An 88,481-nucleotide genomic window follows, 5' to 3' on the forward strand; every position below is an offset into this window, starting at 1 on the left:
ATTCAAGGCGAGGGCTAGCCAAGCCAAGCCAAGCCAAGCCAAGCCAAGCCAAGCCAAGCCAAGCCAAGCCAATTGCGAAGCGCGAAGCGCCCGCCAAGCGCCAGGAACTGCCAGCCGGCCGCACCACGAACACCGACCAGGCGCCGACTGAACGCCGACCTAAGCGCCGACCTAAACGCCCACGCCGAACAGCGCCATCGTCCCGAGAATCACGAACATCACCGCCGCGATGCCGTGCACGAGTTTGGTCGGCAGCCGATGCGCGAAACGGTCGCCGAGCAGGATCGCGGGCACGTTGGCGATCATCATGCCGAGCGTGGTGCCCGCCACCACGCCGAAGAAGTCGTGAAAACGCGCGGCGAGGGCCACCGTGGCGATCTGCGTCTTGTCGCCCATTTCCGCGAGAAAGAACGTCACCACGGTCGCGCCGAACACGCCGAAGTGCGTGCGGCTGGTATTGGCCTCGTCGTCGTCGAGCTTGTCCGGAACGAGAATCCACAGCCCCATGCCGATGAACGATACGGCCAGTGCCCAGCGCATGATGGTCGGCGTGAGCAGAGAGCCGAGCCAGGCGCCGAGTGCGCCCGCGCAGGCATGATTGACGAGCGTGGCGACGAGCACGCCGAGAATGATCGGCAGCGGCTTGCGATAGCGTGCCGCGAGGACGAGCGAGAGCAATTGCGTCTTGTCGCCGATCTCGGCGAGCGCGACTGCTCCGGTCGAAATGAGAAAAGCGTGATCCACGTTATGTTGATTCCCCGGGCCGAGAGATGAACGAGCGACGACCCACGACACGCCGGGCCCTGTTGCGGCGGTGTGTGGATCATCGGTCTCGCCAGGCCAGAGGCTGCGGCTGCCATGGCCGTGCAGGCCAAGTCTGTTGACAGGCGCCCCCGCGAACCACACGTGCGACGCACCCGATGACAGCGGTGCGCACGTGCCGCGAGGCGGCTACTCCCCAATGAGGGACGGAGTATAACAGGCATGGCACCAGCCGATAATCGACTCCGTCAGCCGCGGACGCCATTGCATCTCCCAAATCGCGGGCTTGAGATAGGCCAGGCGTCGTCGACCGGTTATAAGGTCGGCAGTTGCCCACACGGAAACCTTCCAATCTGAAACATTGTTTAAGAAAGTTAGTTGAAAGTAATGATGTAATTCCGCGAAATGCTTCTGCGCTCGTGTCGACCGCAACCCGTGTCGCGAGCGGCTTTTGCACCTGGCCGCGCAGCCGGAAATCGCGCCGCAGGCGCGCGCAACGGGTTTTTGGCGGGGCGTCGCTCGATAGATACGGATACAGATGGATACGTCTTTTGTGGCTGATTTATCCCAGAATATTCAGTATGATTCGGCGACCTTAGGGCGCCTGAGGCCATCCTCCAGACAAATCGGCGAGGGTGCCTAAATAAACGGGGCCATGTGCCGTTAAATCGCTGAACCCTATATAAGATCAGACGATTGGATCGACCCCGGCTGGAGATTGCCGGTCCGCGCGGCGCGTACACGCTGTGACGGTGCCGTATTCCGTCAGGCGCTTCAGCCTCTCCTCGCTTCTACGCGCGAACACCGATATGCCCGATCTGCACTGGACCGTTCCGGTCGCTCGCTGGTCTAGCTGGCCTGCTGCCGCATCTGCCGCACCCGATATCGGCTTCATCGAGCCGATCGTGCGGCGCCGTCTGAGCACTCTGTCCAGAGTGGCGCTGAAGGTGGCGCACGACTGTGTCGCCCAGAACGCTGCGCGGGTCGTTTTCGCGTCGCGCCACGGCGAACTGCGTCGCACCACGGATATCCTGCGCGCCATCAGCGCGGGCGAGCCGGTGTCGCCTACCGCTTTCAGCCTGTCGGTGCTCAATGCCATGACCGGCGTGTTCGGCATTGCGCGTGGCGACCGGTCGGCGGCGAGCGCGATTTCGGCCGGCGCGGAAACGCTCGGTTACGCCCTGCTGGAGGCGCACGCACAGTACGCCACCCAGCCGGATTCGCCAATGTTGCTGGTCTATGCGGACGAACCTGCCGACCCGGCTTACGGCACGATCGAAGACGAAGTGCCGGGCGGCGCGATCGCGATCCTGCTCGATAGCGAAACGGTGACGGGCGAATTGGCGTGTGTCGTTTCCCGCGCTGATCTGCGGGAATCCCCGCCGGTGAGTCAAACCACCGCGGCCGAAGGCCGAGTGGGCGAGCGGGAATCCGCGCCGGCGAGCGAACCTGCGGCAAGCGAGGGCAACTCGCCGACCGTTTTCGCGACCCAGAGCCAGGCCGTGCAGCACTGTCTGGAAACCGGCCTGCCCGCCGCGTGGCAAGGCGCCGGCGCCACGTGGCATTGGAGTTGGCATGATCGCGCGGCTTGATTATTGCTGGCGATTCTGCGCGACCGGCTTGGCCTTCGTGGTGTTCGGCGTATGCGGCGTGCTGTTCTCGGTGGTGGTGTTTCCGCTTGCGTGGGTGTGGCCGCACCGTGCATCGCGTCAGTTCGCGGTGACGGGCGTGATTCACTGGTTTTTCCGTGCGCTGGTCGCGGTGTTGCAGCGCATCGGGGTGATGGAACTCGAAGTGTCGGGCGTGCAGGCGTTGCGCGCGGAAAGGCCGGCGATCGTGGTCGCCAACCACCCGACTTATCTCGACGTGATGGTGCTCCTGTCGCTCACGCCGCATGCCTGCTGCGTGGTGAAAAACGCGCATTGGAGCAACCCGTGTTTCTGGGGCATCGTGCGTTCGGCGGAGTACGTCAGCAATGCCGATCCCGCGGAGCTCGTCGAGGCCGGCGCGAAGCAACTGGCCGCTGGCTATACGATGATCATTTTTCCGGAAGGCACGCGTAGCCCCGGGCCGAACCGGTTGCATGCCTTTTCGCGCGGTTTCGCGCATATGGCGCTGAAAGTCGGCGCTCCCATCGTCCCGGTGCTGATGGATTGCGACCCGCCCGCATTCACCAAGCAGATGCGCTGGTACGACGTGCCGGCACGCGCGTTCAGAATGCGCGTGAACGTGCTCGAGCCGCTCGGCGTCGATCAGCTCGCGGCCCATGACACTCCACCGGCTCTTGCGGCGCGCAGCGTGACGAGCGCCGTCGAAGCACACATTACTCAGCACCTGTTCGATTATGGATTCTTTAAAACTGGAAATTAAACAGCTTCTGATCGAAGCGCTCGATCTGGAAGACCTGAGCCCGGCCGATATCGACGACGATGCACCGTTGTTCGATACCGACGGCATCGGTCTCGATTCGATCGACGCGCTCGAAATCGGCATCGTGCTGCGCAAACAATACCAACTGACCATCGCAGCGAACGACGAACGCACGCGCGAACACTTCCGCTCGATCAGCACGCTGGCCGCGCTGGTGGCGAGCCAACGCGAAGCGACGCACGCTGTGAACGAAACAACCAGAAAGGGGGAGTAAATCGTGTCCGAGGCAGAGATTCTGGAGCGCATCCGCGCTATCTTCAAAGAGAACTTCGCGATCGAGCCCGAGCGTGTCACGCCCGAAGCGCATCTGTTCGAGGACCTCGATCTCGACAGCATCGACGCTGTCGACCTCGCGATCAAACTGCAGGAAATGACCGGACGCCGCATCAAGCCGGAAGAGTTCAAGTCGGTGCGCACCGTCGGCGACGTGATCGGCGCGGTCGAGTCCCTGCTGGCGGCACAAGGCTGATGTCCGTCGCGCGCTCGCGAACGCAAGCGGCGGCGCGGCGGGCCGACGATGCCTCGCCCGGCGCCGGGCGCCACTTCGGCAAAACCGTCGTGCAGGTGCTGTTGAAGCTCGCGTACCCCGCGCTGATCCTGTGCGCGTGGCGCTGGGACACGCCGCGCTACGTCGGCTGCATGCTGTTTGCGATTCTCTGGCTGCAGCGCTGGGCCGGTAGCGGCCCGGTCGCGACTTCGCTGCGGCGGCTCTCCACGATCGACTGGAGCGTGGTCGGTCTGCTGAGCTGCGCGTCGGCGGCGATCGTGCTGACCAATAGCGAATTGCTGTTGCGTCTGTATCCGTCGCTCGTCAATCTGGGCCTGTTGATCGCGTTTGGCGCGACGCTCGTGCGCGGGCCGTCCATGATCGAAAAATTCGCGCGCCTCGGCAATCCGGATCTGCCGCCGGGCGCGGTGCGCCATACGCGGCGCGTGACGCAGGTGTGGTGTGCGTTCTTCGTGCTGAACGGCGTGTTTTCCGCTTATACCGCGTTGTATTGGAGCCGTGCCAACTGGTCGCTGTATAACGGCGCGATTGCGTATGGGTTGATCGGCGTGCTGCTGGTGGCCGAGGTGATCTGGCGTTACCTGGTCGTGCTGCCGCGTGCCGCGCGTTCGGAGGCGGCATGATCGCGTTGCATGATCTGTTGTCGGTGGTTCATGAGAGCGCCGCGTTGCAGGTGCCCGTCTGCCGCGATGGCTCCAAGGTGCTCGACCGCGCGGCGTTTCGCGCGCGCGTCGCCGTGTTGATCGCGCTCGTGCAAACGCAGGGCGCGCAACGCTACGCACTCTGTATCGACGATCCGTTCGATTTCGCCTGCGCGCTTTTCGCGCTGCTCGCGTGCGGCAAGGAGCCGGTGATTCCGGCCAACTCGACGCCAGGCTATCTCGCCGATCTCGCCGATGCGTACGACGTGGTGCTGACGGATGCGGATTTGCCGCTGTTCGAGCTTTCGGCCGGAGCCAACCTCGGTATCAACCCCGAAGCTGAAGTCGACGCCGATCTCGATACGTTGGCCCACGTCAACGCAGCCGCGGCGGAGCACGCCGGACTCGCCACCGACGCCGGCATTGGAAACGCCGAGGCAGCCTCAACGCACGCCGCAGCCGCCTCCGGCACCGGAAACACCCGGGCAGCCTCAGACCCCGCCGCCACCGCCACCGGCACTGCAAACGCCCAGGCAGCCTCGGCGCACACGTCTCCCGCCGCTCTCACGATCGACCCGCAAGCCCCGCTCACGCTCTACACCTCCGGCAGCAGCGGCCGCCCCAAGCCGATCCGCAAGACGCTCGCGCAATTCAACGCCGAAGTGCACACACTGGAACAGCAGTGGGGCACGTTGATCGGCGACGCGACGATGCTCGCGAGCGTGCCGCATCACCACATTTACGGTTTGCTGTTTCGCGTGTTGTGGCCGCTTGCCGCCGGCCGCGCGTTCGACCGTGCGATCAGCATCGAGCCGTTGCATCTGCAAACGCAGATCGAGCAATGCGGCGCGGCGGTGGTCGTCTCGACACCGGCGCAATTGTCTCGCTGGCCCGCCTTGCCTGGCTTCGCGGACTTGACGCCGGCGCCGCGCGCGGTCTTTTCATCGGGCGGCCCGCTGGCGTTTGAAGCCGCGCAGGAATATGCCGCGGCTTATGGCACCGCGCCGCTCGAAGTCTACGGCAGCACGGAAACCGGTGGCATAGCGTGGCGGCGCCAGGATCAGACAGATGCATGGCAACCGCTAGCCGGCATCGAAGTGCGCCGCGACGAAGACGGTGCGCTGAACGTCCGCTCACCGCATCTCGATCACGCCGGCTGGCATCGTACCGACGACAGGATCGCCTTCGACGCCGATGGCCGTTTCCGTCTGCAAGGCCGGCTCGACCGCGTGCTCAAGCTCGACGGCAAGCGCGTGTCGTTGCCGGAACTGGAAGCGCGCCTCGCGCTGCATCCGTATGTGGCGCAAGCGGCGATCGTGCCGCTCGCCGGCGCCTCGCGTGAGCGCGTCGGCGCCGTCGTAGCGCTGACGGAAGCGGGCGGTGCGGCGCTGCGCGACGAAGGCCGCGTGGCGCTCGCCAAGATCCTGCGCCGGCATCTCGCCGAATACTTCGACGTGGTGGTGCTGCCGCGCCACTGGCGTTTTCGGGTCACGCTGCCGTTCGACGCGCGCGGCAAACTGCCGGTGGCCGCCGTGGCGGCCGCGTTCGAACCGCGTAGCGAAGGCGTCGAGGTGCTGGCCGAAGCGCGCAGCGGCGACACACTGCATTACGAGTTGCGCGTGCCGCCCACGCTCGCGCATTTCGCCGGCCACTTTCCCGGCCTGCCGATTCTGCCCGGCGTCGTTCAGGTCGACTGGGCCGTGCGCCTCGCCGCCGACCACTTGCCGGCCGTGCGGGCGGTGGCATCGATCGATCGTCTGAAGTTCATGGCGCCGGTTTCTCCAGGCGCGGTGCTCGCGCTCACGCTCGCTCACGACGCGGCCCGCCGGCGCCTGCAGTTTGCATACCGCGCGAACGGTCGCGAATGCGCGTCTGGTGTGATCGTCTACGGGGCGCCGGCGTGATGACCTTCTCCCCATGCATCGTCATTCCGATCTACAACCATAAGGACGCGATCGGCGCGACCGTCGCTCGTCTCGCGGTTCACGGCCTGCCGTTTTTCGTCGTCGACGACGGCAGCGACGAGGCCACCCAGCAAGTGCTCACCGCGCTCGCGCAGCAATACGCGGGGCGGTTCACGCTATCGCGGCTGCCGGTCAACGGCGGCAAGGGCGCGGCGGTGATGGCGGGGCTGCGCGCCGCGCGCGAGGCCGGCTACACGCACGCACTGCAGATCGACGCCGACGGCCAGCACGACGCGACCGACGTGCCCCGTTTCATCGAAGCGGCGCGCGCCGAACCGGGCGCGGTGATTCTCGGCCGGCCGATCTATGACGAGAGCGTGCCGAAAGCGCGTCTCTACGGCCGTTATCTCACGCATGTGTGGGTGTGGATCGAAACGCTTTCGCTGGCCATCCGCGATTCGATGTGCGGCTTTCGGCTTTATCCGCTGACGCTGGCCTGCAATCTGATCGACAGCGTGCGACTGCCCACGCGCATGGACTTCGACATCGAGATCCTCGTGCGTCTGTACTGGCGACGCGCCGCGTTCCGTTCGATTCCGACGCGCGTCACCTACGCGAGCGACGGCGTCTCGCATTTCGACGTGCTGTGGGACAACGTGCGCATCAGCCGCAGCCATACGCGGCTCGTGTGCGGCATGCTGTGGCGTCTGCCGGTGCTGCTCGCGCACAAGGTGATGCCGCGTCGCGCGGCACTTGCGGATGGGCAGTGGAAAGAAAATGACCAGGACTGGTGGCGTATCGCCGAACGCGGCAGCCATCTGGGCATGTCGTTGCTCGCGCTCAGTTGCAAGCTCTTCGGCCGACGTTTCACCGCGCTCTGGCTGCACCCGATCGTCGCGTATTTTCTGCTGACGGGCCGCGCCGCGCGCGAGGCCTCCAGCAATTACTTCAGGCATCTCGGCAAGACTGCGCCGCAGGGCGACACGCCGCGTCCGGGCTGGCTGTCCGCGTACCGCCATATGCTGGCGTTCGCACAGTCGGGCTTCGACAAGCTCGCCGCGTGGTCGGGCCGCGTCAACAATGCAGACGTCAAGTTCGAAGATCCTTCGGCGTTCGAAGCATTGGTGAAGAGCGGCAAGGGCGCGCTCGTGATCGGCGCGCATCTCGGCAATCTGGAGATGACCCGCGCGCTCGCCGCGCAGGGCGCATATGCGAAGGTCACGGCGGTCGTCTATACGGAGCACGCGCGCCGCTTCAACAGCGTGCTGGCCTCGGCCAATAGCGAGTTCGCGAAACATCTGCTCGAAGTCAGCGACTTCGGACCCGAGACCGCGATGATGATGCAGGAGCGTGTCGACGCCGGCGAATTGCTGGTGATCGTCGGCGACCGCGTGCCCGCGCACGAAGCGGGCCGCACGACGGAGGCGCAATTTCTCGGCTCGACCGCGCCGTTCGCGCAAGGGCCCTATGTGCTCGCGCATGCGTTGGGTTGCCCGGTCTATCTGTTCTTCTGTCTGAAAGAGCACGACGGTTACCGCCTGTATTTCGAACCGTTCGCCGAGCGTATCGAGCTGCCGCGCCGCGAACGCGCGCAGCATCTCGCCGCGTGGGCGCAGCGCTATGCCGTGCGGCTCGAACATTATTGCCGCAAGGCACCTTATCAATGGTTCAACTTCTTCGATTTCTGGGCCAGCCCCAAGCGAGGCGCAAATGGCCGAACATGATCTGATCGATGTGCCGAATGCGGGCGCCAACGTGAACAAGGCGGCGGTCGTCATAGGCGGTCGCAAGCTGACGATCGAAGAGGTCGTCGCGATCGCGCAGCATCGCACGCCGGTTGCGTTGAGCGCCGATCCGGCGTGGCGCGCGCGCATCCAGCGCGGCGCGGATTTTCTGCGCCGGCATCTGGCCGCGGGCGCGACCGTGTACGGCGTGAACACCGGTTACGGCGACGCCTGCGTGGTCGACGTGCCGATGGAGCTGGTCGAAGCGTTGCCGCTGCAACTCACGCGTTATCACGGCTGCGGGATGGGCCAGTATCTCGACGACGCGCAAACGCTCGCGGTGATCGCCGCGCGGCTCAACTCGCTTGCTTATGGTTTTTCCGGCGTGCGTCCGGTGTTGCTCGAACGTCTGGCCGATCTGGTCAATCATCGTGTGTTGCCGCGCATTCCGTCGGAAGGCTCGGTCGGCGCGAGCGGCGATCTCACGCCGCTCTCGTATTTGGCCGCCGCGCTCGCGGGCGAACGCGACGTGATGTTCGAAGGGCAGTTGCGCAATGTGCGCGAGGTGTGGAGCGAACTCGGCCACACGCCGCTCACGCTCGCGCCAAAAGAAGGGCTCGCGCTGATGAACGGCACCGCCGTGATGACCGGTCTCGCCTGTCTCGCGTTTGCGCGCGCCGATCATCTCACGCGGCTGACCGCGCGGCTGACGGCGCTGTGCACGGTCGCACTCGACGGCCGTGCCGCGCATTTCGACGCGATGCTCTTCGAAGTGAAGCCGCACGCCGGCCAGGCCGAAGCGGCGGCATGGATCCGCGACGATCTGTCCGGGCGCGACGACACGCCGGGTCACCGTCTGCAGGACCGCTATTCGATTCGCTGCGCGCCGCATGTGATCGGCGTGGCGCGCGACGCGCTCTCGTGGGTGCGCCGCGATGTCGAGAACGAACTGAACAGCGCGAACGACAACCCGCTGATCGACCCGGACAATGAACGCGTGCTGCACGGCGGCAACTTCTACGGCGGCCATATCGCCTTCGCGATGGATTCGCTGAAGGTTGCGGTCGCCAATCTTGCCGATCTGATGGACCGGCAACTCGCGCTCCTCGTCGACGTCAATTTCAATAACGGCTTGCCGCGCAATCTGTCGGGCGCCACGTCCGCGCGCGCCCCGATCAATCACGGGTTCAAGGCGGTGCAGATTTCGTCGTCCGCATGGACCGCTGAAGCGTTGAAAAACACTATGCCCGCAAGCGTGTTCTCGCGCTCCACCGAGGCGCACAACCAGGACAAGGTCAGCATGGGCACGATTGCCGCGCGCGATTGTTTGCGCGTGCTGGAGTTGACCGAGCAGGTCGCCGCCGCGCATACGCTCGCAACGGTGCAAGCCGCCCGGTTGCGCTTGAAGATCGACAGCGGAACGCCGGTTCCTTCGCCGCTGCGAACGTTTATGGACAGCGTGAGCGCGCAGTCGCCATTCGTCGACGAAGACCGCGCACTGGAACACGAGCTGCGCGCGCTGACCGCGCGCATTGCAGCGTGCGATCTGCTGCAGGACTATCGCGGAGGATCGAACGCATGAGCGTTTCCCGCAAAGTGCTGAGTGCGAGCGCGACGGTGGAAGTGCCGTTCCACGACGTCGACGCGATGAACGTGTGCTGGCACGGGCATTATCTGAAGTACTTCGAAATCGGCCGGGCGGCGCTTCTGCGCGCGTTCGATTACGACTATCGCGAGATGCAGGCTTCGGGCTACCTGTGGCCGATCGTGGAAGCGCATCTGAAGTACGTACGGCCGGCCACTTACGGGCAGCAGATCGAAGTGCGCACGCAACTGCTCGAACACGAAAACCGCCTGAAAATAGGCTATGAAATCGTCGATTGCGTGTCTGGCACGCGATTGACCAAGGGCTACACGATCCAGGTCGCGGTCGACGCCGCCACGCAGGAGTTGCAGTTCGTCTCGCCGCCGGTCGTATTCGAGAAACTGGAGCGCGTATGGGGACGATGAAATTGCGCGCCGTGCTGGTGGGAGCATTGAGCGCATTGAGCGTGACGGGCGTCCTCAGCATGTTCGCTGTGACCGCATGGACGCAGCCCGCCTTGGCGGCATCGACGACCCAGGCCGCGCCTGCCGCGGGCAACCCCGCACTCGTCTCGCAGATCGCCGCGCACCTCGCGCAAGCCAAGGGCGTGCGCGCGCAATTCACGCAGACGCAAACGCTCGCCGCGATGAAGCAGCCGCTCGTGAGCACCGGCTCGCTGCTATTTTTCCGCGAGCGCGGCGTGATCTGGCAGATCGACAAGCCCTACAAAGCCACCTATGTCATCACCGATGCCGGCGTCGCCGAAGTCGACGCCAACGGCCAGCGCGTCACGACTCACGGCGCACAGGGCACGCGCGGCGTCGCGCAAGTTTCGAAGATGATGCGCGCCATGCTCGGCGGCGATCTGTCGGCGCTCTACTCGCAATTCGACGCAGAGGCTCAAGGCAGCGCCGCGCAGTGGCGCATGCAACTGACGCCGAACCAGCCGCAGATCGCCCAGTCGATCAAAGGTCTGGCGATGAGCGGCGGCGACTATCTGCAGAGCTTGCGCATCACGCTGGCGAACGGCGACATCACCCAGCTCGACTTCGCGAAGAGCGCGGCCGTGAGCGACCTCACCGCGGCTGAACGCGGCTTGCTCGGGGCGCCGTAATGGACATGCTGCAACAGCGGTCCACGAAACAGGCGTGGGGCATGCGCGCCGCGTGGCTGCTGCTCGCGCTCGTCGCGGCGCTGTATTGCGGTTGGCGGTTCGCCGGACCGTCGCCGCTGCAAACCAATCTGCTTGCGCTATTGCCCGCGACCGAGGCCGATCCCGTCGCGGAAAAGGCGGTCGATACGCTCGCGAGCGTGCTCGGCGACCGCACCGTTTTTCTCGTCACCAGCAAAAACGACGCGCACGCGAAAGCCGCGGCGAAACAACTGGGCGCGGCGTTGCAAAAGAGCGGCGCGTTCGGTTCGGTGACGGCGGAGTTGCCGCCGTTCGATCTGTCGCAGATATCGGCGCTGTATATGCCGTATCGATTCGGCTTGCTGGCGCCGACGGACCGCACGGCATTGGCGGGCGGCGCGCCGGGCGCCACGTTGCGCGACACGCTCGCCCAGCGCATCTATAGCCCGCTGCGCGGCGGACTGACCACACCGCTCGCCGACGATCCGTTCGGCTGGCTCGAACACTGGCTCGGTGGCCTGCCGCTCGCCACCTCGAATCTCGAACTCGAAGACAACATGCTGGTCGCGCGTCAGGGCGCCGCCACCAGCGTGCTGATCGTCGCGACGCTGCCGGGTTCCGCCTACGAAACGAAGACGCAGCACGCCGTGCTCGCTGCGCTGGTCCAAGGCGAAAGCGCGTTGAAGCCGTCGTTCCCCGACGTCTCGGTGGCGCGGACCGGCGCCGTGTTTTACGCGGAAGCGGCGCGCAGTGCATCGGAACATGAAGTGCATCTGATCGGCATTGCTTCGCTGTGCGGCGTCGCACTCCTGATGATGTGGGTGTTCCGCTCGCCACGTCTGCTGCTGCTCGGCTTCGTCTCGACCGCGCTCGGCATTGTCTGCGCGCTGGCGGTGACGATGCTGGTGTTCGGCAAACTGCATCTGTTGACGCTGGTGTTCGGCGCGAGCCTGATTGGTGAGGCCGTCGACTATTCGATCCAATACTTCGTGGTGTATCTCGGCGCGCAACGCGATTGGGACGCGCGGCGCGGCGCGCGCGCCGTGCGTCCCGCGTTGAGCGTGGCGCTCGCGACAAGCCTGCTCGGCTACGCGATCCTCGCCTGGGTGCCGTTTCCCGCGCTCAAGCAGATTGCCTGTTTCGCGATGGCGGGCATCACGACGGCCTTCGCGTCCGTGCTGTGGTTGCTGCCCGCGCTGCTCACGCGCGCGCCCAGACGCAGCCCCAAGCGCGTGTTCGCGGGCGCGGCGCGTGTGCTGACGGTGTGGCATCGCACGATCGGCGGCAAGCGGGCGTGGTTCGTGGCGGCGCTGCTGCTGTTGCTGGCGATTCCCGGCTGGCTGCGTCTAACCAGCGACGACGATATCCATCTGCTGATCCAGCGCGACCCGGCGCTCGTCGCGCAGGAAGACAAGGTGCGCGCGGCGGTCGGCGTGGATAACAGCGCGCAGTTTTTCGTGGTGCGCGGCGAGACGCCGGAGCTCGTGCTCCAGCGCGCCGAAGCGTTGGGCACGAAACTGGATGCGCTGAACGGCACGGCGAACAAGGTCGGCAGCTATCAGTCGGTCGCGCAATTCGTGCCGTCCGCGAAACGGCAGAATGAAGACCGCGCGTTGCTCGCGCAACACGTGTTCGACGAGCGCGCCGCATTGCGCGCCACACTCCTGCAAGCAGGCTTCAAGGACGAAGTCGCCGACGCGTGGCTCGCTGCGTATGCGAAACCGCAAGCCCCGCTGACGGTCGATACGTGGCTCGCGGCACCGTGGTCACAACCGTATAAACACCTTTGGCTCGGCGAAGTCGACTCGTCGACGAAAGTCTATGCCGCGGTCGTCATTCCGCAAGGCGTGACGCCGCAGAACGAACCCGCGCTGATCGCGACGGCGCAGAGCTTGCCCGGCGTCGTGTTCGTCGACAAGGCCGCCAGCGTGTCGAAACTGTTCGGCGCGTATCGCGTGGATAGCGGTTGGTGGCTCGGCGGCGCGCTGGCTCTCGTGCTCGTTCTGTTGATGCTGCGCTACCGCGTGCGCGGCGGCGTCGCCGTGACTTTGCCGGTGCTGCTTGCCGTGGGCGTCACGCTCGCCGTATTCGGCTATGCGCGCGTACCGCTCAATCTGTTCAACTGGCTCGCGCTGATGCTCGTGCTCGGCGTGGGTGCAAACTATGCGGTGTTCCTGCGCGAAGGCTGCCAGCGCGCGGACGCCGATCTCGGCGCGGTGTGGACGGGGGTGTTGTTGTCTGCGGCCACCACGCTGTTGTCGTTCGGCATGCTCGGCATGAGCGCGATGCCCGCGCTGAAGAGTTTCGGCGCGACGCTCGCGCTCGGCATCGCGGTATCGGTGCTGCTCGCGCCGATCGGCATGCCATCGGAATCAAGGAGGGCCGCATGAAGGCGCCATCAGTTTATTTGCACGCGCTCGGCATGATCAACGCGCTCGGCGGCGACCTCGACAGCATCGTTCCGGCGCTCGCCGCCGGTCATTCGCCGGGTATGGCGAATGCGCATACGGGAATCGGCGAGGCGTTCGTCGGTAGCGTGTTCACGCCGCTGGAGATGGCGCCGCGCGCCGAACTCGCCCGCTACGACTGCCGCAATAACCGCCTGCTGCTCGCCGCGCTGGCGCAGATCGCACCGGCCATCGACGCGGCCCGCGAGCGCTACGGCGCGCACCGCGTCGGCGTGGTGCTCGGCACCAGCACGTCGGGCATCGAAGCGGCCGAAGCCGCGTTCGTCTATCAGGCGCAGGCAGGCGATCTGCCGGCCAACTTCAACTACCGGCAAATGGAGATCGGCACCGCTGCGCCATTCGCCGCCGCCGCGCTCGGCCTGCGAGGTCCGGCGTTCACCATTTCGACCGCGTGCACGTCGAGCGCGAAGGCGTTTGCGTCGGCGCGCCGGCTGTTGCAATTGCACCTGTGCGACGCCGTCGTGGTGGGCGGAGTCGATTCGCTGTGCGAGTTGACGGTGCAGGGTTTCGCCTCGCTTGAATCGACCAGCGCCACGCGCACCAATCCGATGAGCCGCAATCGTTGCGGGATCAATGTCGGCGAAGGCGCGGCGGTGTTCCTCATGAGCCGCGACGAAGCGGCAGTGCGGCTCGCGGGCGTGGGCGAATCGAGCGACGCGCATCACATTTCCTCCCCGGACCCGCAGGGCGTGGGCGGCGAAATCGCGCTGCGCGCGGCGCTTGCCGAGGCGGGCGTCGAGGCGTCGGCGATCGGCTATGTGAATCTTCATGCCACTGCCACGCGCAAGAACGACGAGATGGAAGCCAACCTGATGTCGCGTGTTTTCCCAGGCGGCGTGGCGACGAGCGGCACCAAGCCGTTGACCGGCCACCAGCTCGGCGCGGCGGGCGCCACCGAACTCGGCTTCGCGTGGCTGACGCTGGCGCGTGAGAACGTGGCGTTGCCGCGGCATCTGTGGGATGGCGAAGCCGATCCGTTATTACCGGTGCTGGACCTGGTCGAGAGCGAACGTTTCCTGCCGCGAAGCGGCGCGCAATACGTGATGAGCAATTCATTTGCTTTCGGCGGCAGCAACGTCAGCCTCGTTCTTGCCCGATGAGTTGCCCGATGACTCACGCGATGAATCCGCCGCCCACCGTTGACGAACTGCTCCAGCAGCCGATCGAAGCGATCATCCCGCATCGCGGCACCATGTTGCTGATCGACGCCGTGGACACGTTCAGCGTAGAAACGCTGAGCGCGCGCGCCACGGTCCGCGCCGACGCGTGGTATGCCGATGCCGACGGCGCGATGCCCGCGTGGATCGGCATCGAACTGATGGCGCAGGCCATCGCCGCGCACGTCGCATTGCTGGCCATGCGCGGCGGCGGCCGAGCGCGTCCCGGTGTACTGCTCGGCTCGCGCAGCTACAAGGCATTGCAACCGTCGTTCGCGGCCGGCGCGCACCTGTCGATCCACGTCACGGAACTGCTGCGCAGCGAAGAAGGCCACGGCGCATACGAATGCACGATCCGCCACGGCGACTTGGATTGCGCCGAAGCGGTCATCAAGGTTTTTCAACCGCCCGATTTTCAGTCATTCATTGAAGGGAGTTTCAGTTCATGAGCCGGCGTGTTCTCGTTACCGGCGCAAGCCGCGGTATTGGCCGCGCGATTGCGTACAAGTTGGCCGCCGACGGCTTCGCGGTCTCCGTGCATTGCCGCACGGGACGCACCGAAGCCGACGCGGTTGCGACGGGCATCGCCGCGCAGGGCGGCACGGCGCGCGTGCTGCAATTCGATGTGCGCGAGCGCGCCGTATGCCGCGAAGTGCTTGAAGCGGACGTCGCGGCACAGGGTCCTTACTACGGCATCGTGTGCAGCGCGGGCGTGACCCGCGATGCCGCGTTCCCCGCGCTCACGGAAGAAGACTGGGACATCGTGATCGAAACCGGTCTCGATTCGTTCTACAACGTCGTCCATCCGTTGACCATGCCGATGGTGCGGGCCCGCAAGGGCGGCCGCGTCGTCACGATCGCTTCGGTGTCCGGCGTAATGGGCAATCGCGGCCAGGTCAACTACAGCGCGGCGAAAGCCGGCCTGATCGGCGCGACGAAGGCGCTCGCCGTCGAACTGGCGTCGCGCAGCATCACCGTCAATTGCGTCGCGCCGGGTCTGATCGAAACCGGCATGCTCGACGACATGCCCCTCGAGCAGGCGTTGAAGACGGTGCCGATGAACCGCGTCGGCCAGCCTGCCGAGGTGGCGTCCGTGGTCAGCTTCCTGATGTCGGATGCGGCCTCGTATGTCACGCGCCAGGTGATCGGCGTCAACGGCGGGATGATCTGATGAAGCGCGTCGTCATTACCGGCATGGGCGGCGTCACGGCGTTGGGCGATAGCTGGGACGCCATCGAAACGCGTTTGAGGAGCGGCGTGAACGCCGTGCGGCGCATGCCCGAGTGGGATTACTTCGAGTCGCTGCATACGCGCCTCGCGTGCCCGCTGCCGGACTTTACGACGCCCGCGCACTATCCGCGCAAGAAGACCCGCTCGATGGGCCCGGTCTCGATGTACTCGGTGCGCGCGAGCGAACTGGCGCTCGCCGACGCCGGCCTCGCCGACAATGCGCTCATCAGTGACGGCCGCATGGGTGTCGCCTATGGTTCGTCGTCGGGCTCGGTGCAGCCGATCCGCGCGTTCGGCACGATGCTCGAAACCGGCTCGATGGGCGACGTCACGTCGAACAGCTACGTGCAGATGATGCCGCATACCACCGCGGTCAATGTCAGCCTGTTCTGGGATCTGAAGGGGCGAATCATTCCGACCTCGTGCGCGTGCGCGTCGGGCAGCCAGGCCATCGGCTACGCGTATGAAGCGATCCAGACCGGCAAGCAGACGCTGATGCTGGCGGGCGGCGCGGAGGAACTGTCGGGCCCGGCGGTCGCCGTGTTCGACACGCTATACGCCACCAGCACGCGCAACGACGAGCCGCATCTCACGCCGCGTCCGTTCGACGCCGCGCGCGACGGCCTCGTGGTCGGCGAAGGCGCGGCCACGCTGGTGCTCGAAGAATACGAGCATGCGGTGGCGCGTGGGGCGCGCATTCACGCGGAGATTGTCGGCTTCGGCTGCAACTCGGACGGCGCGCATATGACGCAGCCCACCGCGGAAACCATGGCGCTCGCGATGCAACTCGCGCTCAAGGACGCCCAACTGCCGCCGGAAGCGATCGCGTACGTGAATGCGCACGGCACCTCGACGGATCGCGGCGATATTGCCGAAAGCCATGCGACCGCGCAGACCTTCGGCGCGCGCATGCCGATCAGTTCGCTCAAGAGTTATGTCGGCCACACGCTCGGCGCGTGCGGCGCGCTCGAAGCGTGGTGGACCATCGAGATGATGAAGCGCAACTGGTATGCGCCGACCTTGAATCTGACGAACGTCGATCCGGCTTGCGCACCGCTGGATTACATCGTCGGCACGGGTCGGGAGATCGATGCCGAGCATGTGATGAGCAACAATTTCGCGTTTGGCGGCATCAACACGTCGCTGATTTTCAGGCGCGTTCGATGAGCGTGGCGCTGCAACGCGTGGTCGTGACCGGCATGGGGATCGTGTCGTGTCTCGGCAATACGCTCGACGAGGTGTCCGCTGCGCTGCGCGCGGGTCGCTCGCGTATCGAACGGATCGATGCATGGCGTGAACGTGGTTTTGCCTCGCAGGTGGCGGGCGTGGCGTCGGTTGCGCGCGAACCGCTGTTCGAGCGCAAGCTCGAACGCTTCATGGGCGAGACCGCGCGGTTCGCCTGCCATGCCGCGCGCAAAGCGATCAGCGACGCCGGGCTCGATGCCGCGGCATTGCGCTCGCCGCGCGCCGGCACGGTGATTGGTTCGGGCGTCGGCACGATGTCCAGTTACGACGCGGCCGTGGCGATCGCGCAAGCTCGCGGCGTCGACAAGGTGCCGCCGTACACGGTGCCGCATGTTATGAGCAGCACCGCGTCGGCCAATGTCGCGCAGGTGTTCGGGCTCCAAGGCGTCAGCTATTCGCCGTCGTCGGCGTGCACAACGTCGGCGCTCGCGATCGGCCAGGCGATGCAACTGATTCAGACCGGCCGCCAGCAGATCGTGCTGGCCGGCGGCAGCGAGTCGCTGCACGACAACACGACGTTGATGTTCGACGCAATGGGCGCGCTGTCGCGCCGCTTCAACGACACGCCCCAGCGCGCGTCACGTCCCTATGACACGGAGCGCGACGGTTTCGTGATCGCCTCGGGCGGCGGCGTGCTGGTGCTCGAAGCACTCGATCACGCACTAGCACGCGGCGCGCGCATCTACGCGGAACTCACCGGATTCGGCGACTGCACGGATAGCGCCGGCATGGTCGCGCCGCGCGCGGCGGGGATCGCCCGTGCGATGCGCGGCGCGCTGACCGAAGCGGGCAAGCGGCCCGACTACGTCAACACGCACGCACCGTCTACACCGCTTGGCGACCTCGAGGAACTGCGCGCGCTGAACGAGGTGTTCGGCGCGGCGTTCGAGCGTGGCGTGCCGGCGTTTTCGTCGACGAAGGGTATGACCGGGCATCCGCTCGGCGCGAGCGGCGCGCACGAGGCGATCTACACGCTGCTGATGATGCGCGATGGCTTTATCGCGGGCACGGCGGGAGTCGACACGCCGGAGCCGGCAGTCGTCGACATGCCGCTCGTGCGTGCGACGCGCGAAGCGCGCATCGGCACGGCGATGTCGGTTTCATTCGGGTTCGGCGGCAGTTGCGCGAGCTTGATGTTCGAAGCATGGCAGGGCGGCTGAGACGGCCGCGACTTTAAAAAAACGAGGGCAAGAAAAATGAAAAGAACAGCTGTATTGGGTGCGCTGGCAGTGGTGATGTTGACGCAGGCGGGATGCGCCACGCAAGTGAAGTCGCTGCCGCTCGCGGCGGCCGGCGGTGAATCGCGCGGCAACGTGCCGGTGTATTTCGGCCAGCAGCCTCACCCGGCGGTCAGGACGCAATTGGGCGACGTGTCGTACTCGGTGCGGATCGCGCGCAAGGTCGCCGGTCCCGACGACGCCTGCCATGAAGCGCTCGCCGAAGCCGTGCGGAAGCTGCGCGCGGCGGCAAACGAACGCCACGCCAATGCCGTGATCGACGTGTCGACACGCTTCCATAGCAGCGAGAGCAATTCGTCGACCGACTTCACCTGCGGGGTCAGTCCCAGCGCGGCTGCGATTGCGGTGAAGGGGCAACTCGTCGTGCTGGAAGCGAACTGAGCCGAATCCGGATAGAACGCAATAGAACTCACCAGAGCAACAACAACGACCAGGGAGTCTGAATGAAACGCCATGTGCTGTTTGCCGCATTGTTCGCATCGTTTGCCACGCTGAGCGCCGCGCCGGCTTTTGCTCGCGACACGGTCAACTACTATCCGCTCGATCAGGCCTTGCAAAGCGAACCCGGCAAAGTGAGCGACGACATCGCGCTGTATTTCGCGGGTCAGCACCATCCGGCCGTCTCGAAGACGATGGGCGAGTTCGCCACCAACAAGAAGACCAACGCGTTCGGCAAGAGCGACTTGCAAGCGTGCCAGCACGTTTTCCTCTCGGCGGTGATCGAATTGCAGGAACGCGCGCGCAAGGAAGGCGGCAACGCGGTGATCAACATCAAGAGCAATTACAAGAACGAATTGCGTGAGAGCGCGACCGAGTACACCTGTGGCGCGGGCGCGGTGATCGCCGGCGTGGCGTTGACGGGTGAGGTGGTGACGTTGCGCAAGTAAGCGCGGATCCGTGCGCATCAGCATGAACTCACGCGAGAGGTAGCGAGAAAAAGCGGGAAGGCGGCGCAGTTGCCGCCGCTCCGCGCTGTTTTAAAGCACCGGGCTCGTGCCTTGCTGCATGACTGCCGGGTGCGTTGTAAGGCTTAGCCGGCTTTGATCGCCGCGACATTGACCAGCGTTTCACGACGCTTGCCGGGTTGCGGACGATACAGGCCGAGCCGTTCGAGTAGACCGAAGTCTTTCGCGCGGCTCCACCAGAGATAGGGCAGCGAGACGTTACGCTCGCTAAAGTTGAAGCCGCCGCGGCGGATCATGTCGAGGTAACCGTCGGCGCTTTTTTGCACCTGCATGGGATGACGGAACAGTAGCCGGATCACCCACGATTTGATGTACGCATCCGTGGATTCGGCGAACAGCAGAATGCCGCCGGGTTTGAGCACACGGCGGAACTCGGCGAGCGCGCGCTCCTGCTCGACGAGATGATGGAAAGTCTGATGGCAGAACACGATATCGGCGCTCGCGTCGGGCAACGGCAGCTTCGCGCAGTCGCCATGCAGCAGTTCGATATTGGCCAGTTTGTCGCGGCAGGCGCGGGCCGCGTGCGCGGCGAGCGTCAGCGAAGGCTCGTGGAAGTCGATGCCCACGATGCGGCGCGGCGCGAACGCGTCGGCGAGCAGACGGAAGGACAGACCCTGGCCGCAACCGGCGTCGACGATTACCGGTGCCTCGGGCGAGGGCGTGTCGATGAGACGTTTGAGGTCGTTGATCGCGACCCGCAGTACATGGTGTTCCCAGGTGTAGGTACGCAGGAACCAGTTCCCGAACGCCGTTTCCGGCACGTAAGGGACACGGGATGATTCAGATGGCGACACGCTGGGCTCCCCGGCGAAATAGTGTTTTTGTTTTTTGTTGTCAGAGTGTAATTGCAACGAGATGTAAGGATGCAGCGAATCGCTGCTCCGGGCAAGCCAAACGATTGAGGCAAATTTGAGTACACATTCGTCAAAGCGTACGACGGTCGATGTCGTGATCATCGGTGCCGGACCGGCAGGCGCGGTCGCGGCGGCGTTGCTGCGCAAGGCCGGGCGCTCCGTGCTGGTGCTGGAGCGCCAGCATTTTCCGCGCTTCTCCATTGGCGAGAGCCTGCTGCCGCAAAGCATGGCTTACCTCGAAGAGGCCGGCATGCTGCAGGCCGTGGTCGAAGCCGGCTTCCAGTACAAGAACGGCGCGCATTTCGTGTATCGCGATCAGTCGTCGGCGTTCGACTTCCGCGACAAGCACTCGCCGGGCTGGGGCACCACCTATCAGGTCGAACGCGCGGTGTTCGATGACATTCTGATTCGCTGCGCGGCAGAGCAGGGCGCCGACGTGCGCTTTGGGCATACGGTGCGCGCGGTTCACACCGGCGCCACGCCGTTGGTCGATGTGGTCGATGAAGCGGATCACGCGTATCAGGTCGAAGCGCGTTTCGTGTTCGACGCGAGCGGCTTCGGCCGCGTGTTGCCGCGTTTGCTGAACCTCGAAGCGCCGACTCGGATGCCGACGCGCGCCGCGATTTTCACTCATGTGCAGGACGGCATTCCGGCCGGCGTGACCGACCGCAACAAGATCTGCGTGGCGACGCATCCGGAGCGTCGCGACGTGTGGTTCTGGATGATTCCCTTAGCGGGTGGGCGCTCGTCGGTAGGTTGTGTCGCCGAGACGAGTTTTCTCGACGTGCCGGATGCTGAACGCAACGCGAAGCTGCGCGAACTGATCCAGCAGGAGCCGACGCTAAACCGTCTGATCGGCAACGCGCCGTTTTTGATGCCGGTGCGTCACATCGGCGGCTATGCGGCGAACGTGGAGCGTCTGCACGGGCCGGGTTACGCGTTGCTCGGCAACGCGGGCGAGTTTCTCGATCCGGTGTTTTCGTCCGGCGTGACGATCGCGCTGCGCTCGGCGCATCTTGCTGTGCAGACCTTGAACCGGCAACTGGACGGCGAACAGATCGACTGGTCGGCTGCTTATGACGTGCCGTTGCGCAAGGGCATCGATACGTTCCGCGCTTTCGTCGAGCGCTGGTACACGGGCGCGCTGCAGGACATCATTTTCTATCCGGAGCAGACGCCGTCGATTCGCCGCATGATCAGCGCGGTGCTGGCGGGTTACGCGTGGGACGAATCGAATCCGTATGTCGCCGATCCGGTGCGGCGGCTGAACGCGCTGCATGAGGTGTGCATGCAGCGTTGATTTGGCTGCGCGATCCGGCGCGGGCTTCAAGGCAAGCACGAATGAAAGCGGCGCTTCGTTATCGAAGCGCCGTTTCTTTATTCAACCGCGTGAATCACGTAGGTCAAAGCCGCGATTTTCGCCGCACCGGATGCATGCTGCCGAACATCGTCGCGGCGATGCACGCGCTTGCCGGCCGCATACGTTTCGTAGATCGCGCGATCGTCGCCGAGCAGCGCGAACGCGAACAGCAGTTCCTCCAGCGATTCGGTGCGCGCGGTGCGGCGCGCGAGCAACGGCGTCGCGCGCGGATCGAGCACGACGAAGTCCGCTTCCGACTTCGGCTTCAACGTGCCGACCTTGTCCGCCAGGTCGAGCGCTTCGGCCGCACCCGCGGTGGCCAGATAGAACATGCGCGTGGCCGTCAGATGATGGCCGGTCAGACGCGCCACCTTGTGCGCTTCGTTCATGGTCTGCAGCATCGAGAACGAGGTGCCGCCGCCGACGTCCGTCGCGAGTGCGATCGGCATGCCGGCTTTATCGGCCTTGTCGAAGTCGAACAGGCCGCTGCCGAGAAACAGGTTCGAAGTCGGGCAATGCGAGGCGACCGTGCCGGTTTGCGCCATCCGCTTGCGGTCTTCTTCGTCGAGGTGGATGCAATGGCCGTACACAGCACGGCGGCGCAGCAGTCCGTAGTGATCGTAGATGTCCAGATAGCTGCGGTGGCCCGGGAACAGATCGGCGACCCATTTCACCTCGTCGTGATTTTCCGCGACATGGCTCTGAATGAAAATGTCCGGATGCTTGCCAGCGAGCACGCCGCACGCTTCCAGTTGCGCCTCGGTCGAGGTCGGCGCGAAACGCGGCGTGAGCGCATACATCTGGCGGCCGCGATTGTGCCAGCGGCCGATCAGCTCGGCGCTGTCGTCGTAGCCCGACTGCGCGGTGTCGCGCAGGAACTCGGGGCAGTTGCGGTCCATCAGCACCTTGCCCGCCACCATGCGCAGATTGCGTGCTTCGCTCTCGGTGAAGAGCGCGTCGGCCGATTCCTTATGGACCGTGCAATACACGAGCGCGGTGGTCGTGCCGCACGCCAGCAGTTCTTCGACGAAAAAGCTCGCCGTGTCGCGCGCATAGGCCGGGTCGGTAAAGCGGCGCTCGGTCGGGAACGTGTACGTCTCCAGCCACGGCAGCAAACCCGGCGCGGGCGAGGCGATCATGTCCGTCTGCGGATAGTGAATGTGCGTGTCGATAAAGCCCGGCACGATCAGCTTGTCGCGCATCTCCACTACCGGGGTGCCGGGCGCGAGTTGCGGCGCGAGCGCAGCATAGGCGCCCGCCGCGACGACATGGCCGTCTTCGACGATCAGCAGGCCGTCCTCGTTGAAGACCGCCGCGTTGGGCGATTGCGCGGGATCGCCGTTGAAGGTCAGCAGTTGCGCGCGGAATGCCGATTGGCCCGCTTTAGCCGATTGAGTCATGGAAAAACCGTCTCCGAATGTGAAAAGCTGAACAGCGCGGACGACGGTTCGATCGAGAGTTCTTGCACGAACCCTTGCCGCCGCCGGCTGCGATACACCGGCCCGTCAGTGCGGGCCGCTTGGGTGCCAGTGCGCGTCGAGCTTCGCGATCAGTTCGCTGCGTTGCTCGGGCGTGACGAACGACGCTTCGAAGCTGTTGCGGATGATCGTGTAGACCTCGGCATCGTTGAGCTTCAACGCGTCGATGGTGGCGAGATAGTTGGCGTTCACGTAGCCGCCGAAGTAAGCGGGATCGTCGGAATTCACCGTCACGGCCACGCCGCGATCGAGCAGATCCTTCAGCGTGTGCCTGGTCAGGTCGTCGAACACGCAGAGCTTCAGGTTCGACAGCGGACACACGGTCAACGCGACGCGTGAATCGGCCAGGCGCGCGACGAGCGCCGGATCCTCGATGCTGCGCACGCCGTGATCGACGCGGTCCACTTTCAGCAGATCGAGCGCTTCGTAGATATACGAAGGCGGGCCTTCTTCGCCGGCATGCGCGACGAGTTTCAGGCCGAGCGCGCGCGCCTTGGCGAACACGCGTTCGAACTTCGAAGGCGGATGGCCGCGTTCCGACGAATCGAGACCCACGCCGATCAGACGATGCTTGTACTGTTCGAACAAAGGCCGCGCTTCTTCGAAAGTGGCGAGCGCGTCTTCCTCGGACAGATGGCGCAGGAAACACAGAATCAGCTTGCTCGTCATGCCGCGCTTTTCCGCGTCGGTTAGCGCGCGTTCGATACCGGCCACGACGGTTGCGATCGGCACGCCGCGCTCGGTGTGCGTCTGCGGATCGAAGAAGATTTCGCTGTGAATCACGTTATCCGCGAGACAGCGTTCGACGTACGCCGTCGTCATGTCGTAGAAGTCCTGCTCGTGCAGCAGCACGCTCGCACCCGCATAGTAGATGTCGAGGAACGATTGCAGATCGGTGAACGCATACGCGGCGCGCAGGGCGTCGATCGAGTCGTAGGCGAGCTTCACGCCGTTGCGCTCGGCGAGCGCGAAAATCAGTTCGGGTTCGAGCGAGCCTTCAATGTGGATATGCAGCTCGGCCTTCGGTGCCAGCGCGGTTTTCTCGGCCAGCGGCGTGGAAGTAACGGTCGTTGTAGTCATGGTCGGTCAGGAGTTCGTTGGAATGGTTTCGCGCCGGATGCACTAGCTCGATGGCGATGCGGCCGTGTTTCGCGCCGCCGGGCATCACACCGTCTGCGCGGCGTGATGCGTGCCCGCGTTCGCCTCGACGGCTTGCAACACCTGCGCCGCCGCCGAGATCGCGATGATCTCCGGCGACTTGTCGACGATGCCGTCCACGCCGAGCGGGCACTTCATCCGCGCGATCAGCGACGGATCGAGACCGCGCGCGGCCAGCCGGTGTTCGAACTGCTTGCGCTTGCTGTGCGAGCCGATCATGCCGAAGAACGCGAAGTCGCCACGCCGCAAAATGCGTTCGGCCAACTCGAGATCGAGCGCATGGTTGTGCGTCATCACGATGAAGTACGTGTTCGGCGCGGCCTGGTCGATCGCTTCGTCGGGCGCGTCGTTCGGGTCGATCTTCACGTTCGGCGCGTGCAGCGATTCAGCGGGCGGAAATTGCGCGTCGCGCTCGTCCACCCAGCGGACCGCGCAAGGCAGCGTGGCCAGCACGCGGACCAGCGCGGCTCCCACATGCCCGGCGCCGAACAGCACGACCGCGAAGTCGCCTGGCGCGATGGTTTCGGTGAGCAGCGCGCCGCTGTCGTCGAAACCGGCGCCGTCCCACAGCAGGCAGTCAGCGGCGTCGACGCCCGGCTCGGGGTCGGACAGCATCACCGCATCCGGTGCGGGGCCGAATGATACGCTACGCACCGTCGAAAGGCCCGCGGCCACACGTTTCGCGAGCGACGTGATCCAGCCGAGGTCGCCGACATCGAGCCGCTCGAAAGCGACGATCACCGCGCCCCCGCAGCATTGGCCGAGGCTTGGGCCGAGCGCGAAGCGTTCCAGCCGGCGCATGTGCGGCGAGCGCATGCCGTCGCGCAGCACCTGGCGCGCGGTCTCGATGGCTTTCCATTCGAGATGCCCGCCGCCGATCGTGTGTTTCGCCGAATCGCGCGTGACGATCATCTTGGTGCCGGCTTCGCGGGGCGCCGAACCTTCGACGCGCGCGACCGTCACCAGCACGGCGGCGTCGCCGTGCGCGAGCAGTTGTTGCAGGTCAGGTAGCCAGGCTTGCATCCGGCGTTCTCCATACAGGGCCGCGCGGGGTGTCCGTGCGGCCGGTTGACTGTGGGCCAACGCGTTCGTGTCGCGTCAGACCTTGGGGTTATCGTTTCACGCGGTCGTGTCGGTCGTCGCGGGTTCCGTTGCCGATTGAGGCGCGAGCGGCGGCTGCAATGCATCCAGTGCGTCGAGAATCGCTTCGGGCGTGGCCGGCGCGCGCAACGGCGGCGCGTCGCGCGCGTCCGGCACCGCAGCCGCGATCGCGTCGCGAATCGCGAGGAACACGGAGAACGGCAACAGCAGCGGCGGCTCGCCAACCGCCTTCGAACGGAATACGGTCGGCTCGGCGTTGCGGTTCTGATAGAGCTGAACGTGGAATGCAGCGGGCGTGTCGCTGACCGCGGGAATCTTGTACGTGGACGGCGCGTGCGTCATCAGGCGGCCGTCGCGGTTCCACCAGAGTTCTTCGGTGGTGAGCCAGCCCATGCCCTGAATGAAGCCGCCTTCCACCTGGCCGATATCGATCGCCGGGTTAATCGACTGGCCCGCGTCGTGCAGCACGTCCGCGCGCACCAGTTTCCATTCGCCAGTCAACGTGTCGATCACGACTTCCGACACCGCCGCGCCGTAGGCGAAGTAATAGAACGGGTGACCGGTCAGCGTTTTTGCATCCCAATGCACTTTCGGCGTGGTGTAGAAACCGTCCGACCACAACTGCACGCGTGCGAGGTACGCCGCGCCGACCAGTTGTTCGAACGGCATCGCGCCGCCGTTCACCGACACCTGGCCATTGGCGAATTGCACGTCGCCGGCGTTACCGCCGAGCTGTTTGGCCGCGAGTTCGGCGAGTCTTGCGCGAATCGTTTTCGCCGCGGCTTCGGCGGCTTTGCCGTTCAGGTCGCTGCCGGTCGAGGCCGCGGTCGCTGAGGTGTTCGCGATCTTGGAGGTATCGGTTGCGGTGACCCGCACGCGGGAGAGCGGCAAGCCGAGCTCATTGGCCACCACTTGCGCGACTTTGGTGTTAAGCCCTTGGCCCATCTCCGTGCCGCCGTGATTGACGAGTACCGAGCCGTCTTTGTACACATGCACCAGCGCGCCGGCCTGATTCAGAAACGGCACGTTAAACGAAATGCCGAACTTCACCGGCGAAAACGCGAGGCCGCGCTTGAGCACCGGACTGCCTGCGTTGAACGACGCGATCGCTTTGCGGCGCGCGCGATAGTCGCTGGTGCCGAGGAGTTCGTCGGTCAGCGGCGCGATGATGTTGTCTTCGACGCGCTGCCCATACGGCGTCGTATCGCGCTCGCCGATGCCGTAGTAGTTGGCGAGGCGCACGTCGAGCGGATCGCAATTCAAATGGCGCGCGATGCTGTCGAGCATCACTTCCATCACGAGCGCGCCTTGCGGGCCGCCGAAGCCGCGGAACGCGGTGTTCGATTGCGTGTTGGTCTTGCAGCACAGCGCGACGATGTCGACATCGGACAGGTAGTACGCGTTGTCGAAGTGGCACACTGCGCGCGTGGCGACCGCACCCGACAGGTCGGCGGAATAGCCCGCGCGCAACGCGATTTCCACGCGCACGCCGAGAATGCGGCCGCTCTCGTCGAAGCCCGCTTCGTAGGTATAGACCGCGTCGTGGCGCTTGCCGGTGATCATGAAATCGTCGTCGCGGTCGGCACGCAGTTTGACCGGACGGCGCAGCCGTTTCGCCGCCAGCGAGGCGACGCAGGCGAACAGCGCCGATTGCGATTCCTTGCCGCCGAAGCCGCCGCCCATGCGCCGGCATTCGCACACCACGTTATGCGCCGGCCAGTCGAGCATATGCGCGACCACCTGCTGCATTTCGCTCGGATGCTGGGTCGAACTGTAGACGAGCATGCCGTCCATTTCCTTCGGCACCGCGTACGCGATCTGACCTTCCAGATAAAACTGTTCCTGGCCACCGACTTCGAACGTGCCGCTGATCCGGTTCGGCGCGGCGGCGATCTTTGCATCCGGTTCGCCGCGCGTCAGATGCAGGGGCGGCAGCACGAACTGCTTGGCGGCCTTTGCCTCGGCGGGCGTGAGGATGGCTTCGAGCGGCTCGTAGCGGATCACGTCGTCGCTCTTCGCGAGTGCGGCGGCGCGGCGTGCGAGTTCGTGACTTTCGGCGATCACGGCGAAGACCGGCTGGCCGAGATACAGCACTTCATCGACCGCGAGAATCGGGTCGTCGTGCAGCACCGGGCCGCAATTGTTCTCACCGGGAATGTCTTCGGCGGTCAGCACGGCAATCACGCCCGGCGCTTGTCTGACGGCGTCCAGATCCATCGACACGATTCGCGCGTGCGCGTGTCGCGACAGGCCAAGCGCCGCGTGCAGCGTGCCTTGCAGCTCGGGCACGTCGTCCGTGTAGGTGGCTTCGCCGCTCACATGCAGCGCAGCCGATTCATGCGGCAGCGACACGCCGATCGACGCGTCGCTTTCATGAGCGGCGGCAGCGTGCCCTGCGGCGGGGTCGACGAAAGCATCGGTCCGGTTCATCACGACGGCTCCTTCGCAACGGCGGCGTCCGGCGCGCCGGCTTCGAACGCGAACGCATTCACGTCGAAGAGGGCGAGCGGCGCGTCATCGCGCGTTTCGAGGTGGAAGCGCCACAACAGATTGCGCGCCACTTTCAGCCGGTAGGCGCTCGAAGCGCGCATGTCGGTGAGCGGCCGGTAATCGGCGACGAGCGCATTCATGGCTTGCCGCGCGGTGCTTTCGTCCCATGTTGCGCCATTCAAGGCCGCTTCGGTTTGCGCGGCCCGCTGCGGCGTGGCGGCCATGCCGCCGAACGCGATGCGAGCTTCCTCAATGCTCCCGTTTGCGCCGACGTGCAGCGCGAACGCCGCGCACACGGCCGAGATGTCCTGATCGTAGCGCTTCGACACCTTATAGGTGCGAAAGCGCAGATTGCCCACCGGCCGAGGCACGCGCAGCGCCGCGACGAACTCGCCGGCGGCGAGCGCGGTTTTCTGATAGCCGAGGTAGAACGCATCGAGCGGGAGCGTGCGGGATTGCGGACCGTGGCGCAGCACGACTTCCGCGCCGAGCGCGAGCAGCGCCGGCATCGAATCGCCGATCGGCGAGCCGTTCGCGACGTTGCCGCCGAGCGTGCCGGCATTGCGGATCGGCAGCGACGCGAAGCGCGTCCACAGTTCGGCGAGTTCGGGGTAGTCGACGGCCAGTGCCGCGTACGCGTCTTCGAGCGTGACGGCGGCGCCGATGGTCAGCGTCTGCGCGTCGCGCTCGATCGTCTTCAATTCGGCGACGTTGCCGATATACAGAATGTCGCCGAGATCGCGGAATTGCTTGGTGACCCACAGGCCGACGTCCGTGCTGCCGGCCAGCAGTCGTGCATGCGGATGGTCGGCGCGCAGTTTGGCGAAGGCATCCAACGAGACCGGCGCATAAAAGGCGGGTGAGCCGAACTCGACGCCGCGCGTGTCGGGTGCATGGTATTCGAAGGTGTCGCGCCGTTGCAGTGCGCGCAGCTTGTCCGCGACGGCCTGGCGGTCGAGCGTCACGCGCGGATATTGCGGGTAGTCGAACATCTTCTGCGAGGCGTCGACAATCGGCCGGTAGCCAGTGCAGCGACACAGATTGCCGGAAAGCGCGGCGTTGATTTCATCGCGCGTGGGCAGGCCGGCGGCGGCCGGCTGGTTTTCGTACAGCGCCCACATCGACATGACGAAGCCGGGCGTGCAGAAGCCGCATTGCGAACCGTGGCAGTCGACCATGGCTTGCTGCACGGGATGCAGCGCGCCGTCGGCGGCGCGCAGGTCTTCGACCGTGAAGAGCGCGCGGCCGTCGAGTGTGGGCAGGAACTGGATGCAGGCGTTAACCGCTTTCAGCGCGAGGCCGCCGTGTGCGTCCAGTTCACCGACGACGACCGTGCAGGCGCCGCAGTCGCCTTCCGCACAGCCTTCCTTGGTGCCGGTGCAATGCAGATCCTCGCGCAGATGCTGAAGCACGGTGCGCGACGCAGGGACGTCCGCAACCTCACGGACGGACCCCTGGTGATAAAAGCGGATGGTTTGCGTTGTCATGGCGAATCCGAAAGACAGTGCGGACCGGGCGCGCGTTACGCATGGGGTCGCGCCGAAGCCGGCCTCGCGCACGTAGATCGCCATCCAGGTTCGACGATAGCATTACCTTGTCCCAAAAATATTTCCGATGTCGCATGAAGCTTATTCGGAAGCGGTCATGAGATAAGTACGATTCGCGTTAAGGCCGGAAGTTGCGTAGGGTGGGGCGCGGGCGGAAAGTCACGCGGGGCGGGGGACGGCGAGGTAAAACGGACGCCGCCCAGCCGCCGGATGCGGGGATCGTGGACGAAAAAACGCCGGATTTCGCGCTGCCGTAGGTGGCGGCACGAAATCCGGCGCTAATCAGTGCAGTGCGGCAAAGGCGGCAAAGGCCGCGATGGCACCAGCCCGATCAGGCGATCCGGCGGCGGTTGCGGACCAAAGTCAGCGCCAACGGAATGAACGCGATCACAAAGGCGACCAGTGACCATTGCGGCAGCGTCAGGCCCAGAATCGGCGGATAAGCCGTTTCGCACAGGCCGGCGACCTTGAACACGCCCGGCAGCCAGTGCGCGGGCGGCAGGCTGTCGACCAGCGGCTGCAGCGCGTCGAAGCCGCAGCTAAAGCCGGGATTGGCCTGGACATACACATGGCGCGCGGCCGTCACGATGCCGCCGAGCGCCGACAAGGCCGCCAGCACTTCCAGCAGACGCACGCCGCGCCAGCTATTGAAGCGCGCGCCGAGGAACGCAAAGATCGCGATCAGCAGGAAGAAATACCGCTGGATGATGCACAACGGGCACGGGTCTTCGTGCAGGAAGTACTGCAGATACAGCGCGCCGCCCACCAGGGCGACGCAGATCAGGGCAAGCAGAACCAGCAGGGAGCGCTCGCGGCGCAGCATCGCAGTGTCGTTATTCATGGATCGTGTGGCTGTCTCTGGAAACAGAAAGGGCGGGTGCCCGCGATTCTAGCGCGAACCCCCGCCCTGCCGCTTATCCTGCTTTTACGACGTATTTCCCAATCAGCGAATCGCGTTCAGCACCGCTTCGGCGCCGCGGCCGATCGCCAGCAGCGCGTCGTCGGCGTGCGGCGCGCCGGCCAGCATCAGGCCCACGGGTGCGTCGCCGCGCAGGTGGCACGGCAGCGACAGCGCGCAGGTGTCGAGGAAATTGAACACGCTCGGGTTGCGCAGGATCAGCGCGTTGGTGCGGCCAAACGCGTCATCGTCGTCGACCAGATCGGCGACGCGCGGCGGCACCACCGGCACCGTCGGCGCCACCACCGCATCGAAACGCTGCCACAACGTGCGCGCGGCTTCGGCGAGCATCGCCTCGCGTTCGGCGAGCAGATCCAGATAGTCGGCGGCGCTGGCCGGCTGACCTTTCAGAATGCGCACCAGCACGCGCGGGTCGTATTGGTCACGATGCTTTTCCAGCAGCGGACGATGCCACGCATACGCCTCGATCGGCGAGAACCCGAAGCGGTTGATCTCGGGCAAACGGTCGAGCGGTGCGAAACGCACCTCGCTGACAATCGCGCCGGCCGCTTCCAGATGTTTGAGCGCCGTGTCGACCGCCGCGGCGACCGCCGGCTCGACGCCGTCGGTCACGAAATTCGTCAATACGCCGAGGCGCACGCCTTCGAGCGGGCGGGCGGCCGGAATGCGCGGCTCGAGCCCGGCCAGCATGCGGTCCACCAGCGCGCAGCACGCCACCGACACGCCGATCGGCCCGAACGAATCGAGCGTCGATGAAAGCGGCACGCCGCCTTGTTTGGGGATGCGGTCGGCGGTCGGTTTGAAGCCGGTCAGGCCGCACAGCGCCGCCGGAATGCGGATCGAGCCGCCGGTATCGGTGCCGAGCGCGATCGCCGCCATGCCGTCCGCGACGGAAGCCGCCGCGCCCGACGACGAACCGCCCGAAATCCGCTCATCGCCCTTCACGCCGCGCTGGTACGGCGACAGCGGATTGCCGTAGTGCGGGTTCAGGCCCAGTCCGGAAAACGCGAACTCGCTCATGTTGGTGCGGCCAACGAGCACGGCGCCGGCCCGCTTCAGGCGCGCGACCGCGACGGCGTCCGCTTTGGCGGCGGGCGCGTCGGCGAGCACCACGGAACCGGCGCGAGTCGGCTGGCCTTCGATATCGAACAGGTCCTTGACCGACACCGGAATCCCGGCGAGCGGCGACAGCACCGTGCCGGCGGCGCGCAGCCGGTCGTGCGCGTCGGCGGCGGCGCGGGCGCTGTCCGCGTCGACATGCATGAAGACGGCTGCGCCCTGGCCGGCCGGATCGGCGATCCGCTCGAGCGCCGTCTCGACGAGCGCGCGACTGGTGGTGCGTCCGGCGCCGAGGGCGGCGGCAAGCTGGGCAAGCGGCGGAAAGGGCGTGAATTCAGTAGCCATGATGTCGATGGAAATCCGGTTGAAGCGCGCGAAGCCGGTGGGAGGGCTCACACGCGGTGGCTTAAATGCGATTGAAGAGGGTCGCGCGGAACGCTTCGATATGTTTTTGCACCGATTGACGCGCGCCTTCGGCATCGCGTTCACGCAGCAGGCGAAACAGTTCGAGATGTTCCTCGTGCACGTCTTCCAGATGATGCGGCTCGGACAGCGAAATGAACCAGAAGCGCAGCGAGCGCTCGTGCAACCCACGCAGAATGTCGGCCAGCACGGGATTGCGCGAGGCGGCCGAGATCGCCAGATGAAACTCGCGGTCGATATCCATCATGCCTTCGATATCGTGCGCGGCCACGCACACGGCCGAGCGGTCCAGCAGCGCCTGCATCGTGTCGTAATCGTGCTGTTGCGCGTGGCGCGCGGCCAGCTCGACGCAGTAGCTTTCGTTGACGAGGCGCACGTCGATGATCGCCAGCACGTCGTCGAGCGAAACCGGGCGGACCATGATGCCCTTGCGCGGCATGATGGTCAGCATGCCTTCGTGCACCAGCCGGTGCAGCGCCTGATGAACCGGTGTCCTGCCGATGCCGGTCAGCGCCATCAGTTCCGCTTCGTTGAGCACCTCGCTCGGCCGCAGGCGCATGGTGATGATCTCGCGCTTGACGAACGCATACGCCTGCTCGGCGAGACTCGCGGCGGCGGTCGCTCGGGTGGGTTTGGAAGGGCGGGCGGTCTGCAAAAGCGTCATGTGAAGAGGAAGCGGGCGATGTCGTCCGCATTGTAGAGCAAGGTTTTGCGCACGCGACGCGCGCCGGATGCGCACCGCGGCTGGTGGGCGATCAGCCTGCGCTTTCCAGACGCGGCGCACATGAATCGCAGTCCCGCGCTTGCGTTCTGCGCTTGCGTGCGTTTTGCACGCCGCCCGTGCTGTTTCGCGCGACCCCCGTATTCTCTGCGGGCGCTGCGCCAGATCGCGTCCATCACCGCCTGTCAGGCGCGGCTCGGCGAAACCGCCGCAGCATGCTGCACCTTGACGCGCGGCATCATCAACGTGACCAGCCCGCCGACGATCAGCGCCCCCGCGATCAGCACGAGCCCGAACGTCACGCTGTGCGTCGCGTCCTTGACGATGCCGAGCACATACGGGCTCACATAGCCGGCGAGGTTCGCGATCGAGTTGATCACGGCAATGCCGGCGACGGCGGCCGTGCCTTGCAGGAACGTCGTCGACATCGACCAGAAAATGCCGAAGCCCGCGAGGATGCCGATATACGCGATCGACAAACCCGTCACCGCAAGCGGAATCGAGTTGGTCACCGAGGCGCTGCCGAGCAGCCCCGCCGCGCCGATGAAGCAGCACACCGCGTAGTGCCAGCGCCGCTCGCCCGTGATGTCCGAGGAGCGCCCGATCAGGATCATGCCGATGCCCGCCGCCAGATACGGAATCGCGGTCACAAAACCGTTGGTGACGAGGTTCGTCACGCCAAGATCCTTGACGATCTGCGGCAGCCAGAACGAGAAACCCGCATTGCCGGTGACGAGGCAGAAATAGATCAGCGTGAGCAGCCAGAAACGGCCCGAGCGCAACGCGACCGCCAGGCTGTGTTGCGCGCCGGCCGCCGCGGCCGCGCTGTTTTCCCGCGCCAGACGGCCGAGAATCACGCGCTTTTCGTCGTCGCTGAGCCACGCTGCTTCGGCGGGCGTGTTGCGCAGCACGGCGAGCGCCCAGAAGCCGGCGAGAATCGACGGAATGCCTTCGATCAGGAACATCCACTGCCAGCCGCGCAAACCGTGCGCTTCATGCAGCGCCGACATCAGAAAACCCGACAACGGCGCGCCGATAATGCCTGCCACCGGAATCGCCGCCATGAACACGGCGACCATGCGGGCGCGCCGGTCGGACGGAAACCAGAAAGTCAGGTAGAGCACCACGCCCGGCACCAGACCGGCTTCGGCCACGCCGAGGAAAAAGCGCAGCACGTAGAACATCGTTTCCGAGTGCACGAACATCATCAGACACGACAGCAGACCCCACAGCATCGTGATGCGGGCGATCGTGGCGCGCGCGCCGAACTTCTTGAGCAGCAGATTGCTCGGCACCTCGAACACGAAGTAGCCGAAGAAAAAGATCCCCGCGCCGAGTCCGTACGCCGCGTTCGACAGGCCGAGGTCGCCGGTGAACTGCAGCTTCGCGTAACCGATGTTGACGCGGTCCAGATACGACAGCACGTAGACGAGAAACAGGAACGGCATGATGCGCCACGTGATCTTGCGCAGGGCGGCGGCTTCGAGCCACGCGTCGGAAGACGCGTCGGCGGCGGATAGCGAAGGGGAGCTCATGGGTGCCTCATTCGACGATAGGGAGCGCGCGCACGCGATAGGCGTGGCGCAGCGTGCGGTTCAGAACGGGATCGTGCAATTCGAGTTCCAGCGCGTCGCCGTCGGCCATGCCGACGATGCCGCCCTGTACCGCCAGCGTGCCGCAGAACATCGCCGCGCCGGGCGCGAGTGGCGCTCGGGTGAGCAGATCGGCGGCCGGCAGCAGCGATGACACGCTGCCTTGCTGATAGACGCGCCGCTCGCCGTTGGTCACGGCATAAGCACGCAATTCCAGTTGGTCCCAGTGGCCGGATACATCGTCGAAACGCCAGGCGTCGCGTGCGACCGGTTTCGGGCAAACCTGTTTGGAGACGGTGACGCCGTAGGCCTCGACTTCGCGGTCGGTGTGGTCCGAACCGACGGTGACGAGCACGCCCGTCTTTGCATGCACCAGCACGCATTCGGCTTCGCCGCTCGACTTCATGCCGATCACGTCGATCTGCTCGGCCTGCGTCAGCAGTTCGGCGCCGAGGCGATAGAAGCACGGTGTGGTGGAGGGCCGCTTCACGCCGAGTTCGGCCAGTTCGGCAATGTGATGCTCGATCGCGGCCTGATCGCGCCCGGCCCAGCCGGCGATGGTTAGACGATTGACCTCGGCGGACTCCGCGCGGCTGTCGCCGGCACGTTCTGCCACGTTGAAAGACATCTGCTGCATGACTCGACTCCACTGAAAATATGCGTCAAATATTATTGTGATATTTCACAGGAGTCCAGCGTGTCAAAAACATTCCGCAGCGCGCGTCGGCGAGGTGCCGGCACGATGCCGCTGCGGCGGGCGTCCCGTCGGCAATCCAGCGCCGTTTGGCCGTTCGGGCGATTCGGCGCCTCGCGTTCCTTTGTTACACTGCGCCTTTGCAACTTTACTTTTTGTAAGGAAAGCGCTCATGCATCATGGCATCGGCTTCATTCAGGACCTGGCGGTCGTGATGGCGCTCGCCGGCGTCGTCACCGTGCTGTTCCATCGTCTGAAACAGCCGGTGGTGCTGGGCTACATCGCCGCCGGCGTGATCATCGGGCCGTACACGCCGCCGTTCCAGCTAATCCACGACGAGCAGACCATCCAGACGCTCGGCGAACTCGGCGTGGTGTTCCTGATGTTTTCGCTCGGCCTCGAATTCAGTCTGCGCAAGCTTTTCAAGGTCGGCGCCACGGCAATCGTCGCGGCGCTCTCCGAGATCGTGCTGATGTTGTGGCTCGGTTACGAAATCGGCAGCGCGTTCGGCTGGAGTTCGATGGATTCGCTGTTCCTCGGCGCGATCCTCGCCATCTCGTCGACCACGATCATCGTCAAGGCGCTCTCCGAACTGGGCCTGAAGCGCGAGAGCTTCGCGCAACTGGTGTTCGGCATTCTGATCGTCGAAGACATTCTCGCCATTGCGATGCTGGTCCTGCTGTCGGGCATTGCGCAGACCGGGCAGTTGAGCGCGGGCGTCGCCGTGGTCACGCTCGGCAAGCTGCTGCTGTTCATGACCGTGTCGCTGGTGGTCGGCATTCTGGTGGTGCCGCGCGCCCTGAACTATGTGGCGCGCGCGAAGAGCGACGAGATGCTGCTCGTCTCCGTGCTGGGCTTCTGCTTCGGCTTCTGTCTGCTGGTCGTGAAGCTCGACTACAGCATCGCGCTCGGCGCGTTCCTGATCGGCGCGATCATGGCCGAATCGCGCCATCTGCATCGGATCGAGCATCTGATCGCGCCGCTGCGCGACGCCTTTTCCGCGATCTTCTTCGTGACGATCGGTTTGATGCTGAACCCGGCCGTGCTGGTCGACTACGCCTGGCCGATCGCGGTGATCACGCTGGCGGTGATCGTCGGCAAGATCGTGTCGTGCGGGCTCGGGACCTTTCTCGCCGGCAAGGACGGGCGCACGGCGATGCGGGTCGGCATGACCGTCTCGCAGATCGGCGAATTCTCGTTCATCATCGCGTCGCTCGGTTTGACCCTGAAGGTGACGAGCGCGTTTCTGTATCCGATCGCGGTGGCGGTGTCCGCGTTGACCACGCTGTTTACGCCATACCTGATCCGCGCGGCCGACCCGCTGACCCAGCGCCTCGGTCACGCCATGCCGCGCACGCTCGCGAACGTGTTCGGCATGTACGGGCAATGGCTCGGCAGCCTGAGCACGACGAGCGGCGAGCCGACGCTGTTCAGCATGACGCGGCGGATCATTCTGCAGATCGCCGTCAATCTGGCGCTCGTCGCCGCGATTTTTCTGGGCGTGTCATATAGCGCGCCTTACACCAGTTCGCTGCTCGCGCACTGGCTCAGTTCCGAACCGATGCAGCGCGTCGTGCTATGGAGCGCCGCACTGGTCGTGTCGATGCCGTTCCTGGTCGCCGTGTATCGCAAGACCAAGTCGCTGGCCTTGCTGCTCGCCGAGGTCAGCGTGCAACCGGCCACAGCGGGGCGCTTCACGAGCGCGATCCGTTACGCGATCTCCGATCTGGTGCCGGTGGTCTCGATGGTCGGCGTGTTTCTGCTGGTCGCGGCGCTTTCAGGCGGCATTTTGCCGCCGACAGGCCTGCTTGCCGTGGTGCTCATCTGCGCCGCGTTGCTGCTCGCGCTGCTGTGGCGCTGGTGCGTGAAGATCCACGCGGCGATGCAAATCGCCTTGCGCGAGACTTTCAACGAACAGCCGGATCCTTAAAAGTCAGACAGGCTTTCGCCGCGGCCCTTTAACGGGAATCGTTGCGGCGCGTCGCAACAATGTGAGCAATTGTGTGCGGGTTTGCGGGGCTTGCTTCGCTAGCGGATAATCAGGGCATATTCATTCGTTCGCGTGGAAGGCGCCTGTCTGACTGTCATGAGCGAAAACAAACCTGAAAACGCCGGCAAGCCCGGCGATCTGACGCGGCCTTCGGCGTCGCCAGCGCCGTCCGGCACGCCGACAACTGGCTTGACGCCGGAAGAACCGGCGGCCTCGCTGCCTCTCTCGCACGAAGATGCCATCCAGTCTCCGATCAAGGACGCAGTGACGTCGCCGACCCATGCCGGCACCGGGTCTGCGACCACGACGGCGGCGGAGCAGGCAGCCGTGCGATCGTCGACCGACGATCCCGACAGCGCGTCGGCCGTCACGCCTACTGATCCGCACGCGGCGCGGCAACGCGACGCAGCCGAAGCACGCAGTTCGGCCGCCGCATCCACCGCGCAGCAGGAAGCCGAGGTTCATGAAAAGGAAGCCCGGCGCGCCGGAACATTCGCCGCGAAACCTGCTCCGAAACCCGCGCCGACCTTCGCGAGCAGCGAAGCTGTCGACGGCGAGCTGATTGCCTCGGTGGAAGACGCCACCGTTATCGAAGAGGTCCCGCGCCCCGCCGAGCAGAAGGCCGGCTCGCCGCCGCCCGGTTTCGGCGCGGCGCCTGACTTCACCGCGTCCAATCCACCGCCGCCCAATGCATTGCCGCCGTCGCCGCCGCGCTATCTGAAGCACAACGATTCGGCGTGGACCGTGTTCGGGCGCATCGTCGCGGCGCGCGCGCGGCAATTGTTCGATCGCGCGGGCCAACGGATCACGCAGCGCACGCTGCGCATCGGCGTGTCGGCGCGCATCTTCCATCCGGAGCCGGGTGCGAAGGGATTGCGCGGAAAAACCTTGCAGTATCTCGAGGAATCGATTGCGCATTGGGTCATGTCGCGCGACGTGCTGGTGTTCATGATTCCGACGGTCGGTCATCAAGGCATGCTGCATCCGAGCAATATCCGTTTGCGTGATTACGCGAAGCATCTCGACGGCCTGCTGTTGCAAGGCGGCGCCGACGTCTCGCCGCAGTCTTACGCGGAACAGGCAATCAGCCACGAGTGGCCTGGCGACCGCGTGCGCGACATGTACGAACTCGAACTGCTGCACGAGTTCATCGAGTCGGGCAAGCCGGTGCTCGGCGTGTGCCGGGGCTGTCAACTGATCAACGTGGCGTTTGGCGGCACCTTGTATCAGGACATCGCCACCGATGTGCCGACCGCCGGCGCCCACGTCAACGAGGACTACGATCAGCATCGGCACGGAATTCACTTCCCCGACGGCTCGACGCTCGCGAATATGTTTCCTGGCCAACGCGATGCGATCGTCAACTCGATTCACCATCAGGCGGTGAAGACACTCGGCCGCGATCTCAATATCGAAGCCGTGTCGGCGTCGGACGGCATCATCGAGGCCGTGCGCTACCGGCGTGCGCCGTTCGTGATGGGCGTGCAATGGCATCCGGAGTTTCATCGTGCGGGCGGGGCAGAACTGCTCGACTGCACGCCGTTGCTCGATACCTTCCTGCGAGTGGCGCGCGAAACGCGTTTTTAAGGCGGCTCGCTCCATATCGAGTCCGCGCCTTGGGCGCGCGGTTCAAAGGTTAAGTTGCAGAGGCTGATTCGTTCGAGGCGCACCACCGTTTTTTTGCGATGGTGCGCCTTGCGAATTTCGTGGTGCCGTTCTCATGGTGCGTTATTGATCGACGACTGGCGTGTCGCCTCGGGTTGAGCGCCGCGCGCTCTGCCGAGATCAACGGCATGTTTTGAATTGCGGGTGTCTCGTTGTCGAGACAGATAATCAGGAGTGCGTGTTTCTCATGGCCGGCACTCTATCCTCCTGTTTCGAGTCCGTTCACTGCTGGTTTTGCACCAACCAGGCGTAAGTTCAGGCTTGTCCAAGCGAGGCTGAACCTTCCTTTTTCGGCTTATCCGAATTTGTTTGTTTCGAGATTGCTGAAGCGATTTGGCTAAATTCTTAGGCAGCCATTTATCTCGATTTAAAGTCGGTCCGCGCGACATTTGAATGCTTCGTTTACGGACCAATCCGCGCGATAATCTGCGGCTGATTTGGATTCGCATGGAGCATGCACGTATGAAGTACCCCTTAATTGTACGGCGCGCCATGCTGCTCGCGACTTCGTGTGCGCTGTTGCAGCAGGGCGGTCTCGTACTGGCAGCGCAAGGCGGCGAGGCCGCGCCGATGGCCGGCACGAGGCCCGCCATCAACACCCTGACGCCGCAGCCCGCGGCTGACGCGCTGCGCAACACGGCGTCAGCCTCACCGGCTGCGGCGGGCGTTGCGCAAGGCAATGTCGCCGAGCTCATGCAGATGATTCACGACGCAAAGCTAAGCGAACTGCGCACCACGTATAACGGCAGTTACGGCGCCAGTCTGTTTTTCTATCCGCAGGAAATGACGTACTACGTTGCGTTGTTCCAGGACAAACATTTCTGGCGCGTGCTCAAGTCCGAAGACGCCGCGCGCGCGGAAGCGGTCTATGCGGGCTTTGCCCAGCAGACCGCGCAACTCGCCGATGTCGAGATTCGTCGCACGCAGTTGCAGGCGCAGAAGGCGTATATCGAAGACATCATTGCGTTATCGGAAGATCGCGCCAAGCGTCTGCAAGCCGATCTCGACGTGGCTCGCACGCAGCAAGCCAAGGTCAACGACTATCAGCGTCAGACGCAAGGCGAAGCGGCCGCGCTGCACGCGGAGAAGGAAAGGGCGCAGGCGCAGTTGCGCCAGGTGCAAGGCGAAGTGATGCAACTGCAGCGGCAAACCGAGATGGGATTGCCGATTCAGAAGTAGACGCATGAATGTAAGTAAGCCCGGCCATTCGCGAAATGGCCGGGCTTTTTTGTTTCAAGCTGCTGCGATTCGTGTCGTGCCTATTTCGCGAATTGGTCGGGAACCTCGGTCACACGCCGCTGCGACAGGCGGGTTATCCACTCCGTTTCACTGGTGCCGGACGCATTGGTCGCTGAGCTGGCGTGCGGCAGCGCCATCTGGCGCGGATGCGTTGCTGCGGACATGATCACGCCCGCGTATTCGTCGACGCCGAGTCGAGTCGGTGCTGGAGGTGAATAAGCGCCCGCAGCGGATGGCTTTGGCGGCAAACTTGCCGCCAGCCTTGGGACTGCGATGCGCGGCAGGTTAGCGGCAACTGCTGCCGCGTGTCGCGCTGGGTTGGCGGTGACAAACCGTGCGCTGTGCTGGCGGTTTTGTTCCTGCAGTGTGACGACCTTCTCGCGAAGGCGGTTGTGACGAGGTGATCCTGCTATATCCGCGGAGATACGCGCCTGAGCGGAAGGCAGTGCCCGAGTCTGAACCTGGGCCGAAGCCGTTGTAGACACCGTTGCCGCCGAAAGGCTGGACGCAGGCGCGAATGTTGGCTGTACGCGTGAGCGCTCTGGCGCAGACGCCGCAAGTGCGGCAGACGCGGCAGGTACGCGCAACGCACCGGTATCGACCGCGCGACCAGTAACCGTGGCGGGCGTCTGAAGGTCTGCTGACTGCGAGTCCCGATGACCCGATGCCCTGTCGGCGACAGGAGCGGCCATTTGACGATGCGCGAGATGATCGAACCCGACCCACGCCAGCACCGCAGCGCCGCCGATCACGCAGGCGCCGCCCGCTAAAGCGCCCCAAGGGTTGCCATACCCACGCGCCCTGGTTCCATACGCGGGCCGGACAATGGACTCAATGACGGGCGTTGCATCGGCCGCGTGCATGGCTGTCTCGGGCGATGCGTCAAAGCTCGGTGCCTGTGCCGCTATCGCGGCAGACCGAGGCTCGTGCGCAGGTGCGATCACGCGTTGTTCACCCAGCGGCGACCATCGGCAAAGCGAACGAATGGCCTGATCGCTCAGGCAGAACGTGCGCAGCATGGCCGCGTAGAGCGCCTTGAGTTCAGCCCGCAGACTGTAGCCCGGCGGAAGCAGCGCCCAGTCCCGGCCGAATGGCGCTGGCACATGAACCAGCGGGCGAACGCGCGGCAGCGCCAGATAGCCTTCGATCGGGGTGAACGGAATGGTGGACATCGGTCTTTTCCAGCGCCTCGTAAGGGGAGCGCCGATCGGCGATCCCGTGGTCTGCGGGGACTCGGGCCTCGGTGCGATGCGCGTGAACGCCATCCCTACACGGCACGGCGTGCGTCGACGCGAGGCGCCGGCGCCGTGCTCGCGACGAGCAAACGGGGCACAGGGACGTGTCGCTATGAAGCCATCGGAGTGCGGAGGATGATGCCAGGAAGCAGCCGACCTGGCGATCGGACGGTTCCGAAATGAGGTGCCGGTACCTCCATGATCGGGAAAACCTGGGATAACGAACAAGTGCGCCGCAGCGCCTCTACCGGTCGAGTCTGCGGTCGAGTCTGTATATGTAGCGCAACGCGGTAATGTCCACGCCGCCCATATGATCCGGTTCGGCGCCGGCAAATTGCCAGCCTTGCCGTTCGTAGAAACCGATCGCCGGCGTATTCCCCTGAAGCACGTACAGATAGAGTTGCGCCTCGCCTTGCGCGCGAGCCCAGTCTTCGGCGGCTCGCATCAGCAGCTTGCCGACTCCGATACCCTGGTAGGCCGGCCGCGCGTGCAGGTTATCGAGCAGCACGCCCCAACTGGACTCCGGTTGACGTTCAACGCACACAAACCCGGCCGCCTCGCCAGCGAGTTCGGCGATCAGCACGATGCGCCGTTCGCCGCCGGGCGCGCTGAGACGAGCCTCCCAGTACGCGGCGCGCTCCTGCGTGACTTCGCCGTCGAGAAAGGCTTCGGGCAGCAGGCCGCGATAAGTGGCCTGCCAACTGCTGCTGTGGATCGAAGCAATGAGCGCGGCATCCGCGAGCGTCGCGGGGCGCAGTGAAAGAGCGGGGGTGGTTCGCATCGGTAGTGCTCAACGGAAATGCCTGACTGCAAAAATGTTACCGCGACCACAGGTGACACCATGTGTAATGAAACTGTATGCATTACGCGACAGCTTTATCAACGGTAACATTACGTGGAGCGAGCGCTGCATGATTCACAACGTTTACCCGGATACCATGGGAATCCGTTCCGCATGAAAATGCAGCGCCCCCGGCGCGTTCTTTCTATCCGTGCGCGGCATCCGCTTGCCGAGCGCAGTGGATCGTTTCAACTGCCTGGCCGCCACTGTCTCTTTCGTGGCAGCAGGCTCATCAGAGAATGTCATGTCTACTGCGTCACACGCTACTTCCTCAGCGGAAGAATCCAAGGTCAAGACAGTATTCCGCGTAGTCAGCGGCAACTTTCTTGAGATGTACGATTTCATGGTCTATGGCTATTACGCTTCGGCGATCGCCAAGACCTATTTCCCGAGCGGCAACGAATTCGCCTCGTTGATGCTGTCGCTGTCGGTGTTCGGCGCGGGCTTCCTGATGCGGCCGCTCGGTGCGATCGTCCTCGGCGCCTACATCGACCATCACGGCCGGCGCAAAGGCCTGATCCTCACGCTCGGCCTGATGGCGCTCGGCACGCTCACGGTGGCGTCGATTCCAGGTTACGCGACGATCGGCGTGCTGGCGCCGGTGCTTGTTCTGTTAGGCCGACTGTTGCAAGGCTTTTCCGCCGGGGTCGAACTCGGCGGCGTGTCCGTGTATCTGTCGGAGATCGCCACCAAGGGCAACAAGGGCTTCTATTGCGCGTGGCAGTCGGGCAGCCAGCAGGTTGCCGTGGTGTTCGCCGCGCTGATTGGCGTGTTCCTGAACAAGATGCTGCCGGCCGACCAGATGAGCGCCTGGGGATGGCGCGTGCCGTTTCTGATCGGCTGCCTGATCGTGCCGTTCCTGTTCCTGATCCGCCGTTCGCTGCAGGAAACCGAGGAATTCAAGGCACGCAAGCATCACCCGAAGATGGGCGAGATCATGAAGACGATGGCCGCGAACTGGGGCATCGTGCTGGGCGGCATGGGCATGGTGATCATGACCACCGTGTCGTTCTACATGATCACGGCGTACACGCCGACTTTCGGCAAGGAAGTGCTGAAACTGTCCTCGATCGACACGCTGATCGTCACGGTCTGTATCGGTCTGTCGAATCTGATCTGGCTGCCGCTCGCGGGTGCGCTGTCGGACCGTATCGGCCGCCGTCCGGTGCTGCTGGCCTTCACGATTCTGACCATCATTACCGCGTATCCGGCTCTGCAATGGCTGGTGGCGGATCCTTCGTTCGCGCGTTTGCTGGCCGTCGAACTGTGGCTGTCGTTCCTGTACGGCAGCTACAACGGCGCGATGGTCGTGGCGCTGACCGAAGTCATGCCGGTCGAAGTGCGGACGGCCGGTTTCTCGCTCGCCTACAGCCTCGCCACGACGATCGGCGGCTTCACGCCGGCTATCTCGACGCTGCTGATTCACACCACCGGCAACAAGGCTGCGCCGGGACTGTTCCTGGGTCTGGCGGCGATTTGCGGGTTGATTGCGACGCTGGTGCTGTACCGCACGCCGGAATCGCGCGATCAGTATCGGACGGCCTGAGCTTCGGCGGTCACCGTTCATGGGTCAAAAAAAACCCCGCGTTCGTGAGAACGCGGGGTTTTTGTTTTTGGCACAGCGGCTACGCCGTGTTCACCGCACGGCGTCCCGTTACTGCTTGCGCAATTCGTTCGCCACGGTTTCGACAACTTCGCTCCACGCACCAGGTTGCGGCTGACGCACCAGTGTCGCGCCGGGATACCAGGGGCTGCGCGCCTCGCCGGCGAACCAGCGCCAGTCTGCCGCGAACGGCAGCATCAACCAGAGCGGCTTGCGCAGCGCACCGGCCAGATGCGCGATGGAGGTATCGATCGACACCACCGCGTCGAGCCGTTCGATGATCGCAGCGGTATCCGCGAAGTCGCCGATGCGTTTGTCGAAGCGATGAATCGACGCCGCGCGCGGATGCGCGTCGAGCGCCACGCGCTCGTCGGCGCTCAACTCCGGTTGCAGCACGATCCAGTCGATGCCTTCGAGCGCGAACAGCGGATCGAGCGCGGCGAGCGGCATCGAACGTGTTTCATTCTGCTGGACGCGGCCCGACCACACGATGCCGATCTTGCGTTTTGCCTGACCGCCGAGCGAGCCGCGCCATTTGCGGCTGTAGGCGGGCGGCACGCTGAGGTAAGGCGTGCGGGCGGGAATAGTGTCGTAGGTGGTGCCGAGTGCGAGCGGCAGGCTCAGCAGCGGACATTGCAGATCGGCGGCGGGTCGTGGCGTGCCCTGAGCGATCAGCGTCACGCGCCAGGCTTGCGCGGCAGGCGCCAGCAACGGCAGCAGTTGCGGTTGCACTTCGAGTATGACGCGCGCCGCGCGCTGCGTGGCGAGCGGGACGAAGCGCACGAATTGCAGCGTGTCGCCGAACCCCTGCTCGGCATGGACCAGCAACGTATGCTGCGCGATCGGCTCGCCGTGCCAGCGCGGCAGCGTCTGGATATCCGGCTGCGCCATGGTTTGCAGACGCCACTCGTATTCCGGCAGTCCGCGCGCGAAATCGCGCATCGCGAGCCATGCGAGCGCGCGGTTCATGTGCGCGGAGGCGAGGTCGGGGCGCAGGCGCAGCGCCTGATCGAAAGCGCGCACGGCGGGACCATGCGCGCCCAGCGCCTGGTGCGCGGTGCCGAGACTCAGCCACGCTAGCGCGAATTGCGGATCGAGACCGACCGCGCGCTCGAGGTAGGGTAGCGCCTGCGCATGGCGTCCCAATGCCGCGAGCGCATTGCCCATGCCGAAAATGGCCGGCGGCAGGTTCGGCTGCAAGGTCAGCGCCGCGCGGAACGATTCGACCGCTTCCGCATGGCGGCCGGTGGCGTCGAAGGTATTGGCGAGGTTGAAGTGCGCGGCGACGAAGCGCGGCTCGGCCGTCAGCGCCGTCTGGAAACACGGGATCGCCTCTGCCGCGCGTCCGAGCGCGTTCAGCGACATGCCCATGTTGTTGAGCGCGCCGGCGTGGCCAGGACGCAGCTCCAGCGTGCGCCTGAACGCGGCGATGGCTTCCGTGTGACGCCCGAGCGCGTGCAGCGCGTTGCCGAGGTTGTTGTGCGACGAGGCGTCGTTCGGTTGCAGGCGCAACGATTTTTCGAACGCGTCGGCGGCGTCTTCGTGACGGCCCGCCGCGGCGTAGGCGTTGCCCAGGTTGTAGTGCGCCATGGGGAACGACGGCGCGAGCGTCAGCGCGTTGCGGAACTGTTCGATCGCGTCGTCGATCTGGCCGAGCGCCTTTAGCGCGTTGCCCAGATTCAGCTGCAGCGTGGCGTCTTCCGGGCGCAGGTTCACGGCGCGCCGGACGAGTTCGGCGGCTTCGGCGTGCTGACCCTGCTGGTGGCGCAGAACGCCCAGCAGGTGCAACGCATCGACGTGCGCGGGGTTGCCGTCGAGCGTCGCGCGGTAGCCGCGTTCGGCGTCTTCGAGGCGGCCGTCACGATGCGCCGCGAAAGCGCGGTCAAATACAGGTTGCATGACGGGGGATGGCATTCGGGTGAGGCAGAGGCCGCATTTTCCCACACTCGCCAGAGCGCGCTCCGATTTGACCGGTTGTCCCGGTATCTATAATGTGTGAGCACATGTTCATATGTGGTGCCGAGCCGCCGTCCGTCATGGCTTCTTCCCTCGCTGCATCCACTTCGCTTACCGCCATCGACGATCGCCCGGCCGATACCATCGTGCCGCTGGCCGACCTGTTTCGCCTGCTCGGCGACCCCACGCGGTTGCGCATCGTGCTGGCGTGTCTCGACGAGCGGCGCGCCGTCGGGGCGATCGCCGAGGCGCTGGGTTTGTCGTCTTCGCTGGTGAGCCATCATTTGCGGTTGCTGCGTGCGGCGCGAATCGTGCGTGCGCAGCGGCAGGGTAAGCAGGTCTTCTACCTCGCCGCCGATCGCCATATCAGCGCGATGCTGGCCGGGATGCTCGAACACGTGGCCGAACCGGCCGGCAATGATTCTCTGGATCAGTCATGAAGAAACCCGAAACCCTGAACGGAACTGCGGCGGATCAAGAGGACGCGCACGCGTCTACGCCGCTCGATGTGAGCGACAGCAAGGGCGTTCAGTCTGATGGCGGAGCGCCGCGCGCCGCGCACACCAGGTCAGAACTTGACTGGGCGGGAAGCGGGCAAGGGAGCGAAGCGCATGAGCGTGGCGAGCACGGTAGCCACGATAGCCACGATAGCCACGGCAACCACGGCAACCACGGCAACCACGGCAACCACGGCAACCACGGCAACCACGGCAACCACGGCAACCACGGCAACCACGGCAACCACGGCAACCACGGTCCCGCCAGCCATTCCCACAGTCACGGCCACGCCGGCCACCACCACGCTCACGCTCCGGTTGCCGGTCACGGCCGCGCGTTCGCCCTGGCGGTCGTGCTCAACATCGCGATCGTGGTGGCCCAGACGGTCTATGGCGTGCTCGCCCATTCCACCGCGCTGCTCGCCGACGCCGGCCACAACCTCTCCGATGTCCTCGGTCTGCTGCTCGCGTGGGGCGCCGCCTGGCTCGCCACGCGCAGGCCGTCGGCGCGCTACACGTTCGGTTATGGCAGCTCGTCGATCCTGGCCTCGCTCGTCAACGCCGGGCTGCTGCTGTTCGCGTGCGGCGTGATCGTCGCGGAAGCCATCGGGCGTCTGATCAATCCGGCGCCGGTGGCGGGGCTCGCCGTGTTCGTCGTGGCGATGGGCGGCGTGGTCATCAACGGAATATCCGCGTGGCTTTTCATGCGCGGGCAGCAGGATGACCTGAACATCCGCGGCGCGTTCCTGCACATGGCGGCGGATGCCGGTATCTCGGCGGCGGTCGCCGTGAGCGGCCTCGTGATTCTCTATACCAACTGGACGTGGCTCGACCCGGTGATGAGCCTGCTCGTGGTGGCGGTCGTGGTGGCCGGCACCTGGAGCCTGCTGCGCGATTCGGTGCGCCTTGCGCTCGACGCCGTGCCGCCCGGCGTCGATCTGCAAGGCATCCGCGACTATCTGGCGGGGCAGCCGGGCGTCGTCGACGTTCACGATCTGCACGTGTGGGCGCTGTCCACGACCGGCAACGCGCTCAGCGCGCACTTGGTGATGCCGGCGGGCCATCCGGGCGACGAATCGCTCGACGGCATCGTTCTCACGCTGCGCGAACGTTTTTCGATGCACCATGCGACGCTGCAAGTGGATCTTGGTACGACGCAGCATCGCTGCGCGATGGATCATGCGCCGCACGCGCATTGAGGCTGACAGGAACGCGTTGCGAGGTCACGGCACGGGCAGAGCGCTGAAAGCAAGAAGCAGAGCGCAGGAAGCAGGAAGCAGAGCGCAGGAAGCAGGAAGCAGAGCGCAGGAAGCAGGAAGCAGGAAGCAGGAAGCAGGAAGCAGGAAGCAGTCACCGCCGTCACGCCGAACCCATGCTCGCTGCGCGATTGATGCACCGCAACCGTTGTTGAGCAGGCGATCGTCGCGCCCCTAGCGGACTTCCTGGCGGCGTACACTAGAACGCATTGTTGTCTCCGGAGTTCCGCATGGACGCTGCCGCAAACGATGCGTCGCCGGTGCTGATCGTCGGGGCGGGTCCGACTGGACTCGCCGCAGCGATGAGTCTGGCGCGTGCCCACATCCCCGTGCGTGTGATCGACAAGGCCATGCAACCGAACCCGTATTCGCGGGCCATCGGCATTCAGGCGCGCACGCTCGAATTGCTCGAGCAGCATCGGCTGGTCGAGCCGTTTCTCGAGCTCGGCCATCGCGCGCGCATCGCCAATCTGTTTTCGAACGGCATGCGTCTCGCGCAGCTCGATTTCGATCCGCTGCATACACGTTATCCGTATCTGCTGTTTCTCGATCAGTTCGTGACCGAGCGTCTGCTGACTGAGCATCTCGCCACATTCGGCGTGACGGTCGAGCGCGGCGTCGAACTGACGATGTTCGCGCAGGGCGCCGCCAGCCTTCAGGCGACATTGCGCCGCGCGGACGGTCACACGGAGACGATGCGCCCGTCGTACATGATCGCCGCAGACGGCGCGCATAGCGCGATCCGTCACCGGCTGGGTTTGAGTTTCGAGGGCAAGACCCTGGAGCAGACTTTCCTGCTCGCCGACCTGCACGCCGAAACCGATTGGCCCGAAGACGAGTTTCATATCTTCGCGTCAGGCGAAGGCCTGGTCGCGCTGTTTCCGATGGGCCACGGCCGGCATCGTCTGATCGCGGATCATGCGATCGAGCCTGCCGCCGTCGCCCCGACCGAGACGCCCGCGGTGTTGGGCGAGCCGCCGCTGAACAGCGTGCCGTCGCCGTCGCTCGCGGCATGCAAGGCGTTGATCGCCCGGCGCGTGCGCGAGCGGGTCGACGTGTCGGATCTGGCGTGGTCTTCGTATTTCCATGTGAATAGCCGCATGGTGGATCGGCTGCGCGTCGGCCGCATCTTCCTCGCGGGCGACGCCGCGCACGTGCATAGCCCGGCCGGCGCGCAGGGCATGAACACCGGCATTCAGGAAGCGTTCAACCTCGGCTGGAAACTTGCGCGCGTATTGAAAGGCGCGGCGCCGGACCGCCTGCTCGATACCTATCACCTCGAACGTCACCCGATCGAACGTGACGTGCTGCGGCAAACCGGTTTCATCACGCAGATGGCGGAGGCCGATCACGGACCGCTGAAGCTGCTGCGCGAACGGGTGATGCCGGTCCTTGCCGCGCTAGGTCCGCTGCGCGACGCCGCGCGCCTCACCATCAGCGAGTTGTCGATCCAGTACCGGCGCAGTCCGCTGACGCTCGAACGTGTACTCGACGGCGGACCACGCGCCGGCGAGCGCGCACCGGACGCGCTGGTGCATGTGGTAGATGGACCGCTGGGGCGTGCGCCCGGCGTGGGCTGCATTTTCGATCTGCACGATCCGGCGTTCTTCTCGCTGTTCCTGCTGGTGCCGCCGTTGCCCGTCGACGAAAAACCGCTCGATCCCGCGGCGAAGCATGCGCCGCCGCCCGACCCGGAACTGGAGCGCGTGGCGGCGGAAGTCGAGAGATTGCTGCCGGGCGGAGTGCGCATCTGGCGCATCACGGATACCACTGGCGACGGCGGCCCGGCGCTGTCCGAATCGTATGGCCGAACGCGGCCGTCGTTCTATCTGGTGCGGCCGGACGGCTACATCAGCGCGCGCGGGCGCACCGGTTCCGATCTGCACGGTTTGCTGCGGCATTGCGAAGCCTGGTTCGCGGTGAGCGGGGAAATACCGGAGCAGGCGGCCCTGTGAGCCGGGCCGCCTGAGTCGCGCGAGTCGCTCGGACGTTGAGCGCCGCGAGCGCGGCGCGGCTTACACCGTCGCGGGCGCGGCGGGCGTCAGTTGCGCGCGATGTTTGACGAGCGCTTCCCTGACGATGCCCGACATCGGGATACCGCTCGCATCCGGTTCATCGAGCTCCGCGAGTAGTGCGCGGCGCATGCGCGGCTCCCAGAAACGGCGAATATGGTCGGCGATGCCGGCGAGCGCTTCCTCGCGGTCCGGCATCGAATCGAAAAAGTCGCCGATCCGGTTGGCCATGTCGATCAGGTTCTGATTGTCCATGGCCGTCCTCACTTGCCCGATGTCGCGTTGGCCAGCTCACGCTGCTTCAGCAGGTCGAGCTGTTCGGTGTTGAAGCGCGAGTAGTCTTTCTGCCATTGCGACGGCTGTTCGACCGGCATCACCTGCACCGCGGTCACCTTGTATTCCGGACAGTTGGTCGCCCAGTCCGAGCTATCGGTGGTGATCACGTTCGCGCCTGATTCGGGGAAGTGGAACGTCGTATACACGACGCCCGGCTGCATGCGCTCGGTTATCTTCGCGCGCAGCACGGTTTGCCCCGCGCGCGATTCGATGCCCACCCAGTCGCCGGTTTTGATGCCGCGCTCTTCCGCGTCGTGCGGATGCAGTTCCAGTCGATCCTCGTCGTGCCAGCGCGAGTTCTCGGTGCGGCGCGTTTGCGCGCCAACGTTGTACTGCGACAGGATGCGGCCCGTAGTGAGCAGCAGCGGGAATTTGCGCGTGACTTTCTCGGGCGTCGCGATGAACTTCGTAATCACGAACTTGCCCTTGCCGCGCACGAAGGTGTCGATGTGCATGGTCGGCGTACCGTCCGGCGCATTCTCGTTGCACGGCCACTGAATGCTGCCGAGTTCGTCGAGCTTTTTGTACGACACGCCGTGGAAAGTCGGCGTGAGACGCGCGATCTCGTCCATGATCTGCGACGGATGCGTGTAGTCCATTTCATAGCCGAGCGCGCGTGCGAGCATGACCGTGACTTCCCAGTCGGCGTAACCCGGCACCGGCGGCATGACCTTGCGCACGCGCGAGATGCGCCTCTCCGCGTTGGTGAACGTGCCATCCTTTTCGAGGAACGACGAACCGGGCAGCAGCACGTGCGCATACTTGGCGGTCTCGTTCAGGAAGATGTCCTGCACGACGATGCATTCCATCGCCGTCAGCGCTGCGGATACGTGATGCGTATTCGGGTCCGACTGGACGATGTCTTCACCCTGGCAATACAGACCCTTGAAGCTGCCGTGCACGGCAGCGTCGAACATGTTCGGAATGCGCAGGCCGGGTTCCGGTTGCAGCGTGACGTTCCAGGCCTCTTCGAACAGCGTGCGCGTGACCGTGTCGCTGATATGGCGATAGCCCGGCAGTTCGTGCGGGAACGAGCCCATGTCGCAGGAACCCTGCACGTTGTTCTGGCCGCGCAACGGATTCACGCCCACACCTTCGCGGCCGATGTTGCCCGTTGCCATGGCGAGGTTGGCGATGCCCATCACCATCGTCGAACCTTGCGCGTGTTCGGTGACGCCCAGGCCGTAGTAAATCGCGGCGTTGCCGCCGGTCGCATAGATGCGGGCGGCTTCGCGCACGGATTGGGCCGGTACGCCGGTCACCGCTTCGGTCGCTTCCGGCGCGTTTTCCGGCAACGCGACGAAATCGCGCCATTGCTCGAACGCGCGCGTCTCGCAACGCTCGGCGACGAATGCATCGTTGAGCAGGCCTTCGGTGACGATCACATGCGCCAGCGCGTTCACGATGGCCACGTTGGTGCCGGGCCGCAATTGCAGATGATGCGACGCCTTCACGTGCGCCGTGTCGACGATATCGATGCGCCGCGGGTCCACCACGATCAGCTTCGCGCCTTCGCGCACACGGCGCTTCAGACGCGAGCCGAACACCGGATGGCCGTCGGTCGGATTCGCGCCGATCACCATGATCACGTCGGCTTTATCGACGGAAGCAAAAGTCTGCGTGCCCGCCGATTCACCGAGGGTGGCTTTCAGCCCGTAGCCGGTCGGCGAATGGCACACCCGCGCGCAGGTGTCGACGTTGTTGTTGCCGAACGCGGCGCGCACGAGCTTTTGCACCAGATACGTTTCTTCGTTCGTGCAACGCGACGACGTAATGCCGCCGATCGAATCGCGGCCATGCTTCGCCTGAATGCGGCGGAATTCCGACGCCGCATACGTGAGCGCTTCTTCCCAACTCACTTCGCGCCACGGATCGGTGATCTTCGCGCGGATCATCGGCTTGGTGATGCGGTCCTTGTGCGTCGCGTAGCCCCACGCGAAACGGCCCTTCACGCAAGCGTGGCCTTCGTTGGCCTGGCCGTTCTTGTGCGGCACCATCCGCACGACCTGGTTGCCCTTCATCTCGGCCTTGAACGAGCAGCCGACGCCGCAATACGCGCACGTGGTGACGACCGAGTGTTCGGCCTGGCCCAGCATGATCACGGTCTTTTCCTGCAAGGTCGCGGTCGGGCACGCGGCCACGCACGCGCCGCACGACACGCATTCCGATTCCATGAACGGCACGTCTTCGCTGGCGGCCACGCGCGACTCGAAACCGCGTCCGGCGATGGTCAGCGCAAACGTGCCTTGCGTTTCTTCGCACGCGCGCACGCAGCGATTACAGACGATGCATTTCGACGGGTCGTAGGTGAAGTACGGGTTCGACTCGTCTTTCTTGTCCTTCAGGTGATTCGCGCCGTCGAAGCCGTAGCGCACTTCGCGCAGGCCCGTGACGCCCGCCATGTCCTGCAGTTCGCAGTCGCCGTTGGCGGGGCAGGTGAGGCAGTCGAGCGGGTGATCGGAGATGTACAACTCCATCACGTTGCGGCGCAACGACTGCAAACGATCGGTTTGCGTGCGGACCTTCATGCCGGCTTCGACCGGCGTCGTGCATGAAGCGGGATAACCGCGCTTGCCTTCGATTTCCACCAGACACAAACGGCACGAGCCGAACGGCTCCAGCGAATCGGTCGCGCAGAGTTTCGGCACGTTGACTCCCGCTTCGACGGCCGCGCGCATCACAGAGGTGCCGGCGGGAACGGTGACGGACTGGCCGTCGATTTCCAGCGTGACGTCGATGTCGGCGTGCCGCTCGGGCGTGCCGAAATCGGTGTCGTCGAAGAACGAACGGGGCGCACGCTGCTGCAGGGCTTGCGATTTACACGCGCAGTTGCCTGAGCCGCAGCCGCCAGTGGGAGAGTTGAGCACGTCGGACATGGTTTGGCTCCTGGGTCAGGCCGCTTTCGGCGCGTGGTCAGACACGTTGGCGAGACCGAAGTCTTCGGGGAAATGATCGAGCGCGGACAGCACCGGGAATGGCGTCATGCCGCCCATCGCGCAGAGCGAACCGGACACCATCGTGTCGCACAGATCGCGCAGCAACTGCACTTGCCGGGTGGACGTATCGCCGTTGCGAATCCGGCCAATCACTTCGACGCCGCGCGTCGAGCCGATCCGGCACGGTGTGCATTTGCCGCATGATTCGAGGGCGCAGAAGTGCATGGCGTACTGCGCAAGTTCGGCCAGATTCGACGTGTCGTCATGGACGACGAGGCCGCCGTGGCCCACGACCGCGCCGACTGCCGCATACGCTTCGTAGTCCATGGGAATGTCCCACTGGCTTTCCGGCAGATACGTGCCGAGCGGGCCGCCCACCTGCACCGCGCGAGCGGGCCGGCCGCTCGCCGTGCCGCCGCCGAAGTCATAGAGCAATTCGCGCAGCGTCACACCGAACGCCAGTTCGACGAGGCCGCCTTGCTTGACGTTGCCCGCGAGCTGGAACGGCAGCGTGCCGCGCGAACGGCCCATGCCGAAGTCTTTGTAGAACGCCGCGCCGCGCGCGAAGATGATCGGCACCGTGGCGAGCGTGATCACGTTGTTGATCACGGTCGGTTGGCCGAAAAGGCCGACGAGCGCCGGCACTGGCGGCTTGGCGCGCACGATGCCGCGCTTGCCTTCGAGCGATTCGAGCAGCGCCGTTTCCTCGCCGCACACGTATGCGCCGGCGCCTTTCGCGACGAACAGTTCGAAGCGATGCGCCGTCGAGCCGAGCACGCTATCGCCGAGCCAGCCGGCGGCGCGTGCTTTGGCGATAGCGGCTTCGAGCGTCGCGATCGAATGCGGATACTCGCTGCGCACGTAAATATGGCCCACCGTCGCGCCTGTCACGACACCGGCGATGATCATCCCTTCGATCAGCACGTACGGATCGCTTTCCATCACGAGGCGATCGGAGAAGGTGCCGGAATCGCCTTCGTCCGCATTGCAGACGATGTACTTTTGCGCCGCTTTCGCGCCGCGCACCGTGCGCCATTTGATGCCGGCCGGGAAGGCTGCGCCGCCGCGGCCGCGCAGGCCGGATTCGATCAATGCTTCGCAGGCGGCGTCGCCGTCGGTCTGCAGAGCCTGGCGCAAGCCTTCGAGGCCGCCGTGGGCGACGTAGTCGTCGATGGAAAGCGGGTCGGTGATGCCGATGCGCGCGAACGTCAGGCGCTGCTGCTTCTTCAGATACGGGATCTCGTCGACTACGCCGACTTGCTTTGCGTGCGCTCCGCCTTCGAGTAGGCCTGCATCGAACAGCGGGGCGACGTCGCCTGCTTCGACATTCGCGTAGCCGATGCGGCCTTCCGGTGTTTGAACTTCGACGAGCGGTTCGAGCCACAGCAGGCCGCGCGAACCGTTGCGAACCATTTCGACTTCGACGCCGCGGCGCGCGGCTTCGGCTTCGATCGCCTGAGCGAGCGCGTCGGCGCCGAGCGCCAGTGCCGACGAATCACGGGGAACGTAGATGCGCGTCATGCCGTCACCTCCACGCACTTGTTGGCGGCCGCGAATATCGCGTCGAACTTTTGCGGCGTGACCTTGGCGTGCAAGGTGCCGTTGAGCATGAGTGCCGGCGACAGTGCGCATTGCCCGAGGCAATACACCGATTCCAGCTCCACCGTCGCGCCGTGCTCATGTTCGGCGTCGAAGCGGCAGCCGGTGTGCGATTCGATATGCCGGGCCAGCGCTTCGGTGCCCATGCTGCGGCAGGCTTCCGCGCGGCACAGTTGCACCGTGACCTGTGCGGCCGGCTGCGTGCGGAAATGGTGGTAGTAGGTGATGACGCCGTGCACTTCCGCGCGCGACAGGTTCATGGCGAGCGCGAGCGGCGCGACCGTAGCGGGCGGTACGTAACCGAGTTCGTCCTGAATCGCGTGCAAGACGGCTAGCAGCGATCTGCCCGGCTGCGCGTGACGCTGCACGAGCTGATCCGGCGCGATGGCGATGGAATCGTCCAAGTGGTGGCTCCTCCAAAGGCATATATGCACTTGTCATTCATAATGCGTGCACTTATGCTTCGTATATTCGATATGGGATAGCCGAACAATAGGCGGCTGATTCGGCTGGCGCAATAGGAAAGAGTTAAGCATATATGATCAGAATCGAGTGCCAGGCGCAGTTGGTGGTGAAGGGCCCGGATGGCCGCGAGGCAAGCCTGTCGGACGTCGTGCCGTTGCTCGCGCTGGTGGACGAGTCCGGCAGCATCGCGCAGGCGGCGACGCTTAAGGGTTTGTCCTACCGTCATGCGTGGGGTTTGCTGCGCAGCATCGAGGAGCGTTTGGGCGGTCCGCTGATCGCCAAGGAGCGAGGCCGCGGCTCGGTGCTATCCGAACTCGGGCAAGCCGTATTGCGTGCGCAGCGTCTGTGCGGCGAAAGGCTCGATGGCAACATGCAGGCGCTTGCCAGCGAAGTGGCGAGCGATCTGAACCGCTGGCTCGCGCCGCCCGCCGACGACGTGCGCATCTTCGCGTCGCATGGTTATGCCGTGGCCGCACTCGTCACGGCGCTGGTCGCGAACGATCTTCCGGTCGACATCAAGTATCGCGACAGCGCGGATGCGGTGAGCGCGCTTGCGCGCGGCGAATGCGATCTGGCTGGCTTTCATGTGCCGCGCGGTGAGTTTCGCGCGGCATGCGCCGATGCGTACCGGCGCTGGCTCGATCCGCAGCGTCACGTGCTCGTGCATCTCACGCGACGCAAACAGGGGCTCTTTCTGAGCAAGGGCAATCCGCGCGGAATCACGGGCCTGGGCGATCTGGCGCGCGACGACATTCGCTTCGTCAACCGGCAGCCCGGCTCCGGCACGCGCATGTTGCTGGATCTCGCACTACGCAACGTCGGGGTGGATCCGGATCGGGTGAATGGTTATGCGTCGGCCGAACTCACGCATTCGGCGATTGCGGCGTTCGTTGCGAGCGGCATGGCGGATGTGGGCTTTGGTGTGGAGCCCGCAGCGCATCACTTCGGCCTCGATTTCATCCCGGTCGTCGACGAAGACTATTACTTTGCCTGCGACCGCGCGCGCCTCGAGCGTGCGCCGCTTGCGACCGTGATCGGTCTGCTGCGCGGCAGCGCGTTTCGTCATAGCGTCGATCAGCTCGAAGGCTATGACCCGCAAGACTGCGGCAGGGTGGTGGAACTGGAAGAGGGTCTCGGCGAAGCCGTGGCGTAAGCCGCCGTAAACATCAGGCTGTGTTCGGCGCTGCGTATGGCGTCCGTTTGGGATACTCTTTAAGCTTCCGCTTCCGCCTTAACCGCGCGTTATGTCGCGCCGATCTCTATGAACGTTATTTTTCACGCATGTGCTGCCGTGGCAACGGCTGGTGTGCTGCTCGCCACCGCTTCGGTTGCTGTTGCGCAGAATTCGCCGGGTGTTCCAGGCGGTATCCTGCAAGACCAGTTTCGTCTTGCCGAGCATCCGCAAATGCCGTTTGCCGCGTCGGCGCCCTCGGACAAATATCAGAGCAGTAAAAAATCGGCGATGCGCAAGCGCGGCGATATGGGTGATCCGAATGGCTGCAATCTGCAGTGTCCTAAAGACGAATAAGCGGATACGCGAGTCCGTTGGTTGTGCAACGCCGGCGTTCTGCCGGCGTCTTTCGCTGGGTCTCCAGGTTCAGGTTTAGCCCGGCGTTGCGGTTGCCGTTGCCTTTGCATTCACCCTGTGGCGGACGCTCAGGGTTTGGCCGTGTGCCACATGTCCTTGAAGCCGTCTCCCTTCATATCTCCCGCCTGCTTGTCCGCCGCGAAGCGATAGAGCGGGTGCCCTTTGTACGCCCATTGGTGTTTGCCGTCGGCGGCGGCAATTAGCGTCCACTCGCCGGACGGTTTGTCCGACGCGCTGGCCGTGGCTGCCGGCCAATTGTTCAGGCAGCCACCAGTGCAGGTGCTCACGCCGGGCGTGGTGTCTTTGTCGAAGGTGTAGAGCGTCATGCCGTCCGCCGTGACGAAACGCCCGTCGACGACTTTTGGCGCTTCGGCGAACGCGCTTTGTTGCAGTGCGAGGAGGGCGAGGCAGAAAAGGGTTTTGCGCATGATGTCGGCTCCTGATCTTGGTGTTGGTTTCGCGCGAAACGCGGCGTGCGCGCGCGTGAGGAATAAACGATCGAGCGGATGCGTTTATTCCAAGCGTTTCTTCGCATGGGGAGCGGGAGCGGCAAGGGGCGGCGAACCAGTCGAGCAGGATGGACGCGGCGGGCAACAAAAAACCCGCAAGCAGCAGGCCGCTTACGGGTTTTCGGTGAGACTTGAATGTACTGCCTAAAACGTGTTCTGGTGGAGGCGGCGGGAATCGAACCCGCGTCCAGAAGCACTCTACGACCAGTTCTACATGTTTAGTTCTGTCATTTGATTTAACCGTAGCGACGCGGACGAACACGCTGCACTACGGCGATTCACTAGATTTTCGACCCGGATGTCGTGACACCACCAAGGCTTAACTGACGTATATGACCTCTGTCGGTATTGCTACCGGTCTTGCGACTCTAGCCCGTCAGTAAACTAGGCAGAGGACGGCGGCCCTTAGGCTGCCAGTGCGAACGTATCGTCGTTTGCAGTTACGTTTTTCCCATTGATTAACGAGGTGACGGGTCCTCGACATGCCCTAGCCGCTTCGCAACCCCTGTCGAAACCAGGTCGCCCCCGCGGTTCGTTGCTCAAAATAGATGAGCCAGCGTAGATTTTACAATAGATTGACGGCCACGTCCTGACTCATTGACGCGGCCCGCGCAATGGCGCCCGGGCTTGGCCGGGCCGGGCGGCCATGCTTCAGCCGAGGTCGCGCAATAGTCTCTGCAATTCAGCCGGCGATTGGACAACGTGCTGCGCGTGCCATTGTGTCGGCGGAATATCGTTGCCGCAGTAGCCGTACGCTGCCGCGATGGTCCTCATGCCGGCGGCGAAACCCGCCTGCACGTCGCGCAGATCGTCGCCAACGTAGACGACGCGTTCCGGCACCACGTCCAGTTCCCGTGCGGCGTGCAGCAAAGGCGCCGGGTGCGGTTTCGAGTGGGGAGTCGTGTCGCCGCTGACGATGCAGCCGGCGCGCTCTTCCAGTCCCAGTTGCGCGATCAGCGGTTCGGTGAGCCTCGCAACCTTGTTGGTGACGATGCCCCAGAGCACGCCACGGGCGTCGAGTTCGTCGAGAATTTCCGGAATGCCCGGAAACAGCGTGGTCTCGATACACAGGTCCGCTTCGTAGTTGGCGAGGAATTCCTCGCGCAGCGACGCGAACTCGTGATGTTCGGGGCCGATCCCGAACGCCCCACCGATCAGCCCGCGCGCGCCCGCAGACGCCAGTGGGCGCAGATCTTCGAGCGGTACCATCTCGAGCCCGCGATCGTGGCGCATCTTGTTGACGGCGGCCGCGAGGTCGGGCGCCGTGTCGGCTAGCGTGCCGTCGAGGTCGAACAGCACAGCCATGCAAAGACCGAGTGCGTCTTCGTTGTCTTCGCGTTGGGGCAGGGGTGTGGGATCGCTCATTGATTCGTAAGTCCGGCAGGTCGGGGCGGATCAGACGTCGCGCCGGCAGGCGAGCATGTAGTTCACACTCGTGTCGGCGGACAGCGTGAAATGCTTGCTGAGCGGGTTATAGACGATGCCTTTGATATCCGCCGTGCGCAGGTTGGCAGCGCGCACGAAGCTCGCCAACTCCGACGGGCGAATGAAGCGCGCGTAGTCGTGCGTGCCCTTGGGCAGCATGCGCGCGATGTACTCGGCGCCGATCACGGCGAACAGGTATGACTTCACGTTGCGGTTCAGCGTGGAAAAGAACACCCAGCCGCCCGGTTTCACCAGCGTCTTGCACGCTTCGACGATGGCGGCGGGCTGAGGCACGTGCTCCAGCATTTCCATGCAGGTTACGACGTCGTAGTTGCCCGGTTCGCGGGCGGCGAGCGCCTCAGCGGCGATTTCTTCGTAATCGACGGTTACACCGCTTTCAAGGCTGTGAAGATCGGCCACGCCCAACGCCTGGGTCGACAGGTCGATCCCCTTGACGTGCGCGCCCAGACCGGCCATCGACTCGGACAAAATGCCGCCGCCACAGCCGATATCGAGCACGGTTTTGCCGGCAAGATGCGCGTGCGCATCGATCCAGCTCAGGCGGATCGGATTGAGCTCGTGCAGCGGCTTGAATTCGGCATTCGGGTCCCACCAACGATGTGCAAGGTCGCTAAATTTCTGCAGTTCGTGGGGATCGGCGTTGGTCATGGCGGAAGCTGCCTCGAAGAAAGCGGTGAGCGGGCGCTCGAGGATAAACCCGGAGTATATAGGTCGAGGGACGAGGCGGCAAAATGCCGCCCCGTCGAGGTTCGGCCGGGTGCGCGCAGACGGAGGCGAGCAGGCGGCCGGACATAAAAAAAGCCCCGCCGAAGCGGGGCTTTGATACTGCGGTAACGCGCAGCTTATTGCTTCGAAGTACCGACAACTTCGACTTCCACGCGACGATCCGGTGCGAGGCAGGCGATGAGTTGCTTGTGGTTCTTCTGGTTGCAACCGGTCGTGACCGGGTTGCGCTTGCCCTTGCCTTCCGTATAGATACGGTTGGATTCGATGCCCTTGCTGACCAGGTATGCCTTCACAGCTTGAGCGCGGCGCAGCGACAGACGGTCGTTGTACTTGTCCGAACCGATGCGGTCCGTGTAACCCGTTGCGACGACGACTTCCAGGTTCAGCGCGCCGATCTTCGATGCCAGATCGTCCAGCTTTTCCTTGCCGGCCGGCTTCAGGATTGCCTTGTCGAAGTCGAACAGAGCGTCAGCTTGATACGTAATCTTTTGGCTCGTGATAGCCGGTGCAGGTGCGACCGGAGCCGGCGGGGTCGGAGCCTGGGCAACCAGGGCGCCATCGCACTTTGCGTTGGCCGTTGCCGGCGTCCAGAATGCATCGCGCCAGCAAAGCTCGTTCGTGCCGTTCATCCACACGTATTCGCCGGTACCATTCACCCAGTTGTCGTTCGTGGCTTGTCGCGACGCCGGCACCGATTGCGCCATGGCGGATGCAGCCATAACTGCGGTAGCTGCAATGAACGCGAGCTTTGAAAGTTTATTCATATTTCTCCTCTCGAAATTGAGATTACCGCAGGTTTACTGCGAGCCTGTTGACGAAGACAAGTCATACATTGCTCGAAGTATAACATCGGTGTAGAACAAAAAACGTGCTGTGTAGACTTCGAGCAGTGTCTAACTCTTTGTGCGTTGGCATTTTGCCATATCGTTCCCTTCCAACGATAAAAAAATCTGCCCCCCATCAAATCACCCTCCAATTGTGGTGCATGCGCAACAGAAGCAATCGCCCGGAGGGGCCGCCAGTCATGGCTCAGCGGCGAATTGCCCCACGCACGAATCGAGCCTGCTCTCTCTCAAAAATGGAGCGTTGAGGTGGGCTTCGCATTCACTGCCTAATAGGTATACGTACCTTCGTCGGGAGCGGATTCGCGGCATGTTAGAATCGCGTGATGCGTTGCGTCTGCAATGCTTACGCGAAGACGCGGCGAATTGCAGTTAAGCCGTCGTCTTGGCACGTAAAAGATACGGATAATGGATCAATTCGCCAAAGAGACTCTGCCAATCTCCCTAGAGGAGGAAATGCGCCGTTCGTATCTCGATTACGCGATGAGCGTGATCGTAGGGCGTGCGCTTCCCGATGTTCGCGATGGCCTGAAGCCGGTGCACCGGCGCGTGCTGTACGCGATGCACGAACTGAACAACGACTGGAACCGGGCTTACAAGAAGTCCGCGCGTATCGTCGGCGACGTTATCGGTAAATATCACCCGCACGGCGACACGGCTGTATACGACACCATCGTCCGGATGGCGCAGGACTTCTCCCTGCGCTACATGCTGGTCGACGGCCAGGGCAACTTCGGTTCGGTCGACGGCGACAATGCCGCGGCCATGCGGTACACCGAAATCCGCATGGCGAAGATCGGCCACGAACTGCTGGCCGACATCGACAAGGAAACGGTCGACTTCACGCCGAACTACGACGGCAGCGAAAACGAACCGGCCATCCTGCCGGCGCGTATTCCCAATCTGCTGATCAATGGTTCGTCCGGCATCGCGGTCGGCATGGCGACCAACATCCCGCCGCACAATCTCAATGAGGTTGTGGACGCGTGCCAGCATCTGCTCAAGAACCCGGAATCCACGATCGACGAGCTGATCGAGATCATTCCGGCGCCCGACTTCCCGACCGCCGGCATCATCTACGGCGTGGCCGGCGTGCGCGACGGCTATCGCACCGGCCGCGGCCGCGTGGTGATGCGCGCGCTCACGCACTTCGAGGAAATCGACCGCGGTCAGCGCATGTCGATCATCGTCGACGAATTGCCGTACCAGGTGAACAAGCGCTCACTTCTGGAGCGCATCGCCGAACTGGTCAACGAGAAAAAGCTCGAGGGCATTTCCGACATTCGCGACGAGTCCGACAAGAGCGGCATGCGCGTCGTGATCGAACTCAAGCGCGGCGAAGTGCCGGAAGTCGTTCTGAACAATCTGTACAAGGCGACCCAGCTTCAGGACACCTTCGGCATGAACATGGTCGCGCTGGTCGACGGCCAGCCGAAGCTGCTGAACCTGAAGGAAATGCTGTCGTGCTTCCTGTCGCATCGCCGGGAAGTGCTGACGCGGCGCACTGTATACGAACTGCGCAAGGCGCGTGAACGCGGGCACGTGCTCGAGGGTCTGGCGGTTGCACTCGCCAACATCGACGAGTTCATCGCGATCATCAAAGCCGCGCCGACTCCGCCGATCGCCAAGCAGGAATTGATGGCGCGTCCGTGGGATTCCTCGCTGGTGCGCGAAATGTTATCCCGCGCCGAGACGGAAAATGCGACGGCGGGTGGTCGCGAAGCCTACCGTCCTGACGGTTTGAATCCGTCGTTCGGCATGCAATCCGACGGCCTCTACCGTCTGTCCGACACCCAGGCTCAGGAAATTCTGCAGATGCGTCTGCAGCGCCTGACCGGCCTGGAGCAGGACAAGATCATCGGCGAGTACCGCGAAGTCATGGCGCAAATCGCCGACCTGCTGGACATTCTGGCTCGTCCTGAACGCATTACGGCCATCATCGTCGACGAACTCACGTCGATCAAAGCCGAATTCGGCGACGCGCGCCGCTCGAAGATCGAGCTGAACGCAACCGAGCTGAACACGGAAGATCTGATCACGCCGCAAGAAATGGTCGTGACCATGTCGCACGCCGGCTACGTGAAATCGCAGCCGTTGTCCGAATACAGCGCGCAGAAACGCGGTGGTCGCGGCAAACAGGCCACGGCGATGAAAGAAGACGACTGGATCGACACGCTGTTCATCGCGAACACGCACGATCATATTCTGTGCTTCTCGAATCGCGGTCGCGTCTACAGCGTGAAGGTCTATGAAGTGCCGCAAGGTTCGCGGAACTCGCGCGGCCGTCCGATTATCAATATCTTCCCGCTTCAGGAAGGCGAAAAGATTACGGTTGTCTTGCCGGTCAAGGAATTCTCGGCTGACAAATTCGTCTTCATGGGCACCGCGTTAGGAACGGTAAAAAAGACGCCGCTGGAAGCCTTTGGGCGTGTGTTGCGCAAAGGTATTATTGCGGTCGGTCTGGATGACGGCGATTACCTGATCGGCGCCGCCATTACGGACGGTCAGCACGATGTCATGCTGTTCTCGGATTCAGGCAAGGCGGTTCGCTTCGACGAGAACGACGTGCGTCCGATGGGCCGCGAAGCGCGCGGCGTGCGCGGCATGCAGCTCGAAGACGGTCAGAGCGTGATCGCGTTGCTGGTGGCGGGCGACGAGCAGCAGTCGGTGCTTACCGCTACGGAAAACGGTTTCGGCAAGCGTACACCGATCATCGAATACACCCGTCATGGCCGCGGTACGAAGGGCATGATCGCGATCCAGACCTCGGAGCGCAACGGCAAGGTCGTCGCCGCCACGCTGGTGGATCAGGAAGCGCAGATCATGCTGATCACCAATACCGGGGTGCTAATCCGTACGCGAGTGTCGGAAATTCGGGAAATGGGACGTGCAACCCAAGGTGTTACACTCATCAGCCTTGACGAAGGGACCAAGCTTTCAGGTCTGCAACAGGTTGCTGAGGCGGAAGCAGAGGGTGATGCGGAAGGCGACGTCGAAGGTCCCGCCGAAGGTGACAGCGCGGGTGACAACGGCGGCGAACCGGGCGGTGCTGCCTGATTCGTGTCTGCGTCTTACAGTCTCAGTGATTGGTTGAAAGCTGCGCCGGGAATAATGGCGTGTCGGGCTGATACGTGTCCCGCGCAGCTTGCTGTTCAAGTTCATTTCTATTAGGGAGTAATGATGCAAAAACGATTCAAACAACTGATGTTGCTGGCTGCCCTCGTGCCGACCTTCGCTATGGCTCAAGCGCTTCAGAGCCCGGCTCCGGCGGCTCCGGCTGCTGCCGCGGCACCGGTTGATCCGGCCAAGCAGGCTGCAATCAAGGACCTGTTGGACGCCATCGACGCGCAAAAGCTCGTCGGCGCGATCGGCAACAGCGCCCAGATGCAAGCCAAGCAGCTGGTTCCGGCAATCCTGTCGGACGCACTGAGCGAAAACAAGACGATGACGGACAAGCAGAAGCAGGCTTCCGTCCCGACGCTGCAAAAGAACGCAGTGCCGAAGCTGGTTGACGGCGCAGGCCAGGTGTTCGCAACGGACTCGTTCCGTCAGGACGCCATGCAAGCTCAGTACGACGCGTACGCGAAGTACTACAGCACGTCGGAAATCAAGGATCTGACGACGTTCTACAAGAGCCCGACCGGCCGCAAGTTCATCCAGGTGCAAGACCAGGTTGGCCGCGACGTCGTGAACGGCTTGATGCAAAAGTACATGCCGCAATCGATCAAGGCAACGCGTGACCAGGCCGACAAGGAAGTCGCGTCGGTCAAGCCGGCCAAGTAAGCTCAAGGTCGAAAGGCTGCGCTGATATCGCGCCAGCCGCCTCCCGGTGGGGCCGCCTCATAGACTGGATGGCGCACGGGGTTTGGCGGCTTGGCTGTGACAATGCGATAATGGCCGTTTGCGCACACGCGCAGACGGCCATTTTCTTTTTTGGCGCGAAATGGTCTGAAGCCCGCGGTCTGCAACCCGCGGCCTGAAACCCGCGTCAGAAAATTGCGCCGGCAAAATCACGTTGTCAGTAGACGGTCATTGCCGGCCCGGCTGCCAACGTCGCCGATTTTTGCGCGATCTTCGTTTTTCGCGCCTGCTTCCAGGATCTCACGATGCGCGTCTTTAATTTCTCCGCCGGCCCTGCGGCCATGCCCGAAGAAGTGCTGCGTCAAGCCGCCGACGAAATGCTCGATTGGCAAGGCAGCGGCATGAGCGTGATGGAAATGAGCCATCGCGGGAAAGAGTTCATGTCGATCCACGAGGAAGCGCTCGTCGATCTGCGCGACCTGCTCGAGGTGCCGGCCAGCCATCGCATTCTGTTCCTGCAAGGCGGCGGTCTCGGCGAGAACGCAATCGTGCCGATGAATCTGATGGGCGCGAAGCCGCGCGCGGATTTCGTCGTGACGGGTTCCTGGTCGCAGAAGTCGTTCAAGGAAGCGCAGAAGTACGGCACCGTGCATCTGGCGGCGAGCGGCCAGACGGCCGAGGGTTTTACCCGCGCGCCCGCGCGCTCCGAATGGCAACTGTCGGACGACCCGGCTTACGTGCATCTATGCACGAACGAGACGATCCACGGCGTCGAGACGTTCGAGATTCCCGATCTCGGCGATATTCCGCTGGTGGCGGACGCCTCGTCGCATATCCTGTCGCGTCCCATGGACATCGCCAAATACGGCGTGCTGTTTGGCGGCGCGCAGAAGAACATCGGTATGGCCGGCGTGACGGTGGTGGTCGTGCGCGAAGACATGCTGGATCGTGCGCTGCCGATCTGCCCGTCGGCGTTCGAATGGAAGACCGTCGCCGAGAACAATTCGATGTACAACACACCGCCCACTTACGCGATCTACATCGCCGGGCTGGTGTTCAAGTGGTTGAAGAAGCAGGGCGGCCTTGCCGCGATGGAAGCACGTAATCTCGAAAAGTCGAAGCTGCTGTACGACGCGATCGACTCGAGCAGCTTCTATCTGAACAAGGTCGAACACGGCTCGCGCTCGCGGATGAACGTCCCGTTCTTCCTCGCCGACGAGTCCCGCAACGAAGATTTCCTGGCCGGCGCGAAAGCGCGGGGAATGGTGCAGCTAAAGGGCCACAAGTCCGTCGGCGGCATGCGGGCGTCGATTTATAACGCCGTCCCGCTCGAGGGCGTCAAAGCGCTTGTCGAATACATGAAGGAATTCGAACAGCGCAGCGCCTGAGTCATCAGGGCGCGCGCATCCTTTCCAGCACGCATTTGTGCAGCAGCTACCGGCAGGGCCGTTTTCACGCATGGACGACGAACTCAATACCCGACTCAAGCCTCTTCGCGAACGCATCGACGCGCTCGACGCGCAGTTAATCGCGCTCCTCAATCAACGCGCCGCGGTGGCGCTCGAGGTGGGCGAAGTCAAGAAGCATTTCAACGCGCCGGTGTTCAGGCCGGAGCGCGAACAGCAGGTGATCGCGCGTCTGCAGGACATGAGCGAAGGGCCACTCGCGAGCGAGCATATCAGTGCGATCTGGCGCGAGATCATGGCCGCGAGCCGCGCGCTCGAGAAGACCATCAAGGCCGCTTACCTCGGCCCGGTCGGCACCTACAGCGAACAGGCCATGCACGAGTACTTCGGTCAGTCGATCGAAGGCTTGCCATGTCCGTCAATCGACGAAGTGTTTCGCTCGGTCGAAGCGGGCGCCGCGGAATTCGGCGTCGTGCCGGTCGAGAATTCGACCGAAGGCGCGGTGTCGCGCACGCTCGATCTGCTGCTGCAAACGCAACTCACGATCGGCGGCGAACTGGCTTTGCCGATTCATCATAATTTGTTGACGCTAAACGGCGACCTCACCGGCGTGACGCGTGTTTGCGCGCACGCGCAGGCGCTCGCCCAATGCCAGCGTTGGCTGTCGACCAACGCGCCGCATCTGGAGCGCCAGGCGGTGTCGAGCAACGCGGAAGCGGCGCGCATGGCCGCTGAAGATCCGACCGTGGCGGCGATCGCCGGCGATCGCGCTGCGACTCACTACGGCCTGCAGGTAGCGTATGCGCTGATCCAGGACGATCCGCACAACCGCACGCGCTTCGTGATGATCGGCAAGCAGCCCGCCGGCCCGAGCGGACACGACCAGACTTCGCTGATCGTTTCCGTGCAGAACGAGCCCGGCGCCGTGTTCAAGCTGCTGGAGCCGCTGGCGCGTCACAGCGTATCGATGACGCGCTTCGAATCGCGACCGGCGCGCGTCGGCACGTGGGAGTACTACTTCTATATCGACGTCGAAGGTCATCGCGACGATCCGGCGGTTGCCGCCGCGCTCGCCGAACTCGGCGAGAAGGCTGCATTCCTGAAAATTCTGGGCTCGTATCCGCGCGCCCACTGAAGCTACTCAAGCGGCGGTCCGCAGCATCCGGGCGCGCCAGCCGCACATTCAATTACTCATAGTCGTTCGGAGAGTCTCATGACAGCGTCTTTCGGTCCTTCCTACGTTCGCGCTATTGCGCCTTACATCGCAGGCAAACCGATTTCGGAAGTGGCCCGCGAGTTCGGTCTGGACGAAGCGACCATCGTGAAACTCGCGTCGAACGAGAATCCGCTCGGCATGCCGGAGTCGGCGCAGCGTGCCATGGCGCAGGCCGCCAGCGAACTGGGCCGCTACCCGGATGCCAATGCGTTCGAGCTGAAAACTGCGCTGAGCGAGCGCTATGGCGTGCCGGCGGACTGGATCACGCTTGGCAACGGCAGTAACGACATCCTCGAAATTGCGGCGCATGCCTTTGTGGAAAAGGGCCAGTCGATCGTCTATGCACAGTACTCGTTCGCGGTTTACGCGTTGGCGACGCAAGGCTTGGGTGCTCGTGCGATCGTCGTGCCGGCCGTCAAATACGGTCACGATCTCGACGCGATGCTCGCCGCGATCACCGACGACACGCGCCTGATCTTCGTCGCCAACCCGAACAACCCGACCGGCACGTTCATCGAAGGCGCGAAGCTCGAGGCGTTTCTCGACAAGGTGCCGCGCAACGTGGTCGTAGTGCTCGACGAGGCGTACACGGAGTATCTGCCGGAAGAGAAGCGCTACGACTCGATCGCGTGGGTGCGCCGCTATCCGAATCTGCTGGTGTCGCGCACGTTTTCGAAGGCGTTCGGCCTGGCGGGCTTGCGCGTGGGTTTCGCGATCGCACAGCCCGAGTTGACCGACCTGCTGAATCGTCTGCGTCAGCCGTTCAATGTGAACACGCTGGCGCAAGCCGCGGCGATCGCTGCACTGAATGACAAGGCGTTTCTGGAAAAGAGCGCCGCGTTGAACGCGCAAGGCTATCGCCGTCTGACCGAAGCGTTCGACAAGCTCGGTCTGGAATATGTGCCGTCGGATGGCAACTTCGTGCTGGTGCGTGTCGGCAACGACGACGCAGCCGGCAATCGCGTCAACCTGGCGTTGCTGAAGCAGGGCGTGATCGTGCGTCCGGTCGGCAACTACGGTTTGCCGCAATGGCTGCGCATCACGATCGGCCTGCCGGAAGAGAACGAAGCATTCATCGCGGCGCTCGAAAAAACGCTCGCCACCGCGTAAGCGGTAACCCTTGACCCGCGCGCCTCGTCGGCACGACAGGCGCGCTCAATTTGTGACCGACGTGGCCGCGTTTTCTTTTAACAAGCTGGTAATTTTCGGTGTCGGCCTGATCGGCGGATCGCTCGCGCGCGCGTTGCGCGAGCGGCGCGAGACCGAGGGCGCGCGCAAGGTGATTGGTGTCGGACGTTCGTCTGCGTCGACCGAGCGTGCGCTGGAACTGCGCGTAATCGACGGCTCGGCGGCGCTAAATGACGACACTTCACTGCGAGAAGCGTTGTCCGGCGCCGACTTCGTGCTGCTGGCCGCGCCGGTCGCGCAAACGCAGCCGCTGCTCGAACGCATCGCCCCGTTTCTCGATGCGGCCACGATCATCACCGACGCCGGCAGCACCAAGTCGGACGTGGTCGCTGCTGCCCGTGCTGCGCTCGGCGCGCGTATCGGCCAGTTCGTGCCGGGGCATCCGATTGCCGGCCGCGAGGCAAGCGGCGTGGATGCCGCGTTGCCTGACTTGTATGTGGGCCGCAATGTCGTGTTGTGCCCGCTGCCTGAGAATGCGTCGGCAGACGTGGAGCGCGTCGCGGCCATGTGGCGGGCCACCGGCGCGCTGGTGCGCAATATGACACCTGAGCAGCACGACCGCGTGTTCGCGTCGGTCAGCCATTTGCCGCACGTGCTCTCGTTCGCGCTGGTCGAGCAGATTCTCAATTCGCCCGATGCCGCGCTGAAATTCTCGTTCGCGGCGGGCGGTTTCCGCGACTTCACGCGGATTGCCGCGTCGAGCCCGGAAATGTGGCGCGACGTGTGCGTGGCCAATCGCGTTGCGCTGCTCGACGAACTCGACGCCTATACGGCCGTGCTCGCGCGCCTGCGCGCGGCGATCGAAGCCGCTGACGGCGCCGCCCTCGAAACCGTGTTCGCGCGCTCGCGCGTGGCGCGTACCGAATGGCAGGAACAGCGCGCTGCCGGCGTCGCCAATAGCGACGCGTCGAAATAACCGGAAACTGGACTCAATCATGGAATTCCTCGATCTCGGACCGTTCTCCCGCGCGTCCGGCACGATTCGTCTGCCAGGTTCGAAGAGCATCTCGAACCGGGTGCTGCTGCTCGCGGCGCTCGCCGAAGGCGAAACGACGATCACGAACCTGCTCGACTCCGACGACACCCGCGTGATGCTCGACGCGCTCGAAAAACTCGGCGTGCGTCTGAAGCGCGACGGCGACACCTGCGTCGTGGCGGGCACGCGCGGCGCATTCACGGCGCGCACGGCCGACCTGTTTCTCGGCAACGCCGGCACGGCAGTGCGTCCGCTGACGGCGGCGCTGGCGGTCAATGGTGGCGACTATCGAATTCACGGCGTGCCGCGCATGCACGAACGGCCGATCGGCGATCTGGTCGACGGCCTGCGCCAGCTCGGCGCGAAGATCGATTACGAAGAGAACGAAGGCTATCCGCCGCTGCGGATTCGCCCCGGGCAGATCAACGCCGACGCGCCGATCACCGTGCGTGGCGACGTGTCGAGCCAGTTCCTGACCTCGCTTCTCATGACGCTGCCGCTGCTGCGCACCGAAAGCGGCGTGAGCACCGTGCAGGTGGACGGCGAACTGATCTCGAAGCCGTACATCGAGATCACCATCAAGCTGATGGAGCGCTTCGGCATCAAGGTCGAGCGCAACGGCTGGCATCAGTTCATCGTGCCGGCGGGGCAGCGGTATCAGTCGCCGGGCACGATCATGGTGGAGGGCGATGCGTCGTCCGCTTCGTACTTTCTCGCGGCCGGCGCCCTCGGCGGCGGGCCATTGAGAGTTGAGGGCGTTGGCCGCGCGAGCATTCAGGGCGACGTCGGCTTTGCCGATGCGCTGATCAAGATGGGCGCGAACCTGCAGATGGGCGACGACTGGATCGAAGTGCGCGGCGTCGGTCACGACAACGGCAAGCTCGAGCCGATCGACATGGATTGCAATCTGATTCCCGACGCAGCCATGACGATCGCCGTCGCGGCCCTGTTCGCCGACGGCGCAACCACGCTGCGCAATATCGCCAGCTGGCGCGTGAAGGAAACCGACCGGCTCGCCGCGATGGCGACCGAACTGCGCAAGGTCGGCGCCAAGGTGCAGGAAGGCGAGGACTTCATCGTCATCGAACCGCCTGAAAAGCTGACTCCGAACGCCGCCATCGATACCTACGATGACCACCGCATGGCCATGTGCTTTTCGCTGGTGAGTCTCGGTGGCGTGCCGGTGCGGATCAACGACCCGAAGTGCGTCGGCAAGACCTTTCCCGATTATTTCGAGCGCTTTATTGCGCTTGCTCAACCCTGATTCGACCCCGAATCGACCGACGTGCGACTTTTTCGATGAAACCGACCCGTCCCTTTCACCAGACGCCCGTCATTACGATCGACGGCCCGAGTGCCTCCGGCAAAGGCACCGTGGCCGCGCTGGTTGCCGCGAGCCTCGGCTTCCACTTGCTGGACAGCGGCGCGCTGTACCGTCTCGCCGCGCTCGCCAGCCTGCGCTACAACATTGCGGCGCACGATGCCGATGCGCTGACGAAGCTGATTGACGATCTGCATATCACTTTTCGCGAAGGGCTGGCGCAGCTCGACGGTGTCGATGTATCGGCAGAGATTCGCGCCGAGGAAGTCGGCAGCCGCGCCTCCGCGATCGCTGTGCACGCGCCGGTGCGTACCGCGCTGGTGGCGCGCCAGCGGGCTTTTCGTAAGGAACCGGGGCTGGTTGCCGACGGCCGCGACATGGGCACCGTGATCTTCCAGGACGCCGTGCTGAAGGTGTTCATGACCGCCAGCGTGGAGGCCCGCGCGGCGCGCCGGCATAAGCAATTGATCCAAAAAGGATTTTCTGCTAATATAGATGACTTGCTCCGGGATTTGCGTGAGCGCGACGAGCGTGACAGTCAGCGCATAGCCGCGCCACTCAAGCCTGCAGCGGATGCAAAGCTGCTTGATACTTCCGCATTGTCGGTCGACCAGGCGGTCGAGCAGGTGGTGCAATGGTATGAAGCTTTAGTCCCGCATGCCTGATGAAAGTACGCGTTGTGCTTCGGGTGTGGGCGCAGTAGAAGTCCGTTGTCAGTAGGTGTTTCGCGATCGTCGCGAAGCTTGTATTAACCCTTTAACCCCGCGTGGCATTCGCACACTAGCCGTTATTGCTGACCATCCGGCCAGCCGGGCACCGCGAGAACCATGCAAATTTTGATTTTTATGTCCGACCTGCAAACCTCTACCCCGAATACCGAATCTTTTGCGGCTCTGTTCGAAGAGTCGCTGACCAAGCAAGACATGCGCGCCGGCGAAGTGATCTCCGCCGAAGTCGTGCGTGTTGACCACAACTTCGTGGTCGTCAACGCTGGTCTCAAGTCCGAAGCCTACATCCCGCTCGAAGAGTTCCTGAACGACGCGGGCGAGGTAGAAGTGCAGGCGGGCGACTTCGTTTCCGTCGCGATCGACGCGCTGGAAAACGGCTATGGCGACACGATCCTGTCGCGCGACAAGGCGAAGCGCCTGGCTTCGTGGCTGTCGCTGGAAAAGGCTCTCGACAACAACGAACTCGTGACCGGCACGATCACGGGCAAGGTCAAGGGCGGCATGACCGTCATGGTCAACGGCATCCGCGCGTTCCTGCCGGGTTCGCTGGTTGATACTCGTCCGGTCAAGGACACGACCCCGTACGAAGGCAAGACGCTGGAATTCCGCGTCATCAAGCTCGACCGCAAGCGTAACAACGTCGTGCTGTCGCGCCGCGCTGTGATCGAAGCGACCCAAGGCGAAGAGCGCGCAAAGCTGCTTGAAACGCTGAAGGAAGGCGCGATCGTGGAAGGCGTGGTGAAGAACATCACCGATTACGGCGCGTTCGTGGACCTCGGCGGTATCGACGGCCTGCTGCACATCACCGACATCGCATGGCGTCGTGTGCGTCACCCGAGCGAAGTGCTGTCGGTTGGCCAGGAAGTCACCGCGAAGATCCTCAAGTTCGACCAAGAGAAGAACCGAGTTTCGCTGGGCATCAAGCAACTGGGCGACGATCCGTGGGAAGGCATCTCGCGCCGTTACCCGTCGGGCACGCGCCTGTTCGGTAAGGTCACCAACATCACCGACTACGGCGCATTCGTCGAAGTCGAATCGGGCATCGAAGGCCTGGTTCACGTGTCGGAAATGGACTGGACGAACAAGAACGTTGCACCGTCGAAGGTTGTGCAACTGGGCGACGAAGTCGAAGTCATGGTTCTCGAAATCGACGAAGACCGCCGCCGTATCAGCCTCGGCATGAAGCAATGCAAGCCGAACCCGTGGGACGACTTCAGCCGCAACTTCAAGAAGGGCGACAAGCTGCAAGGCGCGATCAAGTCGATCACCGACTTCGGCGTCTTCATCGGTCTGCCGGGCGGCATCGACGGTCTGGTTCACCTGTCGGACCTGTCGTGGTCGGAAACGGGCGAAGAAGCAGTTCGCAAGTACAAGAAGGGCGACGAAGTGGAAGCGATCGTTCTCGGCATCGACGTCGAGAAGGAACGCATTTCGCTGGGTATCAAGCAGCTCGAAGGCGACCCGTTCAGCAACTTCGTTGCCATGAACGACAAGGGTTCGATCGTCGACGGCGTGGTCAAGTCGGTGGACGCGAAGGGTGCCGTGGTTCAGCTGTCGGCTGAAGTCGAAGGCTACCTGCGCGCTTCGGAAATCGCACAAGACCGCGTGGAAGATGCTCGCAACGTGCTGAAGGACGGCGACAAGGTCAACGCGATGATCATCAACATCGATCGCAAGTCGCGTGGCATCAACCTGTCGATCAAGGCCAAGGATTCGGCTGAGCAACAGGAAGCGATCCGCGGCCTGGCTTCGTCGGACTCGAGCTCGGCTGCTACCGGCACGACGAACCTCGGCGCGCTGCTGAAGGCCAAGCTCGACGGCCAGAACCAGTAAGCCTGAGAGGTCTGCTGCAGTATGACCAAATCGGAATTGGTCGCCCAGCTGGCTACGCGATTTCCGCAACTTGTTCTTAAAGATGCGGATTTCGCGGTGAAGACGATGCTTGATGCGATGTCGGAGGCACTTGCCAACGGTCATCGCATCGAAATTCGTGGCTTCGGCAGCTTCGGCCTTAACCGCCGTCCCTCCCGCGTCGGGCGTAATCCGAAGTCGGGCGAGAAGGTGTTGGTACCTGAGAAGTACGTACCGCACTTCAAGCCGGGCAAGGAATTGCGCGAGCGGGTAGATCGTCGCGCGGGCGAGCCGCTGAAGGCCGAAGAGCCGGATGACGACCTGTAAATGCTTCGCTGTGTTATTTGCAGCGTGGCATGGGTAGCGTCAGCGGCCAAAGCCAGTCGGCAAAAGACCAGAAAAAGCGCCTTCGGGCGCTTTTTTTTCGTCTGTACGTTTTGCACGTGCGGATTCACTTGGATCGACGTGCGATTGGCTGGTAGCGCCTCTCGCCGAGCCGTCTAACCGCGTGACTACCCAATCACCCAATCACCCAATCACCCAATCACCGACTCGCCCGCGCGCGTAGCCGTTTGCGGCAAGATGTAGCACGATAAAGCCCCGTAAGCCCGTAATCCGCCAGTTCCTGCCCAGCCGCGAGGGCTTCAATTACAATACGGGTCACTTCGGCGCGGGCAACACCGTGGCGCGACGCGTCATCAAGCCGGCGTCACCCCGCAACTGCCGTCAAGAGACCTATACATGAAATTTATCGTCTGGCTGATCCGTGTGCTGGTGTTCGTGCTGCTGCTGGTGCTGGCGCTCTCCAACACACAACCTGCTACGCTGAATTTCCTCGCCGGCTACGCATGGTCGGCGCCGTTGATCCTGATCGGCCTCGCCTTCTTCGTGGTAGGGCTGCTGGCTGGGCTGGTGTCGTCGATGCCGGCCATGGTGCGTTTGCGCATGGAAAACGGCCGGCTCAAACGCGAGTTGCGCGTGGCGCGCGAAACCCCGGTCGTGGTCGAGCAACCGCCCATGCCGCCGCTGATCTGAATTCCCTTCGCCGCGCGCATGAGCGCGGCTTTCCGTCTTCGCTTTCCCGCACATTTGCATTTATCGCATGGATCTAGACTTCTGGTGGCTGCTTGTCATACCCGTCGCTTTCGCGTTCGGCTGGATGGCTGCGCGCTACGACCTCAAGACGCTGCTGTCCGAAAGCGCCAACCTGCCGCGCTCGTATTTCCGCGGCCTGAATTTCCTGCTCAACGAACAGCCGGACCAGGCGATCGACGCGTTCATCGAAGTGGTCAAGCTCGATCCGGAAACGGTCGAACTGCACTTCGCGCTGGGCAACCTGTTCCGTCGCCGCGGTGAAACGGATCGCGCGATTCGCGTGCATCAGAATCTGTTGAGCCGTGCCGACCTGCCGGTCAGCGAGCGCGATCATGCGCTCTATGAGTTGGGGCAGGATTTCCTGAAAGCGGGCTTGCTCGATCGCGCCGAAGAAACCTTCCGCTCGCTCGAAACCGGCGACTACGCGCTGGGCGCGCAGCGCGCGCTTCTCACCATCTACGAAATCGAGAAGGACTGGGTCAAGTCGATCGACACGGCCCGTCATCTGGAAACGATGGGTGCGGAGTCGCTCGACAAGGAAATCGCGCAGTTCCACTGCGAACTCGCGCAGGAAGCGCTGCAACAGAAGAAGCCCGACGAGGCCCGCCGTCAGCTCGGCTTCGCGTTGAAGGCGAACCCGACCAATGTGCGCGCCACGATCCTGTTCGGCGACGTCGACGCAGCCGGCGGCGCGCCGGAAGCGGCGATAGCGCAATGGCGCCGGGTGGAAGAGCAGAACCCGGCTTATCTGCCGCTGGTCGCGGAAAAGCTGATGAAGGCTTACGAGGCGCTCGGCCGTCCGCAAGATGGCGCCGATCTGCTCACCACGTGGGTGGACCGCTATCCGACCAACGATCTGCTCGACGTGGCTTACCAGCACGTCGCATCGCTGCGCGGACCCGAGGCCGCGCATGCGCTGGCGCGCTCACAAATGCAGAAGTCGCCGAATCTGGCGGGCATGACGCGGCTGCTCGAGGCGCAGGAAGCCGTCGCGGAAGAACCGCGCCGCAGCGAACTCGAACTGATGCGCACGCTGATTCGCCAGCGCACCAAAAATCTGCCACGGTATACATGCCAGAATTGCGGTTTCAGGGCGCGGCTTTTCTACTGGCAATGTCCGGGCTGCAGCGGTTGGGAAACCTATGCGCCGCGCCGGGTCGAGCCGATCACCGCGTCGAACTGACACGCGGGTGGTCACGCCGGGTCCAGCCACGCGCTCGCGCCGCGAATCCGCGCGTGGCAAGCGTCCCCGCGCGGGCGGATCCCGCAACCTGTTCATGACCGGCTTTATCGCCGGGAATCATCACCGGAACCTTCTACCGGAAAGCGTATGAAAATCACCATTATCGGCACGGGCTATGTGGGTCTCGTCACCGGCGCGTGCCTCGCCGAGATCGGCCACGACGTTTTCTGTCTGGACGTCGATCCGCGCAAGATCGAAATCCTCAACAACGGCGGCGTGCCGATTCACGAGCCCGGCTTGCAGGAGATGATCGCCCGCACGCGCGCGGCGCGCCGCATCACGTTTTCCACGGATGTCGAAGCCAGCGTCGCGCACGGCGACGTGCAGTTCATCGCCGTCGGCACGCCCCCGGACGAAGACGGTTCGGCCGATCTGCAATACGTGCTCGAAGCGGCCCGCAACATCGGCCGCACGATGAACGGCTTCAAGGTGATCGTCGACAAATCGACGGTACCGGTCGGCACCGCGCAGCGTGTGCGCGCGGTGGTCGAAGAAGAACTGGCCAAACGCGGACTCGCGGGCAGCGCGCAACATCGCTTCTCGGTGGTGTCCAATCCCGAATTCCTGAAGGAAGGCGCGGCGGTCGACGACTTCATGCGCCCCGACCGCATCGTGATCGGCCTGGATGAAGACGAAGCCGGCCTGCGCGCGCGCGAACTGATGAAGCGTCTGTACGCGCCGTTCAACCGCAATCACGAACGCACGCTCTACATGGACGTGCGCTCGGCCGAATTCACCAAATACGCCGCCAATGCGATGCTCGCCACGCGCATCTCGTTCATGAACGAAATGTCGAATCTGGCGGACCGCGTCGGCGCGGATATCGAAGCGGTGCGCCGCGGTATCGGCTCCGATCCGCGCATCGGCTATCACTTCCTGTATGCCGGTTGCGGCTACGGCGGCTCGTGTTTCCCGAAAGACGTCCAGGCGCTGATCCGCACGGCTAGCGAGAGCGGCCACAATCTGCGCATCCTCGAAGCGGTCGAGGAAGTGAACGACAAGCAGAAAGACGTGCTGGTGCATAAGATCACGGCCAAGCTCGGCGACGATCTGAGCGGCCGCACATTTGCCGTGTGGGGTCTCGCGTTCAAGCCGAATACCGACGACATGCGCGAGGCGCCGAGCCGTCGCCTGATCGCGGAACTGCTCGCGCGCGGCGCCCACGTGCGTGCGTACGATCCGGTTGCGGTGACCGAAGCGCGCCGCGTGTTCGCCATGGATCTGCATGACGTGCCGGACCAGTTCGCGCGTCTTACCTTTGCGGGCACGCAGGACGAAACGTTGACGGACGCCGACGCGCTCGTGATCGTGACCGAATGGAAAGAATTCAAGAGCCCGGATTTCGTGCATCTGAAATCGGTGCTGAAGTCGCCGCTGATTTTCGACGGACGCAACCTGTATGAACCGGACGCGATGACCGAACTCGGCATCGACTATCACTCGATTGGACGCCCTTATGCCCAACCCTCTGAACTTCCGGCCAATGCCTGAGACCGTGCCCGGCGCCATCCCGTCCACGCCCGCGCCGCAGCTCACCGTCGTGCCGCGCGAACAGCTCGCCGCGGCGCGCGTGCTGGTGGTGGGCGACGTCATGCTCGATCGCTACTGGTTCGGCGACGTGAATCGCATTTCGCCGGAAGCGCCGGTGCCGGTCGTGCACGTGCAGCGTCAGGAAGACCGCTTGGGCGGCGCGGCGAACGTCGCGCGCAACGCGGTTGCGCTCGGCGCGCAAGCAGGCTTGCTATGCGTGGTCGGCCATGACGAACCTGGCGAGCGCATCGTGCAGTTGCTGAACGAAAGCGGCGTGAAGCCCTATCTCGAGCGTGACCCGGCGCTTCTCACCACGATCAAGCTGCGTGTGCTGTCGCGCCAGCAACAGCTGTTGCGCGTCGATTTCGAAAACTCGCCGGCGCACGAAGTGCTGCTCGCCGGTCTCGCGCGGTTCGACGAACTGCTGCCGTCGCACGACGTGATCCTGATGTCCGACTACGCGAAGGGCGGCCTGACCCACGTCACGCAGATGATCGCGAAGGCGCATGCGGCGGGCAAACCCGTGCTGGTCGATCCGAAGGGCGACGACTGGGAACGCTATCGTGGCGCGACGCTGATCACGCCGAACCGCGCCGAATTGCGCGAGGTGATTGGCCAGTGGAAATCGGAAGAAGATCTGCTCGCGCGCGTGACGAAACTGCGCACCGATCTCCAGTTCAAGGCGTTGCTGCTGACGCGCTCGGAAGAGGGCATGACGCTCTTCTCGGACGACGGCGTCCTGCACGCATCGGCGGTCGCACGCGAAGTGTATGATGTCTCGGGCGCGGGCGACACCGTGATCGCCACGCTTGCCGCGATGCTCGGTGCGGGCCTCACGCTGGTCGAGGCGGTCGGGCTCGCGAATCGCGCGGCCGGCATCGTGGTCGGCAAACTCGGCACTGCCACCGTCGACTACGACGAACTTTTTCATTGATGCGGCCCGCCGGGTCCCTCGCCGTGCTTTTATCAACGGCGTGTAACAGGAACCCGCGCGGCGTCGACTGAACCTGTCGATCGGAGCGAGCGCCCGGCGCTGACTCCGATCCCATGCCAAGCTCACTATCGCAGGATCATCAATCATGACCCTCATCGTCACCGGCGCGGCCGGTTTTATCGGCAGCAATCTCGTGAAGGCGCTCAACGAGCGCGGTGAACAACGCATCATCGCGGTCGACAATCTGACGCGCGCGGACAAATTCAAGAACCTCGTCGACTGCGAGATCGACGACTACCTCGACAAGACTGAGTTCGTCGAACGCTTCAAGCGCGGCGACTTCGGCAAGGTGCGCGCGATTTTCCACGAAGGCGCCTGCTCGGACACGATGGAAACCGACGGCCGCTACATGATGGACAACAACTTCCGCTACAGCCGCGACGTGCTCGACGTCTGCCTCGCGCAGAACATTCAGTTCCTGTATGCATCGTCGGCGGCAACGTATGGTGGCTCGAGCCGGTTCGTCGAAGAGCGCGAAGTCGAGCAGCCGCTGAACGTGTACGGCTACTCGAAGTTTCTGTTCGATCAGGTGATCCGCCGCGTGCTGCCCACCGCGAAAAGCCAGATTGCCGGCTTCCGTTATTTCAACGTCTACGGGCCGCGCGAAACGCATAAGGCGCGCATGGCGTCGGTGGCGTTCCACAACTTCAACCAGTTCCGCGCCGAGGGCAAGGTCAAGCTGTTCGGCGAATACAACGGCTATGCCGCGGGCGAACAGACGCGCGACTTCGTTTCGGTTGAAGACGTGGTGAAGGTCAACCTGTTCTTCTTCGACAATCCGGACAAATCGGGCATCTTCAATCTCGGCAGCGGCCGTGCGCAACCGTTCAACGACATTGCCAGCACGGTGGTCAACACGCTGCGCTCGCTCAACAACGAACCGGCGCTGTCGCTCGCGGATCAGGTGCAGCGCGGGCTGATCGAATACATTCCGTTCCCAGACGCCTTGCGCGGCAAGTACCAGTGCTTCACGCAAGCGGATCAATCGAAGCTGCGCGCGGCCGGCTACGACGCGCCGTTCCTGAGCGTGCAGGAAGGTGTCGACCGTTACGTACGTTGGCTGTTCGGCCAGGTGTAAATAATTCGGATCCCTCTTTAAACTGGAATCTCCCGGTTGGTGATGGTCGCCAACCGGTTGTACGAGGGAGATTCCATATGTTTCGAAAAATTCTGGTTACCGCGGCCATGCTCGCCGCTTTTGGCCACGCTTATGCGGCGGTCGACGTCAACACGGCTAATGAGGATGCGCTGCGCGGCATCAAGGGCATCGGTCCTGCCAAAGCGAAAGCCATTCTCGACGAGCGTGCAGCGCATGGTCCGTTCAAGGACCCGGCCGATCTCGGCAAGCGCGTCAAAGGCATGGGCGGGCATACCGTCGAGCGCCTGCAGGCGGAGGGTCTCGCTATCGGTCCGGCTGGCGCGGCTGCTAACCCGCAGGCTGCGGCGTCTGCACAGACCAAAGGCGCGGCCGCTGCGGCCAACACGCCGAAGAACAACGCCACGGTGGCGGTGAAGAAATAGCCTCACGCGCAGCTGGCGCGCGGGCCTGGTGGGTCGTGCGGCGGCTGCGTCGCCCTGATTTTCCCTTCATGGTCGGAGTCGTCAAGAACGCTCCTTCAGCTGTCATGCAGATGACTGGCTCCCGCGGTTCTCAGCCGCGGGCTTTTTGTGCTGCGTCCCCTCACTCAGGGGAGCCTGCATCCATGCGCTCAGAAGGGCCGCACGGCAGCCGCGTGCACGGTGGTTTAGAATCGATGGATTGAGACTTTGCGCGGCGACAGCACCAGAACCAATATGGCTTACAAAACGATTGAAGACACGATCGGCAATACGCCGCTCGTACAACTCGTCCGGCTCCCCGACGACGAGATCCGCAGCCGCAATAACGTGATCCTTGCGAAGCTCGAGGGCAACAACCCCGCGGGGTCGGTGAAGGACCGTCCGGCGTTGTCGATGATCGCGAAAGCGGAAGCACGCGGGCGTATCAAGCCAGGCGACACGCTGATCGAATCGACCAGCGGCAACACCGGTATCGCGCTTGCCATGGCGGCCGCGATCCGTGGCTACAAAATGGTCCTGATCATGCCGGAAGATCTGTCGGTGGAGCGCCGTCAGAGCATGGCCGCGTATGGCGCGCAGATCGTTCTCACGCCGGTCACGGGCGGCATGGAGTACGCACGCGATCTGGCCGAGCAGATGCAGCGCGAAGGCAAGGGCATCATCCTCGACCAGTTCGCCAACCCGGACAATCCGGCTGCGCACGTCGAAGGCACCGGCCCTGAGATCTGGCGCGACACCGAAGGGCGCATTACGCACTTCGTGTCGTCCATGGGTACGACCGGCACGATCATGGGCGTGTCCACCTATCTGAAAGAGCAGAATCAGGCTATCGAGATCATCGGCGCGCAACCCGAAGAGGGTTCGCGCATTCCGGGCATTCGCAAATGGCCGGAAGCCTATTTGCCGAAGATTTTCGATCGCAGCCGGGTGGACCGCGTGGAGAATGTGAGCCAGGCCGCGGCTGAAGCCATGGCGCGCCGTATGGCGTCGGTGGAAGGCATCTTTGCTGGCATCTCGTCGGGCGGCGCGTGCGAAGTGGCGCTGCGCGTCGCACGGCAGGTCGAGAACGCGACGATCGTGTTCATTGTTTGCGACCGCGGTGACCGCTATCTGTCGACGGGTGTGTTTCCTGCGTAAGCGCGTAGCTTGAAGCCGCTCGCGCAATGAAAAAGCGCCGGTTCAGAAGACCGGCGCTTTTTTTCGTCTTGTGGCATTGCGGGACGCACCCGGCGCCCGCACCGCCAGCTATTGCGAGGCCGCAACCGGCGGCGCGGCGTTGTTGACGGCGTTGGTCGCGTCGCTTGCTTCCATCTGCGCCTTGACCCGCTGGCCCAACTGATACACCGCGAGCGCGTAGAAGAAGCTGCGGTTATAGCGCGTCAGCACGTAGAAATTTTTCAAGCCCAGCATGAACTCGGTGCCGCGTCCGGGCGAGGGCAGATCCACCACCGTGACCGGCGTGCCGGCTTCCGACGCGATGTCCACGCCCGGTTCGTTCAGCAGCAAGCCGGCGCGCAGCAATTGGTCGAGCGGCCAGTGCGGCTCCGGCTGGCCGTCGGCGGCCGCTTGTGCGACGCCCAGGCTGCCGGCGTCCGAGCCGATCTTCCACACTACTGGCCGGCCGTTTTCCCAACCGTTCTGGCGCAGGTAATTCGCCACGCTGCCGATCGCATCCGCCTGACTCGTGCGCAAGTCGATCTGCTTGTTGCCGTCGTAGCTCACCGCGTATTGCACGATGCTGCTCGGCAGGAACTGCGGAATGCCGATCGCGCCGGTGTAGGAACCCAGCACCGTGGTCGGATCGATCTGCGAGTCGCGTGTCCATACCAGGTAGTCTTCGAGATTCTTGCGGAAGGTCGCCTGGCGGTCCGCGCGATTAGCGGTGCCCGGATAGTCGAAGCTGAGCGTGGTCAGCGCGTCGAGCACGCGGAAATTGCCCATGAAGCGCCCATAGATCGTCTCCACGCCGATGATGCCGACGATCACTTCCGGCGGCACGCCGAACTCTTCATAGGCGCGTTGCAGCGTAGCCTGATTCGCGCGCCAGAAGCGCACGCCGGCATTGATGCGGACCTGGTCGAGAAAGCGCGCCTGGTACACGCGCCAGTTCTTGACCGCGGGCGAAGGCGACGGCGTCACGAGCTTGACTGCCGTCGCCGAATAACTCACGCCGGCAAAGAGCGCGTGCAGCGCGGACTCGTCGAAGTCGTAACGCGCCACCATGTCGTTGATGAACGCATCGACATTGGGGTTGTTCGCGTAGCGCTGCGGGATGATCTCTTCTTCAAACGTTTGCCCTTGCGGCACCGCGGGTTGCGGCTGGCCTTGCGCGAGCAGCACCGACGGTTTCTTGCCGGCACTTTGCGCGATCGCGGGACTGGTTGCCATGATCATGCACGATGCGACGGACAGTGCGGCGGCCATGGACGTGATGCGTAGCCGGTTTCGTGCAGACAGAGCAAGCTTGACGGTCATAGTGAGCTAAGGCGCGGTGCGCGGGAGACGAGGGAAGACGGGAAAAATCGATCGGGGCAGTATACCCGACGCCTCCCCGCAAAACTGTGCCTGACGCGTCACAGCCGCATCGTGTGGTAACTTGATGACTGTTGGCGCGCCGAGGGCGCGCGCCCCTGGATGGAGACATGCCGCACGCGTTCGAAACGCGTCGCCGCAGAAAAGAATCATGGCAACTGGCTTTTATTCCCACCACGACTGTCTGCTGCACGATATGGGGCAATGGCATCCCGAATGCCCCGCGCGCCTGCAGGCAATTGAAGACCAATTGATCGGAAGCCGCATCGATTCGCTGATCGAGCGCGAGTTGGCGCCGCTCGCCGACGAAGCCGCGCTGCTGCGCGTGCATACGCAAGCCCACGTCGATTACATCCGCAGCCGCTCACCCGCTGAAGGCACCGCCGAAATCGATCCCGATACGACGATGAACCCGCACACGTTGAAAGCCGCGCTGCGTGCGGCGGGCGCAGCGGTAGCCGCGACCGACGCGGTGATCGAAGGCCGCTACGACAATGCCTTCTGCAGCATCCGGCCGCCCGGCCACCACGCCGAACCGGCGCGCGCCATGGGCTTCTGCTTCTTCAACAATATCGCGATCGCCGCGCGTCATGCGCTCGAAGTGCACGGCCTCTCGCGCGTCGCGATCATCGACTTCGACGTGCATCACGGCAACGGCACCGAGGCGGCCTTTTCGGGCGACTCGCGCGTGCTCATGTGCAGCTTCTTCCAGCATCCCTTCTACCCGTTCACCGGTGCCGACAACCATGCGCCCAACATGTGCAACGTGCCGATGCCGGCGCGCTCGAAAGGCATGGCGGTGCGCGAGGCGGTGGACATGCTGTGGCTGCCGCGCCTGCACGAGTTCAAACCGGAGATGGTGTTCATCTCGGCTGGCTTCGACGCGCATCGCGAGGACGACCTCGGCAACATGGGCCTTGTCGAAGACGATTACGCGTGGATCACCGATCAGATGCGCGAAATCGCGAAGCGCTATTCGCGCGGGCGCATCGTGAGCTGTCTCGAAGGCGGCTACAACCTGTCCGCGCTGGGTCGCAGCGTGGTCGCCCACGTGCGCTCGCTGGCCGGGATCTGAGCCGTCGCGCGGCGCGCAGCGCCATCCACTCTATGAGGAGCGAGCCATGAACGCCGATGCGCGCGACGCGTCACTGGTCGAGATCGAACACGGCGCGTACGGCGTGCCGGGCGTGGTGCGTGTGACGATGAACCGGCCCGATGCCTTTAACGCGCTCTCCGAAGCCTTGCTCGACGACCTGCAGACGGCATTGAGCGAGATCGGCCGCTCGGACGCGCGCGTGGTTGTGATCGCCGGCGCGGGCCGGGCGTTCTGCGCGGGACACGATCTGAAGGAAATGCGCGCGGCGCCTTCGCTGGCGTACTACCAGGCGCTGTTCGCCCGCTGCACGAAGCTCATGATGACGATCCAGCGCTTGCCGCAACCGGTGATCGCGCGGGTGCAAGGCATTGCGACTGCGGCCGGTTGCCAGCTCGTCGCGATGTGCGATCTGGCGGTCGCGGCCGACACGGCCCGTTTTGCGGTTTCGGGCGTGAACCTCGGGCTCTTCTGCGCGACGCCTGCCGTGCCGCTGTCGCGCAACCTGTCGCGTAAGGCCGCGCTCGAATTGCTGCTCACCGGCGATTTCATCGACGCCGTGGGCGCGAAGCGGGAAGGGCTCGTGAACCGCGTCGTCCCCGCGGATGCGCTGGACGCGGAAATCGCACGGCTTGCGACCAGCATCTGCGCGAAACCCGTCGAAGCCGTGAGCGCCGGCAAAGGCCTCTTCTATCGCCAGTTGGAAATGGGAATCGAAGCGGCTTACCAGCTTGCCGGCCAGACGATGGCCTGCAATATGATGGATGAGTCGGCGCTGGAAGGCGTGCAGGCGTTTATCGACAAACGCCCGCCCGACTGGAAGCGTGACGCGGACTAGCCGCGTCGATCAGGCTCTCGCCACCAGCCGTTTTTCGATCCACTCGATCAACGCCCCGATCACCCGGTCGCGGTCGATGTCGTTCATCGTCTCGTGATAGCTGCCTTCGTGCAGAGTGAGCGTCTTGTCCGGCGAGCCCGCGTGCTCACCGAATTCGCGGCTGCCTTCGGGTTCGGTGAGCTTGTCGGCGGTGCCGTGATAGACCAGCAGCGGCACTCGCAAGCCCGCCCGGCCGCGTTCGATGCGCGCCATCGCCAGTAACAGCTCCGCGCCGGTGCGCGCGGGAATCGCGCCGTGATGCACGAGCGGATCGTTGCGATTGGCGTTCACCACGGGTTGAAGGCGCGATAACAACGCGGCGTCGATCTTCATCGCCGGGAAGCTCGGATAAAGACGGCTGATCACCTGGCTTAGCTTGAGCATCCAGCGCGGCACGTCGCGGCCAGGCGCCAGCGCCGGGCTCGACAGGATCAGCCCGTTCAGGCGCCGGCCGCTCGCTTCGAGGCGCTCGATCGCGTAGAGCGCGGCCACGGCGCCGCCCATGCTGTGGCCCATCAGGAAGAGCGGGGCGCAGCTTTGCGCGGCGGCGTCTAGCAAAGCTTGCGCGTCCAGCAGATAGTCGTCGAAGCGCTTCACGTAAGCCCGCTTGCCGGGTGCGTGGCCGTGGCCACGCAGATCGATCGCCACCAGTTCGACGCCGGCTGCGTTCAGGCGCGCGGCCAGCGCCGCGTAACGACCGGCGTGCTCGGCCAGCCCGTGGATCAGCGCCACGGTCGCGCGCGTCGGCGTGGCGGCCGGCCAGCGGTACAGCGGTAGTTCCACGCCGTCCCCGGTCGTGACCGACGAGCGTAGCGGCTCGCCGCTGTTTCGCTTGCCCGCGATGGGCCGCACCGTGTTGCTTGGAGATGTTTCCATGGCTACCGCTTATCCTGATTTTGTTTCGCCCGATCATAGTCGCAGCGGTCGTGCGCACGCGAGCACCGCGCACCGGGCGGGCCTCTAATTCCAACAGGTTATGAAAAGATCGTAATTGATTATTAAAGGGAATGTCGGCGCTGCGGTAGAATTGCGGGCTCAAATCCCAATAAAAGCAACGGCGGCCGCTTGTCGGGAGCGCATCACGCTCGCCGACAACCTCCGCCGTTTCGTTTTTCCATGATCGAAATACGCAATATCTCCCAGCGGTTCGCCGGGCCCCGGGGCTGGGTCGAGGCGCTGCACAACGTCAATCTGTCGATTCCGGCCGGTGAGGTGTTCGGCATCATCGGCCGCAGCGGCGCGGGCAAGAGTACGCTCGTGCGCACGCTCAACCTGCTGACGCGCCCGAGCGAGGGCAATATCGTCGTCAACGGCCGCGACCTGACGACGCTGCCCGCCGCGCAATTGCGCGAGGCGCGCCGCGAGATCGGCATGATCTTCCAGCACTTCAATTTGCTGTCGTCGCGCACCGTGTATGAGAACGTCGCGCTGCCGCTCGAACTCGCCGGCATGAAGCGCGATGAAATCGAAGCGAACGTGTTGCCGCTGCTCGACCTGGTCGGCCTGTCGGCGCAGAAGGATCGTTATCCGGCGCAGATCAGTGGTGGTCAGAAGCAGCGCGTCGGCATCGCGCGGGCGCTGGCGAGCAAGCCGAAAGTGCTGCTCTCCGACGAAGCGACTTCCGCGCTCGATCCCGAAACCACGCGCGCGATTCTCGACCTGCTCAAGCGCATCAACCGCGAACTGAACCTGACGATCGTACTGATCACCCACCAGATGGACGTGATCAAGCAGGTTTGCGACCGCGTCGCCGTGCTGGATGCGGGCCGCGTGGTTGAAGAAGGCAAGGTCATCGACGTGTTCCTGCAACCGCATCACGAAGTCACGCGCGCATTGATCGGCGACGTGATCGCGCAGGAATTGCCGCCCGCCATGAAGGCGCGTGTCGCCGAGCGTCTCAAGACAGGCAGCGGTCACTTGTTGCGACTCGCGTTCACCGGCTCCGGCGTCGATCAGCCGATCCTGTCGGAAACCATTCGCCGTTACGAACTCGACTTCAACATCCTGCACGGCCAGATCGACGAGATCCAGGGGCAGGCGTTCGGCTCGCTCGCGGTGCTCGCGGGCGGTGAGCCGGCGAAAGTGGCGCAGGCGCTGACATATCTGCGTGAACAGGGTGTGGTGGTGGAGGAGCTGTCGTATGTTGAGTGAAATGTTGGACATGTTCGTCCAGTCGTTCTGGGAAACGCTCGTCATGGTGGGCATTTCCGGGCTGGTCGGCGCTTTGGTGGGCTTGCCGCTCGGCGTGCTGCTGTATCTGACGGATCGCCAGGGCGTGCTGCAGAACATCGCGGTAAATCGCGTGATGGGCGTGATCGTGAATGCGGTTCGCTCGACGCCGTTCATCATCCTGCTCGTCGCCGTGATTCCGTTCACGCGCCTCGTGGTGGGTTCGTCGATCGGCACGGCGGCCGCCGTCGTGCCGCTGACGATCGCCGCCGCGCCGTTCATCGCGCGTCTGGTGGAGACTGCGTTGCGCGAAGTGGATCGCGGGCTGATCGAAGCCGCGCAGGCGATGGGCGCGACCACCAGCCAGATCGTCTTCAAAGTGTTGTTGCCGGAATCGCTGCCGGGCGTGGTCGCCGGCTTGACGATCACTTTCGTCTCGCTGGTCGGCTATTCGGCGATGGCCGGCGCGATCGGCGGCGGCGGTCTCGGCGATCTCGGCATTCGCTATGGGTATCAGCGCTTCCTGCCGGAAGTGATGTTGACGGTCGTGGTGATTCTGATCGTCTTCGTGCAGTTGGTGCAGTCGTTCGGGGATTGGCTCGTGCGTCGTTTGAGCCATAAGTAAAACAACAATTTCGAATAGGTTTGGAAAGGTCCATCATGCAACGTCGTTTCATTCTCAAACTGGCTGCCGTGCTCGGCGCCACGTCCCTGTTCGCTGCCGGCGCGGCTCGCGCTGAAGATTCGATCAAGGTCGGCGTCACCGGCGGCCCGCACGCGCAGATCATGGAAGTCGTGAAGACGGTCGCGGCGAAGAACGGTCTGAACATCAAGATCGTCGAGTTCTCGGATTACGTGCAGCCGAACGCCGCGCTCGCCGGCGGCGATCTGGACGCGAACAGCTACCAGCACGACCCGTATCTCGAGGCGCAGGTGAAGGATCGCGGCTACAAGCTGATCCGCATCGCCGATACGGTGACGTACCCGATGGGCATCTATTCGAAGAAAGTGAAGACGCTGGCCGAACTGCAGCCGGGCGCGAAGATCGCTGTGCCGAACGATCCGACCAACGGCGGCCGCGCGCTGCTGTTGCTGCAAAAGCAGGGCTTGCTGAAGCTGCGCGCCGACGCGGGCCTGAAGGCGACGCCGCTCGATATCGTCGAGAACCCGAAGAAGCTGAAGATCGTCGAACTCGACGCCGCGCAAATTCCGCGTTCGCTGAACGACGTGGACGCGGCCGCGATCAACACGAACTTCGCGATGGAAGCGGGTCTGAAGCCCAAGCAGGACGCCATCGCGATTGAAGATCCGAAGGGGCCTTACGTGAACATCATCGCGATCCGCGAGGCGGACAAGAATAAGCCGTGGGTCGCCAAGCTGGTCGCGGCGTATCATTCGCCGGAAGTGAAGCAGTTTATTGAAAGCAAATTCGGCGGGGCCGTGATCACCGCTTGGTGAGCCGGCGGCCTGCAGAGCAAGCAAGATACGACGGCAATGCAAAATTAGAGTCGTAAGTCGGAACCCGGGGTTGTCGCCCGGGTTTTTTCGAGATTAAAATAGAACGACCGTTCGATATTGCCGTCACGCCGCTGAGGAGCGATATCCTCCTGCTAGAGCGCCCGCGACAGGGCTGCCGCGAGGGCAGTCGTTATAATGTTCGTTGGGTTGACGTATTCGTAACTTTGGAGCGTGTGCATGAAAATCCTGGTGCCAGTCAAGAGAGTGGTCGATTACAACGTGAAAGTTCGAGTCAAATCGGACGGCACGGGCGTCGACATCGCGAACGTGAAGATGTCGATGAATCCGTTCGATGAGATCGCGGTTGAAGAAGCGGTGCGTCTGCGTGAAGCGGGCGTGGCGACCGAAGTGATCGCCGTGTCGGCGGGTGTGACGCAGTCGCAGGAAACGCTGCGCACGGCGTTGGCGATCGGCGCGGATCGCGCGATCCTGATCGAATCTTCGGAAGAGCTGCAGCCGCTGGCGGTGGCCAAGCTGTTGAAGGCGCTGGTCGACAAGGAACAGCCGCAGCTTGTCATTCTCGGCAAGCAGGCGATCGACGACGATTCGAACCAGACCGGCCAGATGCTGGCTGCTTTGGCTGGGCTGCCGCAGGCGACGTTTGCCTCGAAGGTTGTCGTCGCCGACGGCAAGGCTACTGTGTCGCGTGAAGTGGACGGTGGCGCTGAAACGCTGTCGCTGACGCTGCCCGCAGTCATCACGACGGACCTGCGCCTGAACGAGCCGCGCTACGTGACGCTGCCGAACATCATGAAGGCGAAGAAGAAGCCGCTGGAAACGATCAAGCCGGAAGACCTGGGTGTCGACGTCACGCCGCGCCTGAAGACGCTGAAGGTTGTCGAGCCGCCGAAGCGCTCCGCCGGTGTGAAGGTGCCGGATGTGAAGACGCTGGTCGAGAAGCTGAAGACCGAAGCCAAGGTGCTGTGAGGAGACGGACGAAATGACGAATCTGGTTAATCTTGTAATCGCAGAACACGACAACGCGTCGATCAAGGCCGCGACGCTGAACACGATCGCAGCGGCGCAGAAGATTGGCGGGGATATTCACGTGCTGGTGGCAGGGCACAACGCACAAGCCGCAGCGGATGCGGCAGCGAAGATTGCAGGCGTTTCGAAGGTCCTGCTCGCCGACGCGCCGCAACTCGAAGCGGGTCTCGCGGAAAACGTCGAAGCGACGGTGCTGAACATCGCGAAGGACTACACGCACATCCTCGCTCCGGCAACGGCGTACGGCAAGAACATCGCGCCGCGTATCGCCGCGAAGCTCGATGTCGCGCAGATCAGCGACATTACGGCAGTGGACAGCGCTGACACGTTCGAGCGCCCGATCTACGCAGGCAACGCGATCGCGACGGTTCAGTCTCAAGACCCGATCAAGGTCATCACAGTTCGTTCGACCGGTTTCGACGCTGTGGCAGCGGAAGGCGGCAGCGCAACGGTCGAGAAGATCGAAGCGGCAGCAGACAGCGGCATTTCGTCCTTCGTGAGCCGTGAAGTGACGAAGCTGGACCGTCCGGAACTGACGTCGGCGAAGATCATCGTTTCGGGCGGCCGCGGTTTGGGCAACGGCGAGAACTACACCAAGGTTCTCGAGCCGCTGGCAGACAAGCTGAACGCAGCGCTGGGTGCATCGCGTGCAGCAGTGGATGCGGGCTTTGTGCCGAACGACTATCAGGTCGGCCAGACCGGCAAGATCGTCGCGCCGCAACTGTATGTGGCGGTCGGTATCTCCGGCGCGATCCAGCACCTGGCCGGCATGAAAGACAGCAAAGTGATCGTCGCGATCAACAAAGACCCGGAAGCGCCGATTTTCAGCGTCGCCGATTACGGTCTGGTGGGCGATCTGTTCACGGTCGTGCCGGAACTCGTTAGCGAGCTGGGCTAAGCGTCGAAGCGCCTTGTAAAAGGCGTCTGGCAACACGCGAAGGGCGCGGGACCGATCAAGTCCGGCGCCCTTTTTTTATATCAACGGCGGGAGGAGACGAAAATGAGCTATACGGCACCCATCAAGGACATGCTGTTCGTGATGAAAGAACTGGCCGGTCTCGAAGACATCGCGATGCTGCCGGGCTTCGAAGACGCGAATCTCGACACCGCGCAGGCCGTGCTCGAAGAGTCGGCGAAACTGTGCGGCGAAGTGCTGGCGCCGCTGAATGTGGAAGGCGATCGCAATCCGAGCAACTGGAAAGATGGCGTGGTCACCGCGACGCCTGGCTTCAAGGAAGCGTTTCGCCAGTTCGGCGTTGGCGGCTGGCAA

General features: G+C 63.9%; 77 protein-coding genes, 1 other RNA gene, 1 pseudogene and 1 riboswitch. Of the genes and pseudogenes, 53 read left to right on the forward strand and 26 right to left on the reverse strand.

From position 1 onward, the window contains the following. Positions 1–171: 171 nt before the first annotated feature. Positions 172–744 carry a TMEM165/GDT1 family protein gene (locus tag P0D71_RS28350; protein WP_091799897.1) on the reverse strand — a complete coding sequence of 191 codons (573 nt, stop codon included), beginning with the start codon at positions 742–744 and terminating at the stop codon, positions 172–174. Between the two features lie 11 nt (positions 745–755). Continuing rightward, a riboswitch (yybP-ykoY riboswitch) is annotated at positions 756–972 on the reverse strand. Between the two features lie 599 nt (positions 973–1,571). Between P0D71_RS28350 and P0D71_RS28355 the strand changes: the two genes are divergently transcribed. From P0D71_RS28355 to P0D71_RS28440, 18 genes are all read left to right on the forward strand, one after another. Continuing rightward, positions 1,572–2,354, forward strand: coding sequence for a beta-ketoacyl synthase chain length factor (locus tag P0D71_RS28355; RefSeq protein ID WP_408483172.1), 783 nt, complete (start codon positions 1,572–1,574; stop codon positions 2,352–2,354). Then, positions 2,338–3,132, forward strand: coding sequence for a lysophospholipid acyltransferase family protein (locus P0D71_RS28360; protein ID WP_408483173.1), 795 nt, complete (start codon positions 2,338–2,340; stop codon positions 3,130–3,132). The genes P0D71_RS28355 and P0D71_RS28360 overlap by 17 nt, the downstream gene beginning before the upstream one ends. After that, on the forward strand, positions 3,107–3,406 hold the full coding sequence (locus tag P0D71_RS28365; protein ID WP_091799903.1) for a phosphopantetheine-binding protein: 300 nt from the start codon (positions 3,107–3,109) through the stop codon (positions 3,404–3,406). Before P0D71_RS28360 ends, P0D71_RS28365 begins: the two co-directional genes overlap by 26 nt. Before the next feature lie 3 nt (positions 3,407–3,409). Beyond that, on the forward strand, positions 3,410–3,661 hold the full coding sequence (locus P0D71_RS28370; protein ID WP_007180827.1) for an acyl carrier protein: 252 nt from the start codon (positions 3,410–3,412) through the stop codon (positions 3,659–3,661). After that, positions 3,661–4,323, forward strand: coding sequence for a COG4648 family protein (locus P0D71_RS28375; RefSeq protein ID WP_408354661.1), 663 nt, complete (start codon positions 3,661–3,663; stop codon positions 4,321–4,323). The genes P0D71_RS28370 and P0D71_RS28375 overlap by 1 nt, the downstream gene beginning before the upstream one ends. After that, positions 4,320–6,245 carry an ApeI family dehydratase gene (locus tag P0D71_RS28380; RefSeq protein ID WP_408483174.1) on the forward strand — a complete coding sequence of 642 codons (1,926 nt, stop codon included), beginning with the start codon at positions 4,320–4,322 and terminating at the stop codon, positions 6,243–6,245. Before P0D71_RS28375 ends, P0D71_RS28380 begins: the two co-directional genes overlap by 4 nt. Then, complete coding sequence (locus tag P0D71_RS28385) at positions 6,245–7,969, forward strand: glycosyltransferase family 2 protein (protein WP_408483175.1); 1,725 nt, start codon at positions 6,245–6,247, stop codon at positions 7,967–7,969. Before P0D71_RS28380 ends, P0D71_RS28385 begins: the two co-directional genes overlap by 1 nt. Further along, positions 7,956–9,551, forward strand: coding sequence for an HAL/PAL/TAL family ammonia-lyase (locus tag P0D71_RS28390; protein ID WP_408185357.1), 1,596 nt, complete (start codon positions 7,956–7,958; stop codon positions 9,549–9,551). Before P0D71_RS28385 ends, P0D71_RS28390 begins: the two co-directional genes overlap by 14 nt. Then, complete coding sequence (locus P0D71_RS28395) at positions 9,548–9,979, forward strand: acyl-CoA thioesterase (protein ID WP_091799917.1); 432 nt, start codon at positions 9,548–9,550, stop codon at positions 9,977–9,979. The genes P0D71_RS28390 and P0D71_RS28395 overlap by 4 nt, the downstream gene beginning before the upstream one ends. Continuing rightward, the gene (locus P0D71_RS28400) at positions 9,967–10,668 is read left to right on the forward strand and encodes a LolA family protein (RefSeq protein ID WP_408483176.1); all 702 of its coding nucleotides are present in this window, start codon (positions 9,967–9,969) and stop codon (positions 10,666–10,668) included. Before P0D71_RS28395 ends, P0D71_RS28400 begins: the two co-directional genes overlap by 13 nt. After that, complete coding sequence (locus P0D71_RS28405; protein WP_408483177.1) at positions 10,668–13,076, forward strand: MMPL family transporter; 2,409 nt, start codon at positions 10,668–10,670, stop codon at positions 13,074–13,076. The genes P0D71_RS28400 and P0D71_RS28405 overlap by 1 nt, the downstream gene beginning before the upstream one ends. Beyond that, positions 13,073–14,254, forward strand: coding sequence for a beta-ketoacyl-[acyl-carrier-protein] synthase family protein (locus P0D71_RS28410; protein ID WP_408483178.1), 1,182 nt, complete (start codon positions 13,073–13,075; stop codon positions 14,252–14,254). The genes P0D71_RS28405 and P0D71_RS28410 overlap by 4 nt, the downstream gene beginning before the upstream one ends. A gap of 20 nt (positions 14,255–14,274) precedes the next feature. Further along, complete coding sequence (locus tag P0D71_RS28415) at positions 14,275–14,760, forward strand: hotdog family protein (RefSeq protein ID WP_459252303.1); 486 nt, start codon at positions 14,275–14,277, stop codon at positions 14,758–14,760. Continuing rightward, on the forward strand, positions 14,757–15,482 hold the full coding sequence (locus P0D71_RS28420; RefSeq protein WP_408483180.1) for a 3-ketoacyl-ACP reductase FabG2: 726 nt from the start codon (positions 14,757–14,759) through the stop codon (positions 15,480–15,482). Before P0D71_RS28415 ends, P0D71_RS28420 begins: the two co-directional genes overlap by 4 nt. Next, complete coding sequence (locus P0D71_RS28425; protein WP_408483181.1) at positions 15,482–16,708, forward strand: beta-ketoacyl-ACP synthase; 1,227 nt, start codon at positions 15,482–15,484, stop codon at positions 16,706–16,708. The genes P0D71_RS28420 and P0D71_RS28425 overlap by 1 nt, the downstream gene beginning before the upstream one ends. Then, complete coding sequence (locus tag P0D71_RS28430; protein ID WP_408483182.1) at positions 16,705–17,946, forward strand: beta-ketoacyl-[acyl-carrier-protein] synthase family protein; 1,242 nt, start codon at positions 16,705–16,707, stop codon at positions 17,944–17,946. Before P0D71_RS28425 ends, P0D71_RS28430 begins: the two co-directional genes overlap by 4 nt. A 36-nt stretch (positions 17,947–17,982) precedes the next feature. Then, positions 17,983–18,405 carry a signal peptidase gene (locus tag P0D71_RS28435; RefSeq protein ID WP_091799937.1) on the forward strand — a complete coding sequence of 141 codons (423 nt, stop codon included), beginning with the start codon at positions 17,983–17,985 and terminating at the stop codon, positions 18,403–18,405. A gap of 62 nt (positions 18,406–18,467) precedes the next feature. Beyond that, on the forward strand, positions 18,468–18,911 hold the full coding sequence (locus tag P0D71_RS28440; protein ID WP_408185348.1) for an excinuclease ABC subunit A: 444 nt from the start codon (positions 18,468–18,470) through the stop codon (positions 18,909–18,911). Between the two features lie 143 nt (positions 18,912–19,054). On the opposite strand, the gene P0D71_RS28445 is transcribed toward P0D71_RS28440, so the two are convergent. Further along, a complete protein-coding gene (locus tag P0D71_RS28445; RefSeq protein ID WP_408185347.1) occupies positions 19,055–19,783 on the reverse strand; it encodes a class I SAM-dependent methyltransferase in 729 nt (242 codons plus the stop codon). A gap of 115 nt (positions 19,784–19,898) precedes the next feature. Between P0D71_RS28445 and P0D71_RS28450 the strand changes: the two genes are divergently transcribed. Continuing rightward, positions 19,899–21,143, forward strand: a complete 1,245-nt coding sequence (locus tag P0D71_RS28450) for an NAD(P)/FAD-dependent oxidoreductase (protein WP_408483183.1) — start codon at positions 19,899–19,901, stop codon at positions 21,141–21,143. 77 nt (positions 21,144–21,220) lie between these two features. On the opposite strand, the gene guaD is transcribed toward P0D71_RS28450, so the two are convergent. The 10 genes from guaD to P0D71_RS28500 form a co-directional block, all read right to left on the reverse strand. Next, on the reverse strand, positions 21,221–22,603 hold the full coding sequence (gene guaD, locus P0D71_RS28455) for a guanine deaminase (RefSeq protein ID WP_408483184.1): 1,383 nt from the start codon (positions 22,601–22,603) through the stop codon (positions 21,221–21,223). A 105-nt stretch (positions 22,604–22,708) separates the two neighbouring features. After that, positions 22,709–23,761, reverse strand: a complete 1,053-nt coding sequence (locus P0D71_RS28460; RefSeq protein ID WP_408483185.1) for an adenosine deaminase — start codon at positions 23,759–23,761, stop codon at positions 22,709–22,711. 84 nt (positions 23,762–23,845) lie between these two features. Then, complete coding sequence (gene xdhC / locus P0D71_RS28465) at positions 23,846–24,862, reverse strand: xanthine dehydrogenase accessory protein XdhC (protein WP_091799954.1); 1,017 nt, start codon at positions 24,860–24,862, stop codon at positions 23,846–23,848. 96 nt (positions 24,863–24,958) lie between these two features. Beyond that, positions 24,959–27,370, reverse strand: a complete 2,412-nt coding sequence (xdhB, locus tag P0D71_RS28470) for a xanthine dehydrogenase molybdopterin binding subunit (RefSeq protein ID WP_408185342.1) — start codon at positions 27,368–27,370, stop codon at positions 24,959–24,961. Beyond that, positions 27,370–28,917: a xanthine dehydrogenase small subunit gene (gene xdhA / locus P0D71_RS28475; RefSeq protein ID WP_408483186.1), complete on the reverse strand. Its 1,548-nt coding sequence runs from the start codon at positions 28,915–28,917 to the stop codon at positions 27,370–27,372. Before xdhA ends, xdhB begins: the two co-directional genes overlap by 1 nt. 391 nt (positions 28,918–29,308) lie before the next feature. Continuing rightward, positions 29,309–29,818, reverse strand: a complete 510-nt coding sequence (locus tag P0D71_RS28480; protein ID WP_091799961.1) for a disulfide bond formation protein B — start codon at positions 29,816–29,818, stop codon at positions 29,309–29,311. Positions 29,819–29,920: 102 nt separating this feature from the next. Next, positions 29,921–31,300, reverse strand: a complete 1,380-nt coding sequence (locus tag P0D71_RS28485; protein WP_408483206.1) for an amidase — start codon at positions 31,298–31,300, stop codon at positions 29,921–29,923. Between the two features lie 61 nt (positions 31,301–31,361). After that, complete coding sequence (locus P0D71_RS28490) at positions 31,362–32,042, reverse strand: GntR family transcriptional regulator (RefSeq protein WP_408483187.1); 681 nt, start codon at positions 32,040–32,042, stop codon at positions 31,362–31,364. 242 nt (positions 32,043–32,284) lie between these two features. Beyond that, a complete protein-coding gene (locus P0D71_RS28495; protein ID WP_091799971.1) occupies positions 32,285–33,634 on the reverse strand; it encodes an MFS transporter in 1,350 nt (449 codons plus the stop codon). 7 nt (positions 33,635–33,641) lie between these two features. Beyond that, the gene (locus P0D71_RS28500; protein WP_408483188.1) at positions 33,642–34,328 is read right to left on the reverse strand and encodes a DUF2848 domain-containing protein; all 687 of its coding nucleotides are present in this window, start codon (positions 34,326–34,328) and stop codon (positions 33,642–33,644) included. 229 nt (positions 34,329–34,557) lie between these two features. On the opposite strand from P0D71_RS28500, the gene P0D71_RS28505 reads away from it, so the two are divergent. The 3 genes from P0D71_RS28505 (at position 34,558) to P0D71_RS28515 (ending at position 39,219) form a co-directional block, all read left to right on the forward strand. Beyond that, positions 34,558–36,315, forward strand: a complete 1,758-nt coding sequence (locus tag P0D71_RS28505) for a cation:proton antiporter (protein ID WP_408483189.1) — start codon at positions 34,558–34,560, stop codon at positions 36,313–36,315. 156 nt (positions 36,316–36,471) lie between these two features. Further along, positions 36,472–37,962 carry a gamma-glutamyl-gamma-aminobutyrate hydrolase family protein gene (locus P0D71_RS28510; RefSeq protein WP_408483190.1) on the forward strand — a complete coding sequence of 497 codons (1,491 nt, stop codon included), beginning with the start codon at positions 36,472–36,474 and terminating at the stop codon, positions 37,960–37,962. Between the two features lie 540 nt (positions 37,963–38,502). Continuing rightward, entirely contained in the window at positions 38,503–39,219 is a 717-nt protein-coding gene (locus P0D71_RS28515) for a DUF2968 domain-containing protein (protein ID WP_408483191.1), read from the forward strand. Positions 39,220–39,299: 80 nt separating this feature from the next. Here the strand turns inward: P0D71_RS28515 and P0D71_RS28520 are convergent, their stop codons facing one another. Both P0D71_RS28520 and P0D71_RS28525 read right to left on the reverse strand, forming a co-directional pair. Beyond that, complete coding sequence (locus P0D71_RS28520; protein ID WP_408483192.1) at positions 39,300–40,451, reverse strand: hypothetical protein; 1,152 nt, start codon at positions 40,449–40,451, stop codon at positions 39,300–39,302. Positions 40,452–40,758: 307 nt separating this feature from the next. Beyond that, positions 40,759–41,295 carry a GNAT family N-acetyltransferase gene (locus P0D71_RS28525; protein ID WP_408296408.1) on the reverse strand — a complete coding sequence of 179 codons (537 nt, stop codon included), beginning with the start codon at positions 41,293–41,295 and terminating at the stop codon, positions 40,759–40,761. Between the two features lie 304 nt (positions 41,296–41,599). Between P0D71_RS28525 and P0D71_RS28530 the strand changes: the two genes are divergently transcribed. Further along, positions 41,600–42,901, forward strand: coding sequence for an MFS transporter (locus tag P0D71_RS28530; protein ID WP_408483193.1), 1,302 nt, complete (start codon positions 41,600–41,602; stop codon positions 42,899–42,901). Positions 42,902–43,009: 108 nt separating this feature from the next. Here the strand turns inward: P0D71_RS28530 and P0D71_RS28535 are convergent, their stop codons facing one another. After that, positions 43,010–44,857 carry a tetratricopeptide repeat protein gene (locus P0D71_RS28535; protein ID WP_408483194.1) on the reverse strand — a complete coding sequence of 616 codons (1,848 nt, stop codon included), beginning with the start codon at positions 44,855–44,857 and terminating at the stop codon, positions 43,010–43,012. 137 nt (positions 44,858–44,994) lie between these two features. On the opposite strand from P0D71_RS28535, the gene P0D71_RS28540 reads away from it, so the two are divergent. The 3 genes from P0D71_RS28540 to P0D71_RS28550 all read left to right on the forward strand — a co-directional run bounded on the left by P0D71_RS28540 (position 44,995) and on the right by P0D71_RS28550 (position 48,622). Continuing rightward, positions 44,995–45,354: an ArsR/SmtB family transcription factor gene (locus P0D71_RS28540; protein ID WP_408185334.1), complete on the forward strand. Its 360-nt coding sequence runs from the start codon at positions 44,995–44,997 to the stop codon at positions 45,352–45,354. After that, positions 45,351–46,610 (forward strand): cation diffusion facilitator family transporter, encoded by a 1,260-nt coding sequence (locus P0D71_RS28545; protein ID WP_408483195.1) that lies wholly within the window; start codon positions 45,351–45,353, stop codon positions 46,608–46,610. Before P0D71_RS28540 ends, P0D71_RS28545 begins: the two co-directional genes overlap by 4 nt. A 287-nt stretch (positions 46,611–46,897) precedes the next feature. Then, positions 46,898–48,622 (forward strand): FAD-dependent monooxygenase, encoded by a 1,725-nt coding sequence (locus tag P0D71_RS28550; protein WP_408483196.1) that lies wholly within the window; start codon positions 46,898–46,900, stop codon positions 48,620–48,622. Between the two features lie 60 nt (positions 48,623–48,682). Here the strand turns inward: P0D71_RS28550 and P0D71_RS28555 are convergent, their stop codons facing one another. From P0D71_RS28555 to P0D71_RS28570, 4 genes are read right to left on the reverse strand one after another with little or no spacing between them, the layout of a single operon-like run. Beyond that, positions 48,683–48,934, reverse strand: a complete 252-nt coding sequence (locus P0D71_RS28555; RefSeq protein ID WP_091800010.1) for a formate dehydrogenase subunit delta — start codon at positions 48,932–48,934, stop codon at positions 48,683–48,685. 8 nt (positions 48,935–48,942) lie between these two features. Next, positions 48,943–51,891, reverse strand: a complete 2,949-nt coding sequence (fdhF, locus tag P0D71_RS28560) for a formate dehydrogenase subunit alpha (protein WP_091800013.1) — start codon at positions 51,889–51,891, stop codon at positions 48,943–48,945. A 15-nt stretch (positions 51,892–51,906) separates the two neighbouring features. Further along, positions 51,907–53,472 carry a formate dehydrogenase beta subunit gene (locus tag P0D71_RS28565; RefSeq protein WP_408483197.1) on the reverse strand — a complete coding sequence of 522 codons (1,566 nt, stop codon included), beginning with the start codon at positions 53,470–53,472 and terminating at the stop codon, positions 51,907–51,909. Then, entirely contained in the window at positions 53,469–53,954 is a 486-nt protein-coding gene (locus P0D71_RS28570) for an NAD(P)H-dependent oxidoreductase subunit E (protein ID WP_408483198.1), read from the reverse strand. Before P0D71_RS28570 ends, P0D71_RS28565 begins: the two co-directional genes overlap by 4 nt. 134 nt (positions 53,955–54,088) lie before the next feature. Between P0D71_RS28570 and P0D71_RS28575 the strand changes: the two genes are divergently transcribed. Together P0D71_RS28575 and P0D71_RS28580 are read left to right on the forward strand one after the other, a co-directional pair. After that, positions 54,089–55,168 (forward strand): substrate-binding domain-containing protein, encoded by a 1,080-nt coding sequence (locus P0D71_RS28575; protein WP_091800021.1) that lies wholly within the window; start codon positions 54,089–54,091, stop codon positions 55,166–55,168. A 108-nt stretch (positions 55,169–55,276) separates the two neighbouring features. Further along, entirely contained in the window at positions 55,277–55,543 is a 267-nt protein-coding gene (locus tag P0D71_RS28580) for a hypothetical protein (protein ID WP_091800024.1), read from the forward strand. 128 nt (positions 55,544–55,671) lie between these two features. Here P0D71_RS28580 and P0D71_RS28585 read toward each other — a convergent pair whose 3' ends face one another. From P0D71_RS28585 to ompA, 5 genes are all read right to left on the reverse strand, one after another. After that, positions 55,672–56,031 (reverse strand): COG4315 family predicted lipoprotein, encoded by a 360-nt coding sequence (locus tag P0D71_RS28585; RefSeq protein WP_408185327.1) that lies wholly within the window; start codon positions 56,029–56,031, stop codon positions 55,672–55,674. Positions 56,032–56,269: 238 nt separating this feature from the next. Further along, positions 56,270–56,639: a transfer-messenger RNA gene (ssrA, locus tag P0D71_RS28590) on the reverse strand. A gap of 124 nt (positions 56,640–56,763) precedes the next feature. Then, complete coding sequence (gene gph / locus P0D71_RS28595) at positions 56,764–57,477, reverse strand: phosphoglycolate phosphatase (protein WP_091800066.1); 714 nt, start codon at positions 57,475–57,477, stop codon at positions 56,764–56,766. A gap of 30 nt (positions 57,478–57,507) precedes the next feature. Next, the gene (ubiG, locus tag P0D71_RS28600) at positions 57,508–58,206 is read right to left on the reverse strand and encodes a bifunctional 2-polyprenyl-6-hydroxyphenol methylase/3-demethylubiquinol 3-O-methyltransferase UbiG (RefSeq protein WP_408483199.1); all 699 of its coding nucleotides are present in this window, start codon (positions 58,204–58,206) and stop codon (positions 57,508–57,510) included. Positions 58,207–58,400: 194 nt separating this feature from the next. Continuing rightward, positions 58,401–59,048 (reverse strand): outer membrane protein OmpA, encoded by a 648-nt coding sequence (ompA, locus tag P0D71_RS28605; RefSeq protein ID WP_028200089.1) that lies wholly within the window; start codon positions 59,046–59,048, stop codon positions 58,401–58,403. A 486-nt stretch (positions 59,049–59,534) separates the two neighbouring features. On the opposite strand from ompA, the gene gyrA reads away from it, so the two are divergent. The 17 genes from gyrA to cysM all read left to right on the forward strand — a co-directional run bounded on the left by gyrA (position 59,535) and on the right by cysM (position 79,172). Then, the gene (gene gyrA, locus P0D71_RS28610; protein WP_408185325.1) at positions 59,535–62,183 is read left to right on the forward strand and encodes a DNA gyrase subunit A; all 2,649 of its coding nucleotides are present in this window, start codon (positions 59,535–59,537) and stop codon (positions 62,181–62,183) included. Positions 62,184–62,306: 123 nt separating this feature from the next. Next, positions 62,307–62,909 (forward strand): DUF2059 domain-containing protein, encoded by a 603-nt coding sequence (locus P0D71_RS28615; protein WP_007180881.1) that lies wholly within the window; start codon positions 62,307–62,309, stop codon positions 62,907–62,909. Positions 62,910–63,232: 323 nt separating this feature from the next. Then, positions 63,233–64,315, forward strand: coding sequence for a 3-phosphoserine/phosphohydroxythreonine transaminase (gene serC, locus P0D71_RS28620; RefSeq protein WP_091801087.1), 1,083 nt, complete (start codon positions 63,233–63,235; stop codon positions 64,313–64,315). 70 nt (positions 64,316–64,385) lie between these two features. Beyond that, a complete protein-coding gene (gene pheA, locus P0D71_RS28625) occupies positions 64,386–65,468 on the forward strand; it encodes a prephenate dehydratase (RefSeq protein WP_408185323.1) in 1,083 nt (360 codons plus the stop codon). 78 nt (positions 65,469–65,546) lie between these two features. Then, positions 65,547–66,659: a histidinol-phosphate transaminase gene (hisC, locus tag P0D71_RS28630; protein ID WP_091800077.1), complete on the forward strand. Its 1,113-nt coding sequence runs from the start codon at positions 65,547–65,549 to the stop codon at positions 66,657–66,659. A gap of 52 nt (positions 66,660–66,711) precedes the next feature. Beyond that, positions 66,712–67,653: a prephenate dehydrogenase gene (locus P0D71_RS28635; protein WP_408483200.1), complete on the forward strand. Its 942-nt coding sequence runs from the start codon at positions 66,712–66,714 to the stop codon at positions 67,651–67,653. Between the two features lie 19 nt (positions 67,654–67,672). Then, the gene (gene aroA / locus P0D71_RS28640) at positions 67,673–68,977 is read left to right on the forward strand and encodes a 3-phosphoshikimate 1-carboxyvinyltransferase (RefSeq protein WP_408185320.1); all 1,305 of its coding nucleotides are present in this window, start codon (positions 67,673–67,675) and stop codon (positions 68,975–68,977) included. Positions 68,978–69,012: 35 nt separating this feature from the next. Next, a complete protein-coding gene (gene cmk / locus P0D71_RS28645) occupies positions 69,013–69,699 on the forward strand; it encodes a (d)CMP kinase (RefSeq protein WP_408483201.1) in 687 nt (228 codons plus the stop codon). Between the two features lie 162 nt (positions 69,700–69,861). Beyond that, positions 69,862–71,595, forward strand: a complete 1,734-nt coding sequence (gene rpsA / locus P0D71_RS28650) for a 30S ribosomal protein S1 (protein ID WP_091800091.1) — start codon at positions 69,862–69,864, stop codon at positions 71,593–71,595. A gap of 21 nt (positions 71,596–71,616) precedes the next feature. Then, positions 71,617–71,940 (forward strand): integration host factor subunit beta, encoded by a 324-nt coding sequence (locus tag P0D71_RS28655; RefSeq protein WP_007180889.1) that lies wholly within the window; start codon positions 71,617–71,619, stop codon positions 71,938–71,940. Positions 71,941–72,354: 414 nt separating this feature from the next. Further along, positions 72,355–72,648 (forward strand): LapA family protein, encoded by a 294-nt coding sequence (locus tag P0D71_RS28660; RefSeq protein ID WP_091800094.1) that lies wholly within the window; start codon positions 72,355–72,357, stop codon positions 72,646–72,648. A 67-nt stretch (positions 72,649–72,715) separates the two neighbouring features. Continuing rightward, positions 72,716–73,891 (forward strand): lipopolysaccharide assembly protein LapB, encoded by a 1,176-nt coding sequence (gene lapB / locus P0D71_RS28665; RefSeq protein WP_091800097.1) that lies wholly within the window; start codon positions 72,716–72,718, stop codon positions 73,889–73,891. Positions 73,892–74,038: 147 nt separating this feature from the next. After that, a complete protein-coding gene (locus tag P0D71_RS28670) occupies positions 74,039–75,442 on the forward strand; it encodes a UDP-glucose dehydrogenase family protein (protein WP_408296450.1) in 1,404 nt (467 codons plus the stop codon). Then, positions 75,408–76,415, forward strand: coding sequence for a D-glycero-beta-D-manno-heptose-7-phosphate kinase (gene rfaE1, locus P0D71_RS28675; protein WP_091801090.1), 1,008 nt, complete (start codon positions 75,408–75,410; stop codon positions 76,413–76,415). Before P0D71_RS28670 ends, rfaE1 begins: the two co-directional genes overlap by 35 nt. Before the next feature lie 145 nt (positions 76,416–76,560). After that, positions 76,561–77,553, forward strand: coding sequence for an ADP-glyceromanno-heptose 6-epimerase (gene rfaD / locus P0D71_RS28680; RefSeq protein ID WP_106283259.1), 993 nt, complete (start codon positions 76,561–76,563; stop codon positions 77,551–77,553). A 77-nt stretch (positions 77,554–77,630) separates the two neighbouring features. Next, complete coding sequence (locus P0D71_RS28685; RefSeq protein ID WP_091800106.1) at positions 77,631–77,996, forward strand: ComEA family DNA-binding protein; 366 nt, start codon at positions 77,631–77,633, stop codon at positions 77,994–77,996. Positions 77,997–78,269: 273 nt separating this feature from the next. Further along, entirely contained in the window at positions 78,270–79,172 is a 903-nt protein-coding gene (gene cysM, locus P0D71_RS28690) for a cysteine synthase CysM (RefSeq protein WP_091800109.1), read from the forward strand. Positions 79,173–79,280: 108 nt separating this feature from the next. Here cysM and mltB read toward each other — a convergent pair whose 3' ends face one another. Further along, positions 79,281–80,429 (reverse strand): lytic murein transglycosylase B, encoded by a 1,149-nt coding sequence (mltB, locus tag P0D71_RS28695; RefSeq protein ID WP_091801093.1) that lies wholly within the window; start codon positions 80,427–80,429, stop codon positions 79,281–79,283. Positions 80,430–80,718: 289 nt separating this feature from the next. Between mltB and P0D71_RS28700 the strand changes: the two genes are divergently transcribed. Beyond that, positions 80,719–81,642, forward strand: a complete 924-nt coding sequence (locus tag P0D71_RS28700) for a histone deacetylase family protein (RefSeq protein ID WP_091800112.1) — start codon at positions 80,719–80,721, stop codon at positions 81,640–81,642. 46 nt (positions 81,643–81,688) lie between these two features. Continuing rightward, positions 81,689–82,498, forward strand: a complete 810-nt coding sequence (locus P0D71_RS28705) for an enoyl-CoA hydratase (protein WP_408483202.1) — start codon at positions 81,689–81,691, stop codon at positions 82,496–82,498. 9 nt (positions 82,499–82,507) lie between these two features. Here the strand turns inward: P0D71_RS28705 and P0D71_RS28710 are convergent, their stop codons facing one another. Further along, entirely contained in the window at positions 82,508–83,413 is a 906-nt protein-coding gene (locus P0D71_RS28710) for an alpha/beta hydrolase (protein ID WP_408483203.1), read from the reverse strand. A gap of 240 nt (positions 83,414–83,653) precedes the next feature. Here P0D71_RS28710 and P0D71_RS28715 point away from each other — a divergent pair, with 240 nt between their 5' ends. From P0D71_RS28715 to P0D71_RS28740, 6 genes and pseudogenes are all read left to right on the forward strand, one after another. Then, entirely contained in the window at positions 83,654–84,688 is a 1,035-nt protein-coding gene (locus tag P0D71_RS28715) for a methionine ABC transporter ATP-binding protein (RefSeq protein WP_091800121.1), read from the forward strand. Continuing rightward, complete coding sequence (locus tag P0D71_RS28720; RefSeq protein ID WP_091800124.1) at positions 84,678–85,331, forward strand: methionine ABC transporter permease; 654 nt, start codon at positions 84,678–84,680, stop codon at positions 85,329–85,331. The genes P0D71_RS28715 and P0D71_RS28720 overlap by 11 nt, the downstream gene beginning before the upstream one ends. Before the next feature lie 35 nt (positions 85,332–85,366). After that, positions 85,367–86,164 carry a MetQ/NlpA family ABC transporter substrate-binding protein gene (locus P0D71_RS28725; protein ID WP_408483204.1) on the forward strand — a complete coding sequence of 266 codons (798 nt, stop codon included), beginning with the start codon at positions 85,367–85,369 and terminating at the stop codon, positions 86,162–86,164. Positions 86,165–86,401: 237 nt separating this feature from the next. Beyond that, positions 86,402–87,151 (forward strand): electron transfer flavoprotein subunit beta/FixA family protein, encoded by a 750-nt coding sequence (locus tag P0D71_RS28730; RefSeq protein ID WP_091800131.1) that lies wholly within the window; start codon positions 86,402–86,404, stop codon positions 87,149–87,151. Positions 87,152–87,173: 22 nt separating this feature from the next. Then, positions 87,174–88,109 (forward strand): electron transfer flavoprotein subunit alpha/FixB family protein, encoded by a 936-nt coding sequence (locus P0D71_RS28735; RefSeq protein WP_408483207.1) that lies wholly within the window; start codon positions 87,174–87,176, stop codon positions 88,107–88,109. A gap of 102 nt (positions 88,110–88,211) precedes the next feature. Next, positions 88,212–88,481: pseudogene (locus tag P0D71_RS28740) on the forward strand (acyl-CoA dehydrogenase N-terminal domain-containing protein); the annotation flags it as partial.

Origin of the sequence: Paraburkholderia sp. RL17-383-BIF-A, from assembly GCF_046028015.1 — a bacterium.
Taxonomy (GTDB): Bacteria; Pseudomonadota; Gammaproteobacteria; order Burkholderiales; family Burkholderiaceae; genus Paraburkholderia.

Excerpts from the sequence above, each read along its gene's own strand:
- P0D71_RS28485 (WP_408483206.1), bottom strand. The coding sequence starts at position 31,300 with ATGGCTACTGAATTCACGCCCTTTCCGCCGCTTGCCCAGCTTGCCGCC.
- P0D71_RS28700 (WP_091800112.1), top strand. The coding sequence starts at position 80,719 with ATGGCAACTGGCTTTTATTCCCACCACGACTGTCTGCTGCACGATATG.
- P0D71_RS28575 (WP_091800021.1), top strand. The coding sequence starts at position 54,089 with ATGATCAGAATCGAGTGCCAGGCGCAGTTGGTGGTGAAGGGCCCGGAT.
- P0D71_RS28405 (WP_408483177.1), top strand. The coding sequence starts at position 10,668 with ATGGACATGCTGCAACAGCGGTCCACGAAACAGGCGTGGGGCATGCGC.
- xdhA (WP_408483186.1), bottom strand. The coding sequence starts at position 28,917 with ATGACAACGCAAACCATCCGCTTTTATCACCAGGGGTCCGTCCGTGAG.
- P0D71_RS28660 (WP_091800094.1), top strand. The coding sequence starts at position 72,355 with ATGAAATTTATCGTCTGGCTGATCCGTGTGCTGGTGTTCGTGCTGCTG.
- P0D71_RS28730 (WP_091800131.1), top strand. The coding sequence starts at position 86,402 with ATGAAAATCCTGGTGCCAGTCAAGAGAGTGGTCGATTACAACGTGAAA.
- P0D71_RS28710 (WP_408483203.1), bottom strand. The coding sequence starts at position 83,413 with ATGGAAACATCTCCAAGCAACACGGTGCGGCCCATCGCGGGCAAGCGA.
- P0D71_RS28460 (WP_408483185.1), bottom strand. The coding sequence starts at position 23,761 with ATGACTACAACGACCGTTACTTCCACGCCGCTGGCCGAGAAAACCGCG.
- lapB (WP_091800097.1), top strand. The coding sequence starts at position 72,716 with ATGGATCTAGACTTCTGGTGGCTGCTTGTCATACCCGTCGCTTTCGCG.
- P0D71_RS28530 (WP_408483193.1), top strand. The coding sequence starts at position 41,600 with ATGTCTACTGCGTCACACGCTACTTCCTCAGCGGAAGAATCCAAGGTC.
- rfaD (WP_106283259.1), top strand. The coding sequence starts at position 76,561 with ATGACCCTCATCGTCACCGGCGCGGCCGGTTTTATCGGCAGCAATCTC.
- P0D71_RS28355 (WP_408483172.1), top strand. The coding sequence starts at position 1,572 with ATGCCCGATCTGCACTGGACCGTTCCGGTCGCTCGCTGGTCTAGCTGG.
- P0D71_RS28545 (WP_408483195.1), top strand. The coding sequence starts at position 45,351 with ATGAAGAAACCCGAAACCCTGAACGGAACTGCGGCGGATCAAGAGGAC.
- P0D71_RS28430 (WP_408483182.1), top strand. The coding sequence starts at position 16,705 with ATGAGCGTGGCGCTGCAACGCGTGGTCGTGACCGGCATGGGGATCGTG.
- gyrA (WP_408185325.1), top strand. The coding sequence starts at position 59,535 with ATGGATCAATTCGCCAAAGAGACTCTGCCAATCTCCCTAGAGGAGGAA.
- cysM (WP_091800109.1), top strand. The coding sequence starts at position 78,270 with ATGGCTTACAAAACGATTGAAGACACGATCGGCAATACGCCGCTCGTA.
- P0D71_RS28555 (WP_091800010.1), bottom strand. The coding sequence starts at position 48,934 with ATGGACAATCAGAACCTGATCGACATGGCCAACCGGATCGGCGACTTT.
- guaD (WP_408483184.1), bottom strand. The coding sequence starts at position 22,603 with ATGACTCAATCGGCTAAAGCGGGCCAATCGGCATTCCGCGCGCAACTG.
- xdhC (WP_091799954.1), bottom strand. The coding sequence starts at position 24,862 with ATGCAAGCCTGGCTACCTGACCTGCAACAACTGCTCGCGCACGGCGAC.
- P0D71_RS28360 (WP_408483173.1), top strand. The coding sequence starts at position 2,338 with ATGATCGCGCGGCTTGATTATTGCTGGCGATTCTGCGCGACCGGCTTG.
- gph (WP_091800066.1), bottom strand. The coding sequence starts at position 57,477 with ATGAGCGATCCCACACCCCTGCCCCAACGCGAAGACAACGAAGACGCA.
- P0D71_RS28415 (WP_459252303.1), top strand. The coding sequence starts at position 14,275 with ATGAATCCGCCGCCCACCGTTGACGAACTGCTCCAGCAGCCGATCGAA.
- P0D71_RS28440 (WP_408185348.1), top strand. The coding sequence starts at position 18,468 with ATGAAACGCCATGTGCTGTTTGCCGCATTGTTCGCATCGTTTGCCACG.
- P0D71_RS28720 (WP_091800124.1), top strand. The coding sequence starts at position 84,678 with ATGTTGAGTGAAATGTTGGACATGTTCGTCCAGTCGTTCTGGGAAACG.
- P0D71_RS28615 (WP_007180881.1), top strand. The coding sequence starts at position 62,307 with ATGCAAAAACGATTCAAACAACTGATGTTGCTGGCTGCCCTCGTGCCG.
- P0D71_RS28540 (WP_408185334.1), top strand. The coding sequence starts at position 44,995 with ATGGCTTCTTCCCTCGCTGCATCCACTTCGCTTACCGCCATCGACGAT.
- P0D71_RS28425 (WP_408483181.1), top strand. The coding sequence starts at position 15,482 with ATGAAGCGCGTCGTCATTACCGGCATGGGCGGCGTCACGGCGTTGGGC.
- P0D71_RS28390 (WP_408185357.1), top strand. The coding sequence starts at position 7,956 with ATGGCCGAACATGATCTGATCGATGTGCCGAATGCGGGCGCCAACGTG.
- P0D71_RS28715 (WP_091800121.1), top strand. The coding sequence starts at position 83,654 with ATGATCGAAATACGCAATATCTCCCAGCGGTTCGCCGGGCCCCGGGGC.
- rpsA (WP_091800091.1), top strand. The coding sequence starts at position 69,862 with ATGCAAATTTTGATTTTTATGTCCGACCTGCAAACCTCTACCCCGAAT.
- P0D71_RS28515 (WP_408483191.1), top strand. The coding sequence starts at position 38,503 with ATGAAGTACCCCTTAATTGTACGGCGCGCCATGCTGCTCGCGACTTCG.
- P0D71_RS28365 (WP_091799903.1), top strand. The coding sequence starts at position 3,107 with ATGGATTCTTTAAAACTGGAAATTAAACAGCTTCTGATCGAAGCGCTC.
- fdhF (WP_091800013.1), bottom strand. The coding sequence starts at position 51,891 with ATGTCCGACGTGCTCAACTCTCCCACTGGCGGCTGCGGCTCAGGCAAC.
- P0D71_RS28375 (WP_408354661.1), top strand. The coding sequence starts at position 3,661 with ATGTCCGTCGCGCGCTCGCGAACGCAAGCGGCGGCGCGGCGGGCCGAC.
- P0D71_RS28400 (WP_408483176.1), top strand. The coding sequence starts at position 9,967 with ATGGGGACGATGAAATTGCGCGCCGTGCTGGTGGGAGCATTGAGCGCA.
- aroA (WP_408185320.1), top strand. The coding sequence starts at position 67,673 with ATGGAATTCCTCGATCTCGGACCGTTCTCCCGCGCGTCCGGCACGATT.
- P0D71_RS28705 (WP_408483202.1), top strand. The coding sequence starts at position 81,689 with ATGAACGCCGATGCGCGCGACGCGTCACTGGTCGAGATCGAACACGGC.
- hisC (WP_091800077.1), top strand. The coding sequence starts at position 65,547 with ATGACAGCGTCTTTCGGTCCTTCCTACGTTCGCGCTATTGCGCCTTAC.
- P0D71_RS28585 (WP_408185327.1), bottom strand. The coding sequence starts at position 56,031 with ATGCGCAAAACCCTTTTCTGCCTCGCCCTCCTCGCACTGCAACAAAGC.
- P0D71_RS28685 (WP_091800106.1), top strand. The coding sequence starts at position 77,631 with ATGTTTCGAAAAATTCTGGTTACCGCGGCCATGCTCGCCGCTTTTGGC.
- P0D71_RS28510 (WP_408483190.1), top strand. The coding sequence starts at position 36,472 with ATGAGCGAAAACAAACCTGAAAACGCCGGCAAGCCCGGCGATCTGACG.
- pheA (WP_408185323.1), top strand. The coding sequence starts at position 64,386 with ATGGACGACGAACTCAATACCCGACTCAAGCCTCTTCGCGAACGCATC.
- xdhB (WP_408185342.1), bottom strand. The coding sequence starts at position 27,370 with ATGAACCGGACCGATGCTTTCGTCGACCCCGCCGCAGGGCACGCTGCC.
- P0D71_RS28410 (WP_408483178.1), top strand. The coding sequence starts at position 13,073 with ATGAAGGCGCCATCAGTTTATTTGCACGCGCTCGGCATGATCAACGCG.
- P0D71_RS28580 (WP_091800024.1), top strand. The coding sequence starts at position 55,277 with ATGAACGTTATTTTTCACGCATGTGCTGCCGTGGCAACGGCTGGTGTG.
- P0D71_RS28525 (WP_408296408.1), bottom strand. The coding sequence starts at position 41,295 with ATGCGAACCACCCCCGCTCTTTCACTGCGCCCCGCGACGCTCGCGGAT.
- P0D71_RS28550 (WP_408483196.1), top strand. The coding sequence starts at position 46,898 with ATGGACGCTGCCGCAAACGATGCGTCGCCGGTGCTGATCGTCGGGGCG.
- P0D71_RS28535 (WP_408483194.1), bottom strand. The coding sequence starts at position 44,857 with ATGCAACCTGTATTTGACCGCGCTTTCGCGGCGCATCGTGACGGCCGC.
- cmk (WP_408483201.1), top strand. The coding sequence starts at position 69,013 with ATGAAACCGACCCGTCCCTTTCACCAGACGCCCGTCATTACGATCGAC.
- P0D71_RS28725 (WP_408483204.1), top strand. The coding sequence starts at position 85,367 with ATGCAACGTCGTTTCATTCTCAAACTGGCTGCCGTGCTCGGCGCCACG.
- P0D71_RS28490 (WP_408483187.1), bottom strand. The coding sequence starts at position 32,042 with ATGACGCTTTTGCAGACCGCCCGCCCTTCCAAACCCACCCGAGCGACC.
- serC (WP_091801087.1), top strand. The coding sequence starts at position 63,233 with ATGCGCGTCTTTAATTTCTCCGCCGGCCCTGCGGCCATGCCCGAAGAA.
- P0D71_RS28565 (WP_408483197.1), bottom strand. The coding sequence starts at position 53,472 with ATGACGCGCATCTACGTTCCCCGTGATTCGTCGGCACTGGCGCTCGGC.
- P0D71_RS28495 (WP_091799971.1), bottom strand. The coding sequence starts at position 33,634 with ATGAGCTCCCCTTCGCTATCCGCCGCCGACGCGTCTTCCGACGCGTGG.
- P0D71_RS28655 (WP_007180889.1), top strand. The coding sequence starts at position 71,617 with ATGACCAAATCGGAATTGGTCGCCCAGCTGGCTACGCGATTTCCGCAA.
- P0D71_RS28385 (WP_408483175.1), top strand. The coding sequence starts at position 6,245 with ATGACCTTCTCCCCATGCATCGTCATTCCGATCTACAACCATAAGGAC.
- ompA (WP_028200089.1), bottom strand. The coding sequence starts at position 59,048 with ATGAATAAACTTTCAAAGCTCGCGTTCATTGCAGCTACCGCAGTTATG.
- rfaE1 (WP_091801090.1), top strand. The coding sequence starts at position 75,408 with ATGCCCAACCCTCTGAACTTCCGGCCAATGCCTGAGACCGTGCCCGGC.
- P0D71_RS28480 (WP_091799961.1), bottom strand. The coding sequence starts at position 29,818 with ATGAATAACGACACTGCGATGCTGCGCCGCGAGCGCTCCCTGCTGGTT.
- P0D71_RS28505 (WP_408483189.1), top strand. The coding sequence starts at position 34,558 with ATGCATCATGGCATCGGCTTCATTCAGGACCTGGCGGTCGTGATGGCG.
- P0D71_RS28420 (WP_408483180.1), top strand. The coding sequence starts at position 14,757 with ATGAGCCGGCGTGTTCTCGTTACCGGCGCAAGCCGCGGTATTGGCCGC.
- mltB (WP_091801093.1), bottom strand. The coding sequence starts at position 80,429 with ATGATCATGGCAACCAGTCCCGCGATCGCGCAAAGTGCCGGCAAGAAA.
- P0D71_RS28380 (WP_408483174.1), top strand. The coding sequence starts at position 4,320 with ATGATCGCGTTGCATGATCTGTTGTCGGTGGTTCATGAGAGCGCCGCG.
- P0D71_RS28395 (WP_091799917.1), top strand. The coding sequence starts at position 9,548 with ATGAGCGTTTCCCGCAAAGTGCTGAGTGCGAGCGCGACGGTGGAAGTG.
- P0D71_RS28500 (WP_408483188.1), bottom strand. The coding sequence starts at position 34,328 with ATGCAGCAGATGTCTTTCAACGTGGCAGAACGTGCCGGCGACAGCCGC.
- ubiG (WP_408483199.1), bottom strand. The coding sequence starts at position 58,206 with ATGACCAACGCCGATCCCCACGAACTGCAGAAATTTAGCGACCTTGCA.
- P0D71_RS28435 (WP_091799937.1), top strand. The coding sequence starts at position 17,983 with ATGAAAAGAACAGCTGTATTGGGTGCGCTGGCAGTGGTGATGTTGACG.
- P0D71_RS28670 (WP_408296450.1), top strand. The coding sequence starts at position 74,039 with ATGAAAATCACCATTATCGGCACGGGCTATGTGGGTCTCGTCACCGGC.
- P0D71_RS28520 (WP_408483192.1), bottom strand. The coding sequence starts at position 40,451 with ATGTCCACCATTCCGTTCACCCCGATCGAAGGCTATCTGGCGCTGCCG.